This is a genomic window from Paracoccus kondratievae (assembly GCF_009301415.1).
Classification (GTDB): domain Bacteria; phylum Pseudomonadota; class Alphaproteobacteria; order Rhodobacterales; family Rhodobacteraceae; genus Paracoccus; species Paracoccus kondratievae.
On the sequence record NZ_CP045074.1, the window covers coordinates 339,108 to 453,336 of the forward strand.

General features: G+C 63.4%; 102 protein-coding genes, 1 tRNA gene and 6 pseudogenes. 62 read left to right on the forward strand and 47 right to left on the reverse strand.

Annotation, left to right across the window (positions count from 1 at the left end; genetic code table 11):
- Positions 1–48 precede the first annotated feature (48 nt).
- The 8 genes and pseudogenes from F8A10_RS21635 to F8A10_RS20460 all read left to right on the forward strand — a co-directional run.
- Positions 49–414, forward strand: a pseudogene (locus tag F8A10_RS21635) (hydantoinase B/oxoprolinase family protein); the annotation flags it as partial.
- A gap of 164 nt (positions 415–578) precedes the next feature.
- Positions 579–990: pseudogene (locus F8A10_RS20430) on the forward strand (allantoin permease); the annotation flags it as partial.
- Positions 991–1,087: 97 nt separating this feature from the next.
- Positions 1,088–2,974 carry a sensor histidine kinase gene (locus F8A10_RS20435; protein WP_152368343.1) on the forward strand — a complete coding sequence of 629 codons (1,887 nt, stop codon included), beginning with the start codon at positions 1,088–1,090 and terminating at the stop codon, positions 2,972–2,974.
- Positions 2,971–4,320 (forward strand): sigma-54-dependent transcriptional regulator, encoded by a 1,350-nt coding sequence (locus tag F8A10_RS20440; RefSeq protein WP_085501583.1) that lies wholly within the window; start codon positions 2,971–2,973, stop codon positions 4,318–4,320. The genes F8A10_RS20435 and F8A10_RS20440 overlap by 4 nt, the downstream gene beginning before the upstream one ends.
- 194 nt (positions 4,321–4,514) lie before the next feature.
- A complete protein-coding gene (locus F8A10_RS20445) occupies positions 4,515–5,489 on the forward strand; it encodes a tripartite tricarboxylate transporter substrate-binding protein (protein WP_010397045.1) in 975 nt (324 codons plus the stop codon).
- Positions 5,490–5,554: 65 nt separating this feature from the next.
- On the forward strand, positions 5,555–6,019 hold the full coding sequence (locus F8A10_RS20450; protein ID WP_010397047.1) for a tripartite tricarboxylate transporter TctB family protein: 465 nt from the start codon (positions 5,555–5,557) through the stop codon (positions 6,017–6,019).
- Between the two features lie 12 nt (positions 6,020–6,031).
- The gene (locus F8A10_RS20455; RefSeq protein ID WP_152368344.1) at positions 6,032–7,540 is read left to right on the forward strand and encodes a tripartite tricarboxylate transporter permease; all 1,509 of its coding nucleotides are present in this window, start codon (positions 6,032–6,034) and stop codon (positions 7,538–7,540) included.
- A gap of 24 nt (positions 7,541–7,564) precedes the next feature.
- Positions 7,565–8,530: a Bug family tripartite tricarboxylate transporter substrate binding protein gene (locus F8A10_RS20460; RefSeq protein WP_085501581.1), complete on the forward strand. Its 966-nt coding sequence runs from the start codon at positions 7,565–7,567 to the stop codon at positions 8,528–8,530.
- 41 nt (positions 8,531–8,571) lie between these two features.
- On the opposite strand, the gene F8A10_RS20465 is transcribed toward F8A10_RS20460, so the two are convergent.
- Entirely contained in the window at positions 8,572–9,381 is an 810-nt protein-coding gene (locus tag F8A10_RS20465) for a FadR/GntR family transcriptional regulator (RefSeq protein WP_010397054.1), read from the reverse strand.
- 166 nt (positions 9,382–9,547) lie between these two features.
- Between F8A10_RS20465 and F8A10_RS20470 the strand changes: the two genes are divergently transcribed.
- The 8 genes from F8A10_RS20470 (at position 9,548) to minE (ending at position 17,806) form a co-directional block, all read left to right on the forward strand.
- Complete coding sequence (locus F8A10_RS20470; protein WP_152368345.1) at positions 9,548–11,002, forward strand: FAD-linked oxidase C-terminal domain-containing protein; 1,455 nt, start codon at positions 9,548–9,550, stop codon at positions 11,000–11,002.
- Complete coding sequence (locus F8A10_RS20475; protein ID WP_152368346.1) at positions 10,999–12,132, forward strand: FAD-binding protein; 1,134 nt, start codon at positions 10,999–11,001, stop codon at positions 12,130–12,132. The genes F8A10_RS20470 and F8A10_RS20475 overlap by 4 nt, the downstream gene beginning before the upstream one ends.
- 1 nt (position 12,133) lies before the next feature.
- A complete protein-coding gene (glcF, locus tag F8A10_RS20480) occupies positions 12,134–13,429 on the forward strand; it encodes a glycolate oxidase subunit GlcF (protein ID WP_152368347.1) in 1,296 nt (431 codons plus the stop codon).
- Between the two features lie 123 nt (positions 13,430–13,552).
- Positions 13,553–14,095 carry an NADPH-dependent FMN reductase gene (locus F8A10_RS20485; RefSeq protein ID WP_152368348.1) on the forward strand — a complete coding sequence of 181 codons (543 nt, stop codon included), beginning with the start codon at positions 13,553–13,555 and terminating at the stop codon, positions 14,093–14,095.
- A 149-nt stretch (positions 14,096–14,244) separates the two neighbouring features.
- The gene (locus F8A10_RS20490) at positions 14,245–15,522 is read left to right on the forward strand and encodes a solute carrier family 23 protein (protein WP_152368349.1); all 1,278 of its coding nucleotides are present in this window, start codon (positions 14,245–14,247) and stop codon (positions 15,520–15,522) included.
- Between the two features lie 411 nt (positions 15,523–15,933).
- Positions 15,934–16,683 carry a septum site-determining protein MinC gene (gene minC / locus F8A10_RS20495; RefSeq protein WP_152368350.1) on the forward strand — a complete coding sequence of 250 codons (750 nt, stop codon included), beginning with the start codon at positions 15,934–15,936 and terminating at the stop codon, positions 16,681–16,683.
- A gap of 23 nt (positions 16,684–16,706) precedes the next feature.
- The gene (gene minD / locus F8A10_RS20500; RefSeq protein WP_010397068.1) at positions 16,707–17,528 is read left to right on the forward strand and encodes a septum site-determining protein MinD; all 822 of its coding nucleotides are present in this window, start codon (positions 16,707–16,709) and stop codon (positions 17,526–17,528) included.
- 2 nt (positions 17,529–17,530) lie between these two features.
- Positions 17,531–17,806, forward strand: a complete 276-nt coding sequence (minE, locus tag F8A10_RS20505; RefSeq protein ID WP_085501578.1) for a cell division topological specificity factor MinE — start codon at positions 17,531–17,533, stop codon at positions 17,804–17,806.
- A gap of 42 nt (positions 17,807–17,848) precedes the next feature.
- Here minE and F8A10_RS20510 read toward each other — a convergent pair whose 3' ends face one another.
- From F8A10_RS20510 to F8A10_RS20525, 4 genes are all read right to left on the reverse strand, one after another.
- The gene (locus F8A10_RS20510; RefSeq protein ID WP_085501577.1) at positions 17,849–19,429 is read right to left on the reverse strand and encodes a GMC family oxidoreductase; all 1,581 of its coding nucleotides are present in this window, start codon (positions 19,427–19,429) and stop codon (positions 17,849–17,851) included.
- Positions 19,430–19,441: 12 nt separating this feature from the next.
- Positions 19,442–19,984, reverse strand: a complete 543-nt coding sequence (locus tag F8A10_RS20515; protein WP_085501576.1) for a Twin-arginine translocation pathway signal — start codon at positions 19,982–19,984, stop codon at positions 19,442–19,444.
- 48 nt (positions 19,985–20,032) lie between these two features.
- Complete coding sequence (locus F8A10_RS20520) at positions 20,033–20,428, reverse strand: VOC family protein (RefSeq protein WP_010397079.1); 396 nt, start codon at positions 20,426–20,428, stop codon at positions 20,033–20,035.
- Between the two features lie 110 nt (positions 20,429–20,538).
- Positions 20,539–20,853 (reverse strand): ribbon-helix-helix domain-containing protein, encoded by a 315-nt coding sequence (locus tag F8A10_RS20525; RefSeq protein WP_085501622.1) that lies wholly within the window; start codon positions 20,851–20,853, stop codon positions 20,539–20,541.
- 147 nt (positions 20,854–21,000) lie between these two features.
- Here F8A10_RS20525 and F8A10_RS20530 point away from each other — a divergent pair, with 147 nt between their 5' ends.
- The gene (locus tag F8A10_RS20530; RefSeq protein ID WP_152368351.1) at positions 21,001–21,687 is read left to right on the forward strand and encodes an adenosylcobinamide amidohydrolase; all 687 of its coding nucleotides are present in this window, start codon (positions 21,001–21,003) and stop codon (positions 21,685–21,687) included.
- On the opposite strand, the gene F8A10_RS20535 is transcribed toward F8A10_RS20530, so the two are convergent.
- The 6 genes from F8A10_RS20535 to F8A10_RS20560 form a co-directional block, all read right to left on the reverse strand.
- Entirely contained in the window at positions 21,674–22,513 is an 840-nt protein-coding gene (locus F8A10_RS20535) for a nitroreductase family protein (protein ID WP_152368352.1), read from the reverse strand. The two genes, F8A10_RS20530 and F8A10_RS20535, sit on opposite strands and share 14 nt — an antisense overlap.
- Before the next feature lie 31 nt (positions 22,514–22,544).
- The gene (locus F8A10_RS20540) at positions 22,545–23,594 is read right to left on the reverse strand and encodes an aldo/keto reductase (RefSeq protein ID WP_152368416.1); all 1,050 of its coding nucleotides are present in this window, start codon (positions 23,592–23,594) and stop codon (positions 22,545–22,547) included.
- Between the two features lie 66 nt (positions 23,595–23,660).
- A complete protein-coding gene (locus F8A10_RS20545; protein ID WP_152368353.1) occupies positions 23,661–25,004 on the reverse strand; it encodes an LLM class flavin-dependent oxidoreductase in 1,344 nt (447 codons plus the stop codon).
- Between the two features lie 18 nt (positions 25,005–25,022).
- Positions 25,023–25,745 (reverse strand): ABC transporter ATP-binding protein, encoded by a 723-nt coding sequence (locus F8A10_RS20550; RefSeq protein ID WP_085501573.1) that lies wholly within the window; start codon positions 25,743–25,745, stop codon positions 25,023–25,025.
- The gene (locus tag F8A10_RS20555) at positions 25,721–26,581 is read right to left on the reverse strand and encodes an ABC transporter permease (protein WP_152368354.1); all 861 of its coding nucleotides are present in this window, start codon (positions 26,579–26,581) and stop codon (positions 25,721–25,723) included. The genes F8A10_RS20550 and F8A10_RS20555 overlap by 25 nt, the downstream gene beginning before the upstream one ends.
- Complete coding sequence (locus F8A10_RS20560; RefSeq protein ID WP_152368355.1) at positions 26,578–27,630, reverse strand: ABC transporter substrate-binding protein; 1,053 nt, start codon at positions 27,628–27,630, stop codon at positions 26,578–26,580. The genes F8A10_RS20555 and F8A10_RS20560 overlap by 4 nt, the downstream gene beginning before the upstream one ends.
- 318 nt (positions 27,631–27,948) lie before the next feature.
- Here F8A10_RS20560 and F8A10_RS20565 point away from each other — a divergent pair, with 318 nt between their 5' ends.
- Positions 27,949–28,701, forward strand: a complete 753-nt coding sequence (locus F8A10_RS20565; RefSeq protein WP_152368356.1) for a response regulator — start codon at positions 27,949–27,951, stop codon at positions 28,699–28,701.
- Here the strand turns inward: F8A10_RS20565 and F8A10_RS20570 are convergent.
- The gene (locus tag F8A10_RS20570; RefSeq protein ID WP_176224516.1) at positions 28,698–29,795 is read right to left on the reverse strand and encodes a sensor histidine kinase; all 1,098 of its coding nucleotides are present in this window, start codon (positions 29,793–29,795) and stop codon (positions 28,698–28,700) included. The genes F8A10_RS20565 and F8A10_RS20570 overlap by 4 nt on opposite strands.
- 8 nt (positions 29,796–29,803) lie before the next feature.
- The gene (locus F8A10_RS20575; RefSeq protein WP_193668353.1) at positions 29,804–32,425 is read right to left on the reverse strand and encodes an ATP-binding protein; all 2,622 of its coding nucleotides are present in this window, start codon (positions 32,423–32,425) and stop codon (positions 29,804–29,806) included.
- 244 nt (positions 32,426–32,669) lie between these two features.
- On the opposite strand from F8A10_RS20575, the gene fmdA reads away from it, so the two are divergent.
- The 3 genes from fmdA (at position 32,670) to F8A10_RS21640 (ending at position 34,790) form a co-directional block, all read left to right on the forward strand.
- Positions 32,670–33,896: a formamidase gene (fmdA, locus tag F8A10_RS20580; RefSeq protein ID WP_152368358.1), complete on the forward strand. Its 1,227-nt coding sequence runs from the start codon at positions 32,670–32,672 to the stop codon at positions 33,894–33,896.
- A gap of 72 nt (positions 33,897–33,968) precedes the next feature.
- Positions 33,969–34,481: an AmiS/UreI family transporter gene (locus F8A10_RS20585; protein WP_085501566.1), complete on the forward strand. Its 513-nt coding sequence runs from the start codon at positions 33,969–33,971 to the stop codon at positions 34,479–34,481.
- Between the two features lie 12 nt (positions 34,482–34,493).
- On the forward strand, positions 34,494–34,790 hold the full coding sequence (locus F8A10_RS21640; protein ID WP_217809580.1) for a zinc ribbon domain-containing protein: 297 nt from the start codon (positions 34,494–34,496) through the stop codon (positions 34,788–34,790).
- On the opposite strand, the pseudogene F8A10_RS20590 reads toward F8A10_RS21640, so the two are convergent.
- Both F8A10_RS20590 and F8A10_RS20595 read right to left on the reverse strand, forming a co-directional pair.
- Positions 34,787–35,957, reverse strand: a pseudogene (locus F8A10_RS20590) (MFS transporter); the annotation flags it as partial. The gene F8A10_RS21640 and the pseudogene F8A10_RS20590 overlap by 4 nt on opposite strands.
- 38 nt (positions 35,958–35,995) lie before the next feature.
- Positions 35,996–37,507: an FAD-dependent oxidoreductase gene (locus tag F8A10_RS20595; RefSeq protein WP_152368359.1), complete on the reverse strand. Its 1,512-nt coding sequence runs from the start codon at positions 37,505–37,507 to the stop codon at positions 35,996–35,998.
- A gap of 53 nt (positions 37,508–37,560) precedes the next feature.
- On the opposite strand from F8A10_RS20595, the gene F8A10_RS20600 reads away from it, so the two are divergent.
- Both F8A10_RS20600 and F8A10_RS20605 read left to right on the forward strand, forming a co-directional pair.
- Positions 37,561–38,046 (forward strand): MarR family winged helix-turn-helix transcriptional regulator, encoded by a 486-nt coding sequence (locus F8A10_RS20600; protein WP_406611839.1) that lies wholly within the window; start codon positions 37,561–37,563, stop codon positions 38,044–38,046.
- A 128-nt stretch (positions 38,047–38,174) separates the two neighbouring features.
- A complete protein-coding gene (locus F8A10_RS20605) occupies positions 38,175–38,381 on the forward strand; it encodes a hypothetical protein (protein WP_152368361.1) in 207 nt (68 codons plus the stop codon).
- Here F8A10_RS20605 and F8A10_RS20610 read toward each other — a convergent pair.
- From F8A10_RS20610 to F8A10_RS20640, 7 genes are all read right to left on the reverse strand, one after another.
- Positions 38,369–39,829: a hypothetical protein gene (locus F8A10_RS20610; protein ID WP_152368362.1), complete on the reverse strand. Its 1,461-nt coding sequence runs from the start codon at positions 39,827–39,829 to the stop codon at positions 38,369–38,371. The genes F8A10_RS20605 and F8A10_RS20610 overlap by 13 nt on opposite strands.
- 62 nt (positions 39,830–39,891) lie before the next feature.
- Entirely contained in the window at positions 39,892–40,620 is a 729-nt protein-coding gene (locus F8A10_RS20615; RefSeq protein ID WP_152368417.1) for an ABC transporter ATP-binding protein, read from the reverse strand.
- Positions 40,613–41,326, reverse strand: coding sequence for an ABC transporter ATP-binding protein (locus tag F8A10_RS20620; protein ID WP_085501617.1), 714 nt, complete (start codon positions 41,324–41,326; stop codon positions 40,613–40,615). Before F8A10_RS20620 ends, F8A10_RS20615 begins: the two co-directional genes overlap by 8 nt.
- Positions 41,313–42,275, reverse strand: a complete 963-nt coding sequence (locus F8A10_RS20625; RefSeq protein WP_406611841.1) for a branched-chain amino acid ABC transporter permease — start codon at positions 42,273–42,275, stop codon at positions 41,313–41,315. The genes F8A10_RS20620 and F8A10_RS20625 overlap by 14 nt, the downstream gene beginning before the upstream one ends.
- A complete protein-coding gene (locus F8A10_RS20630; protein WP_085501562.1) occupies positions 42,272–43,147 on the reverse strand; it encodes a branched-chain amino acid ABC transporter permease in 876 nt (291 codons plus the stop codon). The genes F8A10_RS20625 and F8A10_RS20630 overlap by 4 nt, the downstream gene beginning before the upstream one ends.
- 65 nt (positions 43,148–43,212) lie before the next feature.
- Positions 43,213–44,358 carry an ABC transporter substrate-binding protein gene (locus F8A10_RS20635; RefSeq protein WP_227493544.1) on the reverse strand — a complete coding sequence of 382 codons (1,146 nt, stop codon included), beginning with the start codon at positions 44,356–44,358 and terminating at the stop codon, positions 43,213–43,215.
- A gap of 422 nt (positions 44,359–44,780) precedes the next feature.
- Positions 44,781–45,572: an IclR family transcriptional regulator gene (locus F8A10_RS20640; RefSeq protein WP_193668355.1), complete on the reverse strand. Its 792-nt coding sequence runs from the start codon at positions 45,570–45,572 to the stop codon at positions 44,781–44,783.
- Positions 45,573–45,934: 362 nt separating this feature from the next.
- On the opposite strand from F8A10_RS20640, the gene F8A10_RS20645 reads away from it, so the two are divergent.
- The 8 genes and pseudogenes from F8A10_RS20645 to F8A10_RS20680 all read left to right on the forward strand — a co-directional run.
- The gene (locus F8A10_RS20645) at positions 45,935–47,425 is read left to right on the forward strand and encodes a class I adenylate-forming enzyme family protein (protein ID WP_176224513.1); all 1,491 of its coding nucleotides are present in this window, start codon (positions 45,935–45,937) and stop codon (positions 47,423–47,425) included.
- A 4-nt stretch (positions 47,426–47,429) separates the two neighbouring features.
- A complete protein-coding gene (locus F8A10_RS20650) occupies positions 47,430–48,617 on the forward strand; it encodes an acetyl-CoA C-acyltransferase (RefSeq protein ID WP_152368366.1) in 1,188 nt (395 codons plus the stop codon).
- Positions 48,618–48,625: 8 nt separating this feature from the next.
- Entirely contained in the window at positions 48,626–50,719 is a 2,094-nt protein-coding gene (locus tag F8A10_RS20655) for a 3-hydroxyacyl-CoA dehydrogenase NAD-binding domain-containing protein (RefSeq protein ID WP_152368367.1), read from the forward strand.
- Between the two features lie 4 nt (positions 50,720–50,723).
- Positions 50,724–51,908 carry an acyl-CoA dehydrogenase family protein gene (locus F8A10_RS20660; RefSeq protein ID WP_085501556.1) on the forward strand — a complete coding sequence of 395 codons (1,185 nt, stop codon included), beginning with the start codon at positions 50,724–50,726 and terminating at the stop codon, positions 51,906–51,908.
- A gap of 4 nt (positions 51,909–51,912) precedes the next feature.
- Complete coding sequence (locus tag F8A10_RS20665; RefSeq protein WP_010399528.1) at positions 51,913–53,007, forward strand: acyl-CoA dehydrogenase family protein; 1,095 nt, start codon at positions 51,913–51,915, stop codon at positions 53,005–53,007.
- Positions 53,007–53,444: a PaaI family thioesterase gene (locus F8A10_RS20670; protein ID WP_010399526.1), complete on the forward strand. Its 438-nt coding sequence runs from the start codon at positions 53,007–53,009 to the stop codon at positions 53,442–53,444. The genes F8A10_RS20665 and F8A10_RS20670 overlap by 1 nt, the downstream gene beginning before the upstream one ends.
- Positions 53,441–55,258, forward strand: a complete 1,818-nt coding sequence (locus F8A10_RS21865) for an oxepin-CoA hydrolase, alternative type (protein ID WP_152368368.1) — start codon at positions 53,441–53,443, stop codon at positions 55,256–55,258. Before F8A10_RS20670 ends, F8A10_RS21865 begins: the two co-directional genes overlap by 4 nt.
- Positions 55,255–55,521, forward strand: a pseudogene (locus F8A10_RS20680) (electron transfer flavoprotein subunit beta/FixA family protein); the annotation flags it as partial. The gene F8A10_RS21865 and the pseudogene F8A10_RS20680, both read left to right, overlap by 4 nt.
- A 145-nt stretch (positions 55,522–55,666) precedes the next feature.
- On the opposite strand, the gene F8A10_RS20685 reads toward F8A10_RS20680, so the two are convergent.
- From F8A10_RS20685 to F8A10_RS20700, 4 genes are all read right to left on the reverse strand, one after another.
- Positions 55,667–56,947 (reverse strand): NAD(P)/FAD-dependent oxidoreductase, encoded by a 1,281-nt coding sequence (locus F8A10_RS20685; RefSeq protein WP_010399518.1) that lies wholly within the window; start codon positions 56,945–56,947, stop codon positions 55,667–55,669.
- Between the two features lie 75 nt (positions 56,948–57,022).
- Positions 57,023–57,784, reverse strand: coding sequence for an SDR family NAD(P)-dependent oxidoreductase (locus F8A10_RS20690; RefSeq protein WP_152368369.1), 762 nt, complete (start codon positions 57,782–57,784; stop codon positions 57,023–57,025).
- 10 nt (positions 57,785–57,794) lie between these two features.
- Positions 57,795–58,745 (reverse strand): C-terminal binding protein, encoded by a 951-nt coding sequence (locus F8A10_RS20695; RefSeq protein ID WP_406611906.1) that lies wholly within the window; start codon positions 58,743–58,745, stop codon positions 57,795–57,797.
- A gap of 11 nt (positions 58,746–58,756) precedes the next feature.
- Positions 58,757–59,899 carry a fumarylacetoacetate hydrolase family protein gene (locus tag F8A10_RS20700; RefSeq protein WP_010399511.1) on the reverse strand — a complete coding sequence of 381 codons (1,143 nt, stop codon included), beginning with the start codon at positions 59,897–59,899 and terminating at the stop codon, positions 58,757–58,759.
- A 236-nt stretch (positions 59,900–60,135) separates the two neighbouring features.
- Here F8A10_RS20700 and F8A10_RS20705 point away from each other — a divergent pair, with 236 nt between their 5' ends.
- From F8A10_RS20705 to F8A10_RS20745, 9 genes are all read left to right on the forward strand, one after another.
- Positions 60,136–61,617 carry an aldehyde dehydrogenase family protein gene (locus tag F8A10_RS20705; protein WP_139824537.1) on the forward strand — a complete coding sequence of 494 codons (1,482 nt, stop codon included), beginning with the start codon at positions 60,136–60,138 and terminating at the stop codon, positions 61,615–61,617.
- Between the two features lie 3 nt (positions 61,618–61,620).
- Positions 61,621–63,123, forward strand: a complete 1,503-nt coding sequence (gene xylB, locus F8A10_RS20710) for a xylulokinase (protein ID WP_152368371.1) — start codon at positions 61,621–61,623, stop codon at positions 63,121–63,123.
- Positions 63,124–63,141: 18 nt separating this feature from the next.
- Positions 63,142–63,813: an HAD family hydrolase gene (locus tag F8A10_RS20715; RefSeq protein WP_010399504.1), complete on the forward strand. Its 672-nt coding sequence runs from the start codon at positions 63,142–63,144 to the stop codon at positions 63,811–63,813.
- Positions 63,814–63,829: 16 nt separating this feature from the next.
- Positions 63,830–64,669, forward strand: a complete 840-nt coding sequence (locus F8A10_RS20720) for a MurR/RpiR family transcriptional regulator (protein ID WP_010399503.1) — start codon at positions 63,830–63,832, stop codon at positions 64,667–64,669.
- A 45-nt stretch (positions 64,670–64,714) separates the two neighbouring features.
- Positions 64,715–65,422, forward strand: coding sequence for a ribose 5-phosphate isomerase A (gene rpiA, locus F8A10_RS20725; RefSeq protein WP_085501552.1), 708 nt, complete (start codon positions 64,715–64,717; stop codon positions 65,420–65,422).
- A 207-nt stretch (positions 65,423–65,629) separates the two neighbouring features.
- On the forward strand, positions 65,630–66,712 hold the full coding sequence (locus tag F8A10_RS20730) for a sugar ABC transporter substrate-binding protein (RefSeq protein WP_010399500.1): 1,083 nt from the start codon (positions 65,630–65,632) through the stop codon (positions 66,710–66,712).
- A 67-nt stretch (positions 66,713–66,779) separates the two neighbouring features.
- On the forward strand, positions 66,780–68,291 hold the full coding sequence (locus F8A10_RS20735) for a sugar ABC transporter ATP-binding protein (RefSeq protein ID WP_152368372.1): 1,512 nt from the start codon (positions 66,780–66,782) through the stop codon (positions 68,289–68,291).
- A 65-nt stretch (positions 68,292–68,356) separates the two neighbouring features.
- Positions 68,357–69,319, forward strand: a complete 963-nt coding sequence (locus tag F8A10_RS20740) for an ABC transporter permease (protein WP_050804216.1) — start codon at positions 68,357–68,359, stop codon at positions 69,317–69,319.
- Positions 69,320–69,347: 28 nt separating this feature from the next.
- On the forward strand, positions 69,348–70,862 hold the full coding sequence (locus F8A10_RS20745) for an aldehyde dehydrogenase (NADP(+)) (protein WP_152368373.1): 1,515 nt from the start codon (positions 69,348–69,350) through the stop codon (positions 70,860–70,862).
- Positions 70,863–71,004: 142 nt separating this feature from the next.
- Here the strand turns inward: F8A10_RS20745 and F8A10_RS20750 are convergent, their stop codons facing one another.
- From F8A10_RS20750 to F8A10_RS20760, 3 genes are all read right to left on the reverse strand, one after another.
- Positions 71,005–72,474, reverse strand: coding sequence for a multicopper oxidase family protein (locus tag F8A10_RS20750; RefSeq protein WP_152368374.1), 1,470 nt, complete (start codon positions 72,472–72,474; stop codon positions 71,005–71,007).
- A 75-nt stretch (positions 72,475–72,549) separates the two neighbouring features.
- The gene (locus tag F8A10_RS20755; RefSeq protein ID WP_152368375.1) at positions 72,550–72,906 is read right to left on the reverse strand and encodes a hypothetical protein; all 357 of its coding nucleotides are present in this window, start codon (positions 72,904–72,906) and stop codon (positions 72,550–72,552) included.
- Positions 72,907–72,974: 68 nt separating this feature from the next.
- A complete protein-coding gene (locus F8A10_RS20760) occupies positions 72,975–73,670 on the reverse strand; it encodes a GntR family transcriptional regulator (protein WP_139824535.1) in 696 nt (231 codons plus the stop codon).
- An 87-nt stretch (positions 73,671–73,757) separates the two neighbouring features.
- Here F8A10_RS20760 and uxaC point away from each other — a divergent pair, with 87 nt between their 5' ends.
- The 9 genes from uxaC to F8A10_RS20805 all read left to right on the forward strand — a co-directional run bounded on the left by uxaC (position 73,758) and on the right by F8A10_RS20805 (position 82,797).
- Positions 73,758–75,164, forward strand: a complete 1,407-nt coding sequence (uxaC, locus tag F8A10_RS20765; protein WP_152368376.1) for a glucuronate isomerase — start codon at positions 73,758–73,760, stop codon at positions 75,162–75,164.
- Between the two features lie 21 nt (positions 75,165–75,185).
- A complete protein-coding gene (locus F8A10_RS20770; RefSeq protein ID WP_085501612.1) occupies positions 75,186–76,169 on the forward strand; it encodes a TRAP transporter substrate-binding protein in 984 nt (327 codons plus the stop codon).
- A gap of 61 nt (positions 76,170–76,230) precedes the next feature.
- A complete protein-coding gene (locus F8A10_RS20775; protein ID WP_152368377.1) occupies positions 76,231–76,764 on the forward strand; it encodes a TRAP transporter small permease in 534 nt (177 codons plus the stop codon).
- An 18-nt stretch (positions 76,765–76,782) separates the two neighbouring features.
- On the forward strand, positions 76,783–78,069 hold the full coding sequence (locus tag F8A10_RS20780) for a TRAP transporter large permease (RefSeq protein ID WP_085501544.1): 1,287 nt from the start codon (positions 76,783–76,785) through the stop codon (positions 78,067–78,069).
- On the forward strand, positions 78,069–78,350 hold the full coding sequence (locus F8A10_RS20785; RefSeq protein ID WP_152368378.1) for a cupin domain-containing protein: 282 nt from the start codon (positions 78,069–78,071) through the stop codon (positions 78,348–78,350). Before F8A10_RS20780 ends, F8A10_RS20785 begins: the two co-directional genes overlap by 1 nt.
- A 12-nt stretch (positions 78,351–78,362) precedes the next feature.
- Complete coding sequence (kduI, locus tag F8A10_RS20790; protein WP_085501542.1) at positions 78,363–79,187, forward strand: 5-dehydro-4-deoxy-D-glucuronate isomerase; 825 nt, start codon at positions 78,363–78,365, stop codon at positions 79,185–79,187.
- Complete coding sequence (gene kduD / locus F8A10_RS20795) at positions 79,184–79,909, forward strand: 2-dehydro-3-deoxy-D-gluconate 5-dehydrogenase KduD (RefSeq protein ID WP_152368379.1); 726 nt, start codon at positions 79,184–79,186, stop codon at positions 79,907–79,909. Before kduI ends, kduD begins: the two co-directional genes overlap by 4 nt.
- Positions 79,887–81,308 carry a mannitol dehydrogenase family protein gene (locus tag F8A10_RS20800; protein ID WP_152368380.1) on the forward strand — a complete coding sequence of 474 codons (1,422 nt, stop codon included), beginning with the start codon at positions 79,887–79,889 and terminating at the stop codon, positions 81,306–81,308. The genes kduD and F8A10_RS20800 overlap by 23 nt, the downstream gene beginning before the upstream one ends.
- Positions 81,301–82,797: a UxaA family hydrolase gene (locus F8A10_RS20805; protein WP_152368381.1), complete on the forward strand. Its 1,497-nt coding sequence runs from the start codon at positions 81,301–81,303 to the stop codon at positions 82,795–82,797. Before F8A10_RS20800 ends, F8A10_RS20805 begins: the two co-directional genes overlap by 8 nt.
- 71 nt (positions 82,798–82,868) lie before the next feature.
- Here F8A10_RS20805 and bla read toward each other — a convergent pair whose 3' ends face one another.
- Positions 82,869–83,720, reverse strand: coding sequence for a class A beta-lactamase (bla, locus tag F8A10_RS20810; protein WP_152368382.1), 852 nt, complete (start codon positions 83,718–83,720; stop codon positions 82,869–82,871).
- A gap of 355 nt (positions 83,721–84,075) precedes the next feature.
- Here bla and F8A10_RS20815 point away from each other — a divergent pair, with 355 nt between their 5' ends.
- From F8A10_RS20815 to F8A10_RS20825, 3 genes are all read left to right on the forward strand, one after another.
- Positions 84,076–85,584: a sensor histidine kinase gene (locus tag F8A10_RS20815; protein ID WP_227493545.1), complete on the forward strand. Its 1,509-nt coding sequence runs from the start codon at positions 84,076–84,078 to the stop codon at positions 85,582–85,584.
- Positions 85,581–86,189 (forward strand): response regulator transcription factor, encoded by a 609-nt coding sequence (locus F8A10_RS20820; protein WP_085501537.1) that lies wholly within the window; start codon positions 85,581–85,583, stop codon positions 86,187–86,189. The genes F8A10_RS20815 and F8A10_RS20820 overlap by 4 nt, the downstream gene beginning before the upstream one ends.
- 88 nt (positions 86,190–86,277) lie before the next feature.
- Positions 86,278–86,763, forward strand: coding sequence for a GlcG/HbpS family heme-binding protein (locus F8A10_RS20825; RefSeq protein ID WP_152368383.1), 486 nt, complete (start codon positions 86,278–86,280; stop codon positions 86,761–86,763).
- Positions 86,764–86,828: 65 nt separating this feature from the next.
- Here F8A10_RS20825 and F8A10_RS20830 read toward each other — a convergent pair whose 3' ends face one another.
- Entirely contained in the window at positions 86,829–88,010 is a 1,182-nt protein-coding gene (locus F8A10_RS20830) for a serine hydrolase domain-containing protein (RefSeq protein ID WP_085501535.1), read from the reverse strand.
- A 67-nt stretch (positions 88,011–88,077) separates the two neighbouring features.
- On the opposite strand from F8A10_RS20830, the gene F8A10_RS20835 reads away from it, so the two are divergent.
- Positions 88,078–88,707 (forward strand): TetR/AcrR family transcriptional regulator, encoded by a 630-nt coding sequence (locus tag F8A10_RS20835; RefSeq protein WP_193668359.1) that lies wholly within the window; start codon positions 88,078–88,080, stop codon positions 88,705–88,707.
- A gap of 75 nt (positions 88,708–88,782) precedes the next feature.
- On the opposite strand, the gene F8A10_RS20840 is transcribed toward F8A10_RS20835, so the two are convergent.
- A complete protein-coding gene (locus F8A10_RS20840) occupies positions 88,783–89,532 on the reverse strand; it encodes an SDR family NAD(P)-dependent oxidoreductase (RefSeq protein ID WP_152368384.1) in 750 nt (249 codons plus the stop codon).
- Position 89,533: 1 nt separating this feature from the next.
- Entirely contained in the window at positions 89,534–90,565 is a 1,032-nt protein-coding gene (locus F8A10_RS20845; RefSeq protein ID WP_152368385.1) for a zinc-dependent alcohol dehydrogenase family protein, read from the reverse strand.
- 98 nt (positions 90,566–90,663) lie between these two features.
- Here F8A10_RS20845 and F8A10_RS20850 point away from each other — a divergent pair, with 98 nt between their 5' ends.
- Positions 90,664–91,572: a LysR family transcriptional regulator gene (locus tag F8A10_RS20850; protein ID WP_152368386.1), complete on the forward strand. Its 909-nt coding sequence runs from the start codon at positions 90,664–90,666 to the stop codon at positions 91,570–91,572.
- A gap of 50 nt (positions 91,573–91,622) precedes the next feature.
- Here F8A10_RS20850 and F8A10_RS20855 read toward each other — a convergent pair whose 3' ends face one another.
- On the reverse strand, positions 91,623–92,579 hold the full coding sequence (locus F8A10_RS20855) for a LysR family transcriptional regulator (RefSeq protein ID WP_152368387.1): 957 nt from the start codon (positions 92,577–92,579) through the stop codon (positions 91,623–91,625).
- 75 nt (positions 92,580–92,654) lie between these two features.
- Between F8A10_RS20855 and F8A10_RS20860 the strand changes: the two genes are divergently transcribed.
- Both F8A10_RS20860 and F8A10_RS20865 read left to right on the forward strand, forming a co-directional pair.
- A complete protein-coding gene (locus tag F8A10_RS20860; protein ID WP_152368388.1) occupies positions 92,655–93,287 on the forward strand; it encodes a DsbA family protein in 633 nt (210 codons plus the stop codon).
- Between the two features lie 40 nt (positions 93,288–93,327).
- A complete protein-coding gene (locus F8A10_RS20865; protein WP_152368389.1) occupies positions 93,328–94,224 on the forward strand; it encodes an MBL fold metallo-hydrolase in 897 nt (298 codons plus the stop codon).
- Between the two features lie 9 nt (positions 94,225–94,233).
- On the opposite strand, the gene F8A10_RS20870 is transcribed toward F8A10_RS20865, so the two are convergent.
- Positions 94,234–94,991, reverse strand: a protein-coding gene (locus F8A10_RS20870) for an IS5 family transposase (RefSeq protein WP_152368390.1) whose coding sequence is annotated in 2 segments (ribosomal slippage) — positions 94,234–94,670 and positions 94,670–94,991 — 759 coding nt in all. Because the reading frame shifts where the segments join, the coding sequence is not laid out codon by codon here.
- A 313-nt stretch (positions 94,992–95,304) separates the two neighbouring features.
- On the opposite strand from F8A10_RS20870, the pseudogene F8A10_RS20875 reads away from it, so the two are divergent.
- Positions 95,305–95,977, forward strand: a pseudogene (locus F8A10_RS20875) (transposase).
- Between the two features lie 603 nt (positions 95,978–96,580).
- On the opposite strand, the gene F8A10_RS20880 reads toward F8A10_RS20875, so the two are convergent.
- The 4 genes and pseudogenes from F8A10_RS20880 to F8A10_RS21870 form a co-directional block, all read right to left on the reverse strand.
- Positions 96,581–97,483, reverse strand: a complete 903-nt coding sequence (locus F8A10_RS20880) for a DMT family transporter (protein WP_152368391.1) — start codon at positions 97,481–97,483, stop codon at positions 96,581–96,583.
- 176 nt (positions 97,484–97,659) lie between these two features.
- The gene (locus tag F8A10_RS20885; protein ID WP_152368392.1) at positions 97,660–98,205 is read right to left on the reverse strand and encodes a DoxX family protein; all 546 of its coding nucleotides are present in this window, start codon (positions 98,203–98,205) and stop codon (positions 97,660–97,662) included.
- Positions 98,206–98,263: 58 nt separating this feature from the next.
- Entirely contained in the window at positions 98,264–98,887 is a 624-nt protein-coding gene (gene ycaC, locus F8A10_RS20890) for an isochorismate family cysteine hydrolase YcaC (RefSeq protein WP_152368393.1), read from the reverse strand.
- A pseudogene (locus F8A10_RS21870) lies at positions 98,884–99,036 on the reverse strand (pirin-like C-terminal cupin domain-containing protein); the annotation flags it as partial. The gene ycaC and the pseudogene F8A10_RS21870, both read right to left, overlap by 4 nt.
- A gap of 252 nt (positions 99,037–99,288) precedes the next feature.
- Between F8A10_RS21870 and F8A10_RS20900 the strand changes: the two are divergent.
- On the forward strand, positions 99,289–100,245 hold the full coding sequence (locus F8A10_RS20900; protein ID WP_152368395.1) for a LysR substrate-binding domain-containing protein: 957 nt from the start codon (positions 99,289–99,291) through the stop codon (positions 100,243–100,245).
- A gap of 1,007 nt (positions 100,246–101,252) precedes the next feature.
- Here the strand turns inward: F8A10_RS20900 and F8A10_RS20905 are convergent.
- On the reverse strand, positions 101,253–102,263 hold the full coding sequence (locus F8A10_RS20905) for a GMC family oxidoreductase (RefSeq protein ID WP_152368396.1): 1,011 nt from the start codon (positions 102,261–102,263) through the stop codon (positions 101,253–101,255).
- 56 nt (positions 102,264–102,319) lie between these two features.
- On the opposite strand from F8A10_RS20905, the gene F8A10_RS20910 reads away from it, so the two are divergent.
- Both F8A10_RS20910 and F8A10_RS20920 read left to right on the forward strand, forming a co-directional pair.
- On the forward strand, positions 102,320–102,814 hold the full coding sequence (locus tag F8A10_RS20910) for a hypothetical protein (RefSeq protein ID WP_152368397.1): 495 nt from the start codon (positions 102,320–102,322) through the stop codon (positions 102,812–102,814).
- 542 nt (positions 102,815–103,356) lie between these two features.
- Positions 103,357–103,839 carry a phage portal protein gene (locus F8A10_RS20920; protein ID WP_227493546.1) on the forward strand — a complete coding sequence of 161 codons (483 nt, stop codon included), beginning with the start codon at positions 103,357–103,359 and terminating at the stop codon, positions 103,837–103,839.
- 1,415 nt (positions 103,840–105,254) lie between these two features.
- On the opposite strand, the gene F8A10_RS20930 is transcribed toward F8A10_RS20920, so the two are convergent.
- From F8A10_RS20930 to F8A10_RS20955, 6 genes are all read right to left on the reverse strand, one after another.
- Positions 105,255–105,330: transfer RNA gene (locus F8A10_RS20930), tRNA-Ala, on the reverse strand.
- 219 nt (positions 105,331–105,549) lie between these two features.
- Positions 105,550–106,377, reverse strand: a complete 828-nt coding sequence (efeO, locus tag F8A10_RS20935; protein ID WP_029371902.1) for an iron uptake system protein EfeO — start codon at positions 106,375–106,377, stop codon at positions 105,550–105,552.
- 40 nt (positions 106,378–106,417) lie between these two features.
- Positions 106,418–107,731 (reverse strand): iron uptake transporter deferrochelatase/peroxidase subunit, encoded by a 1,314-nt coding sequence (gene efeB / locus F8A10_RS20940; RefSeq protein WP_085502305.1) that lies wholly within the window; start codon positions 107,729–107,731, stop codon positions 106,418–106,420.
- Positions 107,732–107,733: 2 nt separating this feature from the next.
- Positions 107,734–108,891 (reverse strand): iron uptake system protein EfeO, encoded by a 1,158-nt coding sequence (gene efeO / locus F8A10_RS20945; protein ID WP_152368399.1) that lies wholly within the window; start codon positions 108,889–108,891, stop codon positions 107,734–107,736.
- Positions 108,888–109,733 (reverse strand): iron uptake transporter permease EfeU, encoded by an 846-nt coding sequence (gene efeU, locus F8A10_RS20950; RefSeq protein ID WP_152368400.1) that lies wholly within the window; start codon positions 109,731–109,733, stop codon positions 108,888–108,890. The genes efeO (F8A10_RS20945) and efeU overlap by 4 nt, the downstream gene beginning before the upstream one ends.
- 193 nt (positions 109,734–109,926) lie before the next feature.
- The gene (locus tag F8A10_RS20955; protein ID WP_152368401.1) at positions 109,927–110,913 is read right to left on the reverse strand and encodes a glutathione S-transferase family protein; all 987 of its coding nucleotides are present in this window, start codon (positions 110,911–110,913) and stop codon (positions 109,927–109,929) included.
- Positions 110,914–111,164: 251 nt separating this feature from the next.
- Here F8A10_RS20955 and ald point away from each other — a divergent pair, with 251 nt between their 5' ends.
- Positions 111,165–112,283, forward strand: a complete 1,119-nt coding sequence (ald, locus tag F8A10_RS20960) for an alanine dehydrogenase (RefSeq protein ID WP_152368402.1) — start codon at positions 111,165–111,167, stop codon at positions 112,281–112,283.
- A 29-nt stretch (positions 112,284–112,312) separates the two neighbouring features.
- Here ald and F8A10_RS20965 read toward each other — a convergent pair whose 3' ends face one another.
- Positions 112,313–112,993, reverse strand: coding sequence for a Crp/Fnr family transcriptional regulator (locus F8A10_RS20965; RefSeq protein WP_152368403.1), 681 nt, complete (start codon positions 112,991–112,993; stop codon positions 112,313–112,315).
- Positions 112,994–113,135: 142 nt separating this feature from the next.
- Here F8A10_RS20965 and F8A10_RS20970 point away from each other — a divergent pair, with 142 nt between their 5' ends.
- A complete protein-coding gene (locus F8A10_RS20970) occupies positions 113,136–114,215 on the forward strand; it encodes a hypothetical protein (RefSeq protein WP_152368404.1) in 1,080 nt (359 codons plus the stop codon).
- Positions 114,216–114,229: the final 14 nt, after the last annotated feature.

Below are 114,229 nucleotides of genomic sequence, written 5' to 3' on the forward strand. Positions count from 1 at the left end.
ATCATCCTGTCGGTGGTGCGCGGCGTTCTGGCAACCGGGCAGCGCGAGATGACGCTGACGCTGGAACAGACCGCGCGCAGCTCGGCCTTTAACCTTGCGCTTGGCTATTTGACCGCGCTTTTCAACCACACGCCCGAAATGATCCGGCAATGTCAGGACATCCCGATCCATCTCGGCAGTCTGATCCCGGCGATGAAATCGGCGGCGCGCTTTTTTAGGCGATATCCACGAAGGCGATCTGATCCAGCATAACGACCCCGCATATGAGGGCAGCCATATCATCGGCACCTGCATGTATTACCCGGGTGAGCTGGTGTTCTGGCCGGCCTGCAAAGGGCACCTGACCGATGTGGGCGGCCCGTTCCCGCAGGCTGCAACCCCAACGCGACCGGGATCGGTTGCGTATCCCTCCGGTTCTTGGATCGTGGCAAGGGAAGGGGCCGTCCCAGGCCCCGCCCATCAAGCAATCACAATAATCACACAATCAGAACAGACAGGGAGCTTCAGCCATGGCTGGATCTTTGGATAATTCACAGGAGCTGGAGTTTTCGGATCGGCCTGTGCCAGCCGATCAGCGCATGGGCCGGCTGCCGCTGACCATGGTTGCTCGGCCGTGTTCTATCTGGTTATCGCTGCCTCACTGGCGCTGGTCTATGGCGCAAGAAATGCCATCATCGGCCTTGTGCTGTCGGTGCTGACCTACGCGGCGGTGAATGCGGTGCTGGTCCGCCATGCGATCCGGACCGGGCTTAGCGTCTCGTTGTTCTCGCGCATTCTGCCGGGTCGCAGCGGGGCGGCGGTGGCGACGCTGATCTTTTTCGCGACTGACATATATTGCGCGGTATTCGAGGGCCCGGTGATCGCAGTGGCGCTGATCTTTGGCTAGATCCGGAACTGGCTTGACCGGTTCAACTGGGTGCTCTGCCGTTCTATCTTATCGGCCTTGTGGCGGCGTTGGCTTATGCGGTGCGCTCTGGCCGGATGGCGGCGCGGCGGGCACTGTCCTGATCCCCGATGCAAGGCCGGTTGCGTGCGGCCGGTCTTGCTGTCAGATTCGGCCATCGGAGGAGCAGCAGAGGCCCAGGCCATGTCCCGCAGTCACGGGGTCCAGATGCGGATCGAGGACCCGGCGTCGCGCAAGGCGGCGTCGGGGCGCTGGTGGCTGGTCTTTGGCCTTGCCGTCGTTGCGGCGATCCTTTGGCTGGGCACCCAGCTTGCCTATCAGCATTACTTTCGCCAGGGGCAGGCGCGCGCCGCCACCGCGCTGCGGCTGACGGTGAATGCGCTGACCGCCGATCTGGCGCGCTATGAGGTGGTGCCGCAACTGGTCGCCGATCTGGACCTGATCCACCAGCTGGCCGCCGATCCCGGCAATGCCGCTCTGCGCCGCCAGACCAATGAATGGCTGGCCGAGCAGAATGAGGATGTGCAGGCCTCGGATATTTATCTGATTCTGTCCGACGGCCAGACGATCGCCCATTCGGGCTATCTGGGCCCGGCAAGCTTTCTTGGTCAGAATTTCAGCTATCGACCCTATTTCATTGATGCTATGGCGGGCGGACAGGGGCGTTTTTACGGCATTGGCACGACTTCGGGCATCCGGGGCTATTTCTTTTCGGCCCCGGTGCTGGATCAGCAGGGCCGGATCGTCGCCGTGGTCGCAGTCAAGATCGGCGTTGACCGGATCGAGGCCTCGTGGCGCGGCAACCAATACCGGGTGCTGGTGACCGACCCCGAGGGCACGGCCTTTCTGTCCTCAGAGCCAAGCTGGCTTTACCATAGCATCCAGCCCCTGACGGCCGAGCGGCTGGCGCGCAGCGAGTCCTCGCGCCGCTATGCCGGGACTCCGCTTTCCGAACTGCCGGTTGAGCGGCTGAACTTGCATGGCGTGCCGATGTTCCGCCTGCCCCCCGCTTTGAGCGATGAGGTTGAGCGTAGCCACGACTATATCGTTGCCTCGGAGCAGATGCCGGCGGCGGGCTGGACCGTGCATGTGCTGACCGACAGTGCTGACCTGCGGGCCGAGGCGCGGCTGGCGATGATCAGCCTGTTGCTGCTTTTGTCGGTGGCGGGCTTTGGGCTGATGATGTGGCGCCAGCGCCGTGCCCAGGCGGCCGAGCGGCTGGCCATGCAGCAATTCGCCACTGCCGAGCTTGAACGCCGGGTGATCGAGCGCACGGCCGCCCTTGCGCGCGTCAACGGCCAGCTTGAACAAGAGATCGCCGAACGCCGCGCCACCGAGGCCGAGCTGCGCGCCGCGCAAGCCAGTCTGGTACAGGTCGGCAAGCTGGCGGCGCTGGGGCAGATGTCGGCCTCGCTCTCGCATGAGATCAACCAGCCGCTGGCGGCGGCGCGCAACTATGCCGACAGCGCTGCCATCCTGATCGAGCGGGGCGATTATGCCCGCGCCCGCGACAATATCGTCCAGATCCTTGCTTTGGTTGACCGCATGGCCGCCATTGGCAAGCACCTGCGCCACGCGGCGCGCAAACCGGATGAGCGGCTGGGGGCGGTCACGCTGGCTTCGCTGATCGACGAAACCCGTACCATCGTCGCCGCGCGTCTGGCCAGCAGCGGGGCGGAGCTTGAACTGGACCTGCCGGCCGATCTGCCGCCGCTGCGCGCGGGGCCGACGCGCCTGCAACAGGTGCTGGTCAACCTGATCACCAATGCCGCTGATGCCGTCGAAGGGGGCGCAGATCGCCGTATCACCCTGTCGGCGCGGGCCGGTGGCGGGCGTGTCGCCATCCGCGTCCGCGACCGTGGTCCCGGCGTGCCCGAGGCAATTGCCGCACGGATTTTCGACCCGTTCTTTACCACCAAGGGGATGGGGGCCGGGCTGGGTCTGGGCCTGTCGATCACCGCCAATATCGTGCGCGACTTCGGCGGCGAGATCACCTGCCGCAATGCCGAGCCGGGGGCCGAGTTCTGCGTGACCCTGCCCGCCGCCGCCGTTGACGAGGCTGCCGCATGACCCCGCGCGTGCTTTTGGTCGAGGATGACGAGCAGATGCGCAGCTCGACCGCGCAGGCGCTTGAGCTTGCCGGTTTCGCGGTCGAGACGCTGGCATCGGGCGAAGAGGCGCTGGCGCTGGTCGGCCCCGGCTTTTCGGGCGCAGTGGTCAGCGATATCCGCATGCCTGGTATGGACGGGATGACGCTGCTTGGCCGCCTGCATGAGATTGACGCCGAAATTCCGGTCATCCTTGTCACCGGCCATGCCGAGGTGCCGCTGGCGGTCGAGGCAATCCGCGGCGGGGCCTATGATTTCATCGAAAAGCCCTTTGTGGTGCAGGAACTGGCGACCGTTATTCGCCGTGCGATTGACCATCGCGGTCTGGTGCTTGAGAACCGCCGGCTGCGCGCCGTGGCCGGCAAACGTGACGATGTCGAGGCCCGTTTGCCCGGTCGCACTCAGGTCATGGTCGATCTGCGCTATCGGCTGCGCGCAATCGGGGCCTCGGACACAGATACGCTGATCATCGGGCCGACGGGCGCGGGCAAAGAGGTGGTGGCGCGTGCGCTGCACGACATCTCGCCCCGGGCGGGACGGCCTTTTATCGCCATCAACTGCGCGGCTTTGCCCGAGGCGCTGATTGAAAGCGAGCTTTTCGGCCATGAGGCGGGGGCGTTTCCCGGTGCGCTGCGACCGCGTTACGGCAAGTTTGAACACGCGCGCGGGGGCACCGTACTGCTTGATGAAATCGGTTCGATGCCGCTGGAGTTGCAGGCCAAGCTGCTGCGGGTCCTGCAAGAGCGGGTAATCACCCGGCTTGGCTCGAACGATCCGGTGCCGCTGGATGTGCGCTTTATCGCGGTCAGCAAGGTCGATCTGCAGGATGTGGTCGCGCAGGGTCGTTTCCGCGAGGATCTGTTCTGGCGACTGAACGTCGCGGTTTTGCATGTCCCGCCGCTGTCGGCCCGGCGTGAGGATATCCCGCTGCTCTTTATGCAGCTTCTGCGTGAGGCGGCCGCCCGCCATAACCTGCCCGAGCGTGAGGCACCGGCGGCCTTTCTGTCGGGCCTTGCGGCGCGGGAATGGCCGGGCAATGTGCGCGAACTGCGCAATCTTGCCGAACGTTTCGTTCTGGGTCTTGAAAACGCCGATCTGGACCCGGCGGGGCAGGGCGCGCGCCTTGCCGACCGTGTGGCCGAGTTCGAGCGCAGCCTGATCGCCTCGGCCATCGCCGCCCATGGTGGCAGGCTGCGGCCGGTCTATGAAACGCTTGGAATTTCGCGCAAGACGCTCTACGAAAAGATGCAGAAATACGGGCTTGATCGCCGTCTGATTGTCGATGCCGTCGAAGAGGATGGCGGCTGATTGCCTGGGATGGGTGGAAATCCACCCATTATTGCCGCGGCATGTTACCTGTTCCACCCATTTTGTGCGTCAGGCAGCGATTTGCAGGGTCGCGGGGCGCTTTTTGATTTGTGCCGCGCGGCTCTGCCGCCGCACCATTCCCCAAGGCCCGTGTCGAGGAGGACACCGGCCGCAGCATATATGGGGGAGGGAAGATGGCTTACCCAAGGCTTATCGGCGCGCTTTGCGCCACGACGATGCTGGTCGCCCCGGCATTCGCGCAGGACTGGCCGCAGCGTCAGATCACCATGGTGGTGCCGTTCTCGGCCGGGGGGCCGACCGATACCGTGGCGCGGATGGTGGCCGAACGGATGTCGGCCGATCTTGGCCAGCAGATCATTATCGAAAACATCGGCGGCGCGGGGGGCACCCTGGGGGCCGGCAATGTCGCCAAGGCCGATGCTGATGGCTATACGGTGCTTTTGCATCACATCGGCATGGCCACCTCGGCCACGCTATACCGCAACCTTGCCTATGACACGCTGGACGCTTTTGAATATGTCGGCCTTGTGACCGAGGTTCCGATGGTGGTCGTGTCCCGCAAGGACTTTGAACCCAAGGATTTCAAAGAGTTCATTTCCTACGTTAAAGATAATGCCGACAACCTGACGCTGGCCAATGCCGGGATCGGCTCGGCCTCGCATCTGTGCGGGATGATGCTGATGTCGGCGCTGGACGTGCAGCTGGTGACGGTCCCTTACAAGGGCACGGGCCCAGCGATGACCGACCTTCTGGGTGGTCAGACCGATCTGATGTGCGACCAGACGACCAACACCACCCAGCAGATCAAGGGCGGCACGATCAAGGCCTATGCCGTCACCACGCCCGAGCGGCTTGAGCTGTTTGCCGATCTGCCGACGGCGATGGAAAGCGGGCTTGACGGTTTTGACGTGTCGATCTGGCACGGCATCTACACGCCCAAGGGCACGCCCGCCGAGGTCAATGAAAGGCTGTCAAAGGCGCTGCAGGCCGCGCTGGCGGACGAGGGCGTGATCAAGGCCATGGCCGACCTTGGCACCGCCCCCTCGCCTGCCGGGGACGCCACGCCCGAGGCGCTGAAAACCAAGCTGGAAACCGAGATCGCCCGCTGGAAGCCGGTGATCGAAGCGGCTGGCGTCTACGCCGACTGATCCGGCCTATCCTGCGGTCGTGCCTTTTGCGGGGCAGGGCCGCCTCAAGCAGGGAGAGGAAATTCATGTCCACAAAACCCAAGGACGGAACCGACATAGCCGCCGGGCTGCTGCTTATGGCGGCCGCCGGCTTTTTCGGCTGGCAGACAAGGGCGCTGGAAATCGGCACATCGCTGCGCATGGGGCCGGGTTATTTCCCCATGGTGCTGTCGGGGGTCCTGTTCCTGCTGGGGCTCGTCGTTTTTCTGCGCGCCTTTGGCCGCGAAGATGACGAACCCTTTGGCAAGATCGCCTGGCGCGGCATCCTGTTCATCCTGCCCGCGCCGATCTTTTTCGGTCTGACGGTGCGCGGTCTTGGTTTCGTGCCCGCGCTGTTTCTGACCTCATTCATCGCGGCACAGGCTTCGGTGCGGATGCGGCCTGTGCCGGCGCTGATTCTTGCGCTGGCGGTGACGATCCTGTCCACGCTGATCTTCAGCTACGGGCTTGGGCTGCCGTTCCGCCGCTTTGGCCCCTGGGTCCAGTTCTGACGGGGGGATGGCATGGATCTTATCAGCAATCTTGCACTTGGTTTTTCGGTCGCCTCGTCCTTTGCAAACCTTGCTTTCTGCCTGATCGGGGTGCTGCTTGGCACGCTGATCGGGGTGCTGCCCGGGATCGGTGCGACGGCGACCATCGCCATGCTTTTGCCGATCACCTTCCAGCTTGAGCCGGTAAGCTCGCTCATCATGCTGGCGGGGATCTATTACGGCGCGCAATACGGCGGTTCGACCACCGCGATCCTGATCAACATGCCGGGCGAAAGCTCGTCCGCCGTGACGGCGATTGACGGCTATCAGATGGCGCGCAAGGGTCGGGCGGGCACCGCGCTTGCCGTGGCGGCGCTCGGTTCGTTCTTTGCCGGCACGGTATCGACCTTTCTGGTGGCGATCTTTGCCCCGCCGCTGACCGAGGTGGCGCTGAAATTCGGGGCGGCTGAGTATTTCAGCCTTATGGTCATGGGTCTGGTGATGTCGGTGGCGCTGGCCCACGGCTCGGTCGTCAAGGCCCTGGCCATGGTGGTGCTGGGGCTGCTGCTGGGTCTGGTCGGTACCGACATCTATACCGGCGCGCCGCGCTTTACGATGGGCATCACCCAATATGCCGACGGGCTGAACTTTGTCGCCGTCGCGGTGGGTGTCTTTGGCATTGCCGAGATCCTGCGCAACCTTGAGGATGAGCATGACCGCGAAGTGATGACCAAAAACATCACCCGTCTGTTCCCGACCCGCCAAGAGCTGAAGCAGATGATCGGCCCGGTCCTGCGCGGCACGGGTGTCGGCTCGGTGCTGGGCATCCTGCCGGGCGGCGGGGCGATCCTTGCCTCTTTCGCCTCGTATACCGTGGAAAAGAAGCTTTCGGCCCATCCCGAGGAATTCGGCCAGGGCGCGCTTGCCGGTGTTGCCGGTCCTGAAAGCGCCAATAACGCCGGTGCGCAGACCAGCTTTATCCCGCTGCTGACGCTGGGGATTCCGGCAAACCCGGTGATGGCGCTGATGATCGGTGCAATGATCATTCAGGGCATCGTGCCTGGTCCGAACGTTGTCAGTGAACAGCCGCGCCTGTTCTGGGGCATCATTGCCAGCATGTGGATCGGCAACCTGATGCTGGTCGTGCTGAACCTGCCCCTGATCGGGCTGTGGGTGCGGCTGCTGACGGTGCCCTATTATGTGTTGTTCCCGATCATCATGGCCATGTGCTCGATCGGGGTCTATTCGGTGGCCTCGAACACCTATGACCTCTTTGCCGTCGCCTTCTTTGGGCTGCTTGGCTATGTGATGTCCAAACTGCGCTGCGAACCTGCGCCCCTGCTGCTGGGCTTTGTGCTTGGCCCGCTGCTGGAAGAGAACCTGCGTCGCGCCATGATCCTGTCGCGGGGCGATCCCACCACTTTCCTGACCCGTCCGATCAGCGCCACGCTGCTGCTGCTGTCGCTTGGCGTATTGATTCTGGTGTTCATGCCCCAGATCCGCAAGCGCCGGGACGAGGTCTTTACCGAAAGCGATGCCTGAAATGCTGAACAGGGAGAGAAACCAATGACCGTATCCATCACCCGCCGCCTGCTCTTGGGCGCTGCCATGGCGCTTGGCCTGGCCGGGGCGGCCGCCGCCGAATACCCTGAACGGCCGATCACCCTGGTGATCCCCTTTGCCGCCGGAGGCTCGACCGATGTGGTGGGCCGCATCGTCGCCGACCGCATGAGCCAGGAGCTGGGCCAGCAGGTCATCGTCCAGAACGTTGGCGGCGCGGGCGGCAGCCTTGGCGCAGGTCAGGTCGCCAAGGCTGACCCCGATGGCTACACCATCCTGATGGCTACGGTTGCGACCCATGCGCTGAACCCGCTGATCCTTAAGCAGAAACCCTATGACCCGGTTGCGGATTTCGCGCCGATCTCGCTGCTTGTCCTGGTGCCGAACGTGCTGGCGGTTAACCCCGAACTGCCGGTCAACTCGGTGCAAGAGCTGATCGACCTCGCCAAGAAAGAGCCGCTCGCCTATGCCTCGTCGGGCAATGGTACGCCGCTGCACCTGTCGGGCGAGCTGTTCAAGGCCATGGCCGGAATCGACGTGACCCATATCCCCTACAAGGGTTCGGGCCCGGCGCTGACCGATGTGCTGGGCAATCAGGTGCCGATCATCTTTGACAACCTGCCCTCGGCCTCCAGCCATATCGCCTCGGGCAAGCTGCGGGCGCTTGGCGTGACCACCAAAGAGCGTGCGCCCAGCTTCCCCGATGTTCCCGCGATCGCCGAAACCCTGCCGGGATATGAGACCTATACCTGGAACGCGCTTTTTGCCCCCGCCGGCACCCCTCCCGAGGTGATCGAGCGGCTGAGCGCGGCCGCCAAGGCCGCCATGGCCGATCCGGCGGTTGCCGAGCGGATGAAGGACTTTTCGGCCACCATCGTCGCCTCGGGCCCCGAAGAGCTGGCCGAGCATGTCAAGGCCGAGATGGCGAAATGGGAACCCGTCGTCCGCGACGCGAACGTCAGCCTCGACTGATACAGGCGCAGGGGCCGGGGGTAACCTCGGCCCATTTCCCCCTAGTTTTCGGCGGCCGGTGCGGATCTCGTGCCGGCCGCCCGGTTTCCGGCGCCTCCGCCATTCAGACGGCGCAGGGACAGATCCAGCCGGGCCTCAGCCTCGCGGATTTCTCGTCCGGCCTGACGCAGATAGCGGATGTGATCCTCGGCTGCCTGCCGCGCGGTTTGGGCGTCGCGGGCAAGGATCGCCTCGGCGATGGCGCGATGCTGGTGGCGCAGCAACTCACGGATCGCAGGGACTGAAAACAGCCGGCTGCGGTTCTGGATCACGTCCGAACGCAGCACCCCGGCCAGGGCCTGCATGATCTGCAGCAGCGTCAGGTTGTGGCTGGCCTCATAGATCAGCAAATGCAATTCGGCATCCGCCTCGGCCTCTTCGGCGGGGTCGGCGCCGGCATGGGCGCGCTCGATCCGCTTAACGCAGTCGCGGATGCGTGCCAGCTCGATCTCGGTCGCGCGGGTCGCGGCCATCGCGGCGGCCGAGCTTTCGACGATGCCACGGAACTCAAGGTAATCGTCCGCCGCCTCGGTATGGCGGGCAAGCAGCGCGATCAGCGGATCGGTGATCGCCGCCTGACCCAAAGGTGCGACGCTGGTGCCGCGCCCGGCGGCGCTGGTCAGCAGCCCGCGTTCCTCAAGGATCTTCAGCCCGTCACGCAGGGTCGAGCGTGAGACATTCAGCCGCTCGGCCAGTTCGCGTTCGGGCAGCAGCCTTTCGCCGGCCTGCAGCGAACCTTCAAGGATCAGCGCCTCAAGATGTTCGGCGACGGCGGTGGCGGCGCGCTCGGATTTCACGGTAGTGTTGGACATGGCTCGCCTTGGCATTCGGATTCACTTTGCATGAGTCTAAGCATGTTCGCCGGGTCGTGGTCCAGAAAAATACCGATTGACTGGCGTGGTCTGAAAATTATACCACTAATGAAACAGTGGCCGATTAACATAACCGCGCCATTCCTGACCAATGGGGGAGGATAGCTTGACCGGGATTGCCATGCCCCAGCCCGATGCGGGCATTATTGAGCGCGCGCCCCAGATCGTCGCCGCCCTGCGTGAGGTCCTGCCCGATGACGCGGTGATCTGGGACCCCGAGGAAACCCGTGCCTATGAATGCGACGCGCTGACCGCCTATCGCTGCCCGCCGCTTGCGGTGGTGTTGCCCCGCACCACGGCCGAGGTCGCGGCGGCGATGCGTGTCTGTCATCGCCTGCGGGTGCCGGTGGTGCCGCGCGGGGCGGGCACCTCGCTTGCCGGGGGGGCGCTGCCCACGGCCGATTGCGTCATCATCGCCACGCTGCGCCTGCGCGATGTGCTGGAAATCGACACTGAAAACCGCTTTATCCGCGTCCAGACCGGGGTCACGAACCTTTCGGTCAGTGGCGAGCTGGAACCGCACGGTTTTTTCTATGCGCCCGATCCTTCGTCCCAGCTGGCCTGCACCATTGCGGGCAATATCGCCATGAACTCGGGCGGGGCGCATTGTCTGAAATACGGCGTTACGACGAATAACCTGATGGGCGCGACCGTCGTGCTGACCGATGGCGAGGTGGTCGGACTGGGCGGGCCCGAAATGGGGCCGATGGGGCTGGATATGATGGGGCTGCTTTGCGGTTCCGAGGGGCAGCTTGGCATCGTGACCGAGGCGACCTTGCGCATCCTGCCCCGCCCCGAGGGTGCGCGTCCGGTGCTGATCGGCTTTGACGGGGCCGAGGTGGCGGGGGAATGCGTGGCGCGGATCATCCGCTCGGGCGTGCTGCCGGTCGCCATCGAATACATGGATGATGTCTGCCTGCGCGCGGTCGAGGCCTTTGCCCGAGCCGGCTACCCCGATTGCGCTGCGGTGCTGATCGTCGAGGTCGAGGGATCCGTGCCCGAGATCGAGGATCAGATCGCCCGCATCCGCGAGATCGCTTCGGCGCTGAACCCGGTCGAGTTCCGCGAAAGCCGCAATGCCGATGAGGCGATGGCGATCTGGAAGGGGCGCAAATCCGCCTTTGGCGCGATGGGGCGGCTGGGTGATTACATCTGTCTGGACGGCACTGTTCCGGTCAGCAAGCTGCCCTATGCGCTAAAGATGATCGGCGAGCTTTCGCGCCGGCACGGGCTGGAGGTCGCCAATGTCTTTCATGCCGGCGACGGCAATATGCATCCGCTGATCCTGTTCAACGCCAACAAGCCCGGCGATCTGGCTCGGGCCGAGGCTTTTGGCGCCGACATCCTGCGCCTTTGTGTCGATGTCGGCGGCTGTCTGACGGGCGAACATGGCGTCGGCGTCGAAAAGCGTGACCTGATGGGCAAGCAATACGACCCTGCGGATCTGGATATCCAGATGGCGGTCAAGGACGTGTTCGACCCGTGCTGGCTTTTGAACCCGGCCAAGGTTTTTCCGCTGGATGCAAGCCAGCCCTGGCGTGAGGAGGCCGCCCGCCGATGACCACCGACGCACCCAGCCGCACGGGTTTGAGCCCCGCAAGCGAGGCCGAGCTTGGCGAGCTGATCGCCGAACGTCACGCCACCCGCCAGCCGCTGCGCATCACCGGCGGCGGCACCCGCGTCGAGACCGGGGCGCTGTCAGGCGACACTCTTTCGACGGCCGCCATTTCGGGTGTGGTGACCTATGAGCCGGGTGAGATGACGCTGATCGCCCGTGCGGGCACTCCCTTGGACGAAATTCAGGCGATGCTGGCCGCCGAGGGGCAATCGCTTGCCTTTGAGCCCGCCGATATGCGCGGCGTTCTGGGCGGTAATGGCACCTCGACCATCGGCGGCGTGGTTGCGGCCAATGCCAGCGGGCCTCGTCGTATGCTTGTCGGGGCTTGCCGTGATCACCTGCTGGGCCTGCGCTTTGTGGACGGGCGCGGGCGGGTTCTGAAAAATGGCGGGCGGGTGATGAAGAATGTCACCGGGCTGGATCTGGGCAAGCTGCTTTGTGGCGCCCATGGCACCCTGGGCGTGCTGACCGAGGTGGCGCTGAAAACCCTGCCAATTCTGCCCGACCGCTGCACGCTTGGCTTTCACGGCGTCACTGTGGACGAGGCGGCCCAGATCTTTGCCAGGGCGCTGGCGACCCCTTACGAGGTCTCGGGCGCGGCTTTTCGCGACGGCACCGCATGGCTGCGGGTCGAGGGGCTGGGGCCACAGATGGGTTATCGCCGCGACCGGCTGCTTGCGCTTTTGCAGCTGCGAGAGGCCGAGGTGCTGGACGCCGAGGTCACGCTGAGCCTGTGGCGCGGGCTGCGCGATCTGGATCATTTCGCCGGTACGGCTACGCCGCTGTGGCGGGTGCTTGTCAAGCCAAGCCTTGCCCCCTCGACCGTGCGTGCCTTGCAGGCGCTTGGGGGGGCCGTCTCGGTTGATTGGGGCGGGGGGCTGATCTGGTATTGTGGGCCCGGCCCGGCACAAGAGGTGCGGCAGATCGCGCGCCACGCGACGCTGGTGCGGCGGGGCGGGCTTGCGGGACCGGCTTTTGCGCCCGAAGCGCCCGCCGTTACCCGCCTGTCCCTGGGCCTGCGGCGGGTCTTTGACCCTGCGGGCATACTCAACCCCGGACTGATGGATCAGTGACATGCAGACGAATTTCACCGCCGAGCAACTGGCCGATCCCGGCACCGCCCGCGCCAACGAGATCTTGCGCAGCTGCGTCCATTGCGGGTTTTGCACCGCCACCTGTCCGACCTACAAGGTGCTGGGCGATGAGCTGGACAGCCCGCGCGGCCGCATCTACCTGATCAAGGACATGCTGGAAAACGGCAAGGTCCCCGACGTCAGGACCGTGCGCCATATCGACCGCTGCCTTAGCTGCCTGTCCTGCATGACGACCTGCCCTTCGGGCGTGCATTACATGCATCTGGTTGATCACGCCCGGGAATATATCGAAAAGAACTACCGTCGCCCCTTTGGTGACCGGGCGCTGCGCTGGCTTTTGTCGCGCATCCTGCCCTATCCGGGGCGCTTTCGTCTGGCGCTGCGCGGTGCGCAGCTGGCCCGGCCTTTGCGCCATCTGATGCCCGATGTGCGGCTGCGGGCGATGCTGGATCTGGCGCCGGGCAAAGTGCCGCCGCCCAGTCTGAACGACCGCCCGCAGGTCTTTCCCGCCGAGGGGCAGCGCCGCAGGCGCGTGGCGCTGCTGATCGGCTGTGCGCAAAGGGCGCTGAACACCGATATCAACGATGCCACTATCCGCCTTTTGCGCCGCCATGGCTGCGAGGTGGTGATCCCGCGTGGCCTTGGCTGCTGCGGTGCACTGACCCATCACATGGGCCGGACCGGGGAAAGCCATGAGCAGGCTGCCGCCAATATCCGCGCGCTGATGGCCGAGGTCGCAGGCGATGGGTTGGATGCGGTGGTCATCAACACCTCGGGCTGTGGTACCACGGTCAAGGATTACGGGCATATGTTCCGCAATGACCCCCTGGCTACGGATGCCGCGCGGGTCGCGGCCCTGGCCCGGGACATCACCGAGGTCATGGCCGATCTGGGTCTGTGCGATCCCGGCCATGCCGAGCCTTTGCGCGTCGGCTATCACGCCGCCTGTTCGCTGCAACACGGCCAGCAGATCCGCGCGACGCCGAAAGAGTTGCTGGCGGCAGCCGGGTTTACCGTGCTTGAGCCCAGGGACGCGCATATCTGCTGTGGCTCGGCCGGGACCTATAATCTGATGCAGCCGGAAATCTCGGCCGAGTTAAAGCGGCGCAAGGTCGAGACGCTTGAGGCGCTGACCCCGCAGGTCATCAGCGCCGGTAATATCGGCTGCATGATGCAGATCGGTTCGGGCACCGGGGTTCCGGTCGTCCATACCGCCGAACTGCTGGACTGGGCGACCGGGGGGCCAAGGCCACGCGCCCTGCAACCCGCCGCCTGAGGCTGCGCGCGGGAAAGTGCTTTTACACGGGCGCCCCTGAAGGCCGGCGTTGAGTCGGCCCCGCGCCTGTGCAAGCCTTTCCCTGTCGCATAGGTGTCATTGCCAGACAGGAGGGCAAATCCCGTGACCAAGACCATTCTGGGCCTCAGCGGCAGTTTGCGGCGGGCTTCGTTCAATTCGGGCCTATTGCGCGCAGCAGCCGATGTGGCGCCCGAGGGCGTCACCATTCAGATCGGCTCGATCCGCGAGGTGCCGCTTTACGACGGCGATCTTGAGGCTGCCTCGGGTCTGCCCACCGCGGTGCGCGAATTGCAGTCGCAGCTGGGTGCGGCGGACGCGCTTTTGCTGGTGACGCCTGAATATAACAACGGCATCCCGGGCGTGCTCAAGAATGCCATCGACTGGCTGTCGCGGGGCGAGGGGCTAGGCCTTTTCGTCGGTAAGCCCGTTGCGGTGATCGGCGCGTCTCCGGGCGGGTTCGGGACCATCCTGGCCCAGAACCACTGGCTGCCGGTTCTGCGCACGCTCAAGACCGATCTGTGGACCCAAGGGCGGCTGATGGTGTCGCGGGCCGAATCGCTGTTTGATGATCAAGGCAACCTGACCGATGAACGCACCCGCGAAAGCCTGCGCAAATACCTCGGAGGCTTTGCCTCGGGGCTGTAACGCCGGGCCGGGCGCGGCCTGAAATGCCAGGGCGGACGGGCGTGCGTACAGGGATATGCGATTTTCCTGTGAGGTACTGCGGTTCGCTCTGGTTTTTTTGCGGCCGGACTCGCATTAGCCTGTCCACATAATCAGATCCGAGGGACAAGATGGGCTATTTTCCTGAATGGCGCCCCGCCGTGGGGGCCACGGTTCTACCCAACGAAAAGCTGCCACTGACAGCAGCCGTGCCGATGAGCCTGCAGCATCTGCTGGCGATGTCCGGCTCGACCATCCTTGCGCCGCTGATCATGGGTTTTGATCCCAATGTCGCGGTGTTCTTTTCCGGCATTGGCACGCTGATCTTTTTCGCGGTGACCGGGGGCCGGGTGCCAAGCTATCTGGGGTCGTCCTTTGCCTTTATCGCCGTGATCATGGCGGCGACCGGCTTTGCCGGAGGCGGGCCGAACCCGAATATCGCCGTCGCGCTTGGCGGTATCATCGCTGCGGGCTTTGTTTACGCGCTGATCGGGCTGGTGGTCATGGCCATCGGTTCAGGCTGGGTCGAAAGGCTGATGCCGCCGGCTGTGACCGGCGCCATCGGCATGTCGATCGGGCTGAACCTTGCTCCGGTGGCGGTCAAGCAACTGGCGGGCAGTCATGCCCATCTGACCATTGCACTGGCGACGGTGCTGTGTATGGCGCTGGTTTCGGTCTATGGGCGGCAGACGACGCGCCGGGTTGCGGTGCTGATCGCGCTGGCCTTTGGCTATGCGCTGGTGCTGATCTTTGGCAACGGGCTTGGGATCGTGCCGGGCATCGACTTTGCCTCTGTCGCGGCTGCGCCGTGGTTCGGGATGCCCCATTTCACCGGGCCGAAATTTGACTGGACCGCGATTACGCTGATTGCGCCGGTCGCTGTGGTGCTGGTGGCCGAGAACCTGGGCCATATCAAGGCTTTGGGTGCAATCACCGGACAAAGCATGGATCGCTATGTCGGCCGTGGTTTTCTGGGTGACGGCCTTGCCACGATGCTGGCCGGGATGGGCGGCGGCACCGGCGTCACGACCTATGCCGAAAATATCGGCGTGATGGCCATGACCCGCGTCTATTCGACGCTGATCTTTCCGATGGCGGCCGTCATCGCGATCATGCTGGGCCTGTCGCCCAAGTTCGGAGCGATCCTGCAAACCATCCCGGCGCCGGTTCTGGCGGGGCTTGCGGTCTCGGTCTTTGGCCTGATCGCCTCGGCCATGGCGCGGATCTGGGTCGATAACAAGGTCGATTTCTCGGACCCGAGGAACCTGTTTACCGTCGGCGTGGCCCTGATTCTGGGGGCAGGCGATTTCACCGTCAGCATCGGGAATTTCGCGCTGGGAGGGATCGGTACTTCGACCCTGGCGGCGCTGGTTCTGTATCAGCTGCTGGGCTTTGGCCGCCGGGCCTGAGCGACAAGGGCCGATTCGTCGCCACCCCGCGCGGATCGGCCCCCAATCTGGGGTATAGAAGCGGCCCGCCACTGCTGATGTCTCGGTCTGGAGTTCAACAACCTGCTGGGGCGCGGGAATATCACCGTTCGCGCTCGCGTTACAGCTGAGTGCGTGCCCGGCATGAAACGGGGCCGGAGTTGCCGTCTTGCTGCCTGATTCTGCTGTCTCTCACTCTGCTTTACGGTGGGGATGCGACGGATTCCCGCGCATATCGCCTTGTTCTGCCGGCATGGTTCCGCTGAATGCCGGGGCCGGGGCAGTTGCGGATGGACGCTGGCGTCCGGACGTATTAGGAAGGCTGCCGACGCGCGGGCGCGCATGTCCCGTGCCAGAGCAAAAACGAAGAACAAAGCGAAACCGAGCAGACAGATGCAATCCGGCAAAAGCGCGGCCGAGGTCGTCGCGACCGTGAAGCCATTCCAGATCCGCGGCCGTTCCTTTACGGCGGTGGCCCTGCATCTGACCGGTCGGCCCGACCGTGCCTTTTTCCAGGCGCTTGAGGCGCGGCTGAACCAGACCCCGCTGTTTTTCGAGAACGCGCCGCTGGTCATCGACCTTGAGCTGGCCGACGGGCTGGACAGTGCCGAAGAGCTGATGCGCCTGACCGCCGAGCTGCGCCGCCGCAAGCTGTCGGTCTTTGGCATTCAAAGCGGCACCCCCGCACAGGCGCGCGCCGCCAATGAGGCCGGGCTGATTTCGCTGCCCGCAGGCCGCGATGTCGCGTTGGAACGAGTGACCCGTCAGGGCAGCCGCTCCGTACCCGCCACCCCCGCACCCGCGCCGAAAGAGCCCGCGAACCGCATGATCACCCAGCCGGTGCGTTCGGGCCAGACGGTTTTTGCCGACCGGGGCGATCTTGTCATCGTCGGTTCGGTCAGTTCGGGGGCCGAGGTGATCGCGGCGGGCAATATCCATATCTATGGCCGGTTGCGGGGTCGTGCGCTGGCCGGGGTGAACGGCGATACCTCGGCGCGCATCTTTTGCCATGCGCTTGATGCCGAGCTGCTGGCCATCGCCGGGCTTTACCGCACCAGCGAAAATCTGGGCGCCGACACACCGCGGCAATATGTGCAGGTCTATCTTCAGGGCGAGGTGCTGCGCATCGAGTCCCTCAAATAACCCATGATCGAAAGGAAACGCTCGTGAGCAAGGTTATCGTAGTCACCTCCGGCAAGGGCGGCGTCGGCAAGACAACCTCGTCGGCCGCTATCGGCGCCGGGCTCGCCATGCGCGGTCACAAGACGGTCGTCATTGATTTCGACGTGGGCCTGCGCAACCTCGATATGATCATGGGTTGCGAACGGCGCGTGGTCTTTGACTTTATCAACGTGATTCAGGGCGATGCCAAGCTGAAACAGGCGCTGATCAAGGATCGCCGGCTTGAGAACCTGTTCATCTTGCCGACCTCGCAGACCCGTGACAAGGACGCGCTGACGAAAGAGGGCGTCAAGGCCGTCCTCGACGAACTGCGCGAAGAGTTCGACTATATCGTCTGCGACAGCCCCGCCGGGATCGAGCGCGGCGCCCATCTGGCGATGTATTACGCCGACGAGGCCGTCGTGGTGACAAACCCCGAGGTGTCGTCCGTGCGCGACAGCGACCGGGTGCTGGGGCTTTTGAACAGCAAGACCGCTTTGGCTGAAAAGGGCGACGGCAGCGCGGTCAAGGCGCAGCTTTTGCTGACCCGCTTTGACCAGAACCGTTCGGCCAATGGCGAGATGATGAGCGTCGATGACGTGCTTGAAATCCTGGCCATCCCGCTGCTGGGCATCATCCCGGAAAGTACTTCGGTGCTGAAAGCCTCGAACGAGGGGACGCCGGTGTCGCTGGATGAGAAATCGCCCGCAGGCAAGGCCTATCTTGACGCGGTCGGCCGTCTGGTCGGCGAGCAGATCGAGATGCGCGCCAATCCGGGTGAACAGCGGCGCGGTTTCTTCCAGCGGCTTCTGGGACGGACGGCCTGACCATGTTCAGTTTCCTGACCCGCCAGCGAAAGCCCAGCTCGGCCCAGACCGCCAAGGAGCGTTTGCAGATCCTGCTTGCCCATGAACGGTCGAGCGGCGCGAAAAGCCCCGACTTTCTGCCGCTGTTGCAGCGCGACATCCTTGAGGTGGTGCGCCGCCACATGGATATCGACAGCGATGCCGTCGATATCAAGCTGGAGCGCAGCGACGATCTGTCGAGCCTCGAAATCAATATCGAGCTGCCCTCGGTAAAGGTTGAAAAAGCGCGGACCTTGTAGGGTCCGCGCCGTCGCCTTGACTGCCTCTGTGGTGGTTCAGGGTCAGAGCGTTCCTTTTTCCATCTCGGCGGCGATATGTTCGGCCTGCCGGATCGCCAGCGCGACAATGGTCAGCGTCGGGTTTTCGGCTGCCGAGGTAGTGAATACCGAACCGTCCGAGACAAAGAGGTTCGGGATGTCATGCGACTGGCCCCATTTGTTCACCACGCCGTCACGCGGATTTTCCGACATGCGGTTGGTGCCAAGGTTGTGGGTCGAGGGGTAGGGCGGCGTCGGCAGAACCCGCGTCGCGCCCGCCGCACGATAGATCCGCTCACCCGCCGCATAGGCGTGGTTGCGCATCGCGATATCGTTCGGGTGATCGTCGTAATGCACATTTGCCACCGGCAGGCCGAACCGGTCCTTTTCGCCGGGGTTCAGGGTGATGCGGTTGGTTTCCTGTGGCAGATCCTCGCCCACGATCCACATGCCCGCCATGTTTTCATAGCTGTCGAGGGCCGAGGTGAACTCGCGTCCCCAGCCGCCCGGGTCCATGAATGCCGCCATGAAGGGCACGCCCAGCGACAGGGTTTCCAGCTCATAGCCACCGACAAACCCGCGCGAGGGGTCGTGATGGGCCTCGTCCTGGACGATGCCGGCCATGGTCGTGCCGCGCCACATGCGTACCGGGCGTTCAAAGATCGCATAGACAGAACCGGTCGTGTGGCGCATGTAGTTGCGTCCGACCTGACCCGAGCTGTTCGCCAGCCCGTCCGGGTACCGTTCCGAGGCCGAGGCAAGCAACAGACGCGGGCTTTCGATCGAGTTCCCGGCCACCGCGACGATACGCGCGCGCTGGAGCTGTTCGGTTCCGTCCTTGTCGATATAGCGCACACCGGTGACCTTGCCGTCGGCGTCATGCTCGATCCGGGTGGCGTGGCAATGGTCGCGGACCTCAAGGTTGCCGGTCGCCTCGCCGCGCGGAATATCGGTATAGGCGGCCGACCATTTCGCGCCCCATTTGCAACCCTGGAAGCAAAAACCGGTCTGCTGGCAGGCCATACGGTCGTCGTTGTCGACCGAGTTGATGGCCATGCGCCCGGTCGAGACCTTGCTATAGCCTGCCGCCTTGGCGCCTTTTTCAAGCACGAGGTAATTGTTGTTCCCGGGCAGGCCCGGCCAGTCATTGGTGCGGGTCACGCCCAGCTTTTTCTCGGCCAGATCGTAATAAGGCTCAAGATCCGACAGGGTGATCGGCCAGTCCAGCAGGTTTGCCCCATCGACCCGGCCATAAGTGCTGAGCGCCCTGAACTCATGCTCCTGAAAACGCAGCGAGGCGCCAGCCCAGTGGATCGAGGTGCCGCCCACCGCTTTGACGATCCATGCGGGCAGGTTGGCGAAATCGCGTGCGATCCGCCAGTCGCCCGAGGTGGTGCGCATGTCGCCCCAGCTGAGCTGGGCGAAACTGTCCCATTCGTCGTTGATGTAATCTTCGGGCAGATAGCGGCCTCCGGCCTCCAGCGCGACGACCTTGATGCCCCTTTGGGCCAGTTCGTTTGCCAGCACGCCTCCACCTGCGCCGGTTCCGACCACGACCACGACCGAGGCATCGTCATGTTCGAATTTAGCAACATTATCAGCCATGTCCGTCCCCCCTTACAGCCAGTCGATGTCGTTGAAACCGCGCTCGATATAGCCGCCGTGAGAGAAGCTTTCCCCCTCATAGCCAAAGACCGGCCAGATCTCTTTCTGGTTATAAAGCCCGGTCACCAGCCCGGCGCGCACGGTCTGGAAAAAGGGCGTGTGCTCGATCATGCGCAGCATGGTGACACGGTCCTTTTCCCAGCCGGCCGAAAGGTAGTCGTCAAAGCCCTGCGCCTTGGCGACAAGGTTCAGGCCGGTAATGCCTTCTTCGACCATCTGTGCCTTTTCGGCCGTGTCATATCCCTTGACGGCGATGGCATAGTAACGGTCGGCGATGCGATCATGCGGATAGATATCGCGCGCCATCTGGATCAGCGTCGCCATGGTGGCGGGCTTCAGCGTGGTGGTCTCGACCGCCCAGGCGGCATCGCGGGCGGCGACAAAGCCCGAGCCGACCACAAAGGTCGCCCCCGCCGCCATGGCGCGCGCCAGCAGGCCACGCCGGGTCAGCCCCCTGACATTGCTGCCAGAGGGGGAGTTATGTGCAACAGTCATTCTTTCCTCCCTTAGTTGGTGGGCCCGCCGCCTCGGCGGGGTGCCTGCCTAGAGATACCGGCCAGCGCGTTGCAGCACCTCGATCTCATAGCCGTCGGGGTCCGTGATGAAGAAGAAGCGGGCGATCACCTCGCCTCCGGGTGCGAAATCGACCAGCTTTCGCGGGGCAAGGCCTGCATCGGTCAGCCGCTTGTGCTCGGCCGCGACATCATCGACCGAGACAGCCAGATGGCCATAGCCGCTGCCCAGTTCATAGGGCTCTTCCCGGCCCTTGTTGATGGTCAGTTCCAGCTCGAAGGTGCTTTCGGCACTGGCCAGATAGACAAGGGTGAAGTTGTCGAAATCCAGGCGCTCGACGGGTTCAAGGCCGAACGCCGTCTTATAGAAGGCAAGCGACCGCGCCTCGTCCAGCACGCGGATCATCGAATGTATCATCTTGGCCATTGCGGGTGTCCTTTCCGATCTTCCATCTGGAATATCGGATCAGGCGCGGGCCCGTGGGTAGCATCATGCTACCACGATGAAAATTTCCTTGAAAACCGGCCGGGGGCAGGTCAGGCAGCCTGCGAAACCTGCCTTGCGGCGCGACGAAAATCCTGTGCGCCCTGTCCGCGCAGCTCAAGCTGGACCAGGCAGGCACAACGCAGCAGAGAGGCAAAGTTCACCGGCTCTCCCCTAAGCTGCAGGACTTCGGATTGCAGGGTGGAAAGAAAGGCGGGTGTTGCCATGCCTTCGCTGGCAGCGATCCCGTCCAGGATATCCCAGAAAGCCCGCTCGAGTCGGATCGAGGTGCTTTGCCCGTTCAGCCGCAATTTGCGGGTCACCGGCTGATAGCGGCGCGGATCCTGATGCGAGAATACCTGACACATGGCATGGTTCCCAGACTGGCAAGCGTTCGGCGATGATAGCACAAAGATCAGCGCCGGCCATGGGTCGGGCGGATCTTCTGAGATATTGATCGCCCCCTGACGATGGCGCAAACCGGCATGGGCAGGCAAGACAGGCAGAGGGATGATATGATGACATTGCCGCAGGGTTCCATGCGGGTCGGCCTGACCCCGCCGTGGCTTATCGCCGATCTGGGGCATCAGCGGCGGGTTCTGTCCTTTGCCCCGCATCGTCCCGGTTTCTGTCGGGCGCGGCATATCCTGATCCGTCAGGTGCGTGACGCTGATCTGACCCCGGATCTGGACGCTGCCCGCTGGCTGGGGGATCAGATGGGGCGCATCGGTCATGCCGGTGGTGTTGGTATGATGACCTCACGCGCGATCAGCCATTACCGATGCGCCTCATCCGGGCCGGTAAGCTGTCTTGCCACGGTAGGCCTTGGCAATGCCGAGCGGGTGGGCCACCGCCGCATGATCCCGCGGCGCGGCCATGGCACGATCAACATTGCCCTGCTGATCGAAGAGGGGCTGACCGAACCCGCGATGATCGAGGCGCTGAGCATAATCGCCGAGGCCCGCACCACAGCCATCCTGATGGCGGGGATCGAGCTGTCGACGGGCCGCGCCACCGGCACAGGGACCGATTGCATCGCGCTGGCTTGCGATGCAGGCGCGACCTGCCATGCCGGGCTGCACACGCCCTTGGGCGAGGCAATCGGGGCGGCGGTCTATGACGCGGTGCTGGCGGGGGCGCTTGACTGGATCGCCGAGCATGGCGCGCAGACCCCCGCCGGGGCAGTGCCTAGCCCAGTATGAAGCCCAGCCGTTCCAGTGTCTGGCGCAGCTTATGGCGGCCCTTCAGTGCCGCGACATCACGCAGCCGGTCGACAAGAAGCGCGCTCCAGCTTTGCGGGGGCAGGGACTGCTCGGCGCGAAAGGCTTCGGTCGCGCGGTCGTGGCGGGCGATGGCCTCGGCCAGCGGGGCGGTCGAATAGGTCTCGTGATGCAGCACCGCCTGTTGAGGCAGGCGCGGCTTGACCGCCGTTTCGACCTTGCGGTCAGGATGACCGACAACCAGACCGAACACGGCTGCCGCCCGGCGCGGCAGGTTCAGCAGTTCGGCCACTGCCTTGGGGTCGTTGCGCAAGGCGCCGATATAGACCGTGCCAAGCCCCAGCGATTCCGCAGCGATCAGCGCATTTTGCGCTGCGAGAGCCGCGTCAATGGCGGCAAGCAAAAAGGTCTCGGTGTAGTCAAGACCCTGCAAGGTGACGCCAGCGGTGTCGGCCACCGCCTCGGCCCGGGCAAGGTCGGCGATCCAGACGAGGATCAGCGGCGCCTGCCGGATATGTTCCTGACCGCCCGCGATTTCGGCCAGGTGGTCGCGGCGGTCGGGATCGGTGACGGCGACCACGCTCCACGCCTGGATATTCGACGAGGTCGGCGCCGAGGATGCGGCAGCAACAAGCGTCTCGACGGTGCCGGGCGCCAGCGGATCGGGTCGGTAGGCGCGGACCGAGCGATGGTCAAGCAGGCTTGCCAGCACGGGGTTCCAGCCGGCCAGCGGCACCGGTTCGCGATAGCGGCGGCTGGCTGCGTCAACCGCCTCGGCGGGCTGGGGCGGGGTCAGGGGGATGTTCATTCTGTAGCTCCTTTTTCAGGGCCTGTCCTTTTCAGGGGGCGGGACTGCCGTGCCGTTGAAAGACAGCATTGATGCGGGCCTCGATCTCGGGGGTGATCCTGACCTCGACCGAGCGCAGATCGGCCTCAAGCTGATCGGGTCTGGTCGCTCCGATGATATTGGCGGTGACAAAGGGGCGGCTGGTGACATAGGCGATGGCAAGCTGCGCCGGGTCCAGGCCAAAATCGCGGGCGATCTGCAGATAGGCATCGACCGCCTCGGCGACGCCCGGCTTGGTGTAGCGGTCGCCCCGGTTGAAAAGGGTCAGCCGCGCGCCCTCGGGTCGCGCGCCGCCCTGGTATTTCCCGGTCAGAAAACCCTGCGCCAGCGGGGAATAAGCCAGCAGTCCGACCTGCTCACGCTCGTGAAATTCGGCCAGCCCCTGCTCATAGGTGCGGTTGATCAGGTTATAGGCGTTCTGGACCGAGACGACGCGCGGCAGATCCCGCGTTTCGGCCAGATGCAGAAAGCGCGACAGGCCCCATGCGGTTTCATTAGACAGGCCAATGTGGCGCACCTTGCCTGCCTTGACCAGCGCGTCCAGCGCCCCGAGCGTTTCTTCGATCGGCACTTCGGCGCTGTCATTGCCTCGGCCGGGGGCATGGCTGCCATTACCAAACAGCGGCACCGGGCGACTGGGCCAGTGGATCTGGCAGAGGTCCAGATAATCGGTCTGCAGGCGGCGCAGCGAGCCTTCGATTGCTTCGTTGATATTTTTCGCATCCAGTCGCGGTGGCTGGCCGTCGGCACGCAGATAGGTGCGCTCACTTGGCCCCGATACTTTCGATGCCAGCACGATCTGGTCACGTCTACCGCGCGCCTTAAGCCAATTGCCGATGATGCGCTCGGTTGCGCCCTGTGTCTCGGGCCGGGGCGGGATGGCATAGTTTTCCGCCGTGTCGATCAGGTTGATGCCGAAATCTATGGCCCGATCAAGCTGGGCGTGCCCCTCGGCCTCGGTATTCTGTTCGCCCCAGGTCATGGTGCCAAGGGCGATGGCCGAAACCTTGATGCCGCTGTGGCCAAGAGGGCGATAGTCCAGTGTCATGCAAATTCTCCTGCAGGTCATGAACAGGCACGGTGGGCGCGCCTGTCCGGTTGGTGGGCGCTACTCTGCGGCCGAGATATTGCGGCGCGCGGTGAACAGGTTTTCGGGCCGGGGCAGGCCGAAATGGTCGCGCAGGGTCCGGCCCGAGTACTCATCGCGGAACAGGCCGCGTTTGCGCAGGATAGGCAGGACATGTTCGACAAAGGCGTCAAACCCCCCATGCAGCCATGGTGGCATGACGTTAAAGCCATCCGCCGCGCCGCCTTCGAACCAGGTCTGGATCTCATCGGCGATCTTTTCCGGCGTGCCGACCACGACCCAATGTCCGCGCGCCCCCGCGATACGATGCATGAGCTGGCGGATGGTCGGCTTTTCGCGGTCGACGATGTCGAGGACCAGCTTGAAGCGGCTTGCCTCGGCCCGGTCGGGATCAGGTGCGATCAGGTGGCGCGGGAAAGGGCCGTCCAGATCATGACCGCTGAGGTCCAGACCCGTCATCCGCTTAAGCACATCCAGCGAATAGGCGGGCTGGGTCAGGCTGTTGAACTCGTCATGCAGCGCCTGCGCCTCGGCGGTGGTCGAGCCGATATAGGGGCTGATGCCGGGCAGCACCTTGATATGGTCGGGATTGCGGCCAACGCCCTGCGCCCGCGACTTGATATCGGCGTAAAATTCTTGTGCGCTGGCAAGGGTCTGATGGGCGGTAAATATCGCCTCGGCATAAAAGGCGGCGAAATGGCGCCCGTCCTCGGACGAACCGGCCTGCACATAGACCGGGCGGCCTTGCGGGCTGCGCGGCAGGTTCAACGGCCCTTTGACGCTGAAATGCTGCCCGGCATGATCAATCGTATGGATGCGGCTGTCATCGGCAAAGATGCCGCTTTCGGGGTCGATGACCAGCGCCTCATCCTCCCAGCTGTCCCACAGCTTGGTGACGACCTCCAGGTATTCATGCGCGCGGCCATAGCGGTCGGCGTGGAGGGGATGGGCCTCCAGCCCAAAGTTCTGCGCGGCCTGAGCCGCCCCGGTGGTGACGATGTTCCAGCCCGCGCGCCCCTGCGAGATGTGATCGACCGAGGCAAACAGCCGTGCGAGGTTGTAGGGCTCGGTATAGGTGGTCGAGGCGGTGGCGATCAGCCCGATGCGGCTGGTCGCGGCAGCAAGCGCCGCGATCGTCGTCAGCGGCTCTAGCCGAAAGCGGCTCGCGTAGCGGATGTTATCGGCCAGCGCCGGCCCGTCGGCAAAGAATACGGCGTCGAATTTCGCGGCCTCAGCCTTGCGGGCAAGCTCTTGATAGTCCGAGATATCCACCGTCCGATGCGGGTCCGAGCCCTTGTAGCGCCAGCCGGCCTCATGATGGCCGCCGGGATAGATAAAGAGGTTCAGGTGAAGCTGTCGGCTCATGTTTGTTGTCCTTGTAACTCAATGGGTTGCGACGCCCAGCTTGGTCAGCAGATGACGGCGAAGCTGGCCAAAGCGCGGGTTGTCGGGCTGGCGTGGCGCGGGCAGGTCGATCGAAAGGTCCTCGACAAATGTCCCCTGTTCGAGCACCAGCACCCGGTCGGCCAGGCTGATCGCTTCGTCCACGTCATGGGTGACCAGCAGAACGGCGGGGCGGTGACGGGCGCAAAGCTCTTTCAGCAGGGCGTGCATGCGGATGCGGGTCAGCGCATCCAGCGCCCCAAAGGGCTCATCGGCCAGCAAAAGCTCGGGCTCGCGCACCAGTGAGCGGGCCAGCGCCACGCGCTGTTGCTCACCGCCCGAAAGCTCGACCGGCCATGAGCGTTCGCGCCCGGTCAGGCCCACCTCCCGCAGCATGCGCCGCCCCGCGTCATCGGCCCCGGTCAGGCCCAGCGTCACGTTTTCCAGGACCCGCAGCCAGGGCAGCAGCCGGGCATCCTGAAAGACCACCGACCTGTTTTCCGGCACATCCAGACGGCCAGACCCGGTGACCTCATGGTCAAGCTCGGCCAGCGCCTTGAGGAAGGTGCTTTTGCCCGAACCCGACCGGCCAAGCAGGGCCACGAACTCGCCCCTGGCGATCCGCAGGTTCAGCCCGTCAAGTATGGTGCGCCCGTCAAAGCTGCGGTGCAGATTCTGAGTCTGAACCACCAGATCATCTATTGCGACAGTGTGCGGCGCCATGTGAGGGCCCTCCTTTCGACAAAGCGTACGGCGGCATCCGAGACGAGGCCCAGCACGGCATAGACCACGATGCCCGCGATGATGATTTCGGTCTGGCCATAGGTCCGCGCGAGGTTGATCATGTAACCAAGGCCGCTGGTGGCGTTCACCTGTTCAACCACAACAAGCGACACCCAGCACAGCGTCACCGCAAAGCGCAGCCCCAGCAGAAAGCCCGGCAGCGCCCCCGGCAGGACGACCTGACGGATAAAGGTCCAGCGCGGCAGATTCAGCGTTTCGGACAGTTCGACATAACGGTTGTCGATGCCGCGCAGCGCGTTATGGGTGTGGATGTAGATCGGCACGATCACGGCAAGGACGATGGTGATGATCTTCATCTGCTCGCCGATGCCGAACCACAGCATCAACAGCGGAATCAGCGCCAGCGTCGGCACCGCGCGCTTGATCTGGATCGGGCCGTCAATCAGCGCCTCGCCCAGCCGCGACAGGCCGGCGATCACGGCCAGCACTGTGCCGATGGCGACGCCGATCACCAGCCCCGAGACGGCACGCCAGGCCGAGACGCCGAAATGTTCCTGCAAGCGGCCATCGGCGATCAGCTGGCGGAATGCGTCTGCGACCGTCCATGGCGCTGAAAAGATGCGCGGATCTATCAGCCCCAGCCCCGAGCCGATCACCCACGACGCCACCAGCAAGAGGCTGCCCAGCTGCATGCCAAAGGGGATGGCGGGACCGGGTCCCAGCCGCACCCGGCCGCCCCTGCGGGCACGTACAAGCGGGGCGGCTGGCGCCGCTGCCGTCGTGGGCTTGAAATCGTCGGTTGCGATCAGCGTCATTGGGTCAGCTCCTCTTGCCTGGTTGCGCTTGAGCCTTGCGCCAGCGCCTCGGCGGCGATCCGTTCAAAGCGCCGGTCAAAGATCTTTTCGGCGCTGAAGGGGGTGTTGCCCGTCGCCTCGGCCAAAAGCTCGATCGTATGGGTGTGGCGGGCGATGACCTCATCCCAGTTCGCGGGAATGACCTGAATGCCGGTCTGTTCAACCGCGGCCTTGCCGTCTTCATAGGAAAGGCTCTGATCCTTGACGTAATAGCCCTGAATGAATTCTTCGGGGTGATCGTTGATCCATTCCGTGGCGCGCGCCCAGAGCCGGACATATTCAGCCGCCGCTGCCGCTTTGGCCGGATCGTCAAGCACCCATTGCGGCGCCCACAGATGGCTGGGGTCGTCGCGCAGCCCATGATCGACCAGTCGCGCGCCGTCGGGGCCATATTGGCGGATGTAGCGGGCGATATAGACACTGCCGAGCGGGGCGACATCCACCTGACCCGAGGCAAGCGCGACCGGATAGACATCGCCCGTGCTGGGGATCTCGACCAAGGTCACATCGTCACGGGTCAGGCCCGCCGCCTCAAGCGTGCGCAGGACCAGCGCGCCTTGCGCCTGTCCCGGGCTATAGGCGATGCGCCGGCCTCTGAAGTCCTGAATGCTTCTGATCTGTTCGCCAAGGGCGGGGCTGACGCCAAAGCGATAGATCGGATGGGCGATCGGGTCCTGCCGTTCGCGATAGGCGATGTTGCGGACAGGAAGGTCGTTCCATGTCGCATGGATCGAGGGAATTTCGGCGACGCTGGCAACGTCCAGCGCCTTGGCGCGAAACGCCTCGCTGGTTTGTGGGCCGCCGCTAAGATTGGCCCATTCGATCTTGAAGCCGACCTCGTCGATCAGGCCCGAAAGCTCAAGCGCCTTTTGGGTGACCGGGTCGCCGACGCGCAGTACGGTACCTTCGGGTATTTTGTCCGGCAGCGGCTCTTGCGCGATGGCGGGTGGGGCAAGAATTGCCAGGCTGACAGCCAGTGCCAGCAGCCGGCGGGATGGAATCTTGGTCATGTTCAACCTGTCCAGAGTGATGGTTCCGGACATCAGAAGCTAACCAGGAATCACTTAATGTCGATAGATATGGTGTATTTAAATTCGCCTGCCGAGAGGCAGGATTTTTCGCCCGTCCTGCACCGCAGAGCATGTTACAACTGCAACAAGAATCGCGCGGGCGCGAAACGGCCGCCTGCGCGGGCTCTGGCCAAGCGGTCGGTAAACTTGGCTTTTCCTGGGGCTATGAAGCTTGATTTTGCGCAGCTATGTTGGCGAAATCTTCGGACGCCCTGCAGCTTGAACGAAGGGCCCTGAGGTCCGACGGAACGCCACGCCATGATCTCTTGCCCGACCGGAACCCCGGTCCCTACGCCCGAAACCGAACCGCCGCAGCGCATCCTTTTTGTCGAGGATGACCGCAAGCTCAGCGCATTCCTGTGCCGCTATTTCACTGAACAGGGCTATCAGGTCGAGGCTGCCCATGACGGCGCGGCGATGCGTCGGGCGCTGGCAGGCAAGGGCTTTGATCTGGTGGTGCTGGACGTGGGCCTGCCGGGACGCGAGGACGGCTATGCGCTGGCGCGCGAACTGAAAAAGGAACACGACCTTGGCATTCTGTTCCTGTCAGCCCGGCAAGAGGCACTGGATCGCATCGTCGGGCTGGAGATCGGGGCGGATGATTTCCTTGTCAAGCCGTTCGAACCGCGTGAGCTTCTGGCCCGTATCCGTGCCATTCTGCGCCGGTTGCCCTCGGGCGGGCCAAAGGCGCAGGCCGAGACGCGTCGGATCGTCTTTGACGGCTGGGTGCTGGATCTTGATGCGCGGGTGCTGCGCGACCAGCATGGTCAGGTGCAGGATCTGACCACCCAGGAATTCAACCTGCTCAGCGTGCTGGCACAGCGGCCCGGACGAGTGCTGAGCCGCGATCAGTTGCTGGACCTGACCGTCAGCCGCAACTGGTCGCCTTACGATCGTTCGGTCGATGTGATGATCGGCAAGATCCGCCGCAAGATCGGCGATACCGGACCGCAGCCGCGGCGCATCCGCACCATTCGTGGCGCGGGCTATATGTTCTCGCCCGAGAGTTAGGGTTGCGCGGCGCTGTCGGGGCGCAGGCATGGCAGGTCAAGAACCACCCGCGCGCCGCCGCCTTCGCTATTGCCGATATGGAAATCCCCGCCGCTGACCAGTGCCAGCTGCTGGATCATCGGCAGTCCCAGCCCGGTGCCACCCGGCTTGGTGGTGAACAGCGGCTCTGGCGCATGATCAAGGACTACGGCATCAAATCCCGGTCCTTCATCCTCGACCGTAAGGCGCGCGTAATCGCTGCCGCGCCAGATATGGCGCAACCGGACCCGCACCGGCCCCCGGCCCTTGGTCGCGTCGCGGGCATTGATCAGCAGATTGACCACAGCGGTCTCGATCTGGACAGGATCGACGGGGGCAAGCAATGGCCGGTCGGGCAGGTCGCATTCGATGCGCATGCCCTGACACAGCGTACGTGCCAGCATGGACACGGCATTGCCGACCGGCTGGCGCAGATCGGCCGGATCGGGCGATTGCGTGGGCTGGCGGGCAAATCCCATCAGCCGCGTGACCAGATCACCCGCCGTCATCGCAGCGTCAAGCGCGTCCCCCGCATAGGGTGCAAGACCGTCCTGCGCTGGCAAACGTTCGGCGATCACCGCAAGATTGGCGCGGATCACCGCCAGCATGTTCTTGAAATCATGTGACAGGCCAGCCGCCAGCCGCGATGTCGCCTCGATCTGGCGCATCAGGGCCAGTTCGCGTTCGGCACGGGCCTTGGCGGCACGCAGCTCGACCAGTTGAAAGCAGCGCTCAAGCGCCTGCATCAGCTCATCCAGAAAGAAGGGCTTGCGCAGATAATCGTATGCCCCCGCTTTCAGCGCCGCGATGGCACTGTCGACCGAGGCATATGCGGTCATGATCACCATCACCAGACCGGGATGCAGCGTGCTTAGCCGCGCGGCAAGCTCTGTCCCGTCCTCGTCACGCAGGCGGATGTCGATCAGCACCACCTCGATCGGCTCGGCCTCCAGCAACGCAAGGGCAGATGCGCCGTCCGGGGCGATGCGGCATTCCACCCCTTCAAGCGCCAGCGCGCGCGAAGTCGAGACGGCGAAATCGGCATCGTCGTCGAGGATGAGCAGCCGCCGGGTCATGGCTGGCCTCATGGCTGTTCGTGGATGCTTAGCCGCATGGCCGTACCCTCGGGTCCGGTGCGGGCGATCCAGGCATCACCGCCGTGCAGTTCCGCCACCCGGCGCACCAGCGCAAGGCCCAGCCCCACGCCAGAGGCCTTGGTCGTGACCAGAGGGTCAAAGGCGCGGGCGCGGATCTCGGGTGCAAGGCCGGGGCCGTTGTCCCCGATCTCAAGGATCGTCCGCGTGCCGTCGTGAAAGGCGCGCAAGGTGACATGGGGAACCCGGCCGGGGACGGTTTCGGCGGCCTGCAACCCGTTCTCGATCAGGTTGCGGATGGCAAATTGCAGCCGCGCCGGATCGCAGCGCAGCCGCATCCCTTCGGGCACCTGCATGGTGATCTGCTGCGCGGCGGGATGTTCCGCGACCAGCCCCGCCAGCCAGTCGCGCAGATCGACCGGCACCGTCTCATGCGCGCCCTGCCGGGCGAAATCCAGCAAGATGTCGATGATGCGGCTGCAACGGGCGATGTTGCGGCGGATGCGCTGCACGTCCTCTTCGGCTTCGGGACCAAGGCCGGGGCTGCGTGACAGCACCTCGACCGAACTGGTGATGGTACCCAGCGGGTTGCGCAGTTCATGGCTGATCGTCGCCGCGACCTCGCCCACGGCGGCAAGGCGCTGGCGAACCGCCAGTTCGCGCTGGGTCGAGCCAAGCCGGCGCAGGGCGTCGATCAGATCATCCTCGGTCAGGCGGCGGCGCTCATTCGCCATCACGGCCCAAAAGGCCAGCAGCGCCAGCAAAGGGGCCGAGCCCAAAAACACATGCGTTGCCGCCTGCGGGTTCTGCAGACTGGCCGAGAGGTACCGCGCCAGCAGGTAGACCAGTCCAAGCCCCGCCATCAGCAGCGCGAAAACCGCCGCGACCTGCCAGGCGCGCTGCCCAAGGCGCGGCGGCATCCGCTGCAGGCGCAGGGCAGGGGCGGCGGGATCAACCGCGTCCGGTGCTCGCCCGCGCTTGCAAAAATCGCGGCAATGCGGCTCAAGACTGCAACACAGCGAACAGATCGGCCGCTCATAGAAGGTGCAATAGGCTATGTCGCGCGTTTCATAGCCGTGGCTGCAAATCGCGCAGTCGCAATGTGTGCGGCGGCGAAAGACATGGGGCGCGCGGGCAATAAAGCCATGCCCCTGTCGCATCAGACCCAGCCCCGTCGCCGCGATCAGGGACAGGGCAAAGGCGATGGGCGCGGACCAGGCCTGTGCCATTTGCCCGCCAAGGCCCGCGTAAAGCGCCAGCCCCACCAGTGCCCCCAGTGCCATGCCGCCGCATCCGACCGGGTTGAAATCGGGCAGATGGGCGCGCCGAAACTCGATCCGGGCCGGGCTAAGGCCCAGTGGCTTCAGCACTGCCAGATCGGCAAAGATCGCGCCCAGCCAGGCCAGCGCAAGGTTGGCATAGATGGCCAGCACCGCCTCGAGCGTGGCAAAGACCCCCATCAGCATCAGCGCGCAACTGATCGCGACATGGATCAGCAGCCAGATCAGCCGCCCCGGATGATAGCGTGCGACGCGCAGAAAGAAATTCGACTGCGCAAGCGAGCCTGCATAGGCATTGGTCACGTTGATCTTGATCTGTGCGACAAGGATGTAAACCGTCGCCACCACCAGCGCGGCGCGCGGACCAAACAAATATTCATAGGCGTGCCAGAACATGCCGATCGGCTCGGCCGCGAAATCGGGGGACATACCGTCCCCGATGGCGAGCCAGACAAGAAAGCTGCCCATCAGCACCTTGGTGCCGCCGATCAGGACCCAGCCCGGCCCGGCCATGATCAGCGCCCCCCACCAGCCAAGGCGGCTGCTGGCCTCACGCGGGGGCAGAAAGCGCAGATAGTCCACCTGTTCGCCGATTTGCAGCGTCAGTGCGCACAGGACGCCGATGGCACCACCCAGCGACAACATGGTAAAGGCGGGGCCGGGGGCATGTAGCCAGCTCTGCGCGGCATCGGGCTCGGTCCAGGCGATGGCGGCAAAGGGCAAAAGCGCCAGCACGATCCATGGCAGTTGTGTCACCACCTGAAAGCGCGAGATCGCCGTCATCCCGCGTGAGGCGATGGGCAGGATCGACAGCGCCGACAACAGATAGCCCAAAGGCAGGGGCAGGCCGAAACATACATGCAGCGCCTGTCCGATGATCACCCCTTCGAGCGCAAAGAAGATGATCGTATAGGTCGCGTAGATCAGCGAGGTGATGGCCGAGCCGATATAGCCAAAGCCCGCCCCGCGCGTCAGCAGGTCCATATCCACATTCGAGCGCGCGACGTGATAGGCAATGGGCAGGCTGGTGACAAAGATGAATGCCGAAACGATCAGCACCGCCACCACCGTCACATGCACCCCCCATGAGATGGTCAGTGCTGCCCCAATCGCCTCAAGTGCCAGAAACGAAATGCCCCCCAGCGCGGTATGGGTGATGATGCCCGGGCTCCAGCGGCGGTGGCTTGCCGGGGCGTAACGCAGGGCGTAATCCTCGATCGTCTCATCGGCGACCCAGGACTGATAGCTGCGTGGTGCGGGCTCAAGGCCCGGAAAACCGCCCGGGGCGCCGGCCGGCAGGTCCCCTTCGTCGATGGCGCTATGCCTGTTCACCGATCCTCCCCGGTTGCCTGTGCGGGCTGCCTTTGTCCCTGTGGCATCCATCAGCCTAGCGGGCTTTGCCCTGGCTGGGAATTGCCCGTGCCTTGCATGGCGCCGCGAAAGCCCGTGCCGCGCAAGCGCCGGTTACAAAGAATTACATTTCTGCCTCTTTCGGCATGAATGGCGATTACATGCGCGCCCCAGGCTAGGCGCGGAACCGGTCCCCAGAGGCCGGTCGCCAGTCAGGGAGCAAATCATGTCCAGAACCGTATTCAAGGTCGATCTTAACAAGGCCCCCGAAGAGGCCATTCAAAAGCCGCATAACCGCTGGCATCCCGATATTCCGATGGTCGAGACCTTCAAGCCCGGCGAGGTGCTGCGGGTTGAATGTTATGACTGGACCGGAGGCCAGGTCGGCAACAATGACAGCGCCAATGATATCCGCGATGCGGATCTGACGCGGGTGCATTACCTTTCCGGTCCCTTTGGGTTCGAAGGTGCCGAGCCGGGCGATCTGCTGGTGGTCGATATTCTGGATATCGGCGCGCTGCCCGAGTCGCGCTGGGGCTTTAACGGCCTGTTTGCCAAGGAAAACGGCGGCGGCTTTCTGACCGAACATTACCCCGAAGCCGTCAAGTCGATCTGGGATTTCGAGGGTATCTATACCACCTCGCGCCATATCCCCGGCGTACGCTATCCGGGCCTGATTCACCCGGGCCTGATCGGCTGTCTGCCCGATCACAAACTGTTGGCCGAGGCGAACCGGCGCGAGGCCGAGCTGATCGCGACCAACCCGACGCGTGTGCCTCCGCTGGCGAACCCGCCCCATGCCGCAACTGCGCTGATGGGTCATCTGAGTGGTACCGCCGCGCAGCGCGCCGCCGAAGAGGCGTGGCGCACGGTTCCGCCGCGCGAACATGGCGGCAATTGCGATATCAAGAACCTGTCGCGCGGTTCCAAGGTGTATTTCCCCGTCTATGTAAAGGGCGGCGGGCTGTCGATGGGCGATATCCACTTCAGTCAGGGCGATGGCGAGATCACCTTCTGCGGCGCGATCGAAATGGCCGGCTGGATCGAGATCAAGGTCGAGATCATCAAGGACGGCATGTCCAAATACGGCGTGGTGAACCCGATCTTCCGTCCCTCGCCCATTGATCCGCATTTCGACGATTACCTGATCTTTGAGGGGATCTCGGTCGATGAACACACGGGCGAGCAATATTACCTCGACGCCCATGTCGCCTATCGTCGTGCCTGCCTTAATGCCATAGAATATCTAAAGAAATTCGGATATACAGGCGAACAGGCATATATGATCCTTGGCACCGCTCCGGTTGAGGGGCGCATTGCCGGCATCGTCGACATTCCCAACGTCTGCGCGACCCTGGCCATTCCAACGGCGATTTTCGACTTTGATATCCGGCCAAACGGCGACGGGCCGACACGCTCGGTTCCCGATGTCCCGGTCGCCAGGACCAGCTGACGGTTCCTCCCCCCAAGTCGCGCGTTCCGCAGTTCGCCGGGGCGCGCGCGAGGATCTGCAGGAGACAAGATCATGCTGCTTGGCTTTTTATTGTTCTACGTCGGCGCTGTGCTGTTTCTGAATGGCCTGTGGCTGATGGGCCGGATCGAGGACCGCGAGATCGTCGTTATCAACATCATCTCGGGCCTGGTTGCGGGCGCAGTGGTGGTGCAGGGCGCCTTTGGCCAGGGCGCGGACGGGCAAAGCGTGCGTGCGGCGGCGCTGACACTGATGTTCAGCACGACCTATTTCTGGGTCGCCTATAACCGGCTTGTCGCCGTGGACGGGCGTGGCCTTGGCTGGTTCAGCCTGTTTGTCGCCATCACCACCGTGCCGGTTTTCCTGCGCGCGGTGATGGCTGCCGGTTCCGCGACCGAGCTGTGGCTGGCCGCGAACTGGGCGATCTGGGGCGTCTTGTGGTTCATGTATTTCCTGCTGCTGGCGCTAGGCCGTCCGATCCTGCGCCAGACTGCATGGGTCACGCTGCTGGCCGGGATCCTCACCGGCTGGCTGCCCGGTTTTCTGCTGCTTGATGGATTGATGTGAGAAGGGCTTTCCATGCCGATCTATGATTTCGCCTGCTCTGAACATGGCATCTTTACCGAGCGGATGAGCTATGAGGCCAGCCGCGCCGGCGCGGCCTGCCCCTGCTGCGGTGCCCCTGCTGGTGTGCTGCCGGCGCTGCCGCAGATCAGCACCCTCTCCAGCGGGTTGCGCCGGGCCGAGCACAGGGCAGAGGCAAGCTCGTCCGAGCCGCGCGTGGTCAAGCGCAGCCATCTGCCCAGTTGCGGCTGCAACCTGTGCAAGAAAAAGGCGCCGCCCACCTCGCGGCGCTGGATGCTGGGGCAGTGCTGAAGCTGGGGGCGCGCTATTCGAACGCGCCCCCGTCCACCCCCCCCCCCGCCAGATGCGGGGATGTGGGTTGCGGCAATGGCGGCCCCGCCAGGGGCGACGGCCGCGCCGATCCGCAACCCGTACAGCGCCTGACCGACGACAAGCCCTGCCAGCACGGGCGAGAGACATCCGCCCCTGCGATCAGCGACTGCGCCGGGCCCAATGCGACGCCCTGCCGCTTGGGCGGAACATGGCGCGACAAAGCGGCCAGATAGGTGGGTTCGGCCAGTGCATCGGCGGTGCAGACGCATAGAACCGCAAGCGCCGGGATCGTCGTCGCCAGCCCTGCGGTCGTGAAACCTGTGCTGATCAGCGCAAAGATCATCAGGATCAGCCCGCGCCCGGTCATCAACCGGCCAAGCCATCCCGGCAGAAAGAACCGGGCAAGGATGTTGATCGCGCCATCCGCCATGACAAGATAGCTGAACTCACGCACGCCGACGGCGTGGCCGTTCCAGACGAAGGTTTCGCCCAGATAGACCGGCAATTGCGAGCTATACATGCCATAAGCGATGAAATGGCACAGGATGACCGCGATCAATACCCGGATCATCGGCGCGGCTGCGATAGTCAAGATCTGGGCGGGCTTGGGTCGCGGGCGGTCTTTGGCTGGCGCTTTACCCCCGTCTTCCAGCCGCAGCTTCGTTACCAGCGTCGGGACAAGCACCAGCCCCAGCGCAGCAAGGATCGGCGCATCGAGCGACAGGCCCGAGAGCAGACCTTACAGCCCTGCGCCCATGATCCCGCCATGGCCGGACCCGGCCATCAGATAGCCCGCCGCATCGGTGTGATCGGCGATATAGGCGGTGGAGGCCGAGACATTGCCGGCCGTCAGCCCGAACATGACCCGCGCGATCAGGACAAAGACGACGGCCGGCACAAGGGCAAGCAGCAACAGGCTGGCAGCCGCAAGGATCTGGCTGGCCATCAGCACCCGTTTGTGGCCCGGCCGGTCGGAGAGCTGGCCCACAACAGGGGCCGAGGTGAACTGCGCCACCGCCTCGGCCGCGATGACGATGCCAAGAACCAGCGGAGAGCCCCCATAGATCGCACCAGAAAGGGCAGGACCGGCAGGACGGCCGCCGTCCCCGCCGAATAGGTGCAAACGATGGCCCTGACCGGCAGCATGCGCCGCCAGTCAGGGCGCGGGGCCGGCGCTTACAGGGTTACCCACGACAAGGGGTCAGGCCCATGCGGTTAAGAAATGTCTCAAGCTGCGCTGTCGCCTCGCTTACCGCGGGCAGGATCGCTGCGATATAGCCGTCAGGGCGGATCAGTGCCGCCTCGCCCTGGGCAAGCCCGTAGGCCGCGCGGACATGTCCGTCGTGATCAATCAGATCGCCCTGCGGGCCGATGTGGTGGATATGCAGCCCGGCGCGCGGGGTTGGCGCGACCCCCGTGGCCCCATGGACCAGCAGCGTCCAGTGCGGTCCGCGGAACCAGTGGAACAGCCGCGACGGCTGGCCCGCCGCGCCCATGACCGGCGCATCCGGAGCACGTTCGCCGGGCCGAAGCGTGCCCTTGCGTGGCGGCAGGTCGGGGATGAGCGCAGAGTCCGGGTAGCCGATATCAAGCTGCTGCACCTCGCGCCCGCGCCGCATCCCACCGCTTTGGCTTTCCCTAAGCAGCCGCGTGGCAAGGCCCAGCATCCCCTCGGCCACCGGTCGCCGCTCGGCCTCATAGCTGTCCAACAGCGTGTCGTCCGCCCCACCCAGCACCGCAGCCAGTTTCCAGCCCAGGTTATAGGCATCCTGCACGCTGGTGTTCAGACCCTGCCCACCGGTTGGCGGATGGATATGGGCGGCGTCTCCGGCCAGAAATACGCGCCCGACGCGGTAATGCTCGGCCAGCCGTGCGTTCATTGCATAGGCCGAGGCCCAGTTGACGGCGGTGATGCGAATGTCCGCCCGACCAGTGCGGTCCAGAAACATCCGCTCGATCCCCTCTGCTGACAGGTCGGCCCCACCCTCGGCCGGGATCGGGGCCTGGATCTGAAAGAGGTCGGTTCCGGCCAGCGGACAGGCCATCAGCATCCGTTCCTTGTCGTCGCCGTTGAAGCGGTGCCATGCCGTGCGATCAAGCCCGGTCAGCGCCACATCCGCGACCATGGCCCGCGCGCCCAGCGTGCGGCCCGGAAAGGCGATATCAAGCGCCTGCCGCACAAAGCTGCGCCCGCCGTCCGTGCCGACCAGATAGCGAAAGCGCGCAGTTTCATCGCTTTTGGCACTGATCAGGTCGGCAGTGACCCCGTCCGCGTCCTGCCGCAACGCAATGAGCTTGCAGCCGAATTCTGCATGGCGACCCAGTTCCGCCAATCGCTGGCGCAGGACCGCCTCGGTCAGGAATTGCGGGACCATCAGGGCAAGGTGATAGGGCTCGGCCGGAGTCGGCCCTTGCAGCTCGACCGGGCTGATCTCGGCAAAGCTGCCATCGGGGCGATGATCGCGTATCGGCGGATAGATCCCGCCCGCTGCGACCAGCCGGTCTAGCACGCCAAGATCCTCGAAAATCTCTTGCGTGCGCGGCTGGATGCCCTTGCCGCGCGAGCCGGGGAAAGGCTGCGCCAGCTTGTCGATAAGGCGAAAGCTCACACCGCGGCGCGCAAGGTCGATGGCCAGCGTCAGGCCAGCCGCCCCCGCACCGCAGATGAGCACATCTGCGGCATATTCGTTTGCCATTTCTCTCTCCATATGTGTATTACGCACATAAATGGATGGTAAGTGCGATGTCAATGAAAAATATGCAAAATACACATATTAAGAGTCAGATCCGCAATCTGCATGAGGCGCTTGTTGATATCGCCACGCTGATGAACCAGCCCCAGCGCGATGAGGCGCTGACGCGGCAGGCCGGGATTTCGCTGGACCGGGCGCTGTTTCCGCTGCTGGTCGGGATCGAGCGGCGCGGCCCGATCGGGGTTGTCGAACTGGCCGACGGGGTGGGGCGGGACTACACGACCGTCAGCCGTCAGGTGTCGAAACTTGAAAGCCTTGGGCTGGTCGAGCGGCGGCAAAGCCCGACCGACAGGCGCGTCAACAAGGCGGTCGTGACCGCCAAGGGCAAAGAGATGACCGACAAGATCGACGCGGCCCGCGAACGTATCGCCATGGCCGCCTTTGCCAATTGGGAGCCGGGCGAGGTCGATGAGCTGGTCCGTCTGATGCGGAAATTTGCCGACGCCATGACCCATTCGATGGACGAGGCGGGCGAGGCCTGACCAACCCCGCGCCATCGCTTTGCGCGCCATCCGGTCAGGTGACCGGATTCATCTCGCATCTCGTGCGCACCTTTTGGGATATATCAAGAACCCGTGACCTCTTCATAATTCAGCCATGGAGAGAGAGCATGGCTGAATTCGATACGGTTCTGACGGGGCGCGTCATTCTGGCCGGGGATGAGCAGCCCGGCAGCTTTGTGGCGATCCGCGACGGGCGCATTGCGATGATCGGTCAGCGGCTCGCCCTCGCAACAGGCGGGGCCGTGCCACCCGGCGTCGATCAGCACTGCGTCAACGGGCGTGTGGGCATCGTTCTGGCTGATCAAAGGCCCTGACTGCGCAGGATCACGACGAGCAGCGCGAACCAGCCCGACAGCAGGACATAGGCAGCCAATGCGAAACGCCCGTTCCAGCGCAGCGTGACCTCTTGCGGTGTGCGGTTGACCATATCAGCCAGCACCATTGATGAGGCGGTCAGGGGTGAGGTGTTGATCGCCAGCGCCCAGCCCGAGATCAGCGCCAGTGCCAGAACCACGGTCGGCAGCCCGGTCGCGGGTGCGGCAGCAAGCGCCGCGCCAAGGATCGTCACCGTCATGATCGGGTTCATCCCCACAAGTGCGGGCAATATGACCAGCAGCATAAAGAATGCGGGCATCAGCAAACCGCCCGGCGCATAGCCTGTCAGGGCCGCCCCCAGAACCGGGGGCGGTACCAGTGCCGAAAGCATCGTACCGATGAACCCCGCTGACGAAAGAATTGCGATTTCGGTCCGGTAGCGGGGAAAGACGCGCGCGCCTTCGCGCACAAGGCGCCTGCCGACCAGCCGTCCTCCGGTAACGGGGCGGAAATGGCGGTATTGCCAGCCAAGCCACGCCATGCCGGCAAGGGGCAGGGCGACCAGAACCGCGCGGTTCAGGGGCAGGCTGGCGGTGGTTTCAATAACGACTGCCAGCCCAAAGACCGACAGGACCAGCGTCACCAGCCCAACCAAGGCCGCAGGATCGCGATGGCCTCTGGCCGGAGGGACCAGATGCGCCAGATGCCGGGGTGCGGTGATCCGGTCGATCACCCAGCCGAATGTCAGCAGGATCGCGGCGGTGGTCAGGCCCAGCAAAAGCAGCTGGACCCATTCCAGACCGGGCAGGACCGACAAAAGCACCGCCATGGCGATGGATAGCGGAGAGGCGAGCGGCGTTGCCGAAAACCCCCGCAGCAGCGCCAGAAGCATCCTCCGTTCCCGAACCTGCCGCAATTCATCATTACCGCCCGCCGCAGCCAGCGAATTGCGCTGCCGGATCATCAGGCCCAACAGGCTTAACACGCCAAGGTTCAGGATAATGCCGAAAAGATAGCCGCCGATGGTCAGCAGGCCGTAACGGCGCGCCGGGGGCTGGTCGATGAAAAAGGACGCGCAACGCCGCACAAGAACCGAGCTGCGGGCCGGTTCTCGCAAAAAGAACTGGTTGGCAAAGAAAGTGGCAAAGAATGCGCCCTGATCCAGCGCCTGCCCCGCTGCCCTTAGCTCGGCCCCGGCGGCGATTGCCGCGATGGTGAGCATACCCGCTATGGCAAGCATCACCCGGCCATTGCGCTGGATGCCGGGCCATTCCAGCAGCAGATATGCGACAAGCAGCCCGCGTGAAAGGTTGCGCAGCACCACCGAGGGAAAAAGCACCTCGGTCAGAACCGAAAAGATCAGCGTGATCAGGATGATGGCGCTGATCCTGCCCCGGTCGGGGGGGCGGCGGGTCCGGGTCGGACGGGGTCGGACGTCAGCAGCCATCAGGCCCGTCCTTCAGGCGCTGCATGAAACCTCTATCCACATAGGCTCCTTTGATCGCGGGCTCAGGCGTCCTGCCGGTTGGCTGCGACGTCACGGGCGAAATAGAGATCGTGCAGCCGGTCCATGTCCACATCCTCTTTCCGTTCGGAGAGCACGACCTTGCCGCCACGGACCAGATAGACATGATCGGCGATTTTCAGTGCCTTATGGGTGTTTTGCTCGACCAGAATGATGGTACGGCCCTGCGCCTTAAGCTGTTCAAGGATCGCCATGACCTCATCGGTCAGAAGCGGAGAGAGGCCCAGAGAGGGCTCATCGACAAGGATCAGCTTTGGTTCCTCCATCAATCCGCGGCCCATGGCAAGCATCTGCGCCTCTCCGCCCGAAAGCGAGCTGGCAAGCTGGTGCCGGCGCTCTTTCAGGCGGGGGAAGGTGCTGTAGGCCATCTCAAGATTGGCCCGCGCGTTTGCCCGGCAGCGCCGGGTAAAGCCGCCGATCAGCAGATTGTCCTCGACCGTCATGTCGCGAAAGATCATCCGGCCTTCGGGGATCATGGTCAGCCCATCCGCGACCAGATTCCATGTCGGCACATTCGAGATGTCCTTGCCCCCGAACCGGATTGCACCCTGACGCAGCGGGATCAGCCCCATGATCGCCCGCATCAGCGTGGTCTTACCACCGCCGTTCGGGCCAAGAATGCAGGTCAGCTTGCCCTCTTCGGCTGTCAGCGAGATGTCCCACAGCACGTTGATCGCGTCATAACCGGCCCGGACCTTGTCGATTTCAAGCAGTTTCGCCACCGGTATAACTCCTGATCACTTCGGGGTTGCGGAAGACTTCTTCCGGGCTGCCATCGGCGATGAGCTTGCCAAAGTTCAGCACAAGAACGCGCTGGCAGGTGTTCGAGATGGTCTCGATATCATGTTCGACCATCAGCAGCGCGACGCCGAACCTTTGGCGCGCGTCGTCCAGCGTCTGCATGAAGGCGCGTTTGCCGTTCGTTTCCAGCCCGGCCAGCACCTCGTCCAGCATCAGCATCCGGGGGTTGGTGGCCAGGGCCTTGCCGACCTCCAGCGCCTTTTGCTCGGTCAGGGCCAGCGAACTGGCGGCGTCGCGGTTGGCCTTGTGACCCAGTCGGGTCAGATCAAGGATTTCGTCGATCTTTCCGGGGTTGCTGTGCCCGGTGCCGAAATGCTGTGCGACGATCAGGTTTTCCCGTACCGTCAGCTCATGCATGGGCTGTGGCACCTGAAAGGCGCGGCCGATCCCGATCCGCGCACGCTTGTGGATCGGGATGCCGGTCAGGTCATGGCCGCAGAAGGTCATCTTGCCCTTGCTGGGCCGGACCAGACCCGAGATCGCGTTGAACAGGGTCGTTTTTCCTGCGCCGTTCGGCCCGACCAGTCCCAGCACCTCATGCTCGGAGACCGAGAAACTGACATCCGAGACTGCCACGAGGCCGCCGAAGGCCACCGTCACATGATCAAGGGTGAGCAGCATCGCCGGCCTCCTTCCTGAAGCGACTGGCCAGCCAGGGCAACAGCCCGCTGGGCGAGAAGATGACAATGGCCGCAAGCAGGCCGCCAAGGATAAGCTGGTGACCCGAGGGCATGATCGCCTTGAAGACGAATTGATCGACCAGATAGACGATCAAAGCGCCGGCGACAGGCCCCCACAGCGTCTTGTAGCCGCCAAAGATCGCCGCAACGATGGCAAGCGTCGTCCAGCTGCCGTTGAAGGCGTAATCGGGTTCAAGAAAGTTAATGTAATGGGCGTTAAACGCCCCCATGATCCCGGTCAGAAAGGCCGAGACGACCAGAACCGCCGCCTTGAGACGGGTCGCGTTGACCCCGACCACCAGCGTCGCATCCTCACTGTCATGCATGGCGCGCAGGGCCAGCCCTTCGGGGCGGTTACGGATCAGCCAATAGACAAATACGGTCAGCAGGACCAGGGTCAGGACGACGAAATATCCCCCCAGACGCGAGCCAAAGTCGAAGCCAAATACCGTCGGCAGGCGCGGGATCGACAAGAGCCCGCCCGAACCGTTGGTCAGCCAGCGCATCTCGATCGCGAGAATGCGAAAGATCTCGGCAAAGGCCAGCATGGCAAGCGCGAAATAGGGCCCGCGCAGGCGCAGCGTCGGCATGGTCAGGATCGAGACGACCCCGGCGATGACACCCCCCGCAAGGATCGAGGGAAAGACCGGCAGCCCCGCGTTCATCGCAAGCAGGGCCGAACCGTAAGCGCCGACCCCGAAGAAAGCCGAATGACCAAATGAGATCATGCCGCCAAGGTTGCCAAGCATGGCCCATGCCACGGCGATGCCGGCGATGGTCAGGGCCGAGACGACGATGCCGATGACGTAATCGTTGCCGCCAAACTGCAGAGGAACGGCCAGATAAGCACCGGCCAGAATAATGATCAGGGAAAGATATTTCATCATCCACGCCTCCTGGTGCGGCCAAACAGGCCCGAGGGCATGACCAGCAGTACGATCAGGAACAACAGCATCGAGACGAGGCCCTGCAACGCCGAGGACCACAGCGTCGCGGTCAGGCTTTCGGCGACCCCGATCAGCACGGCGCCGATCAGCACGCCCGGGACCGACCCCAGACCGGCAAGTACGGTGATGATGAAAGCCTTGATGGTCAGCGAATGACCCAGCGAAGGTTCGATCACCTTACCGCTGTAAAGCGCAATCCCTGCAATCGACGCCAGCAGGCCGGCGACGGCAAAGGAAAGGATTTCTGTCGTGCGTGGGTCGATGCCCATCAGTTTTGCCGCGTCTCGGTTGGACGAGACGGCGCGCAGCGCCCGACCATACCAGCTTTTGGACAGCCACCACCATACCGCGCCCACGACGAGCACGCCGATGACCGCAAACAGGATCTCGGTGTTCATGGCAAACAGCGTGTCGCCGATGATGATCGAGTCGAGATACCAGCCGGAGGTTGTCGAACGGATATCAGCCGACCAGATCATCAGGATGCCGTTTGTCAGCATGATCGCGATGCCAAAGGTCAGGATCAGTGAGTTGATCTCGCGGTCGACCCGAATTCTGGTGAGCAGCAGATAGATGATCACGCTGGTCAGCGCGACGATGATGATCGCGGCCGGCAGTGCGGCCAGCGGATCAAGACCAAAGCGGCTTTCAGCGGTATAGGCGATATAGCCCGCCAGCAGGACCAGTTCGCCATGGGCAAGGTTGATGATGCGCATGGTCCCAAAGACCAGCGCCAGCCCCAGGGCGATCAGTGCGTAATAGGCACCGGCCAACAGCCCCGAGAACACGGATTGTGCGACGAGATCGAACATTCAGCATTTCCTGGAATTGAAAGGGCCGCGCCGCCGCAAGCCAGGGGGCGGCGCGCTGCGGATGCTTACCAGGGGACAGCAGGGAATCTTGCCTCGGCGGTGGCGCTTTCCTTGGGCCAGACAATGGCGACAGCGCCGTCCTGATGCTGTGCCATCCGGTGGGCGAAGTTGGTATTGTCACCGGATTCGTCAAAAATGACCTTGCCGATCAGCGTGTCATGCTCGGTCTTGCGCAGGGCATCCTGTACACCGCCGCTGTTCAGCGTCCCGGCGTCATAGGCCTCTGCCACGGCGTTGAACAGCAAAAGCCCCTGCACATAGCCAAAGATGCCAAGGTAGTCGGGCTCTTTGTTGTGCATTTCCTTATAGGCCTCGGCAAAGGTCTGCTCTTCGGGCGTGTTGAACTGCGCCGGATAGGGCAGGGGGGCGGTGCCATAGACGTTGTTCATCAGGTCGGGAAAGTCCTGCCACATCTTGGGTGTCGCCAGGGACCAGGTGCCCATGATGGCCTTGGCATCGGGTTTCAGCACCTTGGCGGCGCGGATGATGCCGACATAGTCGTTTTCATAGCCGACCATCGCAATCGCCTCGGGGCGATCCTGCAGCTTGATCTTGTGCAGCACCGGCTTGAAATCGGCGATGGAGGGATCAAAGGGATGCAGCGTCACCTTTTTGCCCTCGGCGGTCCAGATCTCTTCCAGCAGCTTGGCCACCTCTGCGGTGGATTCGCGCGTCGAATAGATCAGCGAAAAGGATTGCAGGTCCAGCGTATCGGACAGACCGGCAAGCGCCTTGGCATAGCCCGTGGCGTTGCTGATGCGGAAAAAGGTTTTAAGGCCGCGCTGGGACAGTTCGGTCGCGACGCCGCCCGAGGTCATATAGACCTTGCCCAGCCGCTCGGCCGCGTCCGAGGCCGGGCCGATGATGTTTGAGCCATATCCGCCGGTAAAGGCCAGCGCGCCCTGAGCATTCAGCCGCTCGATGGCGGCCACCGCTTTGGCAGGCTGGCTTTCGTCGTCGATGGTGATGACCTTGACGGTGTGCTTGCCATTCGTCTCGTTAAAGACCTTGGCGGCGACCTGGATACCTTCGTTCATGCCCATGCCGGCCCGGGCGGCGCTGCCTGTCAGCGGAATTTGCGATCCGATGATCAGCTCATCGGCATTTGCAGCGCCCAGCCCAAGCGTCAGTGCCAGGACTGAAGATATCATTCTTGCAATCATCTGATCCTCCTCACCTATTTCCTGATTGGACGCATACCTGTGGAAGCCGGCACCCGCAGGCTGCCTGTCAGCTTCGTCCGTATGCGTTCGATTGGCAGCGCGGTCCCCACAGCGCTGCACTGCATCAGCGGTAAACCCTCCTATGGGGCGCTGGCGCAGGGCGGTCAGCCCGTCTGGTCAGCAGCCTCCGAATGCTGATGCAGCCTTCTGTCATCGGCATCGCACGGGTGAGAGAGCTTGTCAATAATAATGAACCATCATTTCGCAATGCGAACGAGATAGAATATTCGACTGATGGAGGACGAAACCGTTTTTGACCCCGCGGCGACATGAATTTTCCCGCCCCGGGCCGCGCATCTGGCCGGGTTGTGCTTTCGCGCGGGTGTGATACGGGTTCGCTTCTGCGAACGTCAGGTTCGACTGACGCTGGCCACGATATCGAGCAGGCGGGGGCCATAATGTTCGTGCAGCTCTTCGGGTGAGACGAGGAATGAAGGTCCCCCGGTATTGACGCCATAGACCGTGGTGCCGTCGATTGAACGCAGCGGTGCGGCGATGCCGTTGATTTCAGGGCGCCAGCCGCCAAAGCTGGTGCAATAGCCGTAAGTCTCAAAATCCCGCAGCGCATCGCGGACGCCTTCTTCCATGCGCTGGCGCTGACCGGGAAATTCGCGGATGCCCTGTGCCAGGATTTCCTCACGCTCATCCGCTGTCACGCTGGCAAGCATCGCGCGTCCGATGGCCGAGTAGAACAGCGGCAGCCGCGCGCCAACCTCCATCGAAAGCGATACTGCCTGATGTGAGCGACGGGCGGCCAGAATGATGGCGCGGGTACCGGCCCGTTCACCCAGGGATACGGTGACATAGGGGTTCGGCCCCATGGACAGCGCCTCCATCTCGGCTGAGAATCGCTCGGAAATGCTGGTCGCGGCCAGCACGCTGAAGCCCAGCTGCAGCACCCTGGGGCTAAGCCGGTATTCGCCGCTATTGTTGTCGCGGATCAGGTGGCCGGTCCGGGTCAGCGTATAAGTCAGCCGCGAGACGGTCGGCCGCGCCAGTCCGGTGCGACGCGTGATTTCGTGATTCGACAGGAATCGGTCCCCCGGCTTAAAGCAGCCCAGGATGTCCAGGCCGCGGGCAAGGGCGGTGACGAACTGACGGTCCCCGGATTCGGTGTCATCTTGCATCAGATCTTCGGTCATGAATCCTGTCACAGGCTGAATGATTGATCTGCTGATCATCTCGAAGACCGGCTATTCAAACAAGGCCTTTCGCAAAGCAAACGGCTATTTCGCAAAATTTATACTGCGCTGACGCCCTGACCGGCATCCCTGCTGATCGGGCAGTGGCGTACGAAAGTCACGTGATAGGGGCTTGACGCGACGCATTTTGGATGAATACTGCTCGCTATGCGAAACAATGGTTCGCAAATTTGATCAATCCAATTGCCTCAAGGCGGGTGCCTTTGCGGCGATGCGGGCCGGAAAGGGGAATCCGGCGTGGGGTGCAGGTGGCTGGCCACCGCTGCCCGGCTCACATGACGGATCGCAGACAGGGGGAGACCGTGAGGCGTATCCATGAATTGCTGCAAAAGGGGGATCCGTCGCATGTCGCGATCACCGATCACGACGGCGTGGATTACACCTATGCCGATCTGTCCCGTCTGGTCGAGGATATGGCCGCGCGCCTTTCCGGCTATGGGATACGCCCCGGTGACCGCGTCATGCTGCTTAGCGAGAACAGTGTCACCTATCTTGCCGCCACGCTGGCCCTGGGGCGGCTGGATGCGTGGACGCTGCTTGCCAATGCGCGGCTGACAGCGGCCGAGGTCGACCGGCTTGCCCAGGTCGCCGATATCCGCTGCACGATCTACACCCCAGAGGTTTCCCCCGCCGCGCGCGGCCATGCCGCGCGGATGGGGGGTATTTCGCTGGGTCGGCTGGATTGTGGCGAACTGCTGGTTTCACCTCTGCGCGATGCCGTGCCCGAACCAGTTGAGGAAGGTCCGGGGCAAACCGCGATCCTGATCTATACCAGCGGCACGGTGGGCGAACCCAAGGGGGTGATGCTAAGCCATGGAAACCTGCTGTTCACGGCCCAGACCTCATCCACGCTGCGCCGCATCTCGGATGGGGATGTCACGCTGGCGCTGCTGCCCGGCACCCATATCTTTGGGCTGACCTCGGTTTTCCTTGCGGCGCTGTCAAAGGGGTCGCGCATCATTGCCATGCCGCGCTTTGATGCGGATACGGTGCTGGAATGCCTGCGCGAGGATGTGACGATCCTGCCCGCAGTGCCACAGGTTTTTGCTGCCTTGCTGCGCCGGCTTTCGGAACTGGGCGTCGAGCGGCTCGAACATCGCAGGCTGCGCTATATCTATGCGGGCGGAGCGCCATTGGATCTGGGTATCAAGCAGCGGGTCGAACGGGTCTTTGGCTTGCCGCTGCACAACGGCTATGGCCAGACCGAGGCCTCGCCCGGTATCGCCACCACGCGGATCGAAAGCCCGCGCAGCGACACTTCGGTCGGGCTGGCCGCACCGGGGACCGAGGTGCGCGTCCATGATCCGAATGAACATGGCGTGGGCGAGCTTTGGGTGCGCGGCCCCAACGTGATGAAGGGCTATTACCGCAACCCCGAGGCCACCCGCACAACGCTGACCGGGGATGGTTTTCTGCGCACGGGCGACCTTGCCCGTCAGGACCCCGACGGGGCGATCCATATCGTCGGGCGGCTGAAAGAGCTGATCGTTCATTCCGGCTTTAACGTCTATCCGCCCGAGGTCGAGGCGGTGCTGAGCCTGCACCCCGCGGTTTCCCTTAGCGCGGTGGTTGGCCGGGCGCGTGACGGTGACGAGGATGTGATCGCCTTTGTCACCACTCAATCCGAAGTGACCGAGGCCGAGCTGCGCAACTGGCTGCGTGAACGGCTGGCGCCCTACAAGGTGCCTGCGCGCATCGTCATCGCCGATGCCGTACCGCAGGCCGTGACCGGAAAGATATTGAAAAGCAAGCTGCTGGACCATTTCCGCGACCAGCTTGAACAGAAGGAATAGCTTGATGCTGCAGGGTTATATTTATGACGGGCTGCGCAGTCCGTTCGGTCGTCATGCCGGCGCGCTTTCGGCGATCCGGCCCGATGATCTGGCGGCGCAGGTGATCCGGGCGCTTGTTGCACGTTCGGACCTGCCGGTCGGGCAGATCGAGGATGTCATTCTGGGCAACGTCTGCCAGTCGGGTGAAGACAGCCGTAACGTGGCGCGTTTCGTCGGCTTGCTGTCGGGCATCCGGACAGAGGCCGGGGGGCTGACGGTGAACCGGCTTTGCGGCTCGGGGATGGCGGCGGCGCTTGATGCTGCGCGTTCGATTACTTTGGGCGAGGCCGGGCTTTACGTCGCGGGCGGTACCGAAAGCATGACCCGCGCCCCCTTTATTCTGGGCAAGGCACCCGCGCCCTGGCATCGCCAGCAGCCGATATTTGACTCTACCATCGGTTCGCGCTTTCCGAACCCGGAATTTGCCGCGCAATTCGGCGATCACAGCATGCCGCAGACCGCCGACAACCTGGCCGCCGAATACGGGATCAGCCGCGAGGAATGCGATGCCTTTGCCTATGGCAGCCAGCAGAAATTTGAGGCTGCCCGTGCCGAAGGCTTCTTTCGTGATGAGATCCAGCCGATCGAGATTGCAGGGCGCAAGGGTGTGACGGTGGTGGATGCGGACGAGCATCCCCGGCCCGAGACGACACAGGAAAAGATGGCGGCGTTGAAGCCCCTGTTTGCGGGCGGCGTCGTGACCGCCGCCAATGCCTCGGGCGTCAATGACGGGGCGGCGGCGCTGATGATCGGCGCGCGCGATCTGGGACCCAAACCGCGTGCGCGCATCGTTTCCGGCGCTATCGCAGGTGTGCCGCCCCGCATCATGGGGATCGGTCCCGCCTTTGCGGTGCCAAAGGCGCTTGAGCGTGCGGGCCTGACCATGAAGGACATGGACCTGATCGAGATCAACGAGGCCTTTGCCAGCCAGGTGCTGGCCTGCTGCCGCCAGCTCGACCTTGATCCCTCTGACAGCCGGCTGAACCCCAATGGCGGCGCGATTGCGGTCGGGCATCCGCTGGGTGCCTCGGGCGGGCGGATCATCCTGACCGCGATGCGCCAGCTTGAGCGGACGGGCGGCCGCTATGCCTGTCTGTCCATGTGCATCGGGGTCGGGCAGGGCATCGCCATGGTCATCGAGCGCGTGAGCTGACGGAGGGGATGATGACCAAGGCAGGTAATGATCCCGTCTCTGTCAGCATCGAAAACGGCGTCGGCCTGATCGGGCTGGATAACCCGCCGGTCAACGCGTTGGGTGCGGCGCTGCGCAAGGGTCTTTCGGATGCAGTCGCGGCGCTGAACAATGACCCGGCGGTGCGTGTGATCGCGGTTTACGGAACCGGCCGGTGTCTTTCGGCAGGGGCGGATATCCGGGAATTTGGCAAACCTCCGCAAGAGCCGCGCCTGCCCGATGTGCTGGACCAGATCGAGGCCAGCGCCAAGCCGGTGATCGCCGTGGTCCATGGCACGACGCTTGGCGGTGGGCTTGAGCTGGCGCTTGCCTGCCATGCCCGTATCGGCCTGCCCGGTGCGCAGCTTGGCCTGCCCGAGGTGACGCTGGGCATCCTGCCCGGCGCAGGGGGCACGCAGCGCCTGCCCCGTCTGATCGGCCTGCAAGAAGCTGTCGATATCATCTCTTCGGGCCGCCGGGTCGGCACGGATGAGGCCGCGGCTTTGGGCATTCTCGACCGGACCGACACCCGCTCTCCGCGTGAAGCGGCGCTTGCCGCCGCGACCGGGGTGGCCCGGGGCGGGATGCCTACCCGCCGCACCGGTCAGATCGTGGCGCGGATCGACCCTGAACTAATCCGGCAGGCCATTGAGAAATTGCAGCGCAAGCGCCCGGCGCTGGCCGCGCCGATCAAGGCGGTCGAGGCCATTGCACATGCCGAAAAACCCATCGCCGAGGGTCTTAAGGCCGAACGTGCGCTGTTTTTGGAACTGATGGACAGTCCCGACCGGCAGGGGCTGATCCATGCCTTTGATGCCGAGCGCGTGGCGCGGCATTTCCCCGAGACCTCGGCCACCCCGCGTCCTGTCGGACAGGTCGGGGTGATCGGTGGCGGCACCATGGGTTCGGGCATTGCCACCGCGCTTTTGCAGGCGGGTATTCCCGTCATCCTGGTTGAAACCGCGGCCGCCCGTGCCGAGGCGGCACGGGCGGCGGTGGCGGGCAATCTCGATAATGCGGTCAGGCGCGGCAAGGTCAGTGCGACCGCGCGCGACGCTCAGCTTGCGATGCTGACCGTCACGGCGGACCTTGAGGGGCTGGCGGATGTCGATATGGTCATCGAGGCGGTTTATGAGGATATGGCGGTCAAGACCGGGATCTTTGGTCGGCTTGACCAGATCTGCAAGCCGGGCGCGGTCCTTGGTACCAACACCTCTTATCTGGATGTGAACGCCATTGCGGCGGCGACCTCGCGCCCGCAGGATGTGATCGGGCTGCATTTCTTTTCGCCCGCCCATGTGATGCGGCTTCTTGAGGTCGTGGTTGCGGATAAAACCGTGCCCGAGGTGGTGGCGACCGCTTTGGCGCTGGCGGGCCGGATGAAAAAGGTGGCCGTACGCTCGGGCGTTTGTGACGGGTTCATCGGCAACCGCATCCTTGCGCATTACCGCAAGGCGGCGGATTACATGTTGCTCGACGGTGCCTCATTCCAGCAAATCGACCGCGCGCTTGAGGATTTTGGCTTTGCCATGGGTCCCTTTGCCGTTGGCGATCTTGCCGGGCTGGACATCGGCTGGGCGACGCGCAAGCGCAAGGCGGCGACCCGGCCCGTCAAAGAACGCTATGTCGCGGTTGCGGATCGCATTTGCGAACGGGGCTGGTTCGGACGCAAGACCGGTCGCGGCTACTACCTTTACGGCGATGACAAAACGCGTGAGCCCAACCCCGAGGTCGCGGCGATGATCGAGGCCGAGCGGGCGGATAAGGGCATCACCCCCCGGGCCTTTTCCGATGATGAGATCGTTTCCCGCTATATGACGGCGATGATTTCAGAGGCGGCCCGGGTCGTCAAAGAGGGGATCGCGCTACGTCCCATTGATGTCGATGCGGTTTTCCTGTTCGGCTATGGCTTTCCGCGCCATCTGGGTGGGCCGCTGAACTATGCCGACCGGATCGGCGCGGCGGCGCTGATCGAACGGATCGAGACCTATGCAGCGGAGGATGCCTATTACTGGCAGGTCCCTGCGCTTTTGCGCGAACTCGCCCACAGCGGGCGCAGCTTTGCCGATCTGAACAAGGAGTAAGCGGATGGATCTCGAATTCACCGGGCAGGAACGCGCCTTCCGCGAAGAGGTGCGCAGCTTTCTGCAAACAGAGCTGCCCCGCGACATTTCCGAAAAAGTTGCCGCCGGGAAAGAGCTGGGGCGCGAGGATATCCTGCGCTGGCAGGCGATCCTGCATGCAAAGGGTTGGGTGGCCGCGACATGGCCGAAAGAGTATGGCGGCCCCGGCTGGTCCGCGGTTGAGCGGCATATCTTTTCCGAGGAATGCGCGCTTCACAGTGCCCCGCGCCTGCCGGCATTTGGCCTGAACATGCTGGGTCCGGTGCTGATCCGCTTTGGCAACGAGCAGCAAAAGCGCGATATCCTGCCGCGCATCCTTGATGGCAGCGATTGGTGGTGCCAGGGCTATTCCGAGCCGGGGGCCGGTTCGGACCTTGCCAGTCTGAGGACCCGCGCGGTTCGTGACGGCGACCATTATGTTATCAATGGGCAAAAGACCTGGACCACGCTGGGCCAATACGCCAACAGGATCTTCTGCCTCGTGCGGACCTCGACCGAGGGTAAGCCGCAAGAGGGGATCAGCTTTCTTCTGGTCGATCTCGACACCCCCGGTATTGAGATGCGGCCGATCAAGCTGATCGATGGCGGGCATGAGGTGAACGAGGTCTTTTTCACCGATGTCCGCGTGCCCGTGACCAATCTGGTGGGGCAGGAAAATCAGGGCTGGACGATTGCGAAATATCTGCTCACCCATGAGCGGACGAATATCGCCGGCGTCGGTTTCGCCACCAAGGACCTTGAGCGTTTCCGGCAGTTGGCGCGCGAGATTATCCGCGATGGGCAGCGCCTGTCTGAAAACCCGCTTTATGCCGCGCGCGCGGCCGAGATCGAGGCAGAGCTTGAGGCCCTGCGCATCACCAATCTGCGGATGCTTGCCAATGCCCGGGACGGGGCTGCGGGCGGGGTCGAAAGCTCTCTGCTCAAACTCAAGGGCACGCAGGTCCGGCAGGCGCTGCAGGACCTTTATCGTTCGGCTTTGGGCGCGCAGGCGGCGCCGATAGCGGATGAGTTGTCCGAAAACGAACTGACCGTGCCTGTCGAGGCAGCCCGGGCCGCGCCGGTTTATTTCAACCACCGCAAGCTGTCGATTTTTGGCGGTTCCAACGAAATCCAGCGCAACATCGTTGCCAAAGAACTGTTCAGGGAGTGATCCGATGGATTTCAATCTGTCCGAGGACCATCAGCTTCTATCCGGTTCACTGCGCCGCTTTCTGGCCGCGAATTACGATATCGAGACGCGAAACCGCGCAGCCTTTACCGCACCCTTTCATGCACCCGAGGTCTGGTCAGGCCTTGCCGAACTGGGCGTGATCGGGGCCTTTGTGTCCGAGGAGCAGGGCGGCTTTGGCGGTACCGCCGACGACGTTGCCGTGATCTTTGAAGAGCTGGGTCAGGGCTTGTGCGCCGAGCCGATGCTGGGGACGCTGCTTGGTCTGCGCCTGCTTGCGGCGCTTGGCCGGTCCGATCTGGTCGGGCGGGTGATCAGCGGCGAAAGCCGCGCGGCGCTGGCGGCTTTTGAACCGCAGGCAGCATGCGATCTGTTCTGCCTTGACGCCTCGGCCCGGCCCGAGGGCGATGGCTGGCGTCTAAGCGGGCGCAAATCCGCCGTCTATGGTGCGCCCGGTGCCGATCTGGTTCTGGTCGCTGCTCGTATCACAGGGGCGGACGGCAGCACGCTTGGCCTGTTCCTGGTTAATCAGCCTGATCTGATTGCGGCGCCGATGATCGACGGCGGCGGCATTGCCGATATCGTTCTGGATGGGTTGCGGGCTGAATGCCTGTCGCCCGACTGTGGCGGGCTGATCGAGGATGCGCTGGACCTTGGCCGTATCGCGCTTTGCGCCGAGGCGGTCGGCGCGATGTCGCATCTGATCGACATCACCATCGACTATCTCAGGCAGCGCAAACAGTTTGGCCGCAGTCTGGCAAGCTTTCAGGCGCTTCAGCATCGGATTGTCGATATGGTCGTCGAACGCGAGCAATGCCGTTCGATCACCATTGCGGCGGTCGCGGCCTATGGCACGCCCGCGCAGGCGCGGACCGTCTCGATGGCCAAGAACCTGATCGGCCGGATGGGCAGCAAGATCGCAGAAGAGGCGATCCAGCTGCATGGCGGTATCGGCATGACCTGGGAATATCCCGGCTCTCATTATGCCAAACGTCTGGTGATGATCGACCATCAGCTGGGGGATCGTAACGATCACGCCCTGCGCATGATCCGTCTGCAGCCTATCGCTGAGGCCGCGTGATGGCCGATCCCCAGATCGGCCCCCCTGCCGAGGGGCAATTTCTGCCCGTGGATGCCTCTGGCGCAAGCGAACTGGTGGGCTATCGCTCGGTCGTGGCCGCGCCGGGGGGCGAGGGGGGCTCGTGCTCGCTTGAGGTCGGGCCTCAGCATCTGAACCGGCTGGGGGTGCTGCACGGCGGCTTTGTGTCGATGCTGCTCGACAACGGCTGCGGCGTGGCGCTGCGCGAGGCGACCGGGGATATGGATGTCTCGGCCGTGACTGTTACGCTGTCGGTGAATTTCATCGCCGGTGCCACAGCGGGGCAGCGCGTCTCTGCGACGGGGCGCGTGACCGGCGGTGGACGCAGCCTGAAATTCCTTGAGGCCGAGTTGCGCGATGAAACCGGCCGTCTGCTGGCGACCGGCTCTGCCATCTTTCGCATGATGAGGCGCAGATGAATTCAGCCGCCCGCCCGCCGGTGCTCTCTGCCTGCCATGGCGCGACCCTGGTGCTGACCCTGAATGTGCCGGAAAAGCGCAATGTGCTTGGCCCCGCGATCTATGACGGGCTGAATGCTGGTCTGGATCTGGCGCTGGCCGATGCCGGGATTGCCAATATCGTCCTGCAGGGGGCGGGGGGATTTTTCTGCGCCGGCGGTGACCTGAACCAGCTGGCCACGCGCGCGGCCCTGCCACCTGCGGAAAGGGCGGCGCGGATCGAGCTGTTGCACCGGCTGGTGCGGCGCATTCGCAGCTGCCCCAAGCCGGTGATTGCGGCGATCGAGGGCGGTGCGGCCGGGGCGGGGGCCTCGATCGCGCTGGCTGCCGATCTGATCGTCGCCGCCGAAGACAGCTATATGTCGATGGCCTATGTCAAGGCCGGGCTGGTGCCGGATGGCGGCGGCACGGCCTCGCTTTTGCGCGCTCTGCCGCCGCAGGCTGCGGCTGAACTTGCGCTTTTGGGCGGGCGCTTTCCGGCGCGGCGACTGGCCGAGCTGGGCGTCATCAACCGTCTCGTCCCTGCGGGTCAGGCTTTGCAGGCGGCGCTGGGGCTGGCCTCGGAGCTGGCGCAGGGGGCAAGGGGGGCGCAATCGGCCATTCTCGCGCTGCTCGACAGTGCCTCTGATCAGGGCTTTGACGATCAGCTTCAGGCGGAAAAGGCCGCGATGGCCCATGCACTTGGCAGTCCAGAGGCGGCCGAGGGCATCAGCGCATTCCGTGAACGTCGCCTTCCGGTTTTTCCGACGGTGCCTTCTTATCCCTCTGCGCCGCTGCCTGAATTTGATACCCCCGTCACGCGCCTGTTCGGCACCCGCCTGCCCATTGTTGCGGGTGGGCTGATGTGGCTTGCGAATGCCGAATATGTCGCGGCGGCGGCGCAGGCCGGGATCATCGGTTTTATCACCGCAGCCAGCTTTCCCGATCCGCAGGCGCTGCGTGATGAAATCCGCCGCTGTCGGGAACTGGCCGGGGATCTGCCGTTTGGCGTCAATATCTCGATGCTGCCCAAGCTGGTTGACAGTGACCGCACGGCCGGGGTCTTTCGCCTCGTCGCCGAAGAGGGGGTGCGCTTTATCGAAACCTCGGGCCGCAGCCCCGCAGCCTATCTGCCGATTACCCGCGCGGCGGGCATCAGGGTGCTGCACAAGGTTGCCAGCCTGCGCCATGCTGTCAAGGCGCAGGAAATCGGTGTCGATGCGGTTACCATCGTTGGTGCGGAATGCGGCGGTCACCCCGGGCTGGACCTCATCGGCAGTTTTGTCAATGCCGGGCTTGCCGGGGCGCGGCTCGACATCCCCTGGCTGATCGGCGGCGGGGTTGGTACCGGCGCACAGGTGGCGGCGATCCTTGCCATGGGCGGTGCCGGCGCTGTGGTCGGCACAAGGTTTCTGGTCGCGGATGAGATCTGGGCCCATGACGCCTATAAACAGGCGCTGATCCGCGCGACCGAAAATGACACTGCGCTGGGTATGCATACGATCCGCAATACGGTGCGGGCGCTTGCCAATGATACCATGCGCGAACTGCATGAGCTTGAGACCACCCGACCCGATGCGACCATCGACGATCTCATGCCGCTGATCAGCGGCATCATCGGCCGCCGCGCCTATGAAACCGGCGATGTCAGCCGGGGCGTCCTTTCGGTCGGGCAAAGCCTTGGCGCGGTCCACAGAACCGAGCCTTTGGCAGATATTGTCGCGCAGATGCGGCTGGAACTGCTTGCGGCGCTGGACCGTGTCGCGAGCCTGAACCCAAAGGGGAGCGGCCGATGAAGGTTCTCGTGCCATTGAAGCGTGTGATTGACTGCAACGTTAAGGCCCGTGTTAGGTCTGACGGCACTGGTGTTGATCTTGCGAACGTCAGGATGTCGATGAACCCGTTCGACGAGATTGCGGTTGAGGAGGCGATCCGCCTGAAGGAGTCCGGGAAGGCCTCTGAGGTGATCGCGGTTTCGATCGGTGTGAAGCAGGCAGCCGAGACGCTGCGGACGGCGCTTGCGATGGGCGCGGACCGTGCGATCCTGGTGGCTGCAGCCGCACGACGGGTGATTGCCGACATGGCCTGGGCGGCGATCCGGGCATGAATGCCCGAATGACGGCTGGCTTAAATCGGCTCTCTCACGGGGGGCGATAGCTATCGAAGACACGCTAGGGTTGCGCCCTGAGCGGCACGGCCAATTTTTATAGATCCCGGTGCGCCTCGTCCGCGGCTTCCTTGAGCGTTTCCTTCTGGGTGATGAGCCGGGCGGAGTTCTGCCCGGACAGGAAAACCCACAGCCAGCTCAGCGCGACAAACAGCCGCGAGCGGGTGCCGATCAGGAAATAGATATGGGCGATTCCCCAGATCCACCAAGCAAACCAGCCGGTCATCCTGAAGCGCCCGAACTCGATCACCGCCGCATTGCGCCCGATGGTCGCGAGGTTGCCCATGTCGCGATAGCGGAACGGCCCCGGCCCTTGCCTGCCCGCAAGCCTTGCACGGATGGTCCGGGCCGCATGCTTGCCCTGTTGCTTGGCGGCGGGCGCCACGCCTGGCACGGACTGGCCGCCTGACTCGACATGCGCCGTGTCGCCCAGGACGAAGATCGCCGGATCGCCGGGCAGGGTTAGTTCGGGCGTCACCACGACGCGGCCGGCGCGGTCCGCCTCGGCCCCCAGCCAGTCCTTGGCGCGCGAGGCCTGGACCCCCGCCGCCCAGATCACCGTGCGGGCCGAGATGAAGCGCCCGTCCAGCACGATCCCGCCATCCGAGCATTCGGTGACCGGGGCGCCGGTCATTACCTCGACGCCGTGCCGCTCCAGCGCGCGCTTCGCATAATCCGAGAGCTTGTCGCTGAAGGCGGGCAGGACGCGCGGCCCGGCCTCGAGCAGCAGGATGCGTGATTGCCGGGTGTCGATGCGGCGGAATTCCCGCGGCAGGATGCGATGCGCCAGTTCGGCGATGATGCCGACCAGTTCGACCCCGGTCGGTCCGGCGCCGATGACGGCAAAGGTCAGCAGCGCTTGCCGCTGTTCCTCGTTCTCGGCCAGTTCGGCGCGTTCGAAGGCCAGCAGCAGGCGGCGGCGGATCGTGGTCGCATCCTCCAGCGTCTTTAGGCCCGGCGCATCGGCTTCCCACTGGTCCTTGCCGAAATAGGCGTGGCGGGCGCCGGTGGCGATGACCAGCGTGTCATAGGGCACGCGCTCGCCATTCCTCAGGACGACTTCGCGTGCGGCTCGGTCGATGCCTTCCACCGTCGCCAGCAGCGTGGTGACGTCCTTTCGCTCGCGCATCAGCGCGCGGATCGGCCAGGCGATGTCGGAAGTGGCCAGCAGCGTCGTCGCCACCTGATAGAGCAGCGGCTGGAACAGGTGATGGTTGCGCTGGTCGATCAGGGTGATGGCGCAATCCGCGCCCTTCAGGCCAAGCACGACTTGCAGCCCGGCAAAGCCCGCGCCGATGACGACGACCCTGTGACTCATCCCTGTTTTCCCTTGTCCGCGGAAAGTGGGCCGTCAGAACCTGACGGTGTCCGGTGATCCTGGGTCGCGCGGCCGTCAAATGCAAGTATAGCCTGCATCCGCATTGATAATCGCACCGGTGAGCAGGCTTGATGCGTCCGACGCAAGAAACTGCACAACCGAGGCGATCTCATGTGGTTGCCCCATCCGTCCGGCGGGTGTCATCTCAAGCCAGCGAGAGACCAGCCCCGGCTGGCTTTCCAGCCCGTGCAGCAGCGGCGTTTCGATATAGGTCGGGGCAACGGCATTGACGCGCACACCCCGCGCGGCCCATTCGACCGCCAGCGATTTCGTCAGGTGATGCACCCCGGCTTTGGACGCATTATAATGGCATTGCGGTTGTGGCACGTTGACGATCTGGGCCGACATCGAGCCGATATTGATGATCGACCCGCGCCCGGCCTCAATCATCCGCCGTCCAAAGCCGCGGCAGGTGCGAAACACCCCGGTCAGGTTGACGGCGATGACCTTGTCCCATTCTGCATCGGTCATTTCCTCGGCCGGAGTGTTCGAAACGATCCCGGCGTTGCAGACCAAAATATCCAGCGGCGGCAGGCTCTTTGCCAGCGTTTCGATTGCGGCGCTATCTGTCACGTCCAGCGCCTTGGCCCGGGCGGCGAAGCCTTTGGCCGTCAGATCGCTGGCGGTCGCCTCGGCCCGGTCGCGCTGGATGTCGGTGCAGATTACTTCGGCCCCGGTCCCGGCCAGCGCCTCGGCAATAGCGGCGCCGATGCCCTGACCTGCGCCGGTAACCAGCGCCAGCCTGCCGGTCAGATCCTGTCTTGTCCTGTAGTCCATTCGATCCCCCTCAGGTCAGCGCGCAGCGCAGCGGTTCACCGCGAAGTCCACGCAAGGCCTCTTCGGATGCCAGTCTTTGCAGCGCATCGACCGAGGCGTCGGAATAAAAGGCAGCATGGGGCGACATGATCACATGTGGCGCCTTGCGCAGGGGCGAGTCCTGCGGCAGCGGCTCTTTTTCAAAGACGTCCAGACCGGCGCCCGACAGTTGCCCAGAAACCAACGCTGTGGCCAACGCATCCTCGTCCATCAGCCCCCCGCGCGAGCAGTTGATCAGGATCGCCCCTTTCGGCATCCGTGCAATGGCGGCGGCATTGATCAGGTGGCGGGTCTCGGGCGTCAGGGGGACGTGCAGCGACAGGATATTGGCCGTGCCGATCACCTCATCGCGGGACAGGGGGGTGATGCCCGCCGCGCGGATCTGATCCTCGGGGACGAAAGGGTCAAAGCCGGTGATGCGGCAACCAAAAACAGCCATCCGCGCCGCATAGGCCCGCGCGATCCGACCCAGCCCGATCAGGCCGACCGTGGTGTCGCGCAGCGAGCGCAGGCCGTCCACCATCCGGTCAATCTTCCACTCTCCGGCGCGGATGCCGTTGTCATAGCGGCCAAGCTTGCGGGCCAATGCCAGCGTCATCGCGGCGGCATGGTCGGCGACCTCATCGACCCCGTAATCGGGAACGTTGCAGACCCGCACGCCCAGATCGCGCGCCGCGGCAAGATCGACATTATCGACTCCGACGCCATAGCGTACCACGACCGCGCCCGGCGCCATCGCGGCCATGACCTTGCGGGTCATCGGGGCAAAGTTGTTCAGCACGGCATTTGCGCCCCTTACGGCGTCCAGCGTTTCGTCCTCGCTGCGGCACGCAAACTCGGCGAATGTCGCGCCGGCAGCCCTGGCGGCAGCCTGCTCATGCCGGGTATTGCCAAATGCCTGATCGGTGACGACCAGTTTCAGAGTGGCGTCGCTCACAGCAGCCCCCGTCCGGCCAGGTTACGCATCAGGGCGCGGGTGCCAAAGGTCCAAGGTGCGGCCTCGTCGGAATGGACCACGGTATTGCGCAATGTGCCGAGCAGCGGGGTCGAGATTTCGACCACATCGCCGGTTTTATGCGTAAAGCCCGAACCCTTTTCGGCCCGGTCCTGTGTCGGCGCGAACATCGTGCCCAAAAACAGCATGAACCCGTCGGGATATTGATGCGAGGCGTTCATCGTCTGGGCGACCAGATCGGCGGGCTTGCGGCTGATTTCGGCCATGTTCGAACGGCCGGACATGTGAAAGCCGTCGGTGCCGGTCACCGACATGGTCAGCGTCGCCTTTTCGATATCTGCAAGCGTAAAGTCATCGTCGAACAGCCGGATAAAGGGGCCGATGGCGCAGGAGGCGTTGTTGTCCTTGGCCTTGCCTAACAGCAGGGCCGAGCGGCCCTCGACATCACGCAGGTTTACGTCATTGCCCAGCGTCGCACCGCGAATGTTACCCCTGCTGTCCACCGCCAGCACCACCTCGGGTTCGGGGTTGTTCCAGTTCGAGATGCGGTTCACGCCGACCTGCGCGCCATGGCCGACCGCCGACATCGGTTGGGATTTGGTAAAGACTTCGGCGTCGGGGCCGATCCCGACCTCAAGGTATTGCGACCATAGCCCCTCGGCGATCAGCGCCGCCTTGACCTCGGCCGCCTTGGCCGAGCCAGCCTCGATATTTGACAGGCTGTCCCCGATCAGTGCGCCGATGCGCTGGCGCAGCTGATCCGCGCGGGCCGGATCGCCCGATGTGCGCTCGTCGATCACCCGTTCGACCATGCTGCGGGCAAAGGTGACCCCACAGGCCTTCAGCGCCTGAAAATCGCAAGGGGCAAGCAGGCATGGCCGGGTGCCGTGATAGCCCATCTCGGCCGGGTCCAGCACCAGATCATCAGGGGTGCCGATGGTTTCCCCGGTCAGGGTATCGAAACGGGCGGCTGGATCATTGTCCAGAAAATCGGCCATGGAGACGACCGATTCGGTCACGTCGATCACGGCACCTGCGCGCAGGATCACCACGGATGGGCCGATGCCCGGGCGCCAGATGCGGCCAACAAGCTTTGCGGTTTCGGGGGAATTGGGTAGCATGAGTCTTACCTCCTCGGTTGCTAGTGAAACTACATACATGCCGCGATTTACGTCAAGCGGGATGGCGCAGGCACAGGCGAAAATTTCCAGAAATCACGTTGATAAGAGAAATTCCGTAAGAAATATTAATGTAATATCTAGGGTCTGATGGTTTTTCGACCTATCGGAACAATCCCTCTTGTCAGAATGTAGTTATGCTATATTTTGGCGCCATGACGATGAGGGAGGCCGAAGCCATGACAGATCAGTCAATCTTGGAAGCGATTGTCCGGCTGGACGGCATGCTCTTTATCGACGGCGCCTTTCAGCGCGGAGCGGGCGACCGGCTGCCCGTCGAAAATCCCGCGACCTGCGAGGTCATCGGCCATATTGCTGCCGCGACTGCCCCCGAAATCGAGGCTGCCGTTCAGGCCGCGCGCCGGGCGTTCCGTCCCTGGGCGGCAGAGCTGCCCAAGACCCGCGCCGCGGCGCTGCACCGGCTGGGCGATCTGATTGCTGCCGATGCCGCGATGATGGCCCAGATCATGACGGCCGAACAGGGCAAGCCAGTCAATGAGGCCAGGGGCGAGATCCTGAAACTGGCCGAAGCCTGTCATTTCTACGCCGAAGAGGCGACCCGCGTGCATGGCGAGATTGTCCCGAACGATCAGCCGGGCTTTCAAAGTCTGGTGGTGCGCGAACCCATCGGCGTCGTGGGCGCGATCACGCCGTGGAACTATCCGGCCGAGCTGGTGGGGTGGAAACTTTGTGCCAGCCTTGCTGCCGGTTGCTCGATTGTCATCAAGCCGGCCGAACTGACGCCCTTTACCGCGCTGGCGATTGCCGCGAAATGCCTTGAGGCCGGGATTCCCGCAGGCGTCGTCAACGTGCTGACGGGTAAGGGGTCGCAGGTCGGACAGGCGCTGGTCGAACATCCGCAGGTCGACAAGATTGCCTTCACCGGCTCCAGCGCGGTGGGTCTGCACATTCAGCAGACCTGCCCGCAGGTCAAGCGGCTGTCGCTTGAGCTGGGCGGCAACTGTCCGATGATCGTGACCGCCAGCGCGGATGTGGCGGCGGCGGTCAAGGGTGCTGCGCGGCGCAGCTTTCGCAATTGCGGCCAGATCTGCATTGCGATCAACCGGATCTATGTCCACCGCTCGATTTACCAAGAGTTTCTGGCCGGGCTGGGGCAGGCGGCGGATGCGCTTGGCGTGCATGATGGGTTGAAATATCCGTCGGCTGATCTGGGTGCCATGGCCTCGGCCGAGCCGTTGGCCAAGACCCGCGCCCATCTTGAGGATGCATTGGCGCGCGGGGCGCGGCTGGTTGCGGGCGGCAGGGCGCCTGAGGGGGCGGAATATGCCAAAGGGCATTTCTTCCGCCCGACGGTGGTTGCCGATTGCACCCATGAGATGCTGGTGATGACCGAAGAGACCTTTGGCCCTCTGGTCGGCGTTGCGCCTTATGATGAACTGGCCGAAGCGATCGCCCTTGCCAATGATACGCCTTACGGGCTGGCCGCCTATGCCTATGCCCGCGATCTGACCGAGATTCATGCCCTGTCGGGCGGGCTGGATTATGGCAATGTCGCGCTGAACAATGTTGATGCCGGTATCATGAATGCCCCCTATGGCGGCCGCAGACAAAGCGGTGTCGGCTATGAACATGGGCGCGAGGGGCTGCTGGAGTATTTCAACTTCAAGCATGTCAGGCTGCATCACGGTGTCGGGGGCTGAGCCATGCAGGCGCTTCTGGGCATCGACATCGGCACCTCGGGTTGCAAGGCGCTGCTGATAGGCACCGACGGTGCGGTGATCGCGGCAGATACTGCGACCTATCCGCTGGCGCAGCCGCGACCCGGCTGGACCGAGCAGGATCCCGAATTGTGGATCGAGGGCGCGCGAAAGGCCGTCGCCGGGGCGTTGGCTAAGGCGCCGGGGGTCGATATCCTTTGCGTCGGCCTTTCGGGTCAGATGCACGGGCTGACGCCTCTGGACGCAGGGCATCGGGTTCTGCGCCCGGCGATCCTGTGGAATGACCAGCGCAACAGCGCCGAATGCGAGGCGTTGGCCAAGGCCGCCGGCGGGTCAGAGGGGCTGCTTGCCGCCACCAATAACCGGATGCTCGTCGGTTATACCGGGGGCAAGATCCTGTGGATGCGCAACCACGAGCCCGAGCTGTTCGCGCGCATGACCCTGATGCTGAACCCCAAGGATTATTTACGGCTGCGCCTGACGGGTGAGGTGGCAAGCGAGGTGTCGGATGCTTCGGGGACCGGGCTTTTTGACGTCCGCCGCCGGCAATGGGCCAAGGGGCTGATCGAGACTGCCGGTATCGACCCCGCGCTTTTGCCTCCGGTCTTTGAATCGCAGGAGGTTACCGGTCGTATCTCCGCCAAGGGCGCGGCGCTGTTCGGCCTGCCCGAAGGGGTGCCCGTCGCGGGCGGCGGCGGTGACAGCGTCATTCAGACCATCGGTTCGGGCGTGATCGCACCGGGCGAGTTGCAAACGACCATTGGCACGGCCGGTATTCTGGCCGCGGCGCTGGATGTTCCGCAGGACAATCCCGATGGCAAGCTGCAGGTTTTCTGCAATGTCGCACCTGACAAGTGGCATTGCATGGGCGTGTCGCTGAATGCGGGGGGCGCGATGGGCTGGTTCCGCGATACGCTTTGCGCTGACGTCTCGTTTGATCAGCTTGTGGCCGAGGCGGCCGAAAGCCCGGCCGGGGCCAGGGGATTGCTGTTTCTGCCTTATCTGAACGGGGAACGCTGCCCCCATCCCGACCCCTTAGCCCGGGGTGCCTTTGTCGGCCTGACGGCCCGTCATCAGCGGGGTGACATGACCCGCGCGCTGATGGAAGGCGTGGTCCATGCCTTTATCGACATGCACGCGCTGATGCAGCCGATGGGGATTGCTGGGCGGGTGGTCAAGGCCTCGGGTGGCGGTGCGCGCTCGGCGTTATGGCGTCAGATTCAGGCCGATATGTTCGGCTGCGATGTGGTGACGACCGAGGGTGCCGCCGAAGGCGCGGCCTTTGGTGCCGCGCTGGTCGCGGGGGTTGCCGCTGGGGTCTGGCCCGATGCGACGACCGCCGCGCGCTCATGCCGTGACCTGACGTGCGACGTACCCGACCCCGCAGCCAGCGTGGTCTATGCGCGCGCCCATCAGATCTATCGCTCACTCTATCCGGTGCTGAGCGACAGGTTTGCCGCGCTCGGCGATGCCATTTTCGACCAGTAACAGCAGGAGCCCGCTTTCATGCCCGCCTATTCCGCGTTCATATTCGACCTGGACGGAACGCTGATCGACAGCGCGCCCGACATCGCTGCGGCGTTGAGCGTGGGTTTTCAGGACAACGGCTGGCCCGGGCTTGACCCCCGCTATGTCGAACAGTTCATCGGCAACGGCTCACGTCGCCTGATCACTGACATTCTGGACGATCAGGCCATCCTCTATGACGATGCGGCGGTCGAGCGGGCGTATCAGGGCTATTTGCGCGCCTATCTGGGCGATCCGGCTGGCCGGACCCGGTTCTTTGATCACGTCCCCGAGGATCTTGCCGCCCTGCGCGCGGCGGGGCTGCGGCTGGGAATCTGCACGAACAAGAACCATGCGATCACCGGTAAGGTGCTTGAGCGGCTGGGCCTTGCCGATCTGTTTGATGCGGCGGTGGGTGCGGATGCGGTGGCAGCCTGCAAGCCCGACCCCGGCCATCTGATGGCGGTGGCCGAGGCGATGCAGCTGCAACCCGGAACCTGGGCCTATGTCGGCGACACTCCGGTCGATCAGGCGACGGCGCGGGCGGCGGCGGTGCCGTTCTATGCGGTGCCCTGGGGCGGCGGCGCGGGGGTCGAGGTGGCAGCTAGCCACAGGTTGACCCGTCTGGCGGATCTGTTGCAGCAGGAACGGGTGGCCGCTGCGGCGGGATAATGATCAGGAGTTAGCGATGACCGTCAGCCTGCTGCAGCGAATTTTGCACGAACGCGACGAAATGCGCCCGGCCGAGCGGCGGGTTGCCGATTATGTCGGCGCCTCTCCGTCAGAGGTGATCCATATGAGCATGGCGCGGCTGTCGGAACTGTGTTCGGTCAGCGATCCGACGATCATGCGCTTTTGCCGCCGGTTCGGGTTCGAAGGCTATCAGGACTTCAAGCTGAACCTTGCGCAAAGTCTCGTGCCGTCGGCCCCCTTTGCTTATGAGCAGATCACGCCGCAGGACAGCGTTGCCAATATCGTGCGCAAGACCTGCCGCAACTCGCTGAACGCGGTACAGCGGCTGGCCGAGGATCTGGACCCCGAGCAGGTGGGCGAGGGCGCGCGGCTTTTGCAGGCGGCAAGCTGGACCGGCATCTATGCCACCGGCATTTCCGAGGTGAACGCTCTGGACGCCGAACACAAGTTTCAGCGGCTGGGGATGCGCTGTCAGGCGCTGCTGGGCAAGCAACGGCAATGGATGCACGCCGAACGCGCACGCCCGGGTGAGGTTGCGCTGATCTTTTCGCAATCCGGCCATACCAAACAGATGGTCGAGGTCGCGATTGCCGCCCGCGCCGGGGGTGCCCGCGTGGTTTCGGTCGCGGCCGCAGACAGCCCGCTTGCCCGTGTTTCGGACGCGGTCATCGCGGTCCTGCCCTATGACCGGACCGAGCTGATGACGCCCCTTGCCTCGCGGCTGAACCATCATCTGGTCACCAATATGCTGGTGACCGCCATTGCCATCGCCAGCGGCAGCGAGTTCCCCGACCAGCTTCCGGCACTGGATAGCTGGCAGACGGACAAGATCTGAAGACCATGAAGATGTGCGGCAGGGTCCGCGCCGGAGGAGACAGGAATGAGCCAGCAAGACGAAGCCAAGAAACTCGCGGGGCGCCGGGTGATCCAGGACTTTATCCATGACGGGATGAAGCTGGGCCTTGGTTCGGGGACCACGTCGCATTTCTTTGTGCGCGAACTGGGCAAACACGTCGCCCAAGGGCTGAAGCTGACCTGCACCACGACCTCGCGTTCGACCATCGACGTGGCCCGCGAAGTGGGTATCGAAATCACTGATCCCAATGATATCGGCGAACTGGACCTGACCGTGGATGGACCGGACGAAATTGATCGCAGCTTTAACATGATCAAGGGCGGTGGCGCCTGTCTGTTGTGGGAAAAGATCATTGCACATGCCTCAAAGCAGATGATCTGTGTGTGCGATGAGACCAAGATCGTAGATTGCCTTGGCAAGTTTCCTTTGCCCGTCGAGGTGGTGCAGTTTGCCTGGAAACAGACACAGCGCATGGTGGCACGCACCCTCGCCAGGCATGGTATCGAGGGTGTCCGCATTGAACGGCGTATGCGCGATGATCAGCCCGTGGTGACAGACAGCGGCAACTTTATCCTTGATTGCCATTGTGGCCCGGTGATCGCTGATCCCGCAGCTTTGGAAATCGAACTGAACCGCATTCCGGGCGTGGTCGAGAACGGGCTTTTCACCCGCGAGGCGGCCGGCATGGTCGTCGGCTGTTTCGACGGTACGTCCTATGTAAAGATGCGCTGATCTAGTAAAACTTCAAATCCGCCCAAAAGCAGACCCGCGCGGGCAGTTCCTGCGCGGGGCAGACGAAAATTGCAAAATTTCCTAGAAAAACTCGTCGGTTCGTGGGGATTATCTGCTAATAAATAGCAAGCTCATCGGCGGGTTTGCTTGACAGAATCAGAGAATATCTAGTATTACTACATACCAGAAAACTCTGGGGAGGGAGCTATGACCAGGCAGATCGGAATCAGCCGGCGCAACGTACTTGCAGGGGGTGCGGCGCTGGGATTGGGGGCGTTGATGGGGCCGCGCGCTTTCGCGCAGGGCGCCTTGTCGATCCCTTATTCGAACAAGAGCCTCGATTACTATTTCTTTGTGATCCAGGAAGAGGCGGTTAAACGCGCCGTCGCTGCGGCCGGTGGTGATTTTCAGGCCACCAATGCGAATTTCGACAACACCCGACAGCTTGAACAATGGCAGAGCCTGCTTTTGTCCAAGCCTTCGGCCATCATCTCGGATCCGATCGACAGCCAGGCCATCGTCTCGGCGATCCGGCGCTATAATCGCCAGAATATCCCGGTCGGCATCATCGACACGCCCGCCGATGGCGGCGATGTCGCGATCACCGTCAGCTTTGACAACTTCCAGGGCGGCGTCATGGCCGCGCAAGAGATCGTGGACCGGCTGATCAAGAAACACGGCAGCCCCAAAGGCACGGTTCTGAACTGCTATGGTGCCTTGGCATCCGTGGCGTGGCGGCTGCGCAAAGAGGGGATGGACTCGGTCTTTGCGCAATATCCCGACATCAGGTATCTGGACCGCCCGACCGAAGGTCAGCTTGAACAGATGCTGTCGGTGACGCTGTCGACCCTGTCGGAATATCCCGATCTGGACGCGGTCCACGCGCCTTCGGATTCGCCCGCACGCGGCATCGCCACGGCGTTGCAGCAAAAGGGCCGCTGGAAGAAGGTGGGCGAGGATGGCCATGTCATCTTTGTCAATATCGACGGCGAGCCGGTCGCGCTGAAATGGATTCAGGAAGGCTATATGGACGCCTGCGTCTCGCAAGACCCGATCGCCTATGGCGAGATCGCTGTCGAGATGATCGTCAAACATGCGCTCAAGGGCGAGGCGGTGCCGATCGGCGCCTATGAGAACCAGAAATATTTCTGGGAAAAGGGCGAGATCGTCGAGGGCAAGACCGGTCCGACGCTGATTATCCCGCCCTTTGTCATCAACGGCGATAATGCGGCCGATCCGCGTCACTGGGGTGCTGTGGCCGAAAAGGAATGGGGCATTCCCTATACCTGATCGCCGCATTGCGATCCTTGCCGGAGCGGTTCGCGCTCCGGCCGTTTGAGGTCCGGGGAGGGATGCGATGACAGTTCATGACACGCGCGGCATGGATATGGCCGCTGACACGATCCTGCGGATCGAGGACGTGACAAAGACCTATGGTGCTGTCAGGGCGCTGCGCGGTGTGTCGCTGGAAATCCGCCGCGGTACGATTCATGGCCTTCTGGGCGAGAATGGTGCCGGAAAATCGACACTTGTTGGCATCATCTCGGGCCAGAACACCCCGACATCCGGGCGCATCCTGATGGATGGCCGGCCGTTGGAGCAGGTCGATGTCAAGGCGATGGAAGAGGCCGGCGTCTTTCTGGTCACGCAAGAGCCGATGATCATCGACAACATGACCGCGGCGGAGAACCTGATGCTCGGCATCTGGCCGAACCGCGGCGGTTTCGTGGACTGGAAAAAGCTGCGCGCCGATGCGGCGCGAATGCTGGCCGGGTCGGGGATTGACGGCTCGGTCACCGCCGGTCGTCTGGATGCGGTGTCGCGTCGCAAGCTGAACATCCTGCGGGCCATGTTTTCGGGCGGCAGGGTCATCATCCTGGATGAGCCGACCGCCGCGCTGACCGTGGCCGACCGCCGCGCCCTTTTCGACTTTATGCGCAGGCTCAAGGCTCAGGGCGTCACCTTTATCTTTATCTCGCATTACAATGACGAGATCCTGGAAATCTGCGACGCGGTTTCGGTGCTGCGCGACGGCAGTCTGGCTGGCGGATCCGAGGATGTCGCCGCGCTAAGCTCTGAACAGCTGACAGAGCTGGTGCTTGGACGCGGGCTTGAGCTGTTTCAGCGCCACCGTCGCGATCATTCGGACAAGGCGCCTGCCGTCAGGTTGCGCAAGGTGGCTGGCAAGAACCTGTCAGTCGAGGCGCTGGATATCGCGCCGGGTGAGGTTCTGGGCTTTACCGGCCTGCCCGGCGCAGGCGCCAAAGAGCTGGCGCGCGCGATCTTTGGGCTGCATCCGGCATCCGGCTTGATCTGGCTTGACGGGCATGAAACTGCCTTGCCGGGCAACCCGCGCGCCGCTTTCGACGCGGGCATCGCCTATCTTTCCGACGACCGGCGCAAGGACGGGGCCGTCGGGCAAATGTCGATTGGCGACAATATCGCGCTGTCATCGCTGAATGCACGTTCGCGGATGGGCTTTATCGACCACAAGGCCGAGGCCGGGGTTGTCGCGCGCTATTTCGGCGCGATGGGCGTCAAGGCTCCGGGGCCGGAATATGCGGTCGATACGCTTAGCGGCGGCAATCAGCAGAAAGTGTGCCTTGGGCGGGTGCTGGCAACGAACCCGCGCCTGCTGATCGTTGATGAGCCGACGCGCGGGATCGACGTCGGCGTCAAGCAGGATGTGCTGCGCATCATCGACGAGCTTAGCGATACCGGAGTGTCGGTGATCATCGTTTCGACCGACACTGATGAGCTGGTGCGCGCCACCGACCGGGTCTGCGTCTTTGACCATGGCAGCATCAAGGAAACCCTGAGCGGAGATGAAATCTCTGTCGAGCGTCTGCGCGCCTCGGTGCAGGCATGACGCGCCCCCCGAAAGGAGAACCGGCTATGAGCAACGCAACGGTCAATGCCGCGCCAGGCGTCGGCATGGCAAAGGACAAGGCCAGTGGTCACGCAGTGCTGGGCTGGGTGCTGCACAATGTTGTCTGGATCTGGCTGATCGCGCTGGTGGCGATCTTTGGCGCGTTCAACGACTATTTCCTGACCGTCTTCAACCTGCAAAACGTGATGGTCCAGGCGACGGTGCTGGGCATGCTGGGTCTGGCCGTTGCCCTGCCGTTGCTGGTGGCCGAGATTGACCTGTCGATCCCCGCCAATGCCGGTTTTTCGGCGGCTGTTGGGGCACTTGCCTATTCGGATCTGGGGCTGCCGTGGTTCATCGCCATGCTGGCAGGGCTGGCCGTGGGTACCTTTATCGGGTTTTTCAACGGCTTTTGTATCACCCGGCTCAAGATGGTTTCGCTGATCGAAACCCTGTCGATGATGATCATCCTGCAAGGCGCGTTGCTGGCGCTGACGCAGGGCAAGACGCTGACCAATCTTGCGGACGGCTATGTCTGGATCGGGCAGGCGACCATTGGCGGTTGGCCGATCATGCCGGTGGTGTTTCTGCTTGCGCTTGCGGTGATGGGCGTGGTGCTGCAACGCACTGTGCTGGGGCGCTCGATCTATGCGGTGGGCGGCAATCCCGTCGCCTCGAACTCGGCCGGGATCCGCGTCGACCGCATCAAGGTCATCACCTATACCATCTCGGGTTTTCTGGCGGCGCTTGCGGGGTTCCTGCTTGCCTCATGGCAGATGGCGATCACCTCGAACCAGGGGTCGAGCTATCTGCTTTATGCCATCGCCGCCCCGATCATCGGCGGGGTCAGCGTCTTTGGCGGTCGCGGCAATGTGCGGGGCGTGCTGGGCGGCGTGCTGCTGTTGACGGTCATTCAGGTCGGGCTGGCGATCATCAACGTTCCCTCGTTCTATGTCGGCATGATCGGCGGAGTGATGATCTTTATCGCCGTGGCCATCGACGCCATCCGGGTTCGCTATTTCGGCTGACCCGCCAAAACTCCAGGAAAGGCAAGAAATGACGTTCACTCCGCATGGCAGGCATCTGATCGCCGGCGAATGGATCGCCACGGATGAGACATTCCGCAATGAGCCCGCATGGGGGCAGGCCGACCATTTCTCGGTGGGCACGATCGAGCTGATTGACCGCGCCGCGCAGGCCGCCGAAAAGGCCTTTTGGGCCTATGGCTACAGCACGCGCGAAGAACGTGCCGCCTTCCTGAACGCCATCGCCGATGAGATCGAGGCCCGCGGTCCCGAGATTACCGGGATCGGCACCCGTGAAACCGGCCTGCCCGAGGCGCGCCTGAACGCAGAGCGCGGCCGCACGACCGGACAGTTGCGGCTTTTTGCCAGGACCATCCTGGAGGGGGAGTATCTGGACCGCAGGCATGATCCGGCCCTGCCGGATCGTCAGCCTTTGCCGCGCCCGGATCTGCGTCTGATCCAGCGTCCGATCGGGCCGGTTGCGGTTTTTGGTGCCTCGAACTTTCCGCTCGCCTTTTCGGTTGCCGGGGGTGACACGGCCTCGGCTTTGGCGGCGGGCTGCCCGGTGGTGGTCAAGGGCCATTCGGCCCATCCCGGCACCAGCGAGATCGTGGCCGAGGCGATCCACGCCGCCATTCGGGGCTGCGGCGTCCATCCCGGGGTCTTTTCGCTGGTGCAGGGCGGCGACCGCAAGGTCGGCTCGGCGCTGGTCCAGCATCCGCTGATCAGGGGGGTGGGCTTTACCGGCAGCCTCGGCGGGGGCAGGGCGCTGTTTGACCTTTGCGCCGCGCGGCCCGAGCCGATCCCCTTCTTTGGCGAGCTTGGCTCGGTCAATCCGATGTTCATCCTGCCCGAAGCGCTAAAGGCGCGCGGTGCACAGATCGGGCAGGGTTGGGCTGTGTCCATGACGGGCAGCGCGGGCCAGCTTTGCACGAAACCCGGCATTGCCATCGTCCCCGAAGGTGCCGCGGGCGATGCGCTTGTCGCTGCGACAGCCGAGGCGCTGGCAACTGTCGCCCCGCAGACCATGCTGACCGCTGCCATGGCCGATGCCTATCGGGCTGGCAAGGCGCGGCTTGATGCCGGCAATCCGGTGCGTCCTGTCCATGTCACCAACAGCACGGGCCGGGATGTCGGGCCGAACCTTTACGAAGTTCCGGCCTCGGCCTTCCTGTCCGATCACTCTCTGGCAGAAGAGGTCTTTGGTCCGCTTGGCCTTGTCGTACGGGCCCCTTCGATCGGGACGATGCAAGAGCTGGCGCTTGGTCTTGCCGGGCAGCTGACCGCCACCTTGCATATGGATGCTGGTGACGCGCAGGTTGCCGCGCGGCTGATGCCGGTGCTGGAGCGTAAGGCAGGGCGGATCCTGATCAACGGTTATCCAACCGGGGTCGAGGTCTGCGACGCCATGGTCCATGGCGGCCCCTATCCAGCCTCGACGAACTTCGGGGCGACCTCGGTCGGCACCATGGCAATTCGCCGGTTCCTGCGTCCGGTCTGCTATCAGAACCTTCCCGCGGAACTGCTGCCTGCCGATCTTGGCTGATGACAGGATTAGGGCGGGCGTGTTCGTGCCCGCCCATGGCGATCAATACGGGCCGTTCAGTAGCTTTGCCACCCGTTATGGGGCGGGTCTTTGCGTTGCAGGCCTGAACCTGCAACGCGTCGGCGGGCGCTGAAAGCGGACCTTATGCACTGACCGCGAATTCGGTCATCATGCCGGTTTCAAGATGCGGCATATGGTGACAATGCAGCATCCATCGCGCGGCCTCACCCGCATCCAGGGCCACATCGACCATCGACATCGGCGGCACATAGACGGTATCGCGCAACGCGCCTCTGACCGCGCGGCCGTTCAGTCCGACGACCTGGAACACATGGCCGTGCAAATGCATCGGATGGCCCATCATCGACATGTTGTGAAAGGACAGTACGACCCGCTCTTTGCTGGTCGCGGCCAGCGGGCGGTGACGTCCCCAGACCGCGCCGTCAATGGTCCAGACATAGGGTTGCATCGAGCCGCCAAGCATTACCATATGCCGGCGCTCGACCGGCCGGTCCGGCAGGGGATCGGCGGCGGTCAGATGTGTCTCTTGCGCCAGATCGGTGTCAAAGGCGGGCGCGGCTGTCTCTGCCATGGCGTCAAGGCGCCGGACCTCGGCCCCTTGTGTGGCCAGAATCAGACCGGTGCGTTCGCGCGCACCCTCTCGCAGCGCAAGGATTGGCCAGGCACCGCCCTCGGGCGGCAGGTCGATTTCAAGATCCAGCCGCTGCCCCATGGCAAGGCCGAACCGGTTGCCCGCAAGCGGCTGAACCGCATGTCCGTCCACCGCGACCAGCCGCGCCGGGGCCTGCCCGGTCTCGATCCAGAACACCGTTGCTGCTGCGGCGTTGATTACCCGCAGGCGGATGCGCCCGCCGCGTTCGACCTGCACCACTTCCGGGTCCGAAAGCGTGCGGTCATTGGCAAGATAGGCGTCCCAGTCGTAGTCGTTCAGGTCCATCGCCATGCCGTTCATGTCACCCATGGCGCCCATACCCATCATCGCGCCATGGTCCATTGCGGCCATGCCGGCCGGCTCGGCCCCATGGCCGCTGCCGTGATCTGCGGCCATCCCATGCCCGCCCAGAATCTCGGCCATCACCTCTTCCGGGGTCTTGAACGAGAAATCGTGCAGGAACATCACCACCTCTTGCCGGTCGCTGGAGATATCCTCGGCACTGCGTATGATCAGCGGCGCGGCCAGCAGGCGCATTTCATGCAGCGGCACATGGGCGTGCATCCAATAGGTGCCGGGCAGGGGCGCAAAGTCATAGGCGCGGCTTTCCCCGGGGGCGAGCATCGGCATCGGCATGTCCGGCACCCCATCCTGAGCGTTCGGTGGGATCTGGCCGTGCCAGTGGATCAGCGTTCTGGCATCAAGCTCATTGCGCAGATCGACCCGGAAACGCGTGCCGGGATCAAGCGTCAGGCCCTGCCCGTTCGGCCCGGCAAGACCCCAGACAGAGGCGGCGCGGCCGTCGATATCCAGCACCCGGCTGGTGGCGCGCAGGTTCAGCGGGGCGGCCTCTTTGGCCGAAGCGGTGCGGGGCAGATGGGCACAGGCCAGCACGGCAGCGCCGGCGGCAAGGATGCCGCGTCGGGAAATCGTATTCATGATTGTCTCCTCGGGACGGATGGTCCCGTTCACTGGAATTGACGAAACGCCCTGGGCCAAAGGGCCCGGGCGCGATCAAAGGAGACGAGGTTTGGGAGGCGGCTCGTTCAGCGCAGGCGTCTGACCGGCAACGGTTGTGCCCAAAGGCAGGGCATGGCGGTTGCGCAAAACATCGCGGCCCGTGCCTTCGGCCACAGGCGCCAGCAGTGCCGAAAGGCCGGTGCAAAGCAGCTCGCAACCGCCGGGATCAATGGGGCTGCGATGCTTTTCACCGTGGCAGGGCGCTTGGTTGCAGTCCGCCACCTGCATCATCTCGCTGACATGAATCGCGTGGTCCGGCTCGGCACCAAGCCGCGCCGCATGCGCCGGGGTTGCCGCTGACATGGCGGCGAACACGGTTATGGCAAGCATGGCAACAAGGCGCGAAAACATGGATACAGGATAGAAGCCGGCGGGTGCGAAGTCCATTGCCGTCGCGGTCACAACCCTGGCAACGGACCTTACAACCCCAGCATTTCGGGTTGCTCGACGCGCAGCCGATCCAGTGTGCCATGAATGCGCGACAGGTGCAGATCAATGGCGGCTACGGCCTTTTCCTCATCCCGTTCGCGCAGGGCGGCAAGGATCATCTTATGCTCTTCCCACGCGTTATGCGCGTTATAGGACAGCGACAGATAGCGGGCGCGGTCCATGTGACCTTTGTTGTCCTTGACCAAGGTCCAGACGAACTCCAGCCCCGAGGCCGCGCAGATGTCGTGGTGAAACTGGTCGTCCAGCTCGTGAAAGCTGCTGCGGTCGTCGGCGCGGATGGCGACCTCTTGCCGGTCGATCAGATCGGCAAGCGCGTCATGATCCTGCGATGTCAGGATACGGGCCGCCTCGCGCATGCAGGCGGTTTCAAGCGCCAGCCGGATGAAATGCGCCTGACGGATCGCCCCGGCCGAGATTTGCGTCACGATGGTCGCACGCTGCGGGCGGATCTGAATAAAGCCAAGCTGGGACAGGCGAAAGAATGCATCGCGGACCGGCTGACGCGAAACGCCCATCTGCGCCGCAACCTCTGCCTCGGACAGGCGGGCACCAGGGGGCAGGGTCAGGTTGATAACCCGTTGATAAAGCGCGTCATAAACCTGATCGGTCACCGTGCGCGGGCGCAGGTCGTCAAGAATGGGCAGGGCGGCGGCATCTGTCGGCATCAGCGAAACCATAACGTTGACCACATTACCAGACTAGCATATTAGATGACTAGAGGAACTGCAAGGCGATTCGGGAGGGGGTTGCGAATGCCGTTGCTGGACGAGGATCGGTTGTTTCCACCCGAACCCGCGCTGCGCGATCTGGCGCGTGCGCTATACGAGGATGTGCGCGACCTGCCGATCGTCAGCCCGCATGGCCATACCGATCCGCGCTGGTTTGCCGAAAATCAGCCTTTTCCCGATCCGGCGCAGCTATTCGTCACGCCTGATCATTACGTGTTCCGTATGCTTGCCTCGCAGGGGGTGGCGCTGACCGATCTGGGCGTGCCGCGCGTCGACGGCGGCCCGACTGAGACGGATGGGCGCAAGATCTGGCGGCTTTTTGCCAGCAATTATCACCTCTTTGCCGGCACACCGTCGCGTCTGTGGCTGGACCATTCCTTTCAGCATGTCTTTGGCATCGACCGGCGCCTGTCGGCACAAACCGCGGATTGGTATTACGACCATATCTCGGACTGTCTGACCCGGCCCGAGTTCCTGCCGCGTGCGCTATATGAGCGTTTCGGTATCGAGGTTCTGGCCACGACCGAGGCGGCGACGGACGATCTGCGCTGGCACCGCGCAATCCGCGAGTCGGGCTGGCGGGGCAGGGTGGTGACGGCCTATCGCCCTGATGGGGTGATCGACCCTGAAATGCCCGGCTTTGCCGATAATGTCGCGCTGCTGGGTCAGCAGACCGGTTTTGATACTGCGACCTGGGCAGGCTATCTGGATGCGCATCGGGCCCGCCGCGCCTATTTCCGCGAGTTCGGTGCGACCTCATCCGATCACGGTCACCCCAGCGCGCGGACCGAGGATCTGCCGCAGGCCGAGGCGGCTGCGCTGTTTCAAAAGGCGCTGCGCGGCGACTGCACCCCGGCCGAGGCCGACGCCTTTCGCGGCCATATGCTGACCGAGATGGCACGCATGAGCCTTGAGGATGGGCTGGTGCTGCAAATTCATCCGGGTTCACGGCGTAATCACTCGGACGCAGTGATGGCGATGTTCGGCAGGGATAAGGGGTTCGATATTCCCGGCCGTACCGATTACGTCACCGCCTTGCGGCCGCTTTTGAACGCGGTGGGAATGCGCCCCGATCTGACGGTGATCCTGTTTACGCTGGACGAAAGCAGCTACGCCCGCGAGCTTGCGCCGCTGGCCGGGGCCTATCCCTGCCTGCGCCTTGGCCCGCCGTGGTGGTTTCACGACAGTCCCGAGGGCATGCGTCGTTTTCGCGAGATGACAACCGAGACGGCCGGGTTCAGCAATACCGTCGGTTTCAACGACGACACCCGCGCCTTTTGCTCAATCCCTGCCCGGCATGACGTGGCGCGGCGGGTGGATTGCGCATTTCTGGCCACGCTGGTCGCCACAGGCCGGCTGGACAGCGAAGAAGCGCCGCTGCTGGCGCATGAACTGACCTATGGCCTCGCCAAGAGGGCCTATCGACTTTGAATGTTCATCGGGGAGGATGACATGAAACTGCTTGATACCGTACTTACCGCCTTTCTTGTCACGGCTGCGCTGGCCGGGGCAGCCAGCGCAGAATGTGAAACCACCCTGCGCTCGTCCGACACGCATCCGGATGGATATCCGACTGTCGAGGGCGTCAAGGCAATGGCGGCCGAGGTCAAGGAAAAGACCGGCGGCCGCATTTGTATTGAGGTCTTTCCTTCGTCCCAGCTTGGCGAGGAAAAGGACACGATCGAACAGACCCAGTTCGGGGTCATCGACATGGTGCGCGCCTCATTCGGGTCGTTCAACGACATCGTGCCGGTCACGCAAACCACCTCGCTGCCATATCTCTATCGCTCCGAGGATCATCTGCATAAGGTGCTGGACGGCCCGATCGGAGAAGAGATCGCCGGTCAGTTTGCGGAACACGGCCTGATCCCGCTGGCCTATTACGACGGCGGTGCGCGTAACTTTTACAATTCGAAGCAACCGATCCGCACGGTCGAGGACCTGAAGGGGATGAAGTTCCGCGTCATGCAGAACGACGTCTTTGTGGATATGATGTCGGCGCTTGGCGCCAATGCCACGCCGATGCCCTATGGCGAGGTTTATTCCTCGATCCAGACCGGCGTCATCGACGGCGCCGAGAATAATTTCCCCAGCTATGACAGCTCGGGCCATGCCGAGGTGGCGAAATACTTTACGCTGGATCAGCACCTGATGGTGCCCGAACTGGTCGCTGTTTCAAAAACCAGCTGGGAAAAGCTGTCCCCCGGGGATCAGGAGATCATGCGCACAGCGGCCCGGAACTCGGCCACGCTGCAACGCAAGCTTTGGGCTGAACAGGAAAAGGCCAGCGAAGAAAAGGTCATCGCTGCCGGTGCCGAGGTCGTCAAGGACGTGGACAAGACCGCCTTCATCGAGGCGATGGCCCCGGTCTATGAGAAATACGTGACCACCCCCGAAGCCAGGGACCTGGTCAAACGTATCCGGGAAACCCAGTGACATACAGGCCCGCGCCCTATGGCTGCGGGCCTTTTCGTTCAGAAAACAAGGAGGGGGTGCCATGCTGGCAGGCATAGCTGCATTGTCGCGCCTGAACGGCTTTCTCAGCCGGGTCAGCCTGTGGCTGGCGGGGGCCGGGCTGGTCTTTATGACGCTGATCGTTTTTGCCCAGGTCTTCATGCGCTACGTGATGAACGACAGTCTGCTCTGGGTCGAGCCGGTGGCCATCCTGCTGATGAGCTGGTTCATCTTTCTGGGTTCGGCGGTGGGTGTGCACGAAAGCTTTCACATGGGTTTTGACGTGCTGCTGTTCTTTCTGCCCGACAGCGCAGGCAACTGGCTGAAGGGCCTGTCAGATCTGGCGGTGCTGTGCTTTGCCATCGGCATGGCGGTCTATGGCTGGCAATTGATGGTCAGGACCTGGGGCACGACCTTGCCGGTCATCCGGCTGCCCGGCGGTTTTGGCTATATGCCGCTGTTCACCGGCGGGGTGCTGATGACGCTGTTCGTGCTTGAGCATCTGCTGCAACGGCTGAGCGGCAGCCGGGCCGAGGCCCAGCAGGACGCCGAAGACATCCTGATGACCGAAGCGTGACAGGGGCGGGGCAATATCATGGAATATCTTATTCTTTTTGGCGTCTTTACCCTGCTGATGCTGATCGGGACGCCCATTGCGTTTTGCCTTGGCATCTCCAGCTTTGCGACGGTGGTCTGGCTGGGTCTGCCGCCGCTTGTGGTGTTCCAGCGCCTGTCGGCGGGGATCTCGGTTTTTACGCTGATGGCGATCCCGTTCTTTATCTTTGCCGGCGACCTGATGGTGCGGGGTGGGATCGCGGGGCGGATCGTGCGCTTTGCCGGCTCGCTGATCGGCCATGTCCGGGGCGGGCTGGGGCAGGTCAACATCGCCGCATCGACGCTGTTTGGCGGCATCTCGGGCTCTGCAGTGGCCGAGGCGGCCGCAGTCGGCGGCATCATGATCCCGCAGATGAAGGAACGCGGTTACGGCGCTGATTACGCTGTCAATGTGACCTCGATGGCGGCGTTGATCGCGCTGATGCTGCCACCCAGCCACAATATGATCATCTACTCAATCTCGGGCGGGGGACGGATCTCCATTGCTGATCTGTTCACAGCCGGGATCATTCCGGGGCTGCTGCTGGCGCTGGCGCTGTCGTTCACCGCCTGGATTGTCGCCGTACGCCGGGGCTATCCGACCGAGCCTTTCCCGGGTCTGGCAAAGGTGTTCCGCTTTTTGCTGGAATCGCTGCCGGGGATGCTGCTTATCGCCATCATCTTTGGCGGAGTGCGTTCGGGGATATTTACCGCCACCGAAAGCTCTTGCATCGCGGTGATCTACGCCTTGCTCGTGACGGTGCTCGTCTATCGCAGCATGTCCTGGCGCGATTTCGTTCACGCCACGCAGCAGGCGGTGCGCACGACGTCGATGGTCCTGCTGATCATCGGCATGGCGGGAGCCTTTGGCTGGCTGATGGCCTATCTGCATGTGGCGCAGATCTCGCTGAACTGGATGCGGTCGGTGTCGGACAATCCCTTTGTCATCCTGCTGCTGATCAACATCGTGCTGCTGGTGCTGGGCACCTTCATGGACATGAGCCCGCTGATCATCATCACTACGCCGATCTTTTTGCCGGTGGTCAGCGCGTTCGGGATCGATCCGGTGCACTTCGGGGTCATCATGATCCTGAACCTTGGTATCGGGCTGAACACGCCGCCTTTGGGACCGGTGCAATTCGTTGCTGCTGCCGTTGCCCGCATCTCAATCTGGGAGGCGATGCGCAGCGTCTGGCCCTTTTACGCGGCGGGGCTGCTTGTGCTGATGCTGGTGACCTATGTGCCGGCGCTGTCGCTGTGGCTGCCCGCGCTGTTTCGGGGGCTGTGATGGGTGATCCGATCCGTACTGTGCTGGCCCATGCGCCTGAGCTGATGGTGGTCCGGTTTACCTTCGCGGCGGACGACCGGGGTGCCCTGCACAGTCACCCGCATGTGCAATCGACCTATGTCAGCTCGGGGCGCTATCGCTTTACCGTTGATGGCCGCGAGTTCGAGGTTGGGCCGGGCGATGCCTTCGTCATCCCTTCGGGCGCGGTGCATGGCTGTATCTGCCTTGAGGCGGGCGAACTGATCGACAGCTTCACCCCCCGCCGCGACGATTTTCTGTGAAAGGAGAGATCCGTGACCCATGTTGAAACCCGCCAGGCGGTTCACCCGAGCCATGCGAAAACCATGGATACCGAGACTCTGCGGCAACATTTTCTTGCACAGGGCTTGTTTCGGGATGGTGAGATCCGGCTGGTCTATACCCATTACGACCGGTTCGTGATCGGCGGCGCGGTGCCGGATGGCGCCAGGCTGGTGCTGGACCAGATCGCCGAAACGCGGACCGCCAGCTTTCTGGAACGGCGTGAGATGGGCATCGTCAATATCGGTCAGCCGGGCACCGTCTCGGCTGCCGGTGAAACCTGGCAGATGCAGCCTGGGGATGTGCTTTACCTCGGCATGGGATCGGGTTCGGTGACCTTTGGCGGGCAGGGTCGGTTCTATATCGCCTCGTGTCCGGCGCATCGCGCGCTGCCTTGCCGTTTGATCGCCGTCGCCGATGCAAAAGAGATGAAAACCGGCGCGGTCGAGACCTCGAACAAGCGTACGATCCGGCAGTTCATTCACCCGCTGGTGATGGAAAGCTGCCAACTGGTGCTGGGCTATACTACGCTTGAGGATGGTTCGGTCTGGAACACCATGCCCGCGCATGTTCATGATCGGCGGATGGAAGCCTATCTCTACCACGGGATGGAGCCGCAGTCGCGCGTCCTGCACCTGATGGGTGAACCGCAGGAAACGCGGCACATCTTTGTCGCGAACGAAGAGGCCGTGATATCGCCCCCATGGTCGATCCATTCCGGCGCGGGGATCGGCAGTTATACCTTTATCTGGGCGATGGCTGGCGACAATGTCGATTACACCGATATGGACTTTGTCCAGCCGGAGGACCTGCGGTGAACCCCTTTTCCCTTGCAGGTCAGGTGGCGCTGGTGACGGGCGCGAATACGGGTATCGGTCAGGCCATCGCCGTTGCCATGGCGCAGGCCGGAGCCGAGGTCATTGCCGCAGGCCGACGCGACTGTGACGAAACGCTGGCGCTGACAGGTGGTGGCCGGCAGATGCGGCTGGATTTCGGTGATCCCATGGCTGCGCGTGATGTCTTTGCGCGGGAACGTATCGACATTCTCGTCAACAACGCGGGTATCATCCGCCGCGCTGATGCGGTCGATTTCACCGAGGCCGATTGGGATGCGGTAATTGATGTGAACCTGAAGGCACTGTTCTTTACCTGTCAGGCTTTTGCCCGCGCCGCCCTGCCGCGCGGGCGGGGCAAGATCATCAACATCGCCTCGCTTTTGTCCTTTCAGGGCGGTATCCGCGTGCCCTCTTATACCGCCAGCAAACATGGTGTGGCCGGGCTGACCCGGCTGATGGCGAATGAATGGGCCTCGCGCGGGTTGAACGTCAACGCCATCGCGCCGGGCTATATCGAGACGAACAACACTCAGGCTCTGCGTGACGACCCCGAGCGTTCGGCGGCGATCCTTGACCGTATTCCGGCCAGACGCTGGGGACGGCCCGAGGATATCGGCCAAAGCGCGGTGTTCCTTGCTGCGCCTGCCTCGGACTACATCAATGGCGCGGTGCTGAACGTCGATGGGGGCTGGCTTGCAAGATAGGCTTTGCCGCCCGCCGACGACAGCCCCGGCGGGTATCGTTCATCTGGGGCTTGGCGCGTTTTTCCGCGCCCATGGTGCGGTCTATGTGGCCGAGGCTGGGGGCTGGGGGATCATCGGTGTCTCGTTGCAATCGCCGGACACGCGCGACCGGCTGCGCCCGCAGGGCTGGGCCTATACCGCGCTGGAACTTGCCCCCGAAGGCGACAGGCCGCGGGTGATGACGGTGCTTTGCGATGTGCTGGTCGCACCCGAAAACCCGCAGGCGGTGCTGGACGCCATGGCTGCACCCGACACCCATATCGTCAGCCTGACGGTGACGGAAAAAGGCTATTGCCACGAACCCGCGACCGGGCGTCTGAACCGCGACCACCCGCGCATCGTGCATGATCTGGCGCATCCCCTTCCGCAATCCGCGCCGGGTTTTCTGGTCCGGGCTCTGGCCATGCGACGGGCGGCCGGGCGGCCGCCCTTTACCGTGCTGTCCTGCGACAATCTGCCCGAGAACGGCCGGGTCCTGCGTGGTGTGGTGCTGGAACTTGCCGGGCTGATCGACCCTGCGCTGGCGGATTGGATCGCCGCCGAGGGGGCTTTCCCCTCGACCATGGTGGATCGCATCGTTCCCGCGATCACGCCTGCGGATCTGGACAGGCTTGAGGCCACCTGTGGCTATCGCGACGAAGCACCCGTCCTGCACGAGCCATTCCGGCAATGGGTGATCGAAGATCGTTTCTGCGGCCCTCGCCCGGCCTTTGAGGCGGCGGGCGCGCAACTGGTCGCCGATGTTACGCCCTACGAGCATATGAAGCTGCGGATGCTGAATGGCGCGCATTCGAGCCTGGCCTATCTGGGCTATCTGGCGGGGCATCAGACCATTGCCGATACCATGGCCGATCCGGTCTTTACCGGTTTCGTCCGCAGCCTTTGGCATGATGAGATCATCCCGACGCTGACACCACCTGCGGGACAGGATCTGGGTGATTATGCCAAGGCACTGGCGTTGCGCTTTGCCAATCCCGCGATCCGGCACCGGACATGGCAGATCGCCATGGATGGCAGTCAGAAACTGCCGCAACGCATCCTTGCGACCATTGCCGAGGCGCGCGCTGCAGGGCGCCGCGTGCCGCGCCTGACGCTCGCCGTTGCGGCGTGGATGCGCTACGTTTCAGGTCGGGACGAGCAGGGGGCCGAGATTGACGTCCGCGATCCCCTTGCCGCGCGGCTTGCCGCCATGTGGAGCGACGATCCCGCCTGCACGGTGCGCGAATTTCTGTCCCTGACCGAGTTGTTTTCGTCCGCCCTGCGCAAGGACGCGGGCTTTGCCGCCGATCTGACCGGAGCATTGAGGGCGCTGATACAGCAGGGGGCGCGGGCAGCCGCTGCGGGGTACGCCCATGGCTGACAGCGCCGCCGCCCTGCTGCTTGCCCCCGGTGATAGCGTCGGTATCGCCCTGCAACCGCTGAAACCTGGCGAAACGCGGCTCGGGGTCGTCATCGCAGAGCCCGTCCCTGCCGGACACAAATTCGCGCTGCGCGCCCATAATGCTGGCGATCCGATCATCAAATACGGGCAGGTCATGGGCGAGGCGACCTTTGCCATCGCGCCCGGTCAGCATGTGCATGTCCAGAATGTAGGGATGAGTGCGCCGGGCCGGACCTCTGGTCAGTCCGGGCGGCTGCCCGAGCCACCATACAGGCGCAGCTTTCTGGGCTTTCCTCGTAGCGATGGTCGGGCAGGGACGCGTAATTTCATTGGCGTCATCGCCTCGGTCAATTGCTCATCCACCGTCTGTAATGCCATCGCGCGCGAGGCGAATGCCCGGCTGTTGCCAGAGTTTCCGAACATCGACGGCTTCGTGCCCATTGTCCACGATCAGGGCTGCGGCATCGCCACGGCGGGTGAGGGCTTTGCCCTGCTGGTGCGCGTCCTAAAGGGCTATCGCGATCATCCCAATTTCGGTGGTGTGCTGCTGGTTGGTCTGGGTTGCGAGGTCAACCAGCTGACCCTGTATCAGCGTGATGATGAGACGCGTCAGCGCCACTCGAGCTTTAATATCCAAGAGGTCGGCGGCTCGGCCGGGGCGGTGCGCTGCGCGCTTGAACGGCTGCGCCCCATTGCGGCGCGCGCCAATATCGACCGCCGCCGCAGCCTGCCGGTATCGGATCTGGTGCTTGGGATGCAATGTGGCGGCTCAGACGGGTTTTCGGGCATAACCGCCAATCCGGCGCTTGGTGTTGCATCGGATCTGCTGGTCGCGGCGGGCGGGACCTCGATCCTGTCCGAAACGCCCGAGATATATGGCGCCGAGCATCTGCTGATCGCCCGGGCCAGTGCCGGGGATGGCGAACGTCTGCAACAGATGATCCGCTGGTGGGAAGAGTATACCCGCGGGAATGGCGCCAGTCTGGATAACAACCCCAGCCCCGGAAACAAGCGCGGCGGCATCACCACGATCCTTGAAAAATCGTTGGGCGCGGTGGCCAAGGCGGGGTTTGCGCCCGTGTCGGCGGTGCATGGTTATGCCGATCCGATCCGCGGTCCCGGCCTCGTCTATATGGACAGTCCCGGCTATGATCCCGTGGCGGCGACAGGACAGGTGGCGGCGGGCGCGAATGTCATTGCCTTTACCACCGGGCGTGGGTCCTGTTTCGGTTCCCATCCTGTGCCGTCGCTGAAGCTTGCCTCAAATTCGGCGCTGTGGCGGGCAATGCAGGGCGATATGGATATCAACTGCGGCAAGGTCGCCGAAGGACAGGTTTCGCTGCAAGAGATGGGCGCCGAGATCTATCACAAGATCCTCGATACCGCCTCGGGTGAACGTAGCAAGTCCGAGATATTTGGTTATGGCGATGCGGAATTCGTGCCGTGGCGCATCGGGGCGGTGCTGTAACCGCCCCGGATCGTACTCGCTGGCGCAAAGGGGCCGTTGCCAGCCCGGTTGCCCGGGCTGTCCGCGAGCTGTTACCAGTTCGCGATCAGCGCCTTGCCGATTTTGGCGATCTGGGCATTCCGTTCGTCCAAAGCTGCATCGGTTTCCGTCATATAGATAACCATGATCCGTTCGGGCGCGCCGTTTGGTCCCAAGGCAGCGACGATGGCGCGCGCGCCGCGATCGCCCGCCCCGGACTTGTCGGCGATATACCAGCCCTGCGGCAGCGCCGCGCGCAGCAAAGCATCGGCGACCCGATCATTCTGCATCCAGTTCAGCAGCTGATCGCGGGACTGATCGGACAAAACATCCCCAAACAGCAGCCGGTGCAGGGTTTTTGCCATCGCGTTTGGCGTGGTCGTGTCGCGGCGGTCATCGGGGATCGCGCTGTTCAGTTCGGTCTCCCAGCGGTCCAGGCGGCCGATATTATCGCCTGTGGCCTTCAGGAAACTGGTCAGACCCTCGGGGCCGCCCACCGCCTCAAGCAACAGATTACCCGCCGTGTTGTCGCTCATCGTGATTGCAGCTTCGCAAAGCGCGGACAGGGTCATGCCGTCATCCACGTGCTTTTCGGTGACGGGCGAGTAATCGACCAGCTGCGTGGCAGAATAGTTGATATGCCGCGCGAGGTCCTCTTTCCCGGCATCGACACGCGCCAGAACCGCGCCGCAGACCAGCACCTTGAAGGTGCTCAGCATCGGGAAACGTTCGTCTTCGCGATAACCCGTGACGTTGCCCGAACGCAGGTCAAGCTGGGCATAACCCACCCGGGCCTTAAGCTCGGTTTCAGCCTGCCGGACAGCGGCGGTAACGGGGTCCTCGGCTGCGGCAGGACCTGCCGCCAGAGTCAACAGGGTGGCAAGGGCGATATGGATGATCTTCATTTTCAGGGTTTCCTCATGACTGCAAACTGGTCCCGGCGCATCTCACTGGCGATACCGGTCGGGGCGGTGGGCTTGCCTGTCCTTGCAGGCAAGCCGCGGCCAGTTGCGAACGGGCCAGTGCCCGCGCATTGATAATTAATATTCATGTCTCTGCTCGGTTCGACTTGTAGCGTTCACGTTCATGACCGCCGAGTGCCAGTTATGGCAAAATGACCAATCACCACAAACGATCATATCTCACTTTTGGCATGAGATTTTCTTATGGATAATGGCGCCAGACCCGGTGCTGTGCCGCCGTCAGGGGAATCGTATCACGGGCATTTCCCTTAACGCTTGAACCTGTAAAATTGCGAAGATGACACGTGCCACCTCGTTTCTGGAAAACCCGATAAAGCTTGCCCTTTCTGGGGTGGGGCTGCTTGCGCTGGTCTTGGCGGTGATGGGCATGGCAGAGCGCCGCGCGCTGATGGACGAACTGGCGCAACAGACCGCCGTGCTACACCGCCTTGCCTCGCAACGGGCCGATCAGCATGACGCGCATCTGACGGCGCTGTCTGCGATTGCGGTGGCGAGCAAAGATCCCGGGCAGCGGCTGTTTCTTGAGGTGGCTGGCAGCATCTCGCGCTTTTATCCGCGGATCACCGCAATCTCTTTGGTGCCCTTGGGGCCGGGAAAAGGGGTGGGGGCGCCGGTTGAGCCCCCGCTGGCACAACAGATCGCCGCCGCGGCTGCGACTTCGCAGGGTGAAATCGCGCTTTTGCCTGACCCGGGGCGGGCTCAGCATTACATCATGGTCAAGCGCAGCCCCAATTCGGACGCGGCGCGTTACGGTCTGGCCCTGTCCATAAACGCCGCTGGCTTGCTGGATGAGGCGGGGGCGTTCTGGGATCAGCCCGGCGTCGGATTGGCCCTGTCGCTGCCGGACGGTACCCCGTTGTACCGGCGTGGCGCGCTGGCCGAGATCGCCGAGGCGAAAGCCCTTGGCAGTGCCTCGCAACCTTTGCGGCTGGAAACCTCGCGCCGCATCGCTCTGACCCAGTTGTTTCCCCCGCTGCGCAGCGCGCTTATCCTGCTTGCGGCGTGCGGGGCGGGTCTTGGCGCACTGGCGCTCCTGCGCCAGCGGCGGCGTGCAGGACTGGCGCTGGAACAGGCCCGGCTCAGCGCGATCGACTCGCGGCTGGCCCATGCGGCGCGCGTCAATGCGATGGGCGAGCTGGCCAGTGGTCTGACGCATGAGCTGACCCAGCCCCTGACCGCCATTCTGGCCCAGGCGCAGGCGGGCAGGCGGCTTTTGGCGCGCGATGATCACAGGCGGCTGGCCTCCGTGCTTGAAGATACGGTGACGCAGGCCCGCCGTGCCTCAGCCATTCTTGAGCGGTTTCGCAATTGGTCGCGCCCGCAAGCAGCGCCCGTGCGGGCGTTCGATCTGCGCGACGCTCTGCGCAACGTCGCCTCCCTGTTGACCGGGCAGGCGGCGGCACGGGGTGCGGCCCTGCATTTCGATCTGCCCGCCGCGGCGGTCCCTGTTCGTGCCGATCCGGTCGAGATGGAGCAGGTCGCCTTCAACCTGCTGCGCAATGCACTTGAGGCGCTTGGGGACGGCAGCGCCGGGCAGATCCGCGCGACCCTGCGGACCAGGGACGGAAACGCCGAGCTGACGATCAGCGACAATGGCCCCGGCATCGCTCCGGATCTGCGCGAACGGCTTTTCACCCCTTTCACCACCACCCGGCCCGATGGCACCGGGCTTGGCCTTGCGCTTAGCCAGCGGTTGGTCGAACGCGCCGGGGGCGAAATCGTGTTGCTGGACAGCGCCGAGGGCGCTTGTTTCCGCATCACCCTGCCACTGGAGAGCGGGTCATGACCCATCCTGTCTATCTGGTCGATGACGACGCGGCCGTGCGTCAGGCACTGACGCTGCTGTTGTCCACCGTCGATATCCCGGTGACCGGCTTTGCCGACCCGCAGGCATTTCTTGGCCGTTTGCCGCAACTGGATCCGGGCTGCCTGATCTTTGACATCCGCATGCCGGTCATCTCGGGCCTGAAACTGCAGGAGAGGCTGGCGGATCTGGCGATCGACTGGCCGACGATCATGATATCAGGCCATGGCGATATCGAGGCCTGCCGCCGCGCCTTTCGCAATGGTGCCGTCGATTTTCTGTCAAAACCCGTCGATGAACAGGATCTGATTGATGCGATCCAGAAAGCGCAAGAGACGCTTGACCGGCAGCTGGATCGTCGCGCCGAGCTGGCAGAAACCCTGGCGCTGTTATCGACCCTGACCGCGCGTGAAACAGAGGTTCTGGAACGTATCGCGGCCGGTTTCACCACCCGGCAGATTGCCGGGGCACTGGGCCTGTCCCCGCGCACGGTAGAAAGCCACCGCGCAGCCATCGGCGGCAAGCTTGGCACCACCTCGCAGGCCGAGATGACCCGGCTGTGGCTAGAGGGCAGACCCTCTCCGTAGTTCTACGGATATCGTTGCCAGCTCTACGAATACTCAGCCCAGACCGGGGAGATTAGTTCTCTGTCATCACAAATGACAGGAGATTCCGATGATCCGTCTTTCCGTTGTTGCCGCCGCCCTGCTGACCCCCCTGGCCGTTCAGGCGCAGGAGTTGCCAAGCGCGCCCTATCTGCCCCTTGATCTGGCGGTCAAGGCCGCTGATGCCGCCGTGCAGGCATGTGTCGCCGACGGCCATAATGTCAGCGTTGCCATTGTGGCGCGCGACGGGGCGACCAAGGTTCTGCTTAAGGCCGACGGATCGGGCCCGCATACGGGCTCCAGCGCGACCGGCAAGGCCTTCACCTCGGCTGCTATGGGGCGCGATACGGCTGGGCTGGCGGGCTTTATCGCCTCGAACCCTGAAAATGCCGGTCTGCGCGATATGGATACGCGTATGGTCATTCAGGCCGGTGGCCTGCCGATCCGCATTGGTGAGGCGCTGGTCGGCGGCATTGGCGTCGGTGGCGCGCCTTCGGGTGATATCGACGCGGCCTGCGCCGCTGCCGGGCTGAGCGCAATCGGCGCGGCGAACTGATCGTGTCATGGCCCCGCCGGCGGTCTTGGCGGGGCCAGGGCTATTCTTTTGGCGGGGCGGGCCGTTTAGTCGTAAACCGCGTCTCTGATATCGGTGATGAACTTGCCGCTCATGCCCTCGAACGCGGTATTCGTCAAAGCGACTACTGACAGGCCGTTCTTGCGGTCGACGAACCAGTAATGACCGTAGGCGCCGCCCCATTGCAATGTCCCCGCGGCTTGTGGTGTGCCGCTTGGGGCAGGGTCCGCCAGCACTGCCCAGCCATAGCCGAAACCCCAGCCAGGTCCCTGCGTTTCGGCATCGGTTCCGACCTGATCGCTGACCATCAGCTTGACGGTTTCAGGCTTCAGGATGGGTGAGCCGCCGGTCCGGATTGCCTCAAGAAAGCGCAGAACATCTGACGCTGTCCCAGCCATGCCCGCGCCGCCCGACTGATAGGAATTGCTGTCGAGAATCCTCGACGGTGCAAAAACCGCGGCGACATCCATCAAGGGCACCGCCATCCCGTCCGTCATCGGCACCGGCTCGGGGGTTCCGTCCGCATAAGGCTTGGCCAGGCGTGCGGGGTCGCGCACCGTAAAGTCGGTATCCGTCAGCCCCAGCGGCGCGGTCACCTTATCGCGGACGATTTCGGACAGGCTTTGGCCCTCGATCTGTTCCAGCACGCCTCCAAGCACGTCGATACCTAGCGAATAGCGCCAGCCTGTGCCGGGGGCGAAATGCAACGGGGCCGCCGACAGGCGCGACAGGTTTTCCGTCAGCGACAACCCCGGCTGGTCCAGCCCGTCCGAGATGTTAAGCCGGTGATAAGGGCCGTCCGCCTGCTCCAGAAACGCATAACCCAGCCCCGAGGTATGGGTGAGCAACTGATGAATGGTGATTTCCGGTGTCGAGCCATCCGGCAGGGCGGGGCGAAACTCCGGCAGCCAGCGCGTGACGGGCGCGTTGAGGTCAAGGCGTCCTTCCTCGACCAGCCGCATCGCGGCAGCCGTCACAAAAGGCTTGGTGACCGAGGCAAGGCGGAAGATCGCGTCTTCGTGCATTTCGCCCCCGGCCTCACGGTCGGCATGGCCGGCGGCGCGGTGATAGACGATCTCGCCATCCTTGGCGACCAGAACGACGGCGCCGACGATTCGCTTTTCGGCAAGCGCGCTGTCGATTGCCTGATCAAGGCGGGTTTCCAGCGTCGGCCCGGCAAAGGCAGTTGTGGCAGAGGTCAGCGCGGCGGCGACAAGGGGGATGCGCATGACAAGGTAACCTCGTATATAAAGAGTGATCATTCCTGAATAGCGCCAGCGAAGGGATATTTCCAGAGTGACCATTGCGAAAAATGCAAAACCCGCCTCACGTCCGCGCGGTCGTCCGCGTGCCTTTGACCGCGACGAGGCTTTGGCCAAGGCGGCAGAGACATTTTGGCGGCTTGGTTACGAAGGGGCCTCGATCGCCGATCTGACAGCGGTGATGGGGATCACGCCGCAAAGCCTGTATTCTGCCTTTACCTCTAAGGCCGATCTCTATCGCGAGGCGCTTCAGTGGTATCAGGATCACGTCGGGGCCTCGACCGTTGCGGCCCTGGCCGAGGGCGACGCCGTGATTGCGCTGACCCGGCTGCTAAGCGAAGCAGCGGAAGAGTTCACCAAAAAGGGCCGCCCGCATGGCTGCATGATCTCGACCGCCGTGCTGACTTGCGCGACCGAGAATGAGCCGGTGGCGCGCCATGTCTCGGACCTTCGCGGCGCGACGCTGGCCCTTATCCGGGCGCGGGTCGAGCGCGGGATTGACGAGGGGCAGCTGAGCCCCGGGACAGATCCCGAGGCTCTGGCGCGCTTTGTCGGCGCGATGATCCAGGGCATGTCCGTTCAGGCGCAGGACGGGGCGTCCAAGGCCGCCTTGCTGGCGCTGGCCCGTCATGCGGTGACCGAGATTGAGCGTCACCGGGCATAGCCGCCCCAGCTATGGCAAGCGGCCCCGGTTATGCGGCCGCTTGCCGTTTCAGGTGTGCCCGGCGGATCGGCGCTGTCACCGGAACCCGCCCGAGACGACGATCCGTTCACCAGTGATCCAGCCCGCCGCGTCAGAGGCGAGAAAAACCGCGACCCTGCCAATGTCAGCAGGTTGTCCGAACCGGCCCAGCGGGGTTGCTGCGATGATCTGACGTTCCGCGTCGCTGCCGATCAGGCCATTGGCGCGCGTGCCTTCTGTTTCGACACCACCCGGCGCCAGCGTGTTGACGCGGATGCCTCGCGGTCCCAGCTCTTGCGCCAGTGCGCGGGAGACCGTGTCGACCGCGGCCTTGCTTGCGGAATAGATCGCCGAATTCGCCTCGGGATTGGCACTGGCGGTCGAGCCGATGTTGATGATCGACCCGCCCGAGGCCGGGAAGTGCTTGGCCGCCTCTTGCGCAATCAGGATCGTGCCAAGGACATTGACGTCGAACTGACGGTGAAACTCGGCCTCGGCGATTTCTTCCAGTGGCTGAAAGGAAAAGACACCGGCGTTGTTCACGATGATATCCGGGGCGCCAAGCACGGCCATGGTTTGGCTGAAAAGGCGTTCGACATCTTTACGGTTTGACACATCCGCCTGAATGGCAACTGCCCGTCCGCCGGCGTCGGTGATTTTATGGACCACACGCCCGGCGTCGGTCTGGTTGCCGGCATAGTTCACCACAACACTGGCCCCGGCATCAGCCAAAGCCTGCGCGATTCCGGCGCCAATCCCTTTCGACGCGCCGGTGACAATGGCGATCCGGCCCTGAAGTGCGGTCATGTCACCGGCCCTCCAGATCAATGACGATCTTGCCGAAGGCGCCGCGGTCCAGATGATCCAGGGCGGCTTGCAATTCCGCTAGCGGATAGCGCCTGTCGATGACCGGCTTGATCCCGGCCTTGTCCGTGGCTGCGACCAGATCCTCCAGTGCGCGACGGTGACCGACGCTGATGCCGTGCAGTTCGGCATTCTTCAGCATCAGCGGTCCCGCCGGGGACGCGATGTCAAAGCCTTCGAGCACGCCGATCTGGTAGATCTTTCCGTTGACCGCAACGGCCTGAAACGCTTTGGCCAGATGCGGGCCGCCGACGAGTTCGACGATATGGTCCGCGCCATGATCAGAGGTCAGCTTATAAACCGCCTCGACCCAATCCCCGGCATTGCGGTTGACGCCGTGATCGGCCCCAAGGGCGCTGACCTTTGCAAGCTTGTCGTCACTGCCAGAGATGACGATCACCCGCGCGCCATGGGCTTTGGCGATTTGCAGGGCGAACAGCCCCACACCGCCCGTGCCTTCGACCAGCACGGTCTGGCCTGCTTGCAGCCTGCCCTTTTCGATCAGGGCGAACCAGGCGGTCAGCCCCGCGCATGGCAGTGTGCTGGCCTCGGCATCCGACAGCGTTTCCGGTGCGCGAACCAGCCATTCCTGCGAAAGCGCGATATATTCGGCAAGAACGCCGGTATAGGCACCCCCCAAGGCACGATAAGAGGGCGTGCGCGCATTGCCCGGGGGTGTCCCGTCAAGCCAGTCCGGTGAGAAGGTCGAGATGACCCGTTGACCTTTGGCAAGCCGGGTGACGCCCTCTCCCACAGCGACCACCGTGCCTGCCAGATCCGAGCCGGGCGTAAAGGGGAACTCCAGCGGCATACCCATCCCGCTTTCGATCATCAGTTTGTCGCGGTAGTTCAGTGAAACCGCGGCGACCTTGACCAGAACCTCTCCTGCCCGGGGCTCGGGAATCGGGACCTCTTTCAGTTCAAGCGCGTCACGGCCGTTCTGGCCCATCTCCCAACGCTTCATCCTCTGCGACATCACAAGCTCCTTTGCAGTTGAGAGCGCAGCATATCGTTGAAGAATGGTTGTCAGTGGTGATAAAGGTTCCTTTGATCGTTTCCATTTGGATGACAATCATGAATGTTTCGCTGTCCGGTGTGGATGTGTTCGTCGCTGCGGTGGAATGCGGCAGCTTCTCGGCCGCTGCGGACCGGTTGCGTCTGACACGCTCGGCCGTTGCCAAGGCCATCGCGCGGCTTGAGGCAAGGCTGGAGGTCAGGCTGTTTCATCGCACGACCCGCAGCCAAAGCCTGACCGAGGACGGGCAGGTCTATTACGAACGCTGCGTCCGCGCGCTGGAAGAGCTTCGCGCCGGTGAAACCGCGCTGGAGTCTGGTCGGCGTGAGGTGTCGGGGCGGCTGCGCGTATCCGCGCCGGTTCTGTTCGGACGGTGGTGCGTTGCGCCTGTCCTTGCGCAATTGGCGGCGGATCATCCCAAGCTGGAACTGGACCTGTCTTTCACTGACCGGCTCGTCGATATTGTCGAGGACGGCTTCGATCTTGCGATCAGGAATGGCGATATTGGGTCGGGTGCGGGGCTGATGACACGAACGATCAGCCTGCAACGCATGACCGTTTGCGGATCGCCGAACTATATTTCCATGCATGGAGCCCCTGAAACCGTTGACGATCTGGTGGCGCATCAGGCCGTTCTTTATGGCCGTACGGGCCGGATACGGACATGGCAGTTTCCGACCGGGCCAGGGGGGCAGTTGCGCGAGGTGACGCCGCCAAGCCGCCTGCGCTTTGACGATCTTGAGGCTATCGCTGATGCGGTCGAGGCCGGGCACGGCCTTGCGTGGTTGCCGTGCTGGCTGATCCGTGACCGGGTGCGGGCAGGGCGGCTGGTACCATTGCTTGATGACCTTCCCCGGTTCGTGTTCCGGACCTATGCGCTGTGGCCCGATACGCCCCATCTGCCTTTGCGCGCGCGCCTTGCCATCAACGCACTTGCTGCGGCTTTGCCGGGCAGCGCCGAGCTATAGCTCGGGGACCGGGCCGGGGGCGGGCCGGGAGTTTTGTGGCCCGTGACGACCTAACCTCTGCATGTCCGGGCGTTGCCGCGCCGCTGCTCTTGTGCGCTTAGCAACTCGACGAACGCTCTGACCTTGACGGGTCTGAAACGCGCGGCGGGAAACACGGCATGGATGCCGCCTGCGGGCAGGCTCCACCCCGGCAGAACGTGAATTAGCCGGCCCGCCGCCACATCCTCGGCCACGGCAAAGTCGGGCAGCACCGACAGCCCCGCCCCCTCCAGCACAGCGGCACGCACCGCCAGCGTCGCATCAAGAAAGATCGAGGCACGCAGGTTGACCGTCTGGCTCTCGATCTCATTCTTGGCAAATCGCCAGCGCAGGTGATCGCGCAGGGCGGTATTGGCAATAAAGGGCAGATCCTCGACCTCTCGCGGCTCGGTCAGGGCCTCTGCCTCGGCACGCATGGTCGGGGGCGCGACGAGCAATTGGCGAAAGGTGCCGATCCTGCGCGCCTGAAGGCCGGATTCGGCCAGCCAGCCCACCCGGATCGACAGCTCAAAGCCCCCGGAAACGATGTCCAGAGCCTGATCGCTAAGCACCGCATCGACCTTGCACCTTGGGTATTTCTGAGTAAAGGCGGTGATCGCGGGAACCACCACGCTGATGCCATAATCGAATGGAGCGGTCAGACGCAGCGTGCCCACCGGCGTTTCCGAATTGTCTGCGAGCTCGTCAAAGGCATCGGCTGCCTCACGCAGGATCAGGGCGCAGCGTTGATAAAAAGACTGTCCGGCCTCGGTCGTCCTGACCTTGCGGGTCGTGCGCACCAGCAGGGTCGTGCGAAACTCACGCTCAAGCCGCGCGACCTGCTGGCTGACCACGGCCTTGGTGATCCCCAGCCTGTCGGCGGCGGCGGTGAATGAGCCCGTCTCGACCACGGCAGCGAAATAGGCAAGCCGGCGCAGATTGCTGAGCCCCGAGCCGGTTTCGCCTGTTCCATTGTATGCTTTTTCCATACACTATGTTTGTCTTGTATGCGTTTAATTTTCAATAGAGCGCCTCTAAATTAGCATCGGCAAGGAGGCAGCCCGATGACGACGCTTTATTACCTTTATGATCCCCTGTGCGGCTGGTGCTATGGCGCGACCCCGGCCGTGGCGTGCCTGCACCAGACGACCGGCGTAACAGTCACGCTGCTGCCGACGGCTCTGTTTGCCGGCGAGGGCGCGCGACCGATGGACGATGATTTCGCTGCATATGCCTGGACAAACGACCAGCGTATCGAACGCCTGACCGGTCAGCCCTTTACCGAGCGTTACCGCCGTCAGGTGCTGGGTGATCGCCAGCGCCTGTTTGACAGCGGCCCTGCCACTGTCGCCCTGACCGCTGTTGCGCTGACCGATCCTCAGCAGGAACTGGCGGCGCTTAAGGCCATTCAGCATGCGCGCTATGTGGACGGGCAGGATGTGACCTCGCTTGAGGTGCTGGCGGGGGTGCTGCGCGCGGCTGGCCTTGATGCCGCGGCCCAGCGTCTTGCCGCCCCTGATGCAGCCTTGCTTGATGTGCTGCGCGAACGCTCGGGCCGGGCGCGCGCCTTGATGCAACAGTTCGGCGCGCGTGGCGTACCGACCTTTATCACCGAGACGGCTGGCCAACGCCGGATCCTGCAAAGCCCGGCGATCTACACCGACCCTCAGGCGCTTGTCAGCCAGCTGGCGGCCTGACGCGATCTTACTTTCTGAAATTTTACCCAGAGGACATATCATGCTGACTCGCAGAGACACCCTGAAAACGCTGGCTGCGGCCGGCCTTGCCGCCACCGCCTCTGGCTATGCCAGCCGGGCCGCAGGCTCACCCCTGTCATGGCAGCACTTCCCGACGGATGAGGGCGGGTTCTTCCGCGCCCCGGTTCTGCTTTCGGGCGAACATGAGGCGATCCTGATCGACGGCGGTTTCCGCCTGTCGGACGGGCAGGCGCTGGCCGAGGCGATCCGTGCCACGGGCAAGACCCTGACGACGATCTATGTCAGCCAAAGCGACCCGGACTATTATTTCAGTCTTGCCCCGGTCAAGGCGGCGTTTCCCGAGGTGCGTGTTATCGCTGCCTCGGCCACAGTCGAGGCAATCAAGGGAAACCTTGAGAAAAAGCTTGAGGCATGGGGCCCTCAGCTTAAGGACAACGGACCACAAACCGTGGCCGATGTGGTGATGCCCGTCGCTTTTGACGAGCCTGCGCTTGATCTGGAAGGTCATGCCATCGAGATCGTCGATGTTGAGGGCCTTGCCAATCGCCGCTACCTGTGGGTGCCGGATCTGGGCGCGGTCTTTGGCGGAGTCCTGGTGTTCTCGGGCCTGCATGTCTGGACGGCCGACACGCCGAGCGCCGAGAACCGCGCGGCATGGCTCAAGGCGCTTGACGCCATTGAGGCGCGTCAGCCCAAGGTGCTGGTGCCCGGCCATATGGCGCCCGACGCGGCGACCGGTCAGGAGGCTCTGCAGCATACGCGTGAGTATCTGCTGGCCTTTGAAGAAGAGCTTGCCAAAGCGGCTGACAGCGCGGCGCTTATCGAGGCGATGACCAAACGCTATCCCGATGCTGGCATGGCCGTGGCGCTGGATATTGGCGCCAAGGTCGCTAAAGGCGAGATGAGCTGGGGCTAGGGTCAGGACTCATAACCAATAAATGACGATTGCGGCGAGGGCGATGGCTGAGAGGAAGACCTTTGGGCATCTGTCATATCGGGTTGCCACACGCCGCCAATCCTTGAGCCTGCCGAACATGATCTCGATCCTGTTGCGCCGTTTGTATCGGCGCTTGTCGTACTTCACCGTCATCTTCCGCTGTTTTCGACCAGGGATACACGCCCGTATCCCCTTGTCTTTCAATGCTTCTCTGAACCAGTCGGCGTCATAGCCGCGATCCCCGAGCAACCAATCGACATCCGGCAGGCTGCTCAACAATGCCCGCGCGCCAATGTAGTCGCTGACCTGACCGGCGCTGACGAACAGGTTGAGCGGTCGGCCATGGCTGTCGCAGATGGCGTGCAGCTTGGTGTTCATGCCGCCTTTGGTCCGACCAATCAGACGTCCACGCCCCCCTTTTTGACGCCCAGACTGGACGCCGTTCGATGGGCCTTCAGGTAGGTGGCGTCGATCATCACAGTCTTCTTCTCGCCGTGCTTGGCGGCCAGCCCCGCCATCATCTTCGCGAAGATGCCTTTGTCGCTCCAACGCTTCCAGCGGTTGTAGAGCGTCTTATGTGGGCCGTACGCACTTGGTGCGTCGCGCCACCTTAAACCATTGCGATTGACGAAGATAATGCCACTCAGCACGCGTCGATCGTCAACGCGAGGTTTGCCATGGGACTTCGGGAAGAAGGGCTCCAGGCGCGCCATCTGCGCATCCGTCAGCCAGAAAAGATCAGACATGTTCACCGCTCGATTTTCGAACCGTGAATCACGCCGACAAGCGTAAATCAATGGGTCCTGACCCTAGGCCATACCCGCTTTCCAAGACAGTCAGCCTGTCGAATTAAAGCAGGGCAGATGGTTACGATTTGCCATCTGCCCTGCCATTAATGTCTCCTGTTAATAATGGGCAGCGCCAGGGGTCGCGATGGTTTGCCGGTCTCGGCATTAAAGAATTGGGATAAAAAGGCGCGAGGCTGGGTCTTGAGTTGGGACCTATATTCTTGAATGCTGGCGGGCGGGATGCTTCAAACTCCCGACTTGGGGAGGGATCATGAGCGAACTTTACTGGCTGACAGACGCGCAGATTGAGCGGCTGCGGCCGTTCTTTCCGAAGTCCCGGGCAGGCCGAGGGCCGATGACCTGCGGGTGTTGAGCGGGATAATCTTCATCCAGCGCAATGGGTTGATGTGAAAGGTCGCGCCTGCGGCCATGCCCCGCCGAAGACGCTCTGCAACCGCTGGAAGCGGTGGAGCCGGATGGGCGTGTTCGCCACGATCATGACCGAGCAGGCTGCCGGAGCGCAGGAGACCGGGATCGTAATGATCGACGCGACCCACGCCAGGGCGCATCGAACCGCATCGAGCCTGGCGGATGCAAAGGGCCGTCCGATCCGGATGTTCCTGTCGGCAGGCCAGACCTCCGGCTACATTGGCGCGCGGGCGCTGCTGTCCTCGATCCCTTCGGCCGGGGCGCTGCTTGCAGACCGGGGTCTTGATGCCGGCTGGTCCCGCAACGCGCTGATCGGGACGGGTATTTCGCCGTGCATCCCCCCCCGCACCGGCCGGAAAACCTCGATCCCGCATGACACCGGACTCTACCGCCTGCGCCACCGGATCGAGAACATGTTCGCACGCCTCAAGGACTGGTGCTGCATCGAAACCCGATACGACCGATGCCCGATCCTGTCCCTCTCCGCCTGCGCCCTGGCCGCAAACGTCATATAGTGGTTGTGAGCCCTGATTCTAGTTGATGAAGCAGAAGCTGATTTGCAGGAAAATATGGTTTATGAGATGGTTATGATTTCTTGCTCAGCGGATCTGTATTGAGCAAGCCCGAAGATTGGTTGCTGGGTATCGGAAAAGATAAGCACAGATACGCATATACGCAGAGTTTAAAAAATCCGATGGATGCCGCTAGAGAGATTGGGGTTTCCGCTGTCGCGGCTACTTCGAGTATTGGCTATTTTCCGTCGAGATTCTGGAGACATCCGCACTACAATGCCGTGACCTCGGTTGGGTTGTATTGGCAGGTGGTAAGGTTGCGATTTGGATTGCGGCGTTTCCGATTATTCGCCAGGCGCTTGAGAATTTTCCGAATTGGGCTGAAAGAAGATCCCGCCACCGAGCCTGTGCTTTCTTGGGCCCTTTGACCATAACCGGGGTCGGGTGCCGATTTGACCGTCCCGACGCGTTACTGGTCGTTACGTTTTCCGGTCTGATCAACCCCATGGGCTGTTCGCGCGTTTGCATGAATTCGGCCGGGATCTTGCCGAGTGGCTGTTACCTCCATGGACCGGGTAAGGGGGCGCCGGTTCCCGGCGCCTGATCCTATTTCCTCTTGCCTGCCACCTGTCTTGCGCTTGGCGCATGGTGATGAGCGGGACGGAACGCACGACGGTCGACATGTTGACCATAAAGCAGGCTGCCAATGACGATGGCGACCCCGACGGACTGGATGGACGAGGGGATGACCCCGCGGACCAGCCCGTCAAGGACGAAAGCGGTCAGTGGTGTCAGCAGCAACAATGGTGCAACGGCCGAAGGTCCGGCGCCCGCGATGGCTGTGAACCACAACACGAAGGCCAGCGAGGTCAGAAACAGCGCCAGGATTGCCAGTCCCAGAATATTGATTCCGCTGAGGCTGGCTGGAATGTCGCCCAGCAGGGCGGCGGCGATGGCAAGCTCGACCCCGGCGACAATCATCTGCCAGGCGGCCAGGCTGATGATCGAGGAGGGCCGGCCCCATTTGTGGATCAAGCCGCCACCAAGCGCGACGGCAAAGGCGCCGCCGAGCGCCGCCAGGATTCCGATCAGGTCAAGGCTTGCGTTACCCTTGAGCACGACCATGGCGACACCGGCCGCCCCCAGCCCGACGGCGGCCAGCTTTGACGGCGAGGGCTTTGCCCCCAGCAAGGGCCAGGCCAGCAGGACCATGAACAACGGTCCGAGCGCCTGAAAGGTGGCCGCGACCCCGCCGGGCAGACGGATGGCGGCAACGAATAGCAAGCCAAAGAACAATGCATTGTTCAGTGTGCCCAGAATGATGATGCGACCCCACCAGGCGCGGGGCGGAAAATCACGGACGATCAGCAGCAGGGGCAGGCCGCCACCCAGCGCACGCACTGCGGCGATGAACATGGGGTTTTGCGGCAGCATCGTCGTGGTGACGATATAGGTGAACCCCCAGAGTATGGTTGCGGCAGCTGCAGCTGCCTTGGGCGATAGGGACATGATGACCTCGGATCTGGGCCTCGGGTCGCGCGGTTCTGAGGCCGCGGGCGCGTGGCGGGGTGAACGCCGGGCCGCGAACCGGCATCGGCAGGGGCCGTCGCCGGGGCGCGGCCGATCGGCGGGGGCAACCCGGACATGGGTTCCCGGTACGACAGAGAGCTAGAAGGCGTGGCCGATCAGTTGATCCAGTGACGGCCGCCGCCATATGCGGCAGAGAAGAGCGTCTCCATGGTCCAGAATGAATACAGACGACCCCCGGCCTTGAACCTCACCTGGAGCGGGACGCCCGCGCCGCCATCGGCGGACAGGTTCAGCAGCGGGTTCGCCGCATGGGGTGTGAACAGCGGTTCCGCAGAGCCAGAGATCGCCGCAATACCCTCAGACGTCGGGGTGCCCGTGCCATAGGAATGGGTAAGGTGAAACCACAGCGTCACCGCGAGCATCACACCGCAGGCCAGCACCATTGGTCGCGCCCAGAGGCCAAGGATCAGCAGCATGCCGCCAAAGAACCGCGTCCCGGCCAGCGCCGCCGACCAGAAGACGCCGGGGTAAAGCGCCGGGGCCTCGGCAAAGGGCGCCTGGATCTTGGGCCAGCCCCCGATGACCAGCAGCCCGCCTGTAAGCACGCGCTGGCCCAGGAATGCCACCGGCTCTGCGATGTGGCGATAGAAGCCACACATGACGGGCAGGATCAGCCAGGGATCACCAGAAGATGTCCGCATGATGTGCTACTCTGCAATCGGGTGGCCCTGATGGGCCACCCTGCACAGACCCGCCCGCTCAGGCCTGGGTCAGCTTGCTGTAGCTGGTGATAAGGTTGCGATAGTCCGGGATATGGTCCGAGAACAGTTTCCCCAAGCCTTCGATGTCATTGCGCCAATCCCGGTGCAGTTCACAGGCGACCCCGAACCAGGTCATCAGCTGCGCGCCGGCTTGGCTCATCCGGTCCCATGCGGCATCGCGGGTGACCTGGTTGAATGTACCCGAGGCATCGGACACCACGAAGACCTCGAATCCTGCTTCAATGGCTGAAAGGACCGGGAAGGCAACGCAGACCTCGGTGACCACGCCGGCAACGATCAGTTGCTTTTTGCCGGTGGCCTTGATCGCCTTGACGAAATCTTCGTTGTCCCAGGCGTTGATCTGCCCCGGGCGCGGAATATAGGGCGCGTCGGGAAATATCTCGCGAAGTTCGGGCACCAGCGGACCGTTAGGGCCGTTCTCGAAGCTGGTGGTCAGGATCGTGGGCAGGTTGAAGTATTTGGCCAGATCGGCCAGTGCCAGCACGTTGTTCTTGAACTTGTCGGGGTCGATGTCGCGCACCAGCGACAAAAGGCCGGTCTGGTGATCGACCAGCAACACGGCGGCATTATTCTTGTCCAGCCTGACATAAGGTTTGGTCATAGCGCGTTCTCCTTTGTTGGCGCTTGGGTTTTGGTCGCGATGCGACCGAAGCGTCCGGCCTGGAAATCCGCGATGGCCGCAGCGACTTCCTGATCGGTATTCATGACGAAGGGACCGTGCCTCACGATCAGTTCGCCAATCGGGTATCCGAGCCCACCAGAACGGCAGGCAGGGCCAAGGGTTGCGGCGTTGCCGTGGCTGAACAGGTTGCGGACCGGAGAGCCGTTCCCGACCCGATTTTGCCAGTTGCTGCCATGGATGCCGGTAATCTTACGCATCGGGTTCCTTCCTGTTTCCATGTGGCCCCGAGACGAGGTTGCCTTGTGCATAAGATTTATTTCTGCAACAAATCGAAGGTAGACCCTCATTTCGTGACACAATGTCTCATTTTCAGGACAATTATGGCTGCTCTTCCGGACCTGAACGATTTTCGTCTTTTTGCCTATGTCGTGGACGAAGGTGGCTTTGCGGCGGCTGGCCGGCGGCTGGGCCTGCCGCGTTCAAACGTCAGCCGCCGCATCGCTGCGCTTGAAGAGCGCTTGGGTGTGCGGCTGATCCAGCGCTCGACTCGCAGTTTTACGGTGACGGAGATCGGACGCGCCTTTCACCGGCAATGCGAGGCTATGCTGGCCGAGGCCGAGGCGGCGAGCGAATTGATCCAGCGTGAACATGCCGAGCCGCAAGGGGTTGTCCGCGTGGCTTGTCCATCCTCGTTGATCCAGTTCCAGATCGGCGCCATGCTGACCCGCTTTCTGTTGACATGCCCCCGTGTCGAGTTGCACCTGGAAAGCACCAACCGTCAGGTCGACGTACTGCGCGAAGGCTTTGACCTGGCGTTGCGCGTACGCTTTCCACCGCTTGATGACAGCGATCTGGTGGTCCGGCGCTTTGGCTCTGACAGGCAGCATCTTGTCGCAGCACCAGGGTTGTTGGCGGCCGACCGGGCGCGAAATGGCCAGCTTGCTTCGCCACATCAGGCCGTCCGCCTGCCCAGCCTTGCCTGGAACCCCGACCGCAACCAGCATTTCTGGGATCTGAAACATGACGACGGCCAGCGCGTGCAAGTGCCGCATGTACCCAGACTGGCGACGCAGGACATGACGGCGCTGTCCGAGGCGGTACTGGCTGGTGTCGGCATCGCGCAACTGCCGCACATGGTCGCGGGGCGCTGGCTGGACAGTGGCGCTCTTGTCGAGGTGCTGCCCGGCTGGCGTCCGCGTTCGGGGATAATCCACGCGGTTTTTCCGACCAGACGTGGACTTGTGCCTTCGGTGCGCAAGCTGATTGATCATTTGGCTGCCGAATACGCGGCGCTTGAGCGCATCATCACGCCATCGACCGCCCCAGGTCCAGTATAAGCGCGGCATGGCCTTGTTCGGCGCAAAGCAAGCTCGTGGCCCAGCTCGCGGGTTTGACCGGGGTGCCCATCGGCGGGGCTGACGTTCGCGGCCTTCAGACCTGTATCGCGCTCATGAATCGCTTCAATACACTAGATATGGCCAAGGCCGTAAGGATGGCCCTGCTCCAAAGGGGAACGGGGCAATTCCGACCTCAGCCAGAATTCGCAACACAGCCCGTCAGGGCGGTTGGTGCCATGAACCGCAAGAGCAGAACCTTTCGGGGTGAGGTGTCATGGACAGGCTTCGCAGACAACTCTGTGCCGCCGCGACGGCCACATTGCGCGGAGAGAGGGTCCAGCCGCGCCTTCCAGAACTGTTCTGGGGCCCGCAGCCATATCTATTACAAGCGGGTATCACAACGACCTGCGCCTGCGCATCCATGGCGATCAGGGCGGGCTTGAAGTCGCTTCGAAAACTGTGTGAGCGCGGTTGCGCGCCTGTCTGTCCCCGGATCTCGAATCTGCCGTCTGGCATGCGGTCGAATAACCTGCCCGCCCCGACGGTCCATGTGCGTTTCATCGTCGCGATCCGCGGCGAGGGGGTGGCTGATCCCGATTTTGCGCCGCGGCGCTGCGATGTCTGCTGGACCGGGCTGAGCAGTCCTTGGCCGAGGCCGGGCAGCCGCGCCGTTCAGGGCCATACCGATCCGGGGGCGGCTTCCTCTTTCCCGGCCGCCGCCGGAGCCTTCGCCAAGGATAGTGTCATGACCTTGCTGTTTATTCCCGGCATCTGGCGTATCTGGTTCAGGATGAATCTGTCGGGCTTTGATGTCCAGATATTGCAGATGCATTCGCAAGGCGTGAGGTTGCTGGGGGTCAGCGCCGTGATCGGAGCTTGCGATCGCTGGATTGCTGTTCGGATGGCGTGCGTGATCGTGGCACTGCCGCGACGTATCTGTCCCGCAGGGCTTTCGTCCATGCCTGCGATGGATCGCTCCATCAATCCACGGGATCAAACAACCAGGCCTAGGCAAGGATCATCGCGGCCGCGCGTTCGGCGATCATGAACACCGCCGCCTGCGTATTGCCCGAGACCACCGTCGGCATGACCGAGGCGTCGGCGATGCGCAATCCACCCAGCCCGTGCAGCCGCAGCATCGGGTCCACCACCGCCATCGGATCGGTGCCCATCTTCGCCGTGCCGGTATTGTGATAGATGGTCTGGCCGTTCCGGCGGGTGAACTCGTCCCAGTCCGCATCGCTGGAGCAATCGGGTCCGGGGCTCATCTCGTGCGAGACATAGGGGGCCAGCGCGTTTTGCCCGACGATATCGCGCGCAATCTGCATCCCACGCCGCATGGCGATCAGATCGGCGGGCGCCGACAGGAAGTTGGGGGCGATCGCCGGCTGGTGAAATGGGTCGGGGGACTGGACGTGGATCGTTCCCACGCTTTCGGGCCGCAGCTGGGTCACGCCGATGGTCATTCCGGGCTGGCGATCAAGGATGCGTTTTGCCGCGTCGGCATAGCTGGCGTGCATGAAGAAATACTGGATGTCGGCGTCTTCCAGGTCGGGTCGGGTCTTGACGAAACCCGCCGCCATCCCGGTCCCCAGCGTCAGGATGCCCTTGCGGGTGGCGAAGTATTGCAGCACCGCCCGCGGCAGCGACAGGCCGCGGGTCTGTTCGTTCAGCGTCACCGGCTGCGTCACCCGCCAGTTCATCCGGGTGCAATAGTGGTCCTGATAGTTCTCGCCCACGCCGGGCAGCGCATGGCGCGGCGCGATGCCGTGGCGTGCCAGCAGGTCGGGATTGCCGATCCCAGACAGTTCCAGGATCTGCGGCGTCTGTACCGCGCCCGCCGTCAGGATCACCTCGCGCCCGGCGTGCATGGTGATGTCGCGGCCATTCTTGCGCCAGGTCGCGCCGGTGACGCGCCGGCCCTCAATCTCCAAGCGCAGGATATGGGCATGGACGATCTGCTGCACGAACACCCCGAGGCCTATGCCCTCTATGACCACCTCCACCGCTGGCATCATAGCCGCCCGTTCTTTGCCATCGCTCCGCGCGCTATGAGCGAGGCGGGAAGCCCGGCATGGCCGCCGAGTGCGCCCGCGATGTGCTGCTTGAGAAGGGCTATATCGTGGAGATCGTGCCGCCCCGCAGGGGCGTGAGTGCAGGGCAATATCGCTTCTCAGATCAAATGCCCATTTCTGCCCATAATCACAATACACCTCTTTTCCCCTTCTGTGGGGCCTTCTGTTGTGGAGGGCTGGCAATGACGCCCGACCTCACGACGATCCACCTTGCCTGTGCAATGGACCTGCTTGCCTCGACCCGTGTGCTGGTCAGCACGACCGATTGGGGCAACCCCGCGCATGTGGCAGCCGCATCCGAGGGACTGGAAGTTTGCCTCGGCGCTGTGACGGCGATGCTGGACGAGCTGGCCGATGAGCTTGGCTGTCGTGAAGCCGTCGCCCAGCAGGTGGAGGCAGAGACGCAGCGGGCCTATGCCCTCATCGCGCAGCACGAAGGCAGCAGCAGCATCGCGGGACGCAACCAGCCGGGCCCTGTTCGCCGGGGATGCTGAATGCGGGTTTGTTTTGGACCCGCATTTTTCTGAGGGCCTGCCAGCAGTTGCCATTGCTCCTGCATCTTGCTGCGCGGCCATCAACCGGCCGAGGCCACGGCAAAAGGGTGCATCTGCTGCGGGGTTTGGGCACCGGGGGGTGGTCGCCAACTTTGGCCCTTGTGGTGGGGACCGGCGGGGGGGGGCCGGCCTGCAAGATATGACGAGATTGGAGTTTTTGGGATGAGCGAAAAAACTGCCTCTGATCGCCCGCCTTTGGACAGGTGGCGGGTGGATGCTGTGCTGGAACCGGAACGGAAACCGTGAGGCCTGCCGCAGATCGCCACCGCTCTGGGCGTCAGCGTCGGGACCGCACTGAAGCTGGCAGCAAGACCCGAGGTGCCGATCTATCGTCCGGTTGGATCGGACAGCTACTTTGCGTTGCTGAGCGATCTTCGAGCGTGGCAGCGCAGCGGAAAAGGCCCCGCAGGTGTATGATTTTGTGGGGTTTTGTAGTATCCTGAACCTGTGCGCAAGGGCTGTCATGGCCCATAAACTGGTCCATGAGCATCTGGACCACCCTGCGCAAGACCTTCGCGCCCGAGAGGAAATCGCTGGCATCGCCTGACGCGGCGCTGGTTGAGGTATTCGGCGCGGAGGCGACCACGACCGGGATCGTCGTCAGCACCTCGGCTGCGCTGCGCGTCCCTGCGGTTGCCAATGCGATCCAGCTGATTTCGGAAGCCGTTGCCTCGCTCGACGTGACGGTGAAGCGGATCGAGGGCCAGACCGAAATCGACGTGCCCGAGCATCCGGTGCTGGCGCTGCTGCGTGATGAAGCAAACGACTGGATGACCGGCTTTGAGCTGATCCGCCAGATCGTCCGTGATGCCCTGATGAGCGATGCTGGCGGGCTGGCATGGGTCAACCGGGTCAATGGCGAGGTGCGGGAGATCATCCGCTATCGCCCGAGCTTCCTGCAATTCGACCTCGACCTTGGGCGAGGCGTTCAGGAAGATGAACGCGCAGCGCCCGTCATGGGATGAAGGACAGCCGGAATGGACCATTCACGCAGGAACCCTGATCGAGCGGACCCGCTGCGTTCGCTGTCATAAGCCATTACCCGAGGGGCATTTCAAGTTCTGCAGCAACACATGCGCTGCAAGTCATTCCCATCGGCTGGCGCGAATGAAGGACGCGGAAGAGGATCAGGTGATCAGGTTAGCGACACGCCTGATCTAGCGCATCGCTGCGAATGTTGCGGTAATCTTCTGCCAGCAGGAGCCCGGGCGAGCCGAAAGTTTTGTTCGCCGCAATGTGTTCAGAAGGAACGCACGCGCCTTGAGCGCGAAGCACGATCAGAAGAACTTGCAGGCAGGGCCTGCGCCACCTGTGGCGAGGTCATATCTGCGCATATGAGACGCGATGCTAAGTATTGCTCTATCCCTTGCGCCTTGGCGGCACAGAGGAAACGACGAATGGCGGTGGCTGCCGCACGATTATGCGCCAGCTGTGGCAGCCTTTTCCAGCCGGATAAGCCGGGCCGCCGCTTTTGCAGCCAGCTATGTGCGGTGGAGGCGACCAGGAAGCGCCAGGCTATCTCCTGCGCTCAATGCGGCGTGAAGTTTCATCCTCGCAAAGACAATGCCCGATTCTGCTCGCGGTCATGCGCAGCAAAGCACAAACATGCGACCGGCACTTTGCGCCACTTTCCCCGCAAACTCACCGCAGCGAGGCTGGATCACGCGCTTGCCCCGCGCAGGCCTAAGCGCCGCTATGTCCAGCGCCTCACCCCGGCCCGCCTCGACCGGCTGTTGGCAGGCCGGTAGCTGAAATCCGCAGTAATTGCGGAAATTCAGAAAGGCCAAGAAACCAGAGACTTCGCCGCGCAGCAACGGGGCGAGGTGGCACGGCACGGTGGGGACAAGATGAGCAACGTTGCCAAGTCCAACGTTGCCGGCACCGCCGCCGTAAACGATTGATTCATATCAGCGTGATGCTGGCAAATGGGGGGCGGAAAGAGCGCTCAAAATTGAGTAGATCCCTACGGTATCATATGGTCTCGATAATCGCCCAGGAACCGTGCTGAAGTTGTTTGATCTTGGCAAGGACGCGGGGGGGGGGCGCTACCCTCGGCGAAGCGAACGATGGTTCCATGCGGGGTACCATCATCACTTTCGTATGGCTCGATTTCCCATATCAACCGATCCAGCTCGGCACGGGTAATTTCGAGCATGGCAGCCAACTGATCGGCAGTTTCACTCTCCATCCGCTCTTCCAGTTCCCGGCTACTCATAAGCACACTCCAAGGCTGCTCATCCAGAGAGAACGATGCTCTTGAGCCGAGCGTGAGTCAGACCGCCGCCCCGTAGGACTGGCTTGACCGTTCCCCGAGTGTTTCCCCACATGAAAATTCCCGCTGAATGGCGGGGCGGATTTTTGCGCAAGCTCTTGATTTTATTGGTGGAGCCAAGGGGAGTCGAACCCCTGACCTCTTGAATGCCATTCAAGCGCTCTACCAACTGAGCTATGGCCCCACCGGAGGTCCGGGCGGCGTCTGCCGCTTCCGTGTGAGGCGTCGTATAGGAGGGCGCGCGGGGAGGTGCAAGCGGAAAAATGCAACCTCGGAGAAAATCTCCGGAGAAACCACGTAAAGCACAGAAATTACGATATTTTTTTGTGAATTTCTGGCCGAACGCATGAGCGATGGAGGGGGCGGAGCAGCGGTGCTGCTTCGCCCGTCGGTTAGGAAAATGTCAGCCGAGACCCAGCTTGCCGCGCAGGGTCGCAAGGTCCTCGGCCAGCGTGTTAACCTTGGCTGAAAGCGCGTTGCGGTCTGCATCCGTCAGCTCTTCGTAGGAAACAAAGCCGCCCTCGGCGGTGCGGTATTTCCCAAGCACCTCGTCCACGGTCTTGAAGTTCCCGTCGACCTTGGCGACGAAATCCGCCTCGGATTCGGCGATCAGCGGGCGCAGCAGCTCATAGATCTTTTGCGCGCCCTCAAAGTTCGCGTCGAAATCCCACAGGTCGGTGCGCGAATAACGGTCCTCTTCGCCCGAGATCTTGGTTGCGGCGACCTCTTCCATCAGCACACCGGCGCCGCCGACCACCACTTCGGGCGGGAAGGTCAGGTCGTTGATCCGCGAATCGAGCTCTTTCACATCGGCAAGCAGGCGGTCGGCATATTCGCCCAGCCCCTCGGTCGAGCCCTGTTCCCACAGGCCGTATTCAAGGCGGTGGAAGCCGGTGAAGGCAGGGTCCTGTTCGGCCTTTTCATAGTCATCGGCGCGGGCGTCGATCGACACATCAAGGTCCGAGAACAGCTCGGCGATTGGTTCGATCTTTTCGTAGCTGGTGCGGGTCGGGGCGAAAAGCGACTTGGCCTTTTCGACGTCGCCCGCCTTGACGGTCTCGGTCAAGGCAGTGGTGTCCTCGACCAGTTTGGCGGTGTTTTCAGCCACATACAGCTTATATTCGGCCAGAGGCGCGACCAGATCCAGCGAGGGATCTGCCGCCATGGCAGGCGCGGCAAACCCGCCAAGCGCCAAGGCCAGAGCCGTTGTTTTGAGATATTTTCCGACCATCTTTTCCAACTCCCGTTTGATGGATTTCCGGCTTGGCGGATCAGCTTCGCCTGGCTGCTTTGACAAGGGAAGAGCCGAGGTAATCCCCGGCCTCGACGCCCGGCAGGGCAAAGAAATAACCCCCGCCCACCGGCTTGATATATTCCTCTAGAGGTTCGCCATTCAGCCGGTTCTGGACCGCTATAAAACCGGCCTCAAGATCGGCCTGATAGGCGATGAACAGCAGCCCCTGATCAAGCTGTCCGTTCTTTTGCACGCCCCGCGAATAGTTGAACGGGCGGCGCAGCATCAGGTTGCGGGCGCTTTCGGGCGTGCGGGGATTGGCGAGCCGGATATGGGAATCTGGCGGAGTCTTTTCCCCGTCAGGGTCGGCGGCATAGTCGGGCACGTCATATTCGCTGGCCTCTGGCGCATCAAGCGGCGCGCCAGAGACCTTGGTGCGGCCAAAGATGTTCTCTTGTTCGGACAGCGGTGCGCGGTCCCAGCGTTCGACAAAATTACGGATCACGCGCACGGCCTGATAGCTGCCGCCATGGGCCCATTCGGGTTCATCTGCGCCATGGGTCCAGACCACCTGATCCATCAGTTCTGCATCATTGGCGTCGGGGTTGGCCGAACCGTCGCGGAAGCCAAGAAAGTTGCGCGCGCTGGGGGTCGAGCCATCGGCCGCGGGTGGGACCGGTGGCACGAAACCCTCGATCATCCAGCGCATGACCAGAAATTCGGACAGGTTCTTAAGGATGTCGCGCAAGGCGTGGATATTGGTGTCGGGCAGGTTCGCGCAGAATTGCAGCGACAGATCGCCATGACACAGCGCCGGGTCCAGCGCGTCATTCGGGAATTGCGTCATGCGCTGCAGCCGCGTGGGCTTTAGCCCGGTAAGCCAGTCGTACCGCTCAAACAGCGATGCGCCGAGGCCCAGAGTGATGGTCAGGTTGTCAGGCGCGATCACCGGGCCGAGCAGACCGGAATCGGTTGGCGGCAGTTTGGGATCCCGGGCCGGAACCTCGCCGCCCTGGGTCAGAAAGACGGCGCGTTCGGTCAAAAGTTTCAGCATCTGTTCGAACTCATCAAGCGATGAGACGACGATATCAAAGGATGCAAAGATGCCGCTGGCCGGGCGGGGGGTCAGGATGCCGGCCTGATGGGGGCCATAGAAGGGCACGCTTTGCGCTGCCGTTTCGGCATGGCCCGCGGGTGCATCGACCACCTGATGGCCGGGCTTGGCCTCATCGGCCAGCGCAGGCAGCGCAAGGGGGCCAAGCCCCCCCGCGACAGTCCCGCCCAGCACACTCAATCCCAGCCGGCCAAGAAGGTCGCGACGCGTGACGGCAAGCGGGGTCTGACGGATCATTTCTAGTTCATTCCAATGGCAGGTTGCAGTTTGCGCAGGCTTTCAAACAGCTGGGTCAGGTCCGCAGCCAGCGCCTCGCGCTGATCCTTGGGGACATCGCCATAGCTCGGATGTCCTTCAGCGGTGATTGTGGCCAGACGGGCGCGGGTGGCCTGCAAGTCCTGTTCGATCACCTTGTCCAGCGCCGGATCAACCTGTGAGACGACCTGACGCAGCAGGGTGGTCAGCTTTTCGATCCCGTCGAGGCTTGCGCCCAGATCCTCAAGGTCGTTACCGGCGTATAGGTTGTCACCCTGTGGCAGCTGGCCTTGCGCGATTTGCAGGGCGCTTTCGCCCGGCATCTCGATCAGCAGGCCGGGATCCAGCGGGGCTTGCTTAAGCCGGGCCGCAAGTTCGGTCAGATCCTTGACCAAAGCCTCGGCGACCGGGGTCAGCCCCTCGGTGCTGTTTTCGGCGAAAAGCCCGTATTCGATCCGGTGATAGCCGGTAAAGGCGGGGTCAGCCTCGCGCTTTGCCAGATACGCGGCGTGTACGTCGATACGCTCTTCAAGGTCCGAAAAGCGATAGGCCAGCGGCTCGACCCGACGATAGGGCAGGCGAGCCTGACGCCAAGCCTCGCGCGCGGCCTCAAGATCGCCTGCGGCGACGGCATCGCGCAGCGCCTCGGCTGCCTTTACGGCGGCATTGCCCTGCATGACCAGATAGACGCGGTATTCCGACAACGGCCCAAGGAACTTGCGCAGCGTGACCTCAGAGGCTGCCGCCGCCGCCTCATCCGAGGGGGTCACGGTCAGCGTGCCACGCGGGTTCGACAACAGCCCGCAGGTGATTGCGTATTCGCCGGGCGCAAGCTGCACCTCCAGTGTCGAGCGAAAGCCGGGGGCGATATTTTCACGCTCGGCCACCACCATGACCCCGTCCAGGATCTCCCATTCGATAGGGCGGTCGCTGGCATTGACGATCTCAAAGCTGCGCCGCCCGCCGGGGACGGTGATTGTATTCGGTTCGCAGGTGGTGGCATTGACGGTGACCAGCTGATCGGCCGTCGTCTGAGCGGCTGCGTTTTTTTGCGCAGCGTACCAGAATGTCACGCCGCCTGCGACGACCAGCGCCCCGGCAGCGGCGATGGCCAGATAGATGCCTTTGGAAGGTTTGCTCATTTCCGTCCTGCGATCTGGGCCGGGGCGGGCAGGGGACCCGGCTGCGGCCTGAGGAAAAGCACCAGCGTGACTGCAAGAAACAGGCCCCAGGCCAGCGCCTCGCCCAGCGTCGGTGCCTCGCGATAGCCCAGAAGGCCCGACAGCACCGTGCCAAGCGGGCTGGATTCGGGCAGCACGTGGCTGAGGTCATAGACACGCTCTTGCAGGCCGTTCCACAGCCCGGCCTCATGCAGGGCGCGCAGCGATCCGGCCAGCAGCCCCGCCGCGACCAATAGGATGAATACCCCGGTCCAGCGGAAAAACCGCCGCAGATCCAGGCGCAGCGCACCGGCATAGATGGCCCAGCCTGCGCCGATGGCGGTGATCACGCCAAGCGCGGCGCCGATCGGGGCCGCGGCATCACGGCTTTGCTGAAAGATCGCCAGCAGGAAAAAGACCGATTCCAGCCCTTCGCGTGCGACCGCCAGAAACACCATGCCGATCAGCGCCCATGTTCCGGCACTGCCCGGATGGGCCAGCGCCTGATCAACAGAACCCTGCAGTTCGGCCTTGATCGAACGTGCGGCCCGGCGCATCCAGAACACCATGCCGGCCAGCACGACAACAGCGACAAGGCCGATCACCGCTTCGAACAGTTCCTGGGTTTTTTGCGGGAAACCGGCGGCCACAAGTTGCAGCGCAGCCCCCGCGAACAGCGACATCGCAACCGCCAGAAGCACGCCAACCCAGATCGCGGGCAGCCATTCCTTGCGGCCTGTCTGGCGCAGATAGCTGGCGATGATGCCGACGATCAGAGCGGCCTCAAGCCCCTCTCGCAGCATGATAAGAAACGGTGCCAGCATTGGCATACCTCGAAATCCGCCGCACAGCCTGTTCCGCCGTCAGGGCGTGCAGGGCATCTTGCGGCACCATCACCGGTCCGGAAAGGGCGCGGCACGAAAGATCAATACGCCGACAGCCCGGCTTGTCAATCCAGAGAGAAACTCTAGGAAAGCCTGCGTCGCCGTGTCTCACCGGATGTTCGGGGCGGTCTGTTCAGCCGCCGGCCTGTTCGCGTCCATGGGGTTCGTCCCAGTCGATGACCGGGTTGATCGGGATGATGCGATACGGGTTTATGGTGGCGTGGCTATAGTGATAATGGCGCACGATATGATCGAAATGCACCGTCTCGGCCACGCCCGGCCATTGGTAAAGCTCACGCGTCCAGGCCCATAGATTGGGGTATTCGCGCAGCCATTTGCGGTTGCATTTGAAATGCGTGTGATAAACCGGGTCAAAGCGCAGCATGGTGGTGAAAAGCCGCCAATCCGCCTCGGTGATCCGCCCGCCGCAAAGATAGCGGTGGGCCGAGAGGTGCTCTTCCAGCCAGTCGAGCATCTGGAACAGGGGCACTACCGCCTCGTCATAGGCTGTCTGCGAAGTGGCAAACCCGGCCTTGTACACACCGTTATTGATCCGGTCATAGATACGCTCGTTCATCGCATTGATCTGGTCCAGCAGCGCGGCCGGGCAATAATCGTCGCGGTTGCCCGTCAGGTCGTCGAAGGCGCTGTTGAACATGCGGATGATCTCGGCGCTCTCATTGCTGACGATGGTGCCTTGGACCTTGTCCCACAGCACCGGCACCGTCACCCTGCCGGATGCCTTGGGGTCGGCCTTAAGATAAATGTCACGCAGATAGGGCAGGCCAAAGAGCTGGTCCCCGGTCGCGCCGGGAAAATCAGTCGCAAAGGTCCAGCCTTCGGACAGCATGTCGGGATGAACGACCGAGACGTCGATATGATCGGAAAGCCCCTTGATCGCGCGAAAGATCAGCGTCCGATGCGCCCAGGGGCAGGCATGCGAGACATAGAGGTGATAGCGCTCGCTTTCGGGGGCAAAGCCGCCACGCCCGCCGGGACCGGGACTGCCGTCCCGGGTGACCCAGTTGCGATAGGTCGTGACGCTGCGCTGAAACCGTCCGCCCGATTTTGCGGTGTCGTACCATTCGTCGTGCCAGACGCCGTCGATCAGCTGCCCCATATCGTCCCCCGTTCGATCCCGAAAACCAAAGCATAGCCCCGCCCGGCGCAGGGGCAAGCCGGACCGTCCGCATTGTCGGCGGTTCTTGCGCCTGTAGGCGATGAAGCCGAATAATCTTCGTCAATATGGCGTAGTTTGGCTGAACTATTTCATTCTTACCGCGCCAGCACCCCCAGCTTTCGCAAGCATTTGCGCGGCAGCAGTGACAGACTGATCGCATAAAACACCATAACGCATGGGAGGAAAAACACATGAAGATCGGCTGCCCCAGGGAAATAAAGCCGCAGGAATTTCGGGTGGGCATGACGCCCGCCGCCGCCGCCGAGGCCGCAGCGCATGGCCATCAGGTCCTGATCGAGGCCGGCGCGGGGCAGGGCGCGGGCTTTGCGGATGAGGATTATCTGGCCGCCGGGGCGCGGATCGTCCCGGATGCCGCTGCCGTTTTTGCCGAGGCCGAGATGATCGTGAAGGTCAAAGAGCCTCAGGCAGCTGAGCGCGCCATGCTGCGTCGTGGCCAGCTGCTCTTTACTTATCTGCACCTTGCACCGGACCCCGAGCAGACGCGGGACCTGCTGGCCTCGGGCGTGACGGCAATCGCCTATGAGACGGTGACGGATGCACGCGGCGGCCTGCCGCTGCTTGCGCCGATGTCCGAGGTGGCGGGGCGGCTTGCCCCTCAGGTCGGCGCATGGGCGCTGCAAAAGGCAAATGGCGGGCGCGGCGTGCTTTTGGGCGGGGTGCCGGGAGTGCGGCCGGCCAATGTGCTGATCATCGGCGGCGGGGTCGTGGGCGCTGCGGCGGCGCGGGTCGCTGTCGGTATGGGCGCGAATGTGACGGTCATGGATCGTTCGTTGCCGCGCCTGTCGCTGCTTGACGATCTGTTCATGGGCAAGCTGACCACCCAGCACGTCAGCGCCGCAGCGACCGCCGACCTGATCCAGACCGCTGATATGGTGGTTGGTGCGGTTCTGGTGCCGGGCGCTGCAGCACCCAAGCTGGTTTCGCGCGACCAGCTTGCCACCATGCCGCGCGGTGCGGTGCTGGTCGATGTCGCTATAGATCAGGGGGGCTGTTTTGAGACATCGCACGCGACCACGCATCAGGACCCGATCTATGAGGTCGATGGGGTAATTCATTACTGCGTGGCGAATATGCCGGGTGCGGTGGCGCGAACCTCGACCCAGGCGCTTGGCAATGCGACGCTGCCTTTTCTGCTGGCGCTTGCGGACAAGGGCTGGCGCCGCGCATTGCAAGAGGATGCGCATCTGCGCGCGGGCCTTGCCACGCATGAGGGGCAGCTGACCTCGCCCCCGGTGGGGGCTTCTCTGGGTCTGGCCGCGATCACCCCGGACGAGGCCTTGGCCGCCTGAGGCAAAAGGGGGGCGCTTTACGCGCCCCGTCACTCAGCCGGATTGGAAAACAGCGCCTCGGGGCGCAGGATGCGCAGGGTGCGGCGGCCGCTTTCGATCACGCCTTCGCGGTTTAGCTTGGCAAGGCCGCGGCTGATTGCTTCGCGATTCGCGCCGATGATATTGGCGATCTCGGCATGGGTCGGAACATCGGGCAGGACCCGACCGGGCTTTAGCCCGCCGCGATCAAGCGCAGTCCGCAAAAGCCATGCGCGCAGCCGCTCTTCGACGCTGAGCGAGGTCAGCTCATGCACCCGGTCAGTCAGGGCATGCACGCGCCGGATCAGATGCAGCGTAATCGCGCGCCGGACCGAGGGCTGGCTGTCCATCAGTTCCAGCAGCGCGGCGCCGGGCAATTCGTAAAGCGTACAGGCGTTGCGGGCGTAAAGCGACAGTGAGCGCGGCTCACCCGAAAGGACCGACAGCTCACCACAGGCGTTGCCGGGGCCGATGTCGCTATAGACGATCTCGCGCCCGGTGCTGGTCCAATGCACGGCCAGCACGTTCCCAGACAGCACGAAAAACACCGTTTCTCCGGGGTCGCGCCGCTCAAAAATCAGCTGTCCCTGGGCGAAATGGCGTCGCCGCATCATGGACTCGATCTGGGCAAGCTGCTGTGGGGTAAGATCTGCAAACCACTCCAGATCGCCAAGCCCAAGCGTTTTCGTCATTCCTCCGCGCCCTTTCCTTTTCCTTGTCCGGTTCTGGTTGGCGTCTGTCCAGACCGCCTTTGTGCGCTTCCGCACAGATTTTTACCGATTGATCAGTCAAGAACAACGGCGAACACTCCGTTAACCGGAGGTCAGTGTGACCATGCCGAATCGACCAGACGAAACATGCCGTGTCACCGATCAGCTTGCCGCCAGCGCCGAGGTGTTGCGTCGTGTAGGTCTGACCGCCCTGCATGTGCAGGCCCGGGCGAGCCTGCAAGAGCGGCAGATAAGCCAGATTGCCACCCGCGATACCAGCGCGATTGCCCGCGCCACAACCGAGACCGAGACCGGGCTGCGCGCCATGTCGCGCTATGGGCTTGAGCATCTTTTGCCGCGTACACAGGCACTGTTAACCCAGATCGAGGGGCTTTCCTCGGCGATGGCGGGTTATGACGTGAACGGCGGATCCCCGATTGCCGAGCATCTGCAGGCAGCGGCTGGCGAGCTTGACCGTTGTCGCGTCATTCTGCGCGGCCATGCCCGGCGCGCACCGCGCGGGGCCAGCATGATCCGCTTTGGCGAGCAGCGGCTTTGGGGCGCGCTTGCGGTCGAGCTGCAACGGATCGAAGGCAGCGAGGGGCCGATGATGCATGCCTGTGGCCGGATCGAAAAGCTTGCCTCTGAGCTTGCCTTCGCCATCGAAGAGCTTTTGAAAGAGGGTGAGCCGATGCCGCTTGCCCGCCGCTTTGCGTTTGGCACGACATTGATCGAATCCTCGGGCCGCATGGTCATGTGCGAGCTTGAGCTGCAAAAGATTATCGAGCCCTATCGCCTTGATGCCCGTCAGTTTGCCCGCCCCATGGTCCTGCTGACCCAGCTTGCCGGCCAGTACCGCGACCTTTGCAAGGGATCGCAACAGGTGGCGGCAGCGCTGTGCATCGCCACCCAGGCCAATGCGCAATTCATGGTGACCGGTCTGCTGGAAAAGGATTTGCAGGCCCTTGACCGGTTGCTGTGTACGCTGGCGACGGATTATCGCGGGCTGATGCGGCTGGCTCCCCGTGCCATGGGCCGAGAGCTCGTTGCGCGGCGGTTAGAGATCGAGGTTCCGCTGTGGCGTAAAATCGCGGCGGCCATCGCCGAGCCGCTGGCGCTAAGCCGCGAGACGCCGGATACAGCCGCACCAATGGCCCGCCCGCCTTTGCGATCAGCCGGGCAGGCTGCGCTGCAACAGATCTAGGCGGGTTCAGGCGC

Bases quoted from the DNA above. Each gene is read 5' to 3' on its own strand.
- F8A10_RS20435 (WP_152368343.1), top strand. From the start codon at position 1,088: ATGTCCCGCAGTCACGGGGTCCAGATGCGGATCGAGGACCCGGCGTCG.
- F8A10_RS20440 (WP_085501583.1), top strand. From the start codon at position 2,971: ATGACCCCGCGCGTGCTTTTGGTCGAGGATGACGAGCAGATGCGCAGC.
- F8A10_RS20445 (WP_010397045.1), top strand. From the start codon at position 4,515: ATGGCTTACCCAAGGCTTATCGGCGCGCTTTGCGCCACGACGATGCTG.
- F8A10_RS20450 (WP_010397047.1), top strand. From the start codon at position 5,555: ATGTCCACAAAACCCAAGGACGGAACCGACATAGCCGCCGGGCTGCTG.
- F8A10_RS20455 (WP_152368344.1), top strand. From the start codon at position 6,032: ATGGATCTTATCAGCAATCTTGCACTTGGTTTTTCGGTCGCCTCGTCC.
- F8A10_RS20460 (WP_085501581.1), top strand. From the start codon at position 7,565: ATGACCGTATCCATCACCCGCCGCCTGCTCTTGGGCGCTGCCATGGCG.
- F8A10_RS20465 (WP_010397054.1), bottom strand. From the start codon at position 9,381: ATGTCCAACACTACCGTGAAATCCGAGCGCGCCGCCACCGCCGTCGCC.
- F8A10_RS20475 (WP_152368346.1), top strand. From the start codon at position 10,999: ATGACCACCGACGCACCCAGCCGCACGGGTTTGAGCCCCGCAAGCGAG.
- glcF (WP_152368347.1), top strand. From the start codon at position 12,134: ATGCAGACGAATTTCACCGCCGAGCAACTGGCCGATCCCGGCACCGCC.
- F8A10_RS20490 (WP_152368349.1), top strand. From the start codon at position 14,245: ATGGGCTATTTTCCTGAATGGCGCCCCGCCGTGGGGGCCACGGTTCTA.
- minC (WP_152368350.1), top strand. From the start codon at position 15,934: ATGCAATCCGGCAAAAGCGCGGCCGAGGTCGTCGCGACCGTGAAGCCA.
- minE (WP_085501578.1), top strand. From the start codon at position 17,531: ATGTTCAGTTTCCTGACCCGCCAGCGAAAGCCCAGCTCGGCCCAGACC.
- F8A10_RS20510 (WP_085501577.1), bottom strand. From the start codon at position 19,429: ATGGCTGATAATGTTGCTAAATTCGAACATGACGATGCCTCGGTCGTG.
- F8A10_RS20515 (WP_085501576.1), bottom strand. From the start codon at position 19,984: ATGACTGTTGCACATAACTCCCCCTCTGGCAGCAATGTCAGGGGGCTG.
- F8A10_RS20520 (WP_010397079.1), bottom strand. From the start codon at position 20,428: ATGGCCAAGATGATACATTCGATGATCCGCGTGCTGGACGAGGCGCGG.
- F8A10_RS20525 (WP_085501622.1), bottom strand. From the start codon at position 20,853: ATGTGTCAGGTATTCTCGCATCAGGATCCGCGCCGCTATCAGCCGGTG.
- F8A10_RS20530 (WP_152368351.1), top strand. From the start codon at position 21,001: ATGATGACATTGCCGCAGGGTTCCATGCGGGTCGGCCTGACCCCGCCG.
- F8A10_RS20535 (WP_152368352.1), bottom strand. From the start codon at position 22,513: ATGAACATCCCCCTGACCCCGCCCCAGCCCGCCGAGGCGGTTGACGCA.
- F8A10_RS20545 (WP_152368353.1), bottom strand. From the start codon at position 25,004: ATGAGCCGACAGCTTCACCTGAACCTCTTTATCTATCCCGGCGGCCAT.
- F8A10_RS20550 (WP_085501573.1), bottom strand. From the start codon at position 25,745: ATGGCGCCGCACACTGTCGCAATAGATGATCTGGTGGTTCAGACTCAG.
- F8A10_RS20555 (WP_152368354.1), bottom strand. From the start codon at position 26,581: ATGACGCTGATCGCAACCGACGATTTCAAGCCCACGACGGCAGCGGCG.
- F8A10_RS20560 (WP_152368355.1), bottom strand. From the start codon at position 27,630: ATGACCAAGATTCCATCCCGCCGGCTGCTGGCACTGGCTGTCAGCCTG.
- F8A10_RS20565 (WP_152368356.1), top strand. From the start codon at position 27,949: ATGATCTCTTGCCCGACCGGAACCCCGGTCCCTACGCCCGAAACCGAA.
- F8A10_RS20570 (WP_176224516.1), bottom strand. From the start codon at position 29,795: ATGACCCGGCGGCTGCTCATCCTCGACGACGATGCCGATTTCGCCGTC.
- fmdA (WP_152368358.1), top strand. From the start codon at position 32,670: ATGTCCAGAACCGTATTCAAGGTCGATCTTAACAAGGCCCCCGAAGAG.
- F8A10_RS20585 (WP_085501566.1), top strand. From the start codon at position 33,969: ATGCTGCTTGGCTTTTTATTGTTCTACGTCGGCGCTGTGCTGTTTCTG.
- F8A10_RS21640 (WP_217809580.1), top strand. From the start codon at position 34,494: ATGCCGATCTATGATTTCGCCTGCTCTGAACATGGCATCTTTACCGAG.
- F8A10_RS20595 (WP_152368359.1), bottom strand. From the start codon at position 37,507: ATGGCAAACGAATATGCCGCAGATGTGCTCATCTGCGGTGCGGGGGCG.
- F8A10_RS20600 (WP_406611839.1), top strand. From the start codon at position 37,561: ATGAAAAATATGCAAAATACACATATTAAGAGTCAGATCCGCAATCTG.
- F8A10_RS20605 (WP_152368361.1), top strand. From the start codon at position 38,175: ATGGCTGAATTCGATACGGTTCTGACGGGGCGCGTCATTCTGGCCGGG.
- F8A10_RS20610 (WP_152368362.1), bottom strand. From the start codon at position 39,829: ATGGCTGCTGACGTCCGACCCCGTCCGACCCGGACCCGCCGCCCCCCC.
- F8A10_RS20625 (WP_406611841.1), bottom strand. From the start codon at position 42,275: ATGATGAAATATCTTTCCCTGATCATTATTCTGGCCGGTGCTTATCTG.
- F8A10_RS20630 (WP_085501562.1), bottom strand. From the start codon at position 43,147: ATGTTCGATCTCGTCGCACAATCCGTGTTCTCGGGGCTGTTGGCCGGT.
- F8A10_RS20635 (WP_227493544.1), bottom strand. From the start codon at position 44,358: ATGATATCTTCAGTCCTGGCACTGACGCTTGGGCTGGGCGCTGCAAAT.
- F8A10_RS20640 (WP_193668355.1), bottom strand. From the start codon at position 45,572: ATGACCGAAGATCTGATGCAAGATGACACCGAATCCGGGGACCGTCAG.
- F8A10_RS20650 (WP_152368366.1), top strand. From the start codon at position 47,430: ATGCTGCAGGGTTATATTTATGACGGGCTGCGCAGTCCGTTCGGTCGT.
- F8A10_RS20655 (WP_152368367.1), top strand. From the start codon at position 48,626: ATGATGACCAAGGCAGGTAATGATCCCGTCTCTGTCAGCATCGAAAAC.
- F8A10_RS20660 (WP_085501556.1), top strand. From the start codon at position 50,724: ATGGATCTCGAATTCACCGGGCAGGAACGCGCCTTCCGCGAAGAGGTG.
- F8A10_RS20665 (WP_010399528.1), top strand. From the start codon at position 51,913: ATGGATTTCAATCTGTCCGAGGACCATCAGCTTCTATCCGGTTCACTG.
- F8A10_RS20670 (WP_010399526.1), top strand. From the start codon at position 53,007: ATGGCCGATCCCCAGATCGGCCCCCCTGCCGAGGGGCAATTTCTGCCC.
- F8A10_RS21865 (WP_152368368.1), top strand. From the start codon at position 53,441: ATGAATTCAGCCGCCCGCCCGCCGGTGCTCTCTGCCTGCCATGGCGCG.
- F8A10_RS20685 (WP_010399518.1), bottom strand. From the start codon at position 56,947: ATGAGTCACAGGGTCGTCGTCATCGGCGCGGGCTTTGCCGGGCTGCAA.
- F8A10_RS20690 (WP_152368369.1), bottom strand. From the start codon at position 57,784: ATGGACTACAGGACAAGACAGGATCTGACCGGCAGGCTGGCGCTGGTT.
- F8A10_RS20700 (WP_010399511.1), bottom strand. From the start codon at position 59,899: ATGCTACCCAATTCCCCCGAAACCGCAAAGCTTGTTGGCCGCATCTGG.
- F8A10_RS20705 (WP_139824537.1), top strand. From the start codon at position 60,136: ATGACAGATCAGTCAATCTTGGAAGCGATTGTCCGGCTGGACGGCATG.
- xylB (WP_152368371.1), top strand. From the start codon at position 61,621: ATGCAGGCGCTTCTGGGCATCGACATCGGCACCTCGGGTTGCAAGGCG.
- F8A10_RS20715 (WP_010399504.1), top strand. From the start codon at position 63,142: ATGCCCGCCTATTCCGCGTTCATATTCGACCTGGACGGAACGCTGATC.
- F8A10_RS20720 (WP_010399503.1), top strand. From the start codon at position 63,830: ATGACCGTCAGCCTGCTGCAGCGAATTTTGCACGAACGCGACGAAATG.
- rpiA (WP_085501552.1), top strand. From the start codon at position 64,715: ATGAGCCAGCAAGACGAAGCCAAGAAACTCGCGGGGCGCCGGGTGATC.
- F8A10_RS20730 (WP_010399500.1), top strand. From the start codon at position 65,630: ATGACCAGGCAGATCGGAATCAGCCGGCGCAACGTACTTGCAGGGGGT.
- F8A10_RS20735 (WP_152368372.1), top strand. From the start codon at position 66,780: ATGACAGTTCATGACACGCGCGGCATGGATATGGCCGCTGACACGATC.
- F8A10_RS20740 (WP_050804216.1), top strand. From the start codon at position 68,357: ATGGCAAAGGACAAGGCCAGTGGTCACGCAGTGCTGGGCTGGGTGCTG.
- F8A10_RS20745 (WP_152368373.1), top strand. From the start codon at position 69,348: ATGACGTTCACTCCGCATGGCAGGCATCTGATCGCCGGCGAATGGATC.
- F8A10_RS20750 (WP_152368374.1), bottom strand. From the start codon at position 72,474: ATGAATACGATTTCCCGACGCGGCATCCTTGCCGCCGGCGCTGCCGTG.
- F8A10_RS20755 (WP_152368375.1), bottom strand. From the start codon at position 72,906: ATGTTTTCGCGCCTTGTTGCCATGCTTGCCATAACCGTGTTCGCCGCC.
- F8A10_RS20760 (WP_139824535.1), bottom strand. From the start codon at position 73,670: ATGCCGACAGATGCCGCCGCCCTGCCCATTCTTGACGACCTGCGCCCG.
- uxaC (WP_152368376.1), top strand. From the start codon at position 73,758: ATGCCGTTGCTGGACGAGGATCGGTTGTTTCCACCCGAACCCGCGCTG.
- F8A10_RS20770 (WP_085501612.1), top strand. From the start codon at position 75,186: ATGAAACTGCTTGATACCGTACTTACCGCCTTTCTTGTCACGGCTGCG.
- F8A10_RS20775 (WP_152368377.1), top strand. From the start codon at position 76,231: ATGCTGGCAGGCATAGCTGCATTGTCGCGCCTGAACGGCTTTCTCAGC.
- F8A10_RS20780 (WP_085501544.1), top strand. From the start codon at position 76,783: ATGGAATATCTTATTCTTTTTGGCGTCTTTACCCTGCTGATGCTGATC.
- F8A10_RS20785 (WP_152368378.1), top strand. From the start codon at position 78,069: ATGGGTGATCCGATCCGTACTGTGCTGGCCCATGCGCCTGAGCTGATG.
- F8A10_RS20800 (WP_152368380.1), top strand. From the start codon at position 79,887: ATGGGGGCTGGCTTGCAAGATAGGCTTTGCCGCCCGCCGACGACAGCC.
- F8A10_RS20805 (WP_152368381.1), top strand. From the start codon at position 81,301: ATGGCTGACAGCGCCGCCGCCCTGCTGCTTGCCCCCGGTGATAGCGTC.
- bla (WP_152368382.1), bottom strand. From the start codon at position 83,720: ATGAAGATCATCCATATCGCCCTTGCCACCCTGTTGACTCTGGCGGCA.
- F8A10_RS20815 (WP_227493545.1), top strand. From the start codon at position 84,076: ATGACACGTGCCACCTCGTTTCTGGAAAACCCGATAAAGCTTGCCCTT.
- F8A10_RS20820 (WP_085501537.1), top strand. From the start codon at position 85,581: ATGACCCATCCTGTCTATCTGGTCGATGACGACGCGGCCGTGCGTCAG.
- F8A10_RS20825 (WP_152368383.1), top strand. From the start codon at position 86,278: ATGATCCGTCTTTCCGTTGTTGCCGCCGCCCTGCTGACCCCCCTGGCC.
- F8A10_RS20830 (WP_085501535.1), bottom strand. From the start codon at position 88,010: ATGCGCATCCCCCTTGTCGCCGCCGCGCTGACCTCTGCCACAACTGCC.
- F8A10_RS20840 (WP_152368384.1), bottom strand. From the start codon at position 89,532: ATGACCGCACTTCAGGGCCGGATCGCCATTGTCACCGGCGCGTCGAAA.
- F8A10_RS20845 (WP_152368385.1), bottom strand. From the start codon at position 90,565: ATGTCGCAGAGGATGAAGCGTTGGGAGATGGGCCAGAACGGCCGTGAC.
- F8A10_RS20850 (WP_152368386.1), top strand. From the start codon at position 90,664: ATGAATGTTTCGCTGTCCGGTGTGGATGTGTTCGTCGCTGCGGTGGAA.
- F8A10_RS20855 (WP_152368387.1), bottom strand. From the start codon at position 92,579: ATGGAAAAAGCATACAATGGAACAGGCGAAACCGGCTCGGGGCTCAGC.
- F8A10_RS20860 (WP_152368388.1), top strand. From the start codon at position 92,655: ATGACGACGCTTTATTACCTTTATGATCCCCTGTGCGGCTGGTGCTAT.
- F8A10_RS20865 (WP_152368389.1), top strand. From the start codon at position 93,328: ATGCTGACTCGCAGAGACACCCTGAAAACGCTGGCTGCGGCCGGCCTT.
- F8A10_RS20880 (WP_152368391.1), bottom strand. From the start codon at position 97,483: ATGTCCCTATCGCCCAAGGCAGCTGCAGCTGCCGCAACCATACTCTGG.
- F8A10_RS20885 (WP_152368392.1), bottom strand. From the start codon at position 98,205: ATGCGGACATCTTCTGGTGATCCCTGGCTGATCCTGCCCGTCATGTGT.
- ycaC (WP_152368393.1), bottom strand. From the start codon at position 98,887: ATGACCAAACCTTATGTCAGGCTGGACAAGAATAATGCCGCCGTGTTG.
- F8A10_RS20900 (WP_152368395.1), top strand. From the start codon at position 99,289: ATGGCTGCTCTTCCGGACCTGAACGATTTTCGTCTTTTTGCCTATGTC.
- F8A10_RS20905 (WP_152368396.1), bottom strand. From the start codon at position 102,263: ATGATGCCAGCGGTGGAGGTGGTCATAGAGGGCATAGGCCTCGGGGTG.
- F8A10_RS20910 (WP_152368397.1), top strand. From the start codon at position 102,320: ATGGCCGCCGAGTGCGCCCGCGATGTGCTGCTTGAGAAGGGCTATATC.
- F8A10_RS20920 (WP_227493546.1), top strand. From the start codon at position 103,357: ATGAGCATCTGGACCACCCTGCGCAAGACCTTCGCGCCCGAGAGGAAA.
- efeO (WP_029371902.1), bottom strand. From the start codon at position 106,377: ATGGTCGGAAAATATCTCAAAACAACGGCTCTGGCCTTGGCGCTTGGC.
- efeB (WP_085502305.1), bottom strand. From the start codon at position 107,731: ATGATCCGTCAGACCCCGCTTGCCGTCACGCGTCGCGACCTTCTTGGC.
- efeO (WP_152368399.1), bottom strand. From the start codon at position 108,891: ATGAGCAAACCTTCCAAAGGCATCTATCTGGCCATCGCCGCTGCCGGG.
- efeU (WP_152368400.1), bottom strand. From the start codon at position 109,733: ATGCTGGCACCGTTTCTTATCATGCTGCGAGAGGGGCTTGAGGCCGCT.
- F8A10_RS20955 (WP_152368401.1), bottom strand. From the start codon at position 110,913: ATGGGGCAGCTGATCGACGGCGTCTGGCACGACGAATGGTACGACACC.
- ald (WP_152368402.1), top strand. From the start codon at position 111,165: ATGAAGATCGGCTGCCCCAGGGAAATAAAGCCGCAGGAATTTCGGGTG.
- F8A10_RS20965 (WP_152368403.1), bottom strand. From the start codon at position 112,993: ATGACGAAAACGCTTGGGCTTGGCGATCTGGAGTGGTTTGCAGATCTT.
- F8A10_RS20970 (WP_152368404.1), top strand. From the start codon at position 113,136: ATGCCGAATCGACCAGACGAAACATGCCGTGTCACCGATCAGCTTGCC.